Origin of the sequence: Micromonospora sp. NPDC047730, from assembly GCF_043204765.1 — a bacterium.
In the GTDB taxonomy this organism is placed as follows: Bacteria; Actinomycetota; Actinomycetes; order Mycobacteriales; family Micromonosporaceae; genus Micromonospora.
The window spans coordinates 1-110,111 of record NZ_JBIDCU010000003.1 but is presented as its reverse complement, the minus strand read 5'-3'; the positions used below and the strand labels follow the sequence as shown (position 1 = coordinate 110,111).

Sequence of the window (110,111 nt, the reverse complement as noted above, 5' to 3'; positions counted from 1 at the left end):
TCCTCGAACTGCTTCCAGGACTCCGCCAGGCGGTCGGCCTCGATGTCCCGGATGGACGAGTAGATCGTGACCTTCTTGCCGTCGTTGTCGCCGTACTTCTCGTATGCGGCGCACTCCGCGGAACCCGCGGCGTCACTCTTCTTGTCGTTGCCGGTGCCGCAGGCGGTGACGCTCAGCGCCAGCCCCAGTACGCCGGCGATCGCGAGAGCCTGGCGTGATCTGGCAAACGCCATGCCGTTCTCCTTCCTTGCCGGCGCGTGGGGGATCGAACGCGCGCCGGTCCGATTTGGCATCAACACATGTAAGCGCTTGCATCCGACCCGGTCCACCCCAGACCGGACACGACCGAGTAACAATCCGGAAACCCCGTCGTTGCCTCGTGGGCGCGCTCCCATGACACGTGTCCGCATCTTTTCAGGAGTGGCGATTTCTGTCACGCTGGAGGTAGGTATAGAAGAATTTCAACATTGGAGGTTCTGGATGCGTAAGCGATGGCTCAGCCTGCTCGCGACCGGTCTGCTGGCCGTGGGCGCGCTGCTTCCGGCGGCCCCGGCGATGGCCGCGCCGACGTTCAAGGTGCCGTTCCCCTGCGGGCAGTCCTGGTCCGGCCAGACCCGGACCGGCCACAGCCCGGCGTACGCGATCGACTTCAACCGCACCGACGACCTCGGCGACCCGGTGGTCGCCAGCGCGCCGGGCACCGTCGACCGGGTCACGGACCTCGGCGGGACCAGCTACGGCAAGTACGTCCGGATCGACCACGGCGGCGGCTACAGCACCTACTACGCCCACCTCAACGGCTTCAACGTCTCCGTCGGGCAGACCGTCGGCTACGGGAAGGTGATCGGCTGGGTCGGCAGCACCGGCGGCTCCACCGGCCCGCACCTGCACTACGAGCAGCGGCTCAACGGCAGCGACATCCAGGTCCGTTTCAACGGCGCGCTCGCCCTCTACTGGGGGACGAAGACCTACACCAGCGACAACGGCTGCGGCAGCACCACCGGCTCCGGCACGGTCAACACCAGCGGGACCCCGCTGACCGTCCGCTCCGGCCCCGGCACCGGCTACGAGGCGGTGGGCACCGTCGCCGACGGCACCCGGGTGACCATCTACTGCCAGACCAGCGGCACCACCGTCACCGGCACCTACGGCACCAGTTCGATCTGGGACCGGATCGGCAGCGGACGCTACATCGCCGACGCGTACGTCTACACCGGCCACGACGGCTACATCCCCAACGTGCCCCGCTGCTGAGCGCGGGACGGGGCCCCGGGACCGCCCGGGGCCCCGTCATCCGGCACACGCCGGGAGCGGCCACCCGCGGACAGCACGACGCCGGGGTCGTCGGGTCCGGATGCTCCCGTCGGGAGGACGGAGTTCCGGTCTCGACGACCCCGGCGGGTCCCGGTCGGCGGCGGACGGCCGCCACGTCAACTGAAGATGCTCACACCACCCGGCCCGACCAGCAGGCCCACCACGATGAGGACGATGCCCCACAGGATCTGCCGGCGGAACAGCGCGAGGATGCCGGCGACCACGAGTACGACTGCGAGAATCCAGAGAATCAGCTCCATGGTTGCTGGATACCCGAGCCGCCGACGCGGGAAACCTCCAGTTGATCGAGGTGGTCGCCCAGGTGGAAGACGCTGTAGGCCTGCTTGATCACGGGGTGGGCGACGTTGCGGACGCGTACCCCGCCCGGCGTGGTGCCCCGCTCGGTCCCGGCGTGCGCGTGCCCGTGCAGCGCCAGCGCGGTCGGTGCCGAGTCGATCGCCTGACCGAGCTGGTACGACCCCAGGAACGGGTAGATCTCCAGCGGCTCGCCGGCGAGCGTGTCCGGCACCGGCGAGTAGTGGGTGAGCGCCACCAGCACGTCGCAGTCCAGCCCCCGCAGCGCCGCGGCCAGCGCGTCCGCGCTCCCGGTGGTGGTCCGGACGAACGCCTTCATCTCCGGCTCGCCGAAGTCGCTGGCGCAGCGCCCGGCGAACCCGCCGCCGAACCCCTTCACCCCGGCGACGCCCAGCCGGCCGCCGGCGCACTCCAGCACGACGCCGTCGCCCTCCAGGACCCTGATCCCGGCGTCCTCCAGCACCGTGACCACCTGCGGCACCTGGTCGCACTGGTGGTCGTGGTTGCCGAGCACGGTCACCACCGGCACGCCCAGTCCGCCGAACTCGGTGGCCACGCACCGGGCCTCCGACTCCGTCCCGTGCCGGGTCAGGTCACCGGCGAGCAGCAGCACGTCGGCGTGCTCGGGCAGCTCCTCCAGCGCCGGCCGGAACCGGCCGACCACGTCCTCGTCCAGATGCACGTCACCCACGGCGGCGATCCGGATCACCATGGCACCTCCTCAGGGCAGTTGCTCGATCTCCGTGGGCGCCTGCGCGCGGATCACCCCGATGTCGCTGGTGATCGGCACGTCCGGGAAGCGCTCGGCCACCCGGCGCAGGATCTCCTCCCGCCGGTGCGGGCTCTCCACCTCGCCGTACAGCACGAGGCCGCGTTCCCGGCGGACCACGGTGATCCCCTGCTCGGCCACGTCCGGGTCCTCGGCGAGCAGCCGGTGTACCTCCGCCTCGACGTACTCGTCGGGCGGCCCGGTGGCGACGTCGCGGTGCTCGGTCACGGTGTCCCCTCTCCCTGCGGGGTGCCGGAGTACGGCACCACGTCCAGCCGGTCCAGCAGCACCAGGAACGCCTCCGCGTACGGCGAGTGCTGCGTCTCCTTGCGTACCCGTTCCCAGTCGATCTGCTCCCGCAACGAACGGGCGAGCGGCAGGCCCCGGGCGAAGTCGCAGTAGTGCTGCGAGAAGCTGAGCAGCTTGTGCACCATCAACTGGGTGGCCGAGAGCACCGGCATGTGGATCGCGTCGACCGGCCGGACCATCGTGTCGGCGAACGTCTCCTCGGTCACCGGCGTCTCGATGGGCCGGTGGATGAGGTCGACCATCCGCCCGTCGTCGAAGACCTTGACCAGCCAGTCCTCGGGCGGGCGCTCGGCCGTGAAACCCGCCGCGACCAGGGCCTCCAGGGCGCGTTCCACGTCGACCTCCCGGATGAGGAAGTCGACGTCGTGCTCGCTGGAGTGGCCGCCGTGGGCGTACACGGCGAAGCTGCCGCCGAGCGCGAAGGGAATCTCTTCCTGCTTGAGCACGGCGGCGACCTTCTTCAGCGTGTGCACCAGGCTCTCGTCCCCGCGCTCGGCCATTGGCGTCTCCCGTCGATGGTGGTAGGCGGCTGATCCAACTCCGGTACCCGGCATCCCGGGGGGCCACACCTGGCAGGAGGCGCGGGTGGGGTCAACCGGGAGCAGACGGTACAAATCTCCGGCAATGCGAGCGCGAGTCGGATAGCCTGTGCAGGGTGTCCAGATCACCGGAGGCACGGCGCGGCAGGGCCCGATTGCGCGCCGTCGCCCTGATCGGCATCGACGGCTCGGGCAAGACCACCCAGGCGCACCGGCTCGCCGACGCGCTCACCGCGGCGGGACACCCCGCCACCTATCACCGCAACGCGGGCGGGCGCCGCTGGCTCGGCCGCATCGCGCACCGCCTCGGCCGGCCGGACGCCCAGCGTCTCGTCGGGCGCGCCGGCATGCTCGCCGTGGAGTCCGTGCTGCGCTGGCTCGCCATCGCCGCCGCCCTGCTCGGCTGCCTGGCCACGGGCCGGATCGCGGTCATGGACCGCTACTCCGCCTGCCAGTACGCGAGCATCCGCGCCCACGGGGGCCAGCGCTGGGAGCGGCTCGCCCGGGTGGGCTACCGGGTCTTTCCGCGGCCGCAGCTGACCTTCCTGCTGACCGTCGACCCGGCCGAGGCGTACCGGCGGATCGAGCAGCGCGGCACCGACCACGAGAGCATGCGGTACCTGACCGCCGCGGACGCCGCGTACCGGGCGCTGCCGGAGCATCCGACCTTCGTGGTGGTCGACGCCGGGCGCCCGCCGGAGGAGGTGTCCCGGCAGATCAGGGGCCACCTCGCCGGCTGGCTCGACGCCGCCGACGGGCGCGACGGCCCGTCCCACGCGGTGGCCGGCCCCGCCGTCGTGGCCGCGCCGGCCGTGGAGCCGGTCGCGGCGGGCCGCCTGGCCGGCTGACCCCGCCGGGCCTGACCGGCCGACTGGACGCGGGCGACCGGGCCGGTCAGGCGCGGCCGTAGACCGGGATGCTCGCGCCGCTGGTCGGCGCCGACTCGTCGGAGGCGAGGAAACGGACCACCGGCGCGATCTCGGCCGGCGTGACCCAGCGCGAGTGGTCGGCGGTGGGCTGGGCCGCGCGGTTCGCCGGGGTGTCGATGACGCTCGGCAGCACCGTGTTGCAGCGCACCCCGGCCGCCCGGTACTCCACGGCCACCGCGTTCGCGAAGGCGAGCACGGCTGCCTTGGCGGTCACGTAGCCGGCGGCGCCGGGGAAGGGGGCGACGGCCGCACGGGAGGACACGCAGACCACCGCGCCACCGCCGGCCGCGACCAGGCGCGGCAGCGCCGCCCGGGTCACCAGCCAGGTCGGTCGCAGGTTCACCGTCAGCATCCGGTCGAACTCCTCGACCGGGGTCTCGTGCACCAGCCCGCCGCCGGCGTACCCGCCGACGAGGTTGACCACCGCCCGCAGCGGCGCCGCGGGATCGTCGGCGGCCGCGGCGACCGCCCGCTCCGCGTCGGCCGGGTCGGTGAGGTCCGCGACCAGCCGGACCGGAGCGCCCGCCGCCGGCTCCGTCGCCGGCGGTCGCTCCCGCCCGGGTACGACCACCCGCCACCCCGCGTCGAGGAAGGCGGCCGTGACCGCCCCGCCCAGTCCGCCCGTTCCGCCGGTGACCAGCACACTGCGATCCGCCATGCGCCACACGCTAGTGCCGGCCCGGCCCCGGCGCCGCCCGCCGGGAGGTCGTCCCGGAGGCGTGGGGCGCCCGGGCCCGGGCGCCGCCGCGGTGACGGGGCATCGCGGAAGGCGGAGAGGTGGCATGGTCTTTTCGGAGACGGTGGCCGACGGCGGCCGACCGGCAGGGCCGGGCCGCCCTCCCGGGGAGGCGACGGCACCGGGGGAGTGGCACCCTGAGCAGATCCGGCGGTCCCGGCGGGCGGTGTTTTCCCCAACACGTGGAGTCATGGTTGACGCTCACGCCTCATGAAAGTAAGTTTCATCCGTGGCGAAGAGTCCGAAGATTTCTGCGAGTCACGAGCCGGGTGGACTGATCGTCCACATCAGCGGCCTGCTCCCGTCGTTGTCGCCGGCTGAGCAGCGGGTCGCCCGGCTGGTCGTCGCCGACCCGGCCGGCGCCGCGCGTCGGACCATCACCGACCTCGCCACCGCCGCCGAGACATCCGAGGCGACCGTCATCCGGTTCTGCCGGTCGGTCGGCATGGACGGCTACCCACAGCTGCGGATCCGGCTCGCCGCCGAGGCCGCCCGCCGGGTCGAGCCGCCGGACGCCCGGGTCGTCGGCGGTGACATCCCGCCCGGCGCCGACCTCGCCCAGATCATCGCCACCATAGCGTTCAACGACGCGCGCGCCGTCGAGGAGACGGCCGAGCAGCTCGACCCGGCGATCTGCGAGCAGGTCGTCGAGGCCATCGCGGGCGCGGGCCGGATCGACGTCTACGGTGCCGGCGCCAGCGGCTTCGTCGCCTCGGACTTCCAGCAGAAGCTGCACCGGATCGGCCGCACCGCCTTCTACTTCCCGGACGTGCACACCGCGCTGACGTCGGCCGCGCTGCTCGGTCGGGGTGACGTCGCGGTCGGCATCTCGCACACCGGCACCACCTCAGACGTGGTCGAGGTGCTGGAGCAGGCCCGGGCCCGGGGCGCCGCCACGGTGGCGCTGACCAACTTCCCCCGCTCGCCGATCACCGAGGTCGCCGACTTCGTGCTCACCACCGCGGCCCGCGAGACCACCTACCGTTCCGGCGCGATGGCGAGCCGGCTCGCCCAGCTCACCGTCGTCGACTGCCTCTTCGTCGGGGTGGCGGCGCGTAACCGGTCGCGGGCCCGCAAGGCCCTCGAGGCGACCGCGGAGGCAGTCCAGTCGCACCGGGTCGGCTCGGGACGGAGGCGGGCATGACGGCCGGCGCGGTGGAACCGCAGGACGTGACCACCCCGATGGCGGCCCGTCCGGTGATCCGGGTCGGCGCGCCGACGGAGCGGCGCAATCCACACAGCGTCGACCTCGACCTGATGTCGACGCGGGACGTGCTCTCGGTGATCAACGAGGCGGACCGGCGGGTGCCCGGCGCGGTCGCGGACGTCCTGGACGAGATCGCCGCGACGGTGGACCTGGCGGTGGCCGCGCTGCGCGGCGGGCACCGGGTGCACTACTTCGGCGCCGGCACCTCCGGCCGGCTCGGCGTGATCGACGCCGCCGAGCTCGCCCCCACCTTCAACTCGCCCCGGCACTGGTTCTGCGCGCACATCGCGGGCGGGCCGGAGGCCATGTGGCGGGCGGTCGAGGACGCCGAGGACGACGACCGGGGCGGGGCGGCCGAGGCCGCCGACTGCGTACGCGCCGGCGACCTCGTGGTCGGACTCGCCGCGAGCGGGCGCACGCCGTACGTCCTGGGGGCGCTCGCCGCGTCCCGGGCCAAGGGCGCCTCGACCGTGCTGCTCTGTGCCAACCCGGAGGCGGAGGCCGCCCGGTCGGTGGACGTCTTCATCGGCGTGGACACCGGACCCGAGGTCGTCACCGGGTCGACCCGGATGAAGGCGGGCACCGCGCAGAAGCTGGTGCTCAACACCTTCTCCACGGCAGCCATGGTGCGGCTCGGTCGGGTCTACTCGAACCTGATGATCGACATGGTGGCCACCAACGCCAAGCTCCGTGGCCGGATGATCTCGATCCTGATGGAGGCCACCGGCTGCTCCGAGGAGATCTGCCGGCGGGCCCTCGGCGAGGCCGACGGCGACATGAAGACCGCGCTGGTCTCGCTCGTCTCCGGGGCCGAGGTGTCGGCCGCGCGGGCCGCCCTCGCCCGCTCCGCCGACCAGGTCCGAGGCGCCCTGGCCCTGCTGGCCTCCTGACCGCGGCGCCCGCCGTCGCCCTCCGGCCCAGCCACGCCTCCATCCCGTCCCCGCGTCACCCCTGACCTCACCCGGCCGCCCGTACCAAGCCCGTTGCCCGAGTCACCCCGCACCTCGCCCGCCGCCACGTCACAGCGTCTCGCGTCGCCGGCCCACCCCTGGGCAGCGCCGCACCGCCTCCCGTTCGCCCCTCCGTGCGAGCTGCGTCACGTGCCGGGCATAGATCCGGGGCGCGGATTGTTCATCGGGGGGTGGGGTATTACCACGGGCGTGGATGAACCGACCGGTCCACGGGCGCGTATCTGGCAGTGACCAGGATCGCAGCGCTGCGGTGAGCCGGGTCGCTGTGCCACCGGGGTGGGCGATGTTGCCATGGACCGGGGGAAACGGCGACGCGTCGACCCGCCGACCCTGCGTGGTGCCCATCGGAGCGCCGCCACACGGGGTGCTGACAGCAAACGTGGACCGTGCTCTCAGCGGATTATCAGGCATTCGTGACACTTTCGACTCACGACATGGAATCCCCGACGCGTCTCATCTGTTGTGTAGGTGTCAGCACCGGTGGGCACAGCGGAAGTTACGGGGGAGGGCTGATGGACGTGGGGATGGCAAGGAACCGGGCAACCGGCGCGAGCGAGGGGACCGTGGGCAACGTGGACAAGAACATCGGCATGCGAACCGACGAGGTTGCCGAGGAGCGCGACCTGGTCGGCGTCTACCTTCACGAGATCTCCCGGACGCCACTGCTGGACGCCGCCAAGGAGGTCGACCTCTCCAAGGCCATCGAGGCCGGCCTCTACGCCGAGCACCTGCTCGGCGAGGACCGCGTCCCCGCCGGTGCCGACCGGGAAGACCTGGAGCGGCTGGTCGCCGAGGGTGAGCGGGCCAAGGACCTGTTCATCCGCGCCAACCTGCGGCTGGTCGTGTCGATCGCCCGCCGCTACGTCCGCTCGGGCATGCCCATGCTGGACCTGATCCAGGAGGGCAACACCGGCCTGGTGCGGGCGGTCGAGAAGTTCGACTACGAGCGCGGCTACAAGTTCTCCACCTACGCGACCTGGTGGATCCGTCAGGCCATCAGCCGGGCGATCGCCCAGCAGGAGCGCACGGTGCGCCTGCCGGTGCACCTGGTCGAGGACGTCAACCGGATGCGCAACGTGGCTCGGCAGCTCACCCGCGAGCTGGGCAGCGACCCGGAGCCGGAGCAGATCGCGGCGGCCCTCGGGGTCACCGTCGAGCGGGTCAACGAGCTGGTCCGCTGGTCGCAGGACACGGTGTCGCTGGACACCCCGGTCGGCGACGACGGCGACACCAACCTCGGTGACCTGGTGGCCGACAGCGACGCCCCGTCGCCGGAGGAGATCGTCCTCACCGGCCTGGAGCGGCAGCGGATCGAGGGCCTGCTCAACCACCTCGACGACCGGTCGGCCGGCATCATGCGGGCCCGCTACGGGCTGGAGGACGGCCGTGAGCACTCCCTCACCGAGGTGGCCTCGCGGTTCTCGCTCTCCCGGGAGCGGATCCGGCAGCTGGAGATCCAGGCGCTCGGCCGGCTCCGCGAGCTGGCCCGCGCGGAGGGGCTGCAGGCAGCCTGAGCTGGTAGGAATGACGGCGAACGGCCGGCGTCCGATAGGGGGACGCCGGCCGTTCGCCGTCTGCGGGTGCGGTCAGCGCACCCGGCCGTAGCCCTGGATGGGCATCAGGTTCATGCCCCGCTTGAGCACGTTGCGCCCCGCGCTCGGGGCGTCGATCACCTGGCCGCCGCCGACGTAGAGCGCGACGTGCCCGAGCCCGCGGTAGAAGACCAGGTCACCGGGGCGCAGCTCGCCCCTGCTGATGTGGGCGACCGCGCCCCACTGCATGCGGGCGTTGTGCGGCAGCGACTTCCCGGCCGCCCGCCAGGCCGCCGAGGTCAGGCCCGAGCAGTCGTAGCCGTTCGGTCCGTCGGCGCCCCAGACGTACGGCTTGCCGAGCGCGCCGTAGGCGTACCGGACGGCGACGCCGGCCCGGCCGGAGACCGCGGGAGCGCCGTCCGCGCTGTCGGGCCGGGCGGCCGGCTTCTCGGTGGCCCGGCCGTACGCCTGGCGGCGCAGCTCGTAGAGCTCGGCCAGGTCGCGCTCGATCCGCTTCTTCGCGGCGGTCAGCTCGCGGGCCTGGGCGGCCTGCCGACCGAGCGTGACGTCCAGCCGGGTCTTCTCGGCGAGCAGGCGGCGCTGGTCGTTGGTGAAGGTGGCGATGGTCTCCTGCCGCTGCCGGGTGAGCCGGTCGATCATGTGCAGCCGGTCCAGCAGGGTGTCGGAGCCGCCGGGACGCAGCAGCGCCTCGGTGGTGGACAGGTGGCTGCCGGTCTTGTATGCGGTCACCGCCAGCTCGCCGACGTCCGCCCGGCTCCGCTCGGCCTGCTGCTCCAGCGGCCCGATCCGGTCCTGCACCCGGGTCACGGCGGCCTGGTTCGCCTTCATCTCCTCGCGGAGCTTGTTGTACGCCTCGACGACGTGCTCCAGCTCGGTGGAGGACTTCTCGATCCGCCGGGTCAGCTCGGCGGGTGTGGGTTCGGCCCGGGCCGGCACCGCGGGCGCGACCAGCGTGGCCGTCACCGCGGCGACCACCAGGGCGCGCAGCGTGTTCCTGAGGGACGACAAGAGCGGAAGGCTCCTCTCCCAGCACGCCGCCGCGGGCTGCTGAGGCCCTCGGCGACACCGGGCCGGTGCAGTCCTGGTGGACGGCGGTCGACCGGCCGGCCCGGACAACGTAACCCGGGGCAGGAGTCGTCCGCAGTTGAAGCCGGGGCGAATGTTGGCAAAGTGGCGGGGTGTGTCGGTCGCGCCGGTGGGCGTACGTGGCGGCGATCGTGCGCTGTCGCGGGACGGTGCCGCTGATTGTCGTCGATCGGGTGGTACGCGGCTTTCGTCGTTCTGGGCGTATGCCGGCGGAGCCTGGGGCGCTATGACCGACAAGACGGACATGGAGGCCGCTACCCGGCGGCCTTGCCGCCGGCCGCCCGCCGGGGTGGGTGAAAAGCGCCGTATCGGCTGGCACGTGCGCCACACAATGAACCGCGGAGCCGGGAATCCCGTCGACCGGCATTGATGCGATCCGTCGGCGGGAGCCGACCCCGGCACTCAGCCGCGGGAGGTAGCGCAGTGAATCCTCAAGGCGCCACGACACGACAGACGCGGTCACCGGGGGCGACCGGCGGCCGGAACACTCTGCTCTATGCCCGACCCGGGATCATCGTGACCGTCGACCGGTTCACGGTCGGACGCAACAGTTGGCGGGTGACGGAACTGACCCACCTGGAGACCAGCCGCGGGCCGCACGACCGCGTCGCCGTCCGCGCCGTGGTGGTCACGGGCGCGATGCTCGGCGGCGTCGGGCTCCTGCTCGGCTTCACCGGCGGGCTGCAACGGCTCACCGCCGGGGCGTACCTCATCCTGGGCGCCGTCTTCCTGCTGCCGGTGCTGGTCGCGGTGGTGGGGGACCGGTGGCGACCGCCGGCGTACGAGCTGTGGGGCCGGCGGCGCGGCGAGCAGGTGCTGCTGTTCAGCAGCGACAACGAGCGGCAGTTCGGCCAGGTCACCCGGGCCCTGCGCCGGGCCCGGGAGATGAACCGGTACGGCGGCTGGGAGGATCCGCTCGCCTCCGTGGACCCGTGGCGGCCCCGCCGGTAGCTCGGCTCAGCCGGCCACCGGCTCCGGGGTGCGCTCGGCCCGGTCGGCGGTCACCCAGTCGCTGACCCGGCGCTCGGCGTAGAACGAGACGAACGGCACCGTGCCGGCCAGCATGACCAGGACCATCCGCTTCAGCGGCCAGCCGGCCCGGCGGGACAGGTCGAAGGCGGCCACCAGGTAGAGCATGTAGAGGAAGCCGTGCGCCTGGCCCACGGTCTCCACCAGGATCGGGTTGTCGAAGCCGTACTTCATCGGCATGCCGATGACGACCAGCAGGATCAGCGCCACGCCGACGATCCAGGCGATCACGCGGTACCGGGTCAGGGCTGCGCCCACCTTCGTCCGTCCTTCCGCGCCCGGCCTCAGCCGGGGTAGTCACCGGGCTTGGCACCCGGGTTGTCGGTCAACCATTTCAGGTATCGGTTGTAGGCGGTGAGGTCCGCGTCCTCGCCGTCGGCGGCCGCCGCGGGCACGCGGGCGACCCGCACGGGGCGGCGTACGACCGGACGCGCCGGGGCGTCGGCCGGCCGCGACCCGGCGGCGGCCGACGGCTCGTCGGCCGGGGCCTGCGGGCCGCGCAGCGTGTGCCGGACCTCACGCCACCACACGAACACCACGAAGCCGGCGAAGATCGGCCACTCGATCGCGTAGCCCCAGCTGATCGCGTTGCCGGCGGCAGCCCGGCTGACCTGCCACCAGCCCAGCCCCAGGAACCCGACGACCAGCACGACCATGGCCACGTGGCGTGCGATCCACGCCGGGGTCCAGAGCCGCTTCATGGCATCGAGAGTACCGGGGCGGCCCGCGGTCTCCGACGCGGTGTCGTAGTGCGGGGGGATGGTTTGGTGCCACCCGGTGTGGGCATCCGTTTAGACGCCAGCCCAAAACGACCAGGGGGGCGATGATGACCGGATCGATACGGCAGGACGAGTTCGGGAGCCCGGAGCAGCGGATGCCCGCGTGGGACGGCGACCACGTCCACGACATGGCCTCCGGCGAGGCGGACGTCGACGGCGAGCTGCTCGGCGTCGACCCGGCCGAGCTGGGAGACGAGGACCTGATCCGCGAGATGCACAGCCTGCACCGCACCCGGCTGGACACCTTGCGGCACGCGGCCGACTCCGCGCTCGCCAACCACCTGCGGCGCACGGCCGAACTGGAGACCGAGTACCTCGCCCGGCACCCCGGGCGAGAGGTGGACCCCAGCCGCCTGCGGGAGGCGTGATGGCGCACGCCGAGCGCGGGATGTCCGCGCCCCCGGAGGTGGTGTTCAACACCGCTACCGACCCCGACCGGGCGTCGGCCTGGCTGCCCGACCCGCTGCGCGGCGACGGCAGCCCGGCGGAGGAGGTCAGCGCGGAGGAACTGCGGGCCCGGTGGAGCGCCGCCGGGGACTGGTGCGCCGAGATCCGGGTGGACCCGGCCCTGGCGGGCGGCGCCCGGACGCGGCTCGACCTGACCGGCGGGCCGGACGCCGGCCGGATGGCCGAGGAGGCGCTGGACAGCCTCGCCCGCGAGGTGGCCGACAACCTGCAGGCCGGCTGAGCCGGGCCGGCCGACCCGAGGACCGAGGGAGACCGGGGTGACCGACGTGAAGGAGAAGGTGGCGCGGTTACGCCGGGCGTACGCGCCGCACGAGCACCGGCCGCTCGGCGGCTATCTGGTGTCGATGGGTGCCTACGCCGCGGTGACCGGGGCGCTCGCGGGGCTGGTCAGGGCGACCGGCCAGCACGTGCCCGAGCGTCCCGCCACGGCCGACGTGGTGCTGCTCGGCATCGCGACGCACAAGCTCAGCCGGCTGCTGGCCAAGGACGCGGTCACCAGCCCCCTGCGGGCGCCGTTCACCCGCTACGACCGGCCGATCGGCAGCGGCGAGGTGATGGAGCAGGTCCGCGACCAGGGCAGCGGCACCCGTCACGCGATAGGGGAGCTGTTGAGCTGCCCGTTCTGTCTCGCCGTCTGGGTCGCCACCGGGCTCACCGGCGGGCTCGTGCTCTCGCCCCGGCTGACCCGGCTGGTCGCGACCGCGCTGAGCGCCGTGGCCGCCTCGGACTTCCTCCAGATGGCGTACGCGATGGCGCAGCGGGCCGCCGAGGGCCCCGGGCACGACGACTGAGCACGCGAGGAGGCGGAGACGTCCAGGAGGGGGCCGGCGGTGTGCCGGCCCCCTCCGCGATGTCCCGCCCCATCGGTCGGGCCTGCTGGTGCCCCGGTCACGTCGGGGTCGTGCCGTGGTCCTCGCCGGCCCAGCCCCGGGACGCCTCCGGCTCCCGCTCGTCCTCGTCCGCGCCGGTGATGACCTCACGGTCGACGGCGGTCCTGTCGTGCTCGCTGGCGAAGTCGGGTTCCGGCAGGGTGTCCGTGCCCTCGGGGGGTTGACCGAGCGCCGGCAGCTTCCTGTGCTGCTCCTCGTGGTGGGACATCTCGCTCTCCTCACTCCTCGTCGGCCGCCCGTGCCGGGAGGCTGCCGGCCCGCCGTGACGCCACGAGCCGGCCGTACGGGCTGCCGGGGTCGTCAGGTGACCGATCCGCCGAGCAGGTCGGCCGCCTCGTCGACCGCGTACTCGCCCTCGGGCAGCGCGGCGATCCGGGTGAGGAGCTGCGCGGGAAGCTCCGCGGAGACGGCGCGGCGGTAGATGTCCGCCTGGCTGATCCGTTCCTGGCCGCGGTAGAGGTCCTCGAGCAGGTCGTCGAGGCGCCGGATGTCCGGCTCCTCCGCCGCCTCGGTCGGGGGCGCTTCGGTCACGGGTGCGTCGTCGGTCACGTCGGCTCAGCTACCCGCGACCGAATCGGTCAAACGTCACCACGCTGGCCGGCCCGCGCGCCGGACCTGCCGGGCACGGCCAGTCGGGGCAACCGGTGGCGCCCGGTCCCGGACGACTCCCCGGCGCGGGACGTTGGGGGTGTGACGGCGGTCATGGTCGGGGCCGGAACACCGGAGGCGGGGGGCCGGTTGAGTGAGGTGTCGGTGTGTCCAGTGTCCCCGGGCCTCACCCATATTGCCCTCGCGGAGTTCCGTCCGGCTGGAGCCGCGTCGCGCCACTCGCCGAGAGGCGACCTGCACACCGACGCCAGCGCCGCCCCCGAGCCCACAAGGCCCGGGGGCGGCGCTGTCCTTTCTGCCTCTCCCCGGCGTCGACCACGGGATCGGCGGCGAGGTGGATCTCCTCGACTGCCGCCGACCTCGTGATCAACGTCAGGTGGGTGGGTCAGGCGGGAGTGGGGGCGGGGGTGCGGCGGCGGGTGCGGACGGCGGCAGCCAGGTGGGTCAGGACCTCCTCCGTGGTCTCCCAGCCGATGCACGCGTCGGTGACCGACTGGCCGTAGGTCAGCTCGCGGGTCGGGTCGAGGTCCTGGCGGCCGGGGAGCAGGAAGCTCTCCAGCATGATCCCGACGATGCCGCGCTGCCCGGCGTCGAGCTGGGCGGCCACGTCGGCCGCCACCCTGGGCTGGTTGCGGTGGTCCTTGCCGCTGTTGGCGTGGCTCGCGTCGACGACCAGGCGCTCGGGCAGCCCGGCCGCCCGCAGCAGCTCCAGCGCGCCGGCGACCGACTCGGCGTCGTAGTTGGGCCGGCCGCCCCCGCCGCGCAGCACGAGGTGTCCGTCGGCGTTGCCCCGGGTGTGCAGGATCGCCGGGGTGCCGGAGACGTCGATGCCGGGGAAGACGTGCGGCACGCCGGCGGCGCGGATCGCGTCCACGGCCGTGCCGATGCTGCCGTCGGGGCGGTTCTTCATGCCGATCGGCATCGACAGGCCGGAGGCGAGCTGCCGGTGCACCTGGCTCTCCACCGTCCGCGCGCCGATCGCGCCCCACGCCACCGTGTCCGCGATGTACTGCGGGGTGATCGGGTCGAGGAACTCGCAGCCCACCGGCAGGCCGAGGCGCAGCACGTCGAGCAGGAGCGCCCGGGCCGTACGCAGGCCGGTGTTGACGTCACCGGAGCCGTCCAGCCCCGGGTCGTTGATCAGGCCCTTCCAGCCGACCGTCGAGCGCGGCTTCTCGAAGTAGACCCGCATCACCACCAGCAGGTCGTCGGAGACCCGGTCGGCGGCGACGCGCAGCCGGTGCGCGTAGTCGAGCGCGGCGGCCGGGTCGTGCACCGAGCACGGGCCGACCACCACCAGCAGGCGGTCGTCGGCGCGGTCCAGCACCCGGCCGACGGCGCGCCGACCGGCCAGCACGGCCGAGGCGAGCGTGTCGTCCAGGGGTAGCTCGTGGTGCAGCAGGGCCGGGGTGGTCAGCGGCACGACACGGTCGATCCGCTGATCGCTGACCCGATCGGTCTCCGGGGTCGTCACGGTGGGCATCCTTCCGCCGACCGTGCCCCGGGGCCGGTGCCCGGGTACGAGCCGGCTGCTCGTACGCAAAAGGGCAGGAACGAAAGCTCCTGCCCGGCCGGCTCGATGGCGGTGACGTCAGATCATGGTGAAGTCACCGGCGTGCGAGCCGGCTGCCTAAACCATCGATACGAACGCGTCACGCCGCCCAGCGTACCCGACGGCCCGGGAAGGTCCACCCGGTCGTCGGGAAACACTCGCCTCACGTTCACCTCCATCGATGTCTCCAGCGGTAACTTCATCGACATCGACCGCTGTTCATCCGGAGGTTCCGATGGATCGTCGTACCGTCCTGCGCGCCACCGTCGCCGGCGGCGCCGCCGCCTTCTCCGGCAGCCTCTGGGCGGGTGCCGCCGCCCTGGCCGCCCCGGCCCAGCCCGGCACCAGCCCGTACGGGCCGCTCGGCGCCGCCGACGCCCGGGGCATCCAGCTCCCCGCCGGCTTCACCAGCCGGGTCGTCGCGCGCTCCCGGCAGGCGGTGGCCGGCACGGTGTACACGTGGCACGACGCGCCCGACGGCGGCGCGTGCTTCGCCGCCGGCACGGGCTGGATCTACGTCTCGAACTCTGAGATCTCCACCACCGGCGGGGCCTCCGCGGTGCGCTTCGACGCCGACGGGAGCATCGCCTCCGCGTACCGCATCCTGTCGAACACCAACCGCAACTGCGCGGGCGGCGCGACCCCGTGGGGGACCTGGCTCTCCGGGGAGGAGGTCAGTCGGGGGTACGTCTACGAGACGTACCCGCAGGGCGGCCGGGCCGGGGTGCGGCGGACGGCGATGGGCCGGTTCACCCACGAGGCCGCCGCCTGTGACCCGGACCGCCGGGTCGTCTACCTCACCGAGGACGAGACGAGTGGCTGCTTCTACCGGTTCCGGCCGACCACCTGGGGCGACCTCTCCGCCGGCACGCTGGAGGTGCTGGTCGCCGGCACGGGCACCAGCGGCCCGGTGAGCTGGGCGCGGGTGCCCGACCCGGACGGCTCGCCCACCTACACCCGCAACCAGGTCTCCGGGGCGAAGAAGTTCAACGGCGGCGAGGGCTGCTGGTACGCCGACGGCACCTGCTGGTTCACCACCAAGGGCGACAACCGGGTCTGGGCCTACGACGCCGTCAACCAGCGCATCGACCTGGCGTACGACGACTCGCTGGTCTCGGGGACGGCGCCGCTGACCGGGGTCGACAACATCACCGGCACCGCCGGCGGGGACCTCTACGTCGCCGAGGACGGCGGCAACATGGAGATCAACATCATCACGCCGGCCGGGGTGGTCGCCCCCTTCCTGCGGATCACCGGCCAGTCCTCGTCGGAGATCTGCGGACCGGCGTTCTCGCCGGACGGCACCCGCCTCTACTTCTCGTCGCAGCGCGGCACCTCCGGCTCCTCCTCCGGCGGCATCACCTACGAGGTGCGCGGCCCGTTCCGTTCCTGAGCGCGGCCCGCCCGCCGCCGCGCAACGGTCGCGCCCGGCCGGCGGTGACCCCGCGACGGGGGGAGGTCACCGCCGGTCGGGCGCGATCACGTGGGCGTGCCCGTCCACCCGGCGGGGTATGTGGGCGGGCATGAGTGACGAGCAGAGCGACCAGGAACGGGTCGAGTCCCGCGCGCACCTGCTGCCCGAGGAGGCGGCCGTCGGCAGCGAGGACCCGCAGGCACAGGCCGAGGTCATCCTCGAGGAGTCGGACATCCGGGAGGAGGACCGCAACGCCGCGCCGGACACCGTGCTGGAGCGGCGTACCTCCGATCAGACGGTGACCCCCGCCGAGCCCCCCGACTGAGGCACGGCGCCGCGTGCCCGCTGCGAGGCCGGGTAGGTGTGCTCCCGCAGCCAGGCGACGGGGCCTGCCGCCCGCAGCCCCGGCGGCAGGTTGCCGACCGGGTCGAAGGCCAGCGCGGCGTCCTCCCCGGCGCTGAGCTGCCCGCCGAGGGTGACCTGCCCGAACGGCCGCCACGGCCCGACCGCGGACGCGACCGCCAGCACCAGGCGCGGCGCGTCCGTCCGGGCCGCGGCGGCCACCTCGGCCAGGCTGCGACCCAGATCGGGCGACTCCGGGTCGGCCAGCGCGGCCAGGAGGAGCCGGCGCCCGCCCGCCCGGAACGACATGATCGTGCTGTACGTCCCGGCGAAGCGCCGCCGCGGCAGCGGTAGGTGCCGCAGCACCGGCGCGGCCCCGCTGGAGCTGACCAGCAGGTCGAACGGCTGCCCGGCGTCCCGGTGCAGCCGCACGGCCAGCCCCAGCACGTCCGGCCAACTGCCCGGCGTGGGCACGCCCTTGGAGAGGCGGACGGTCGCCCGGAAGCGCCCCGGGTCGTCCAGCAGCGGCACCCCGGCCGGCGGTCCCGGCGTACCCCAGACGGTCACCTCGCCGGCGAAGGAACGGCCCGCCGGGTGCAGCAGGCGGCCCCGGCGGAGCCGGGTCAGGGCGGCGGTCGCGCGGTCGACCGCGACGGCGGCGCGGTCGGTCACGGTGGCGGCAGGCGGCATCCTCCCCCGGTACCCGGCCGCCGACGGTCGATGCCTCGTCCCGGGCGGCGCGTCCCCTTCCGGCCCGCCCGATCGGATAGCGTCGTGCCATGCCCGACAGCGGTTACCCCTGGCCCATCGAGACGACCCGACTGGACAACGGCCTGCGCGTGGTGGTGAGCGAGGACCGCACCGCACCCGCGGTCGCCGTGAACCTCTGGTACGACGTCGGCTCCCGCCACGAGCCCACGGGGCAGACGGGCTTCGCCCACCTCTTCGAGCACCTGATGTTCGAGGGCTCGGTCAACGTGGCGAAGACCGAGCACATGAAGCTGGTGCAGGGCTCGGGCGGCTCCCTCAACGCCACCACCAACCCGGACCGCACCAACTACTTCGAGACCGTCCCGGCCGAGCACCTCGAACTGGCGCTCTGGCTGGAGGCGGACCGGATGGGCGGCCTGGTCCCGGCGCTGACCCAGGAGACGCTGGACAACCAGCGTGACGTGGTGAAGAACGAGCGGCGCCAGCGCTACGAGAACGTCCCGTACGGCGACGCCTGGCTGCGGCTGCTGCCGCTGCTCTACCCGCCCGGGCACCCGTACCACCACGCCACGATCGGGTCGATGGCCGACCTGAACGCCGCTGACCTGGCCACCTTCCAGGCGTTCCACCGGACGTACTACGCGCCCAACAACGCCGTGCTGACCGTGGCGGGCGACGCCCCGGCCGCCGAGGTCTTCGCGCTGGCCGACAAGTACTTCGGCGCGATCCCGCCCCGCGAGGACATCCCGTCCGCGCCCGACGGCCGGACGGTCCCGGCCACCGGGCGGCCTGCCGTGGAGACGGTCACCGGCGACGTCCCGGCGCCCCGCGTCTACGTCGCGCACCGCACCCACCCCTTCGGCAGCCCCGGCTACGACGTGGTGACCGTGCTCGCCACGGTGCTGGGCAGCGGTCGCGGCAGCCGGCTCTACCAGCGCCTCGCCGACGGGGAGCGGATCGCCCAGCCGGACCTCGTCGGGGCGTACGGGGTGGACCTGGCGCACGCCCCCGCGCCGATGATCGCCACCGCCACGGCCCGCCCCGGGGTGAGCGGCGAGCGACTGGCCGCCGGGCTGGCCGAGGTGGTCGACGAGCTGGCCACCGTGCCGGTCACCACCGCCGAGCTGGACCGGGCCAAGTCCCTGCTCAGCACCATGTGGTGGCGGCAGATGTCGACGGTGGAGGGCCGGGCGGACACGCTCGGGCGCTACACCACCCAGTTCGGCGACCCGGCGAAGGCCGCGGAGCGGCTGCCGGCCTGGCTCGCGGTGACCGCCGAGCAGATCGCCGAGGCCGCCGCCGAGGTGCTCGCCGCCGACGACCGGGTGACCCTGACCTACCTGCCCGAGGAGAAGCCCTGATGACGCTGATCACCGACCGACCCGGGCCGGGCGTCGCCCGCCCCTACCGGTTCCCGCAGGTGGTCCGCCGCGCGGTGGCCGGCGGCCAGGTCGTCGCCGCGCACCTGCCCGGGCAGAACCTGGCCGTGGCGCTGCTGCTGCTCGACGCGGGCGCCGGGCGCGAGCCGACCGGCAAGGAAGGGCTCGGCGGGGTGCTCGCCAAGGCCCTGGAGGAGGGGACCGCGCAGCGCGACGCGACCGCGTACGCCCTGGCGATCGAGGCGCTCGGCACCGAGCTGGTGACCGGGCTGGACTGGGACTCCTTCCAGGTCAGCGTGCAGGTGCCGGTGGAGCGGCTGCACGCCGCCGTGGAACTGCTCGCCGAGGCGGTCCGCACCCCGAAGCTGGATCCGGAGGACGTCCGGCGCGTCCGCGACGACGAGGCGACCGCGCTGCGGATGGACTGGGCCAACCCCGGCCCCCGCGCCGACGCGGCGCTGCGCGCGGACCTGTTCGGCGCCCAGAACCGCTGGGGTCGCCCCATGTACGGCGACCCGGACTCGGTCGCCGGGCTGGACGTCGAGGACGTCACCGTCTTCCACTCCGAGTGGTTCATCCGCCCCGGCACCCTGGTCGTCGCCGGCGACCTGGACCGGCTCGACCTGGACGCGCTGGGCGCGGCGGCGTTCGCCGGCACCGGCGGCGGTCCGGTCGACCGGGGCGGCCCGATCGAGGTGCCGACCCGCCCCGGCCGGCGGATCATCCTGGTGGACCGCCCCGGCTCGGTGCAGTCCACGCTGCGGCTGGGCCACCCGTCGCCGCACCGCGCCCACCCCGACCACGTGCCGATGGCCCTCGCCGGCACGGTGCTCGGCGGGGCGTTCACCTCCCGGCTCAACCACCTGATCCGCGAGGTGCACGGCTACACGTACGGCATCCGGGGCGACTTCGCCTCGTCCCGGCGGTTCGGCCGGTTCGCGGTCAGCTCCGGAGTGCAGACGGCCGTCACCGCGCCGGCGCTCGTCGAGGCGGTCGGCGAGATCACCCGTACGCAGGAGACCGGGGTGACCGAGGAGGAGCTGGCGGTGGCGCGCTTCTGGCGGGCCGGGCAGCTCTCGGTCGAGTTGCAGAGCCCCCGGGCGATCGCCTCCGCGCTGACCACCCTGGTCGTGCACGACCTGCCGGACGACTACCACGCCCGGCTGCGGGAGTCGCTGCTCGCCGCCGACGTGACGCAGGTCTCCGCGGCAGCCGCCACCCACCTGCGCCCGGAGGCGCTCACCCTGGTGGTGGAGGGCGACGCCGCGGTGATCCGCGACGAGCTGGTCGCCACCGGCCTGGGCGAGGTCGTCGACGCCGCCCCCTGACCGCTGCCCCCGGCCCGGGGGTGGCCCGCGATGTGATGTCGGTCGCGGTCGGGGCGGGGCGGGTGCTCCGACACGGGCCGGTCGGCCGGCGGCAATGCTCCGGCGGGGCGGGGTCGGGACCCCGGATCTTCTCGCCGCGGGTGCGATCGGGCGGTGACGTTCCGGGCGGGTGGCCGCCCCGGGCGCGCCTCGGCTGCCGCCCGGCCCGGCGTGACGTCCGTCCGCGCGGTGGGAAAGCGTTCCCGGCCGCGGGCCCGGGCTGGGTAGCCTCGCGGGCATGAGGATCGGCATTGTGGGGGCCACCGGCCAGGTCGGTGGCGTGATGCGGCAGGTGCTGGCGGAGCGGGAGTTCCCGGCGGAGCAGGTGCGGTTGTTCGCCTCGGCGCGGTCGGCCGGGCGCACCCTGCCCTTCCGGGGCGGCGAGGTGACGGTGGAGGACGCGGCCACCGCCGACTACGCCGGGCTCGACATCGTGCTCTTCTCGGCCGGCAAGGGCACCGCCAAGGAGTTGGCGCCCCGGGTCGCCGCGGCCGGTGCCGTCGTCATCGACAACTCCTCGGCGTTCCGGACGGACCCGCAGGTGCCGCTGGTCGTCGCCGAGGTCAACCCGCACGCCGCCGCCGTACGCCCCAAGGGGATCATCGCCAACCCCAACTGCACCACGATGGCCGCGATGCCGGTGCTGCGCCCGCTGCACGCCGAGGCGGAGCTGGTCGGCCTGGTCGTCTCGACCTACCAGGCGGTCTCCGGCGCCGGCCTGGCCGGCGTGGCCGAGCTGGACGAGCAGGTCCGCAAGGTCGCCGAGCACGCCACCGGGCTCGCCTTCGACGGCGCGGCGGTGGAGTTCCCCGCCCCCCGCTCGTTCGCGCGGCCCATCGCGTTCAACGTGCTCCCGCTCGCCGGCTCGATCGTCGACGACGGCTCCTTCGAGACCGACGAGGAGCAGAAGCTGCGCAACGAGAGCCGCAAGATCCTGGAGATCCCCGGGCTGAAGGTCTCCGGCACCTGCGTCCGGGTGCCCGTCTTCACCGGCCACTCGCTCCAGATCAACGCCCGGTTCGCCCGTCCGGTCACCCCGCAGCGGGCCCGCGAGCTGCTCGACGGCGCGCCCGGCGTGGCGCTGAGCGACGTGCCGACGCCGCTGCAGGCCGCCGGTCAGGATCCGACCTACGTCGGCCGGATCCGCGCCGACGAGACCGTCGAGCACGGGCTCGCCCTGTTCTGTTCCAACGACAACCTGCGCAAGGGCGCCGCGCTCAACGCGGTGCAGATCGCCGAGCTGGTCGCCGCCGAGCGCCGCTGACCGACGCACGTACGACGGGCCCCGCCGACCTCGGCGGGGCCCGTCGTGTGGGCGCCCCTGGGGCGTACGCCGTGGTTCGATGGGGGCATCGGGACGGTCGAGCGGGAGGATGCCGTGGCGGACGACGAGACCCGGCGGGCGTTGACGGACCTGATCGCCGGTCACCGGCTCGGGGTGCTGGCCACCCTCAGACGGGACGGCCGGCCGCAACTGTCCACCGTCATCTACGCCTTCGACCCCGTGTCGGCGGTCATCCGGGTCTCGGTGACCGACGGCCGGGCGAAGACGGCCAACCTGCGCCGGGATCCCCGGGCCAGCTTCCACGTCAGTAGCGACGACGGCTGGGCGTACGCGGTGGCGGAGGCGCGCGCCGAGCTGACGCCGGTGGCCGCCGACCCGGACGACGCGACCGTGGCGGAGCTGGTCCACCTCTACCGGACGGTGCAGGGCGAGCACCCGGACTGGGCCGACTACCGGCGGGCGATGGTCGCCGAGCGCCGCCTCGTGCTCCGGCTGCACGTCGAACGCCTCTACGGCGCCCCGCCGCACGGCTGAGCCCGCCCGGGCGGCGGCCCGGGACGACATCGCGGACCTCCCGTTCGTCGTCGGTCGTCCGGCGCGGCGGCCGGGCCGGGCACCGGGGGCCTCCTCGGATCGTGTTCGCGTTACCCCGCTCGGCCGGCGGGTAGACGGCCTGTGCCGACACCGAGAGGGGAGCACCATGACAACGGTCGGAGAGTTCATGACGACCCGGTTGGTGACGATGGACGGCAACGACACGCTGACCGCCGCGGCGCAGGAGATGCGCGACAGCGCCATCGGCGACGTGGTGGTGACCGACGGCGACGATGTCATCGGCATCGTGACGGACCGGGACATCACGGTCCGGGGCGTGGCGGAGAACATGGACCCGAACACGACCCCGCTCAACCGGATCACCTCCAAGGACGTGATCACGGTGAGCCAGTACGACGACGCGGTGGCCGCCGCCGACCTGATGCGGACCTACGCCGTGCGCCGGCTGCCGGTCATCGACAACGGGCGGCTGGTGGGCCTGGTCTCGATGGGTGACCTCGCCGTGGAGCGGGAACCGCAGTCGGTGCTCGCCGACATCAGCGCCGACGAACCGAACAACTGACTGTCCGCCGCGGCGCGCCGGCTCCCGTCCCGGGGGCCGGCGTCGCGGTCCGCGCGGGCGGCGGGCGGGCCAGCCCGGCAGCGGCGCGAGCGTCGCCGCCCGCCCCGACACCTCCAGGCGTACGCCCCCGGCCAGGCCGGCCTGCTGGAAGAGCGACCCGGAGACGTGCCGGGCGCCGCACGGGCCGCAGTCGTACGTCAGCTCGGCCGGCACCCGGTCGCTCACCGCGCGGCTCGCCTCGCCGCGGGCCGTCGGTGCCGTCACCACCTCGGCGAACGCGCGCGCCGCGGCCTCGAACGCGGCACCGACCTCCGCTCCCGACCCGCCCTGCCGGGAGGCTACCGCGGGGTACGACCCCGGCGGCGCACCCGCCTCACCCGATCCGGGCGAGGTTGACCCGGCACGGGACGGGGACCCCGTTCGGGACATGACCGACGGGGAGGAGAGGACCCGATGGTGGACGCGACGACGAGGTTCTTCGAGGACCTCGACCGGCGGGAGTACGAGCCCCTGCTGGACAAGTCCTCCGGGACCCTGCGCCTGGACCTGCACGAGGGGGCGCAGACGACGCACTGGCTGGTGCGGATAGACCGGGGCCGGGTCCGGGTGAGCCAGGAGGACCAGGACGCCGACACGGTGGTCGGCACCACCCCGGCGCTCTTCGAGGACCTCGCCACCGGGCGGGAGGACGGGATCGCGGCGCTGCTGCGGGGCGACCTGACGGTGTCGGGGCAACTCCGGCTGCTGGTGCAGTTGGAGCGGCTCTTCCCCGGCCACCCGGACGCCCGCGGCCCCCGCCGGCGTTTCCAGGGTCAGCGGGAGGTGCGGTGATGGCGCGGAACAACACGATCCGGATCCTGGACGGCAGCACCTTCGTCGTGTCGGAGGACACCGGGGACATCGAGGCCACGCCGAGCGAGCCGACCGGATTCTTCTCCCTGGACACCCGGTTCCTGTCCACGTGGGTGCTGACGGTGAACGGGGAGCGGCTCACGCCGCTGTCGTACGACGACCTCCAGTACTACGAGGCGCGGTTCTTCCTGGTGCCGGGGATGGCGACGCACTACATCGACGCCAAGCTGTCGATCATCCGGGAGCGGACGGTGGGGGGCAGCTTCCAGGAGCAGCTCACCATCCTCAACCACGACGAGAAGCCGGTCGACCTGGAGATCAGGATGGACGCGGCGTCCGACTTCGCCGACCTGTTCCAGGTCAAGGACGAGATCCTGAACAAGAAGGGCGAGATCTTCACGGAGGTCGAGACCGACCGGCTGCGCCTGGGCTACCGGCGGGGCAACTTCAGGCGGGAGACGACCATCTCCGCGTCCCCGCCGGCCCGGTACGACCGCAACGGCTTCGCCTACACGATCCACCTCGAACCCAACCAGAGTTGGGAGGCCCAGATCGAGGTCGGCACCTTCGCCGGCGCTCAGGGCGGCCGGGACCTGCGGATGGGGCTGGGGGCGCACGGCGACGAGCGGCTCGCCCTCCAGCACGACCTGGAGGAGTGGATCGCCAAGGCGCCCAAGGTGAACAGCCAGCACGACCAGGTCGCCGCGACCTACCGGCGCAGCCTGATCGACCTGGCCGCGCTGCGCTTCTCGCCGCTGTCGCTCGGCGGGGCGTCACTGCCGGCCGCCGGCCTGCCCTGGTTCATGACCATGTTCGGCCGGGACAGCATCCTGACCTGTCTGCAGACGCTGCCGTTCACGCCGGACCTGTCGAAGACCACGCTGCGGATCCTGGCCTCCCTCCAGGGCACCCGGTTCGACGACTTCCGGGACGAAGACCCGGGCCGGATCCTGCACGAGATGCGGTACGGCGAGACTGCCGCCTTCGAGGAACAGCCGCACTCGCCGTACTACGGGTCGGTGGACGCCACCCCGCTGTTCCTGGTGCTGCTCGACGAGTACGAGAAGTGGACCGGCGACGTCGAGCTGGTCATGGAGTTGGAGCGGGAGTGCCGCGCCGCGCTGAAGTGGATCGACGACTACGCCGACCTGGTCGGCACCGGCTACATCTGGTACGAACGGCGCAACACCGACACCGGCCTGGAGAACCAGTGCTGGAAGGACTCCTGGGACTCCATCTCCTACCGGGACGGCACGCTGCCGCCGTTCCCCCGGGCCACCTGCGAGGTGCAGGGGTACGCGTACGACGGGAAGCTGCGGGCCGCCCGGCTGGCCCGGGAGTTCTGGGGTGACCCGGAGTTCGCCGACCGGCTGGAGCGGGAGGCGGCGGCGCTGAAGGAACGGTTCAACCGGGACTGGTGGGTGGAGGACGGCGAGTACTACGCGCTGGCGCTCGACCCGGACGGCCGCCAGTGCGACGTGCTGAGTTCCAACATCGGCCACCTGCTGTGGAGCGGGATCGTCGACCACGAGCGGGCCGAGAAGATCGCCCACCATCTGGTCGGGCCCCGGCTCTTCACCGGCTGGGGGGTGCGGACGCTGGCCGAGGGGGAGGTGCGCTACAACCCGGTCGGCTACCACAACGGCACGATCTGGCCGTTCGACAACTCGTTCATCGCCTGGGGCCTGCGTCGGTACGGCTTCGCCGAGGAGGCGGCGGTCATCGCCAGCGGCATCCTCGACGCGAGCACCTACTTCCAGGGCCGGTTGCCGGAGGCGTTCGGCGGCTATCCCCGGGAGCTGACCAAGTTCCCGGTGGAGTACCCGACGGCGTGCAGCCCGCAGGCCTGGTCGACCGGCACGCCGCTGCTGCTGCTGCGGACGATGCTCGGCCTGGAGCCGCACGAGGGGCACCTCGCGGTGGACCCCCGCCTGCCGATCGGGATGGGCCGCATCGAGGTGCTGGACATCCCGGGCCGGTGGGGCCGGGTGGACGCGTTCGCCCGGGGCCGCCTCGACATGCACCGGCTCACCGAGTGACGACCGGTCCCCGCCGGGCGGGCGACCCGGCCCGTCCCACCATGCCGGCCGGCCGACCGCACCGCGGCCGGCCGGCGACGCGGCTCGGTGGGCCACGCGCCACCGGTCGGCAGGCTGGCGTGCGGCTCAGGTCGGCAGGGTAAGTTCGCGCCATGCCGGAACTCGTGTACCCGCCCGTGATCGCCGCCGCCAAGACGCTGTTCCGGGTCCTGGACCTGAAGATCACCGTCGAGGGCGCCCACCACGTCCCGCGTACCGGCGGGGCGGTCATGGCCAGCAACCACGTCAGCTACCTGGACTTCATCTTCTGCGGGCTGGGGGCGAACCCGTCGCGGCGGCTGGTGCGGTTCATGGCCAAGAAGTCGGTGTTCACGCACAAGGTGTCCGGCCCGCTGATGCGCGGCATGCGGCACATCCCGGTGGACCGGCGGGCGGGCGCGGGGTCGTACGCGACGGCGGTCAGTGCGCTCAGGCGCGGCGAGGTGGTCGGCGTCTTCCCCGAGGCGACGATCAGCCGCTCGTTCACGGTCAAGGCACTCAAGAGCGGGACCACCCGGATGGCGGCCGAGGCCGGCGTGCCGGTGCTGCCGGTGGCGCTCTGGGGCACCCAGCGGCTCTGGACCAAGGGCCGGCCGCGCACCCTGACCCGCCGGCACACCCCGATCACCATCCTGGTGGGCGAGCCGATGGACCCGGCCGCCTACCCGGACGCCAACGCGATGACCGTCGACCTGAAGACGCGGCTGAGCGCGCTGGTCGACCGGGCCCAGCGGGAGTACCCGGACCAGCCCGCCGGCCCCGACGACACCTGGTGGCTCCCGGCGCACCTGGGCGGCACCGCCCCCACCCCGGAGGAGGCCGCCGCCCTCGACGCCCCCGCCCGCCGCCCCGCCACCCCCTGACCCACCCCACCCCCCTGCCCCACCCCCCCACCCCCCACCCCCCGCCCCTGCTCTCCGCGATCTTGCAATCTGGCCCCGATATATCGGGCAAAAGGCGCGAAGCGGGGGTCGAAAGTGCAAGATCGCCGCGTGGAGGGGTGCGGGGCGCGGGGGTGGGGGTGCGGGGGTGGGGGTGCGGGGGTGGGGGTGCGGTGGGTGGCTGGATCGGTCCGGGGTGGGGCGGGATGGTGTCTGACGTGTCGGCGTCCGTGCGGTCAGGATTCACCGTATGAGCAGAGCAGCACTCGTCGTCATCGACGTCCAGGAGTCCTTCCGGCAGCGCCCGATCTGGGCGTACGCCTCGAACCCCGACATCGTCGCCCAGGTCGGCCGGCTGGTCGACGCGGCCCGCGAGCGCGGTGACCTGGTCGTCTGGGTCCTGCACGCCGAGCCGGGCAGCGGCGGCGTCTTCGACCCGGCCGGCGGGCACGTGCGGCTGATCGAGGGCCTCTCGGCGGTCCCGGGGGAGCCGACGCTGGTGAAGACGTCGCACAACGCGTTCACCACCACCAACCTCCAGCAGACCCTGACGATGGCGGGCGTCCGCGAGATCACCGTCTGCGGGATCCGCACGGAGCAGTGCGTCGAGACCACCGCCCGGGTCGGCTGCGACCTCGGCTACGAGGTGACCTTCGTGACGGACGCGACGGTCACCTTCCCGACCCCGCACCGGGACCTGCCGGCCACCGCCACGCTGGAGGAGGTCCTCGCCGACCCGCGCACCCTGTCGAACGAGGACATGATCGCCCGCACCGAGTACGCCCTCGCGGGCCGCTTCGCCACCGTGCGCACCGTCGCCGAGGTGACCGGCGCGGTCCCGGCCGGCGTACGGGGCTGAGCCGATGGCCCGGGTCGTCTTCCTGCTCGTCCCGCAGGTGCACCTGCTGGACCTCGCCGGGCCGGCCCAGGTCTTCTCCACCGCCGCCGACCTCGGGCACGACTACCGCCTGCACTACGTCGCCGACCGGGAGGTCGTGCCGACCGTGCAGGGCGTACCGCTGGTGGCCGGGCTGGAATGGCCCGAGCTGACCCGCGACGACCTGGTGGTCGTGCCCGGGTGGCGGCCCCGCGCGCACGGGCCGCAGGGGCCGGTCGGGCCGGACGACCTGCGGCGGCTGGCCGACCACCACGCCGCGGGCGGCACCGTCGCCAGCGTCTGCGCCGGGGCGTACGCCCTCGGCCGGGCCGGCCTGCTCGACGGCCGCCGCTGCACCACCCACCACGAGGTGCAGGACGAGCTGGCCCGGCGGTTCCCGGCGGCGCGGGTGGTACGCGACGTGCTCTACGTGGTCGACGACCGCGTGGTCACCTCGGCTGGCATCGCCAGCGGCATCGACGTGGCGCTGCACCTCGTGGCCACCCGGCACGGCCCGGCGGCGGCGGCCCGGATCGCCCGCACGCTCGTCGTCCACTCCCGGCGCAACGGCCACGAGCAGCAGGCCAGTGCCATGATGCGGCACCGGTCGCACCTGTCCGACGCGGTGCACCGGGTACAGGACCTGATCGACCACCACTTCGCCGAGCCGCTGCCGCTGGCCGACCTGGCCGCCGCGGGCGGGGTGGCCGAGCGGACGCTGACCCGGCTGTTCCGGCAGGCCACCGGGCTGACCCCGCTCGGCTACCAGCAGACCCTGCGGGTGGAGCGTGCCGAGCACCTCATCGGCCACGGCGCCACCGTGGAGGCGGCCGCCCGCACGGTCGGCTTCACCGATGCCCGGATGCTGCGCCGGCTGCGGGCCCGTGCCACCCGCGGTCGAAGCGTCCCCGCTGGTAGTAGTCGTCCCGGGAACGGAACTCCACCGGCAGCGACCCCGGCAGGGTGATCCGGGCGACGCCGGCGGACAACCCCGCCCCGGCCCGCACCGCCAGCACGTCCCGCTCGGGCGGCGAGAGGTCCACCAGCTCGGGGTGGGCCAGCCGGAACGCGGCCACCGTCCGGCGTACCCGGCGGGCCAGCCCGGCGACCTCCTCGGCGGGGCCGGCGAGGCCGAGGGCCGGCTGCTGGATGGTGCGCAGCGCGTCGCAGACCACCAGCAGCCGCGCCTGCTCGTCCGGCCCGGGCGGCAGCAGCTCCAGCCGGGACGGCCACTGCCAGCGGATCTGGCCGCTGACCAGGCCCGGCAGCCGGACGACCCGGCGGTGCCGTGTGCCGGCGCCCGCCCCGTCGGCCAGGGCGAGCCGCGGCCCGTCCCCGACGTACGCGATCCGCCGGTCGGTGACGGTCACCGCCACCGGCGCGGGCAGCGCCCACCGCCGCCGCGCCTCCGTGGGGCCGAGCAGGTGCCCCGAGGCGTGCAGCCGGTGCCGGGAGAGCACCCGTTCGCCCGCCTCCGGGACCAGCTCGTGCCGCCGGTCCAGCACGGGAGCGACGTCGTCGGTCCCGTCGAAGCGGTGCGGGGCGATGAAGAAGGGGGACGCGTCATCGTGCATCGTCATGACCTCCGGTGCAGACGGCATCTCATCACGAGCGTCTCCGACCCCGCACCAGCTGTCATGACGCCCGTTAGGGGGTCGGCCGGTCGTGCGACGCCTGTGACCGGTAGATGCCGATCTCCTCCGGCCGGACCAGGCCGTCCTCGATCGCCCGGGCGAGCAGCGCCGCCTTCGTGGCGGCCGGCCGCCCCGCTCGGGTGTACTTGATCCTCGCCCGGTCGACGTACTGCTTGACGGTGTGCTCGCTGATCCGCATCCGGCGGGCCACCGACGCCTTCGACATCGACTGGAACCACAGCAGCAGCGCCTCGCGCTCCTTGTCGGACAGCGTGGGACGGTCCGGCCGGGGGTCGCCCACGATCGCCCCGGCGAGCGCCGGCGGCACGTACGGGCGGTCGCTCGCGGCGGCGAGCACGGTGGCCACGCAGTGCTCCCGCCCCTCGTGCTTGGCGAGGAACGCCACCGCCCCGGCGTCCAGCGCGGCGAGCATCGTCTCCGGGTCGGTGTGCTCGGAGTAGACCACCACCCGCCGGCCGGCCGCACTCAGCTCGGCGAGCTTGTCCCACGCCATCCGCCCGTGCAGGCGCAGGTCCAGCAGGACCACGTCGGCGTCCGGGGCGGCTCGCAGCACCCCGTCCGGGTCGTCGCCCGTCGCCAGCACGGTCAGCCGGGGCTCGCTGGCCAGCCAGGCGCACACCCCCTCGACGACGACCGGGTGGTCGTCCACGATCGCCACGCCGACCGGCCGTCCGTCGCTCACCGCCGCCACCGGGTCTGCGTCCATCTGATCTCCCCGTCCCGCTCGTAGAGGTGCTCCACCGGCCCGCCGTCCCCGCCCGGCGGCCCGCCGGCGCCCGTCCTTTCCCGACCGGCGCCCGGGCGGTCCGGGCGACCAGCGCCTCCCGGGTGAGCCGCTGGTGCGCGACGAAGGCGGCATCGGCCCGGCCGATCCGCCGCCGCATGATCGCGGTCATCACCGCCGCGCAGGCGGTCTGCACCAGCAGCGTCCCCGCGTGCGCGGCGGCCTCGTTCGGCTGGCCGGCGGCGTGCGCGCCGACCGCGTAGGCGGCGGTCACCAGCAGCCCCGCCGGCACCGACCAGCGCGCCGGGGCGGAGGCCTGCGCGTTGATCACCGTGGTGCTGGCCAGCACCGCGATCCAGCTCCCCTCGCCGGGGAGCACCTCGGGCGCCACCAGCAGCGGCATCGCCAGGCACGCGGCGGTGGTCGCCGCCACGTCGCCGGCCATCAGCGGCCCGCCGATGCCGTGCCGCAGCGCCCGGTACGCGTACCACACCGACCAGGCCGTCAGCGCCGCGACGGCCGGCACCAACAGCGCCGGCTCGACGGGCGGGGTGCGCACCGACAGGGCCACCACCGCCCCGGCCAGGCCGCACGTCAGGCGCAGCAGCGCCGGCAGCCTGGTGAAGATGACGGCGAAGGCGTCGCCGGCCGGGGTGTCCAGCGTGGCCGGCGACGTGCTCGGAACGGCAACGGCCGGCATCGGGGAGAGGCGTCCTTCTGCGACAACGACCCGATCCGGGTCCGCGCGGCGGAGATCGAAGCCGGAGAATAACACGAGGATCGCCCCGATATCACCCTCGGTGCGCGTCACGTCGCCGGTCCGTCAACCAGTCGTCCTCCGTCAGCCGGCGTCGGGCTCCGCGGCTGTCGGCGCCTGCGTCACCGCCGAGCCGGTCGGCTCCGAGCCGTGCTCGCCGCCCCTCAGCCGCCGGCCCGGTCGGCTCCGCGTCGCGCCGCCGCCAGCAGGTGCCCGCTGGCGCCGATCACCTCCGGATCGCGCTCGAAGAGCGTCGCGCAGCGCAACACCTCCGCGAACAGCGGCCCATCGGACTCCGGCCCGCCCGCCACGGCCAGCAGCGGCCACAGCGGACCCTCGACGCCGTACAGGTCTGGCCGGGGGAGTCCGGCCGTCTCGAACTCGTCGGCCACCTCGTGTGGCCGGTGGAAGTAGGCGGTGGTGAAGCCGCTGCCCGCGTCGTTGACGCCGGTCGCGTAGGTGCGCACCAGGGCGGGACGGGTGCGGTCGTCCACCCGCCCCTGCCGGGTGAGATCCATCAGCGGCGCCTGCCGGCTGATCGTCGCCGTGACCACCAGGCCGCCGGGCCGGGTCGCGCGGGCCGCCTCGCGCAGCGCGGCGACCCGGTCCGCGCGACCGGTCAGGTGGTAGAGCGGCCCGAGCAGCAGGGTCACGTCGGCGCAGCCGTCGGCGAGCGGCAGCCGCCGCGCGTCGCCGACCGTGGCGCTCACCCCGGGGTGCGCGCGCCGGGCCGCCGCCGCGTGCACGGGGACCAGGTCGACCAGGTGCACCCGGTGACCGGAGGCCGCCAGCCACCCCGCGTACGCGCCGGGGCCGCCGCCGACGTCCAGCACCGTCGCCGGTGCCGGCGGCAGCAGCCGGGTCAGGACCTGGCGGGTGCGCAGCCCCTCCAGCCGCCCCAGCGGGGTGCGCTCCAGCCGATCCGCCTCCACGAAGACGTCGGTGTAGTAGCGCACGATGTCCGGCTCCGCCGGTCGGGACCCCGCCATCCGTCGATGCTGGCCACGAGCCGGCGGTGCTGTCACGTCAATTTGTCGGCGGGGCGCTCAGTTGACCGGCAGGACCCTGGGGCCGCCGCCGGCGATCGACCGGGTCAGCTTCCGTCCACCCGACCAGAACCAGCAGCGCACCCCCCGGTCACCGCGTGCCCAAGCCTCCTCCGAGGGGAACCGGTAGGTGGTGCCGGTGCGGTAGCGGAGCATGCCGTCGACCGGCACCTTCGCGTATCGGGCGATGACTGTCCGGCACTTCGCGTGGATCGCGTCCTCGTCCTTCGTCGCGTCGTCGTACCGGCCATCCGGGGCGGTCCAGATGCCCGCGTACTCGAACCGGTGCGGCTTGCCGCAGGCCACCGGCTCCAGGTTGCCCCAGCGGTTCTCCTCGCCGCAGGTGAACGTCAGCGAGGAGGGAGCCTTGAGGACGCCCCGCAGGGTGCCGGTGCGGGGCACGACCGGGTCGACCACGGCGCCGCCGGTGCCGCCTGCGGCGAGCTCGAGCAGGTCGCAGCGGTACCACCGGCTGCCGCCCGACCAGCCGGGCGGCGAGGTGGGCGCCACCTGCACCGACAACCGTGCGCCGCGCCACTCGCCACCGACGAACGTCTTCGCCCTGGCGTCGCAGTCGGCGAACGCGACGCGCATCGCCGCCGACCCGACGCGGGGCGGGATCGGACGCGCGGCGATCTCACCGGTGAACGTGCCGATGTGGAACGTCTCGACCAGGTGCGACTTCGCGCAGTCGACCGGCTGATGGCTCGTGAGGTACGCGGTCGGGTCGGCGACCGCGTGGCACTCGCCTGCCTGCGGCACGAACTGGCGGGCCTCGGCGACGGGCCGCCAGTCGTCGGTCAGGTCGCCGTCGGTGCCCGCCGGTGTGCCGCACCCGCTCAGCACCCCCGCGGCCAGCGCGGCCGAAAACGTGACGCCCAGCAAGCGTCGCATGTCGCCCTCCCCGTGCCCCGTGACAGCCGGCGCAGCATATGGCACCGGCCGGCGGCACGGTGTGCCGCCGGGGACGGCCCGGTCGCAGGTCCAGGTCGCGCTGCTGCGCGACCTCGGCGAGGTGGTGGACGACCTCCCGGTTGACGTGCGGCACGAGCGCCGCCAGCGCCCGGTTCGCGAACGGTACGGGCCGGTCGGCCGGCGCAGGCATCGCACCGTCCCATTTCGACGCCGGTGCTACGTTCACGCCATCGCCGCCTCACCAGCCAGGAGCCGACCGTGAAGAGGTACGTGGGCCTGTTCGGCGTCATCGTGGCGACGGCGGGCCTCGCCGTCATCGGCACCCTCGGCGGCGCGTACCTGGCCGACCGCACCGCGACCCGGCAGCCCGACTCCACCGCCGCCGCCACCGGCAGCACCGGCCGCCCGTCGACCGGATCCGGGAACGCCGACCCCGGCCGGTCGGCGTCGTCGGACCCATCGGCGTCGTCGGGCCCGTCGGCGTCGCCGAGCAAGCCGCAGCCCACGCCCCGGACGTACCGGCTCGACCGGCCGATCTACGAACAGGCGTCGCTGAACGTCACGCTGGTCAGCGCCGAGACCAGCGGCGGAAAGCTGCGGCTGAACATCAGGTACCGCAACGACTCACGGGTCGCGTGGCCGGTGAGCTGCCCGACCGCCGACGTCGACCTGGTCTCCTCACACCTCACCCTGTCGGACGGTCGGACCGTGCGTCCCGAGAGGACCTGGTGCGCCACGACACGGGCCGGTCAGTCCTTCAGCATCGGGCCGGGCGAGCAGATCGACAGCTGGGCCGTCTACCCGGTGGCCCCGGAGGCCGCATCGTCCTTCGAGCTGACCTGGTACGACTTCCCCACCCTCGACGTCCGGCTCGGGTGACCGCCCCGACGCCGCGGCCACGTGTCGTAGCCGTCGCCTGTCCTCCGTGCGTGCCCCACGTCGAGCCTCCCGGGCCGCCCTTCCGCGAGCTGCCCGAGTGCCCCGCCCCGCTTCCGCCGGCCGCCTGGAACCAGACCCTTGCCGAGCCCGACGCGGTGGCCGGGCACCTCGCCCGCGCCGCCGTGGCCACCGCTCTCCACCCGCTCAGGGGCTCCGAGGACGTCGGTTGACGTGATGCGCCCGGCAGGATTCGAACCTGCGGCCTTGGGATTAGAAGAAGATCGCGGCCGGCTGGTCAGGCGACGGCGCCCCTGGTCAAGCCGCCCGTCATTGTCGGGCAGCGTCGGCTTTACGGCTCGTCTTGGCTGTACGGACGGCTGTACAGTCCCGGGCATGGGCATGGACGTGGATCTGCTTCTCGGGACGGCCGTGCCGGATATGCCGCCCTCACTGGAGCAGTTCGCGCAGGAGGTCGTAGAGGTGCTCGGCGTCGAACTCATCGAAGTGTCCAGCAGCCGGCGGACGTTCTTTGGTGAGAGCGAGGACTTTCGGGCCTGGCTTGCCTTCCACCCAGAAAGTAAGGAGCCCAGCCTGAGCCACCCCTTCGTCTTGGAGCTTGGGACCGAGATGGGCGCGGAGGCAGAGGTCGGCACGAGGGTGTTTCAGAAGCTGGCTGACACCGGACGCTTCCGTGTGGTGCTTCTGTTGGACCACGATTGCGTCCGGTCGACGCACTTCCCGCGCGAGGACTGGTGAACTGACGGTCCTGGTGGGGCCATGCGTTGACGATGGCTGCGGCTCGCCGCTCGCTACAGGCCAAGCCACTGAGCAGGACACCGGGGAGCAGGCCCGTTCGGCTCCGCCCGGACTCGCGGTGGAGGTGGGCGACCCCCATCTCGGCAACGACGGTCCGCCACATCCACGGCTTGATCCGGAACTCGCTCGGTGACGCGGAGCGGGAGGAGTTGGTGCACCGCAACGCCGCGAAGTCGGTTCGTCCGCCGGCTATGCGTCAGGTTGAGCGTCGCGCCCTGGGCGTGGAGGAGGCCAGGCGACTGCTCGACGTGCTGCGGGGGCACCGCCTGGAGGCGCTGTACGTCTGCGCGCTGACGGTCGGGCTCCGTCGTGGGGAACTGCTCGGGCTCGCCTGGTCGGACATCGACTTCGAGGCCGGCACCCTGACCGTTCGGCAGACCGTTCAGCGGGCCGAGGGCCGGTTGCAACTCGTCGCACCCAAGACGGAGCGGTCTCGGCGGACAGTGCCGGTGCCGGCGCAGACTCTCGCCCTGTTCCGAGCGCATCGCCGCCAGCAAGCCGCGGACCGGTTGGCGGCGGGGGAGCGGTGGCAGGATCACGGCCTGGTCTTCCCCTCCAAGGTCGGCACGCCGATGGACCCGGACCACATCGACCGGACTTGGCACAAGATCCGAGCTGCCGCCGCCCTCAACTGGCTGCGGCTGCACGACCTGCGGCACGCCTGCGCCACGTTCCTGCTCGTCTCCGGGGCCTCGCCCAGGACCGTGATGAAGGTGCTCGGTCACAGCCAGATGGGGTTGACGATGAACACCTACGCACACGTCCTACCGGAGATCGAGCGGGCCGCCGTCGACGAGGCCGCGAAGCACCTCTTCGGATGACTTGGCTGTACGAATGGCTGTACGGGAGGCGTGGTAATCGTTCCGGCGGAAAGCGGGAGGCCGCTGAACTGCTGCGATGGTGGTGCGCCCGGCAGGATTCGAACCTGCGGCCTTGGGATTAGAAGTCCCCTGCTCTATCCGCTGAGCTACGGGCGCGCGGCGTACGTGTCGCGCCAGAAGGGTACCGCCGACCACGGGGTGGCCGGTGGAACGGGTGGTCGCGTCCCACGTCGTCGATCAGGGTCGCACGCACCCCCGGCGGAGGTCACCCGGGTTCGGCCGCCGGCGCGGCCCGGCGGCCGACGGGTCGTACCCTCGGCTGGTGCTGCTTGACCCGGACACCGAGAACGACGTCGCCTACGAGCTGTGCCAGCTCCTCGGCCGCGCGATCCTGCCCATCCGCCGGACCGACGCCGGGCTGGCGGACGGCGGCCGGGACGAGGGCACGGCGTTCTTCTTCACCGTGCAGGGGCGGGAGTACCTGCTGACCGCCGACGCCCTCACCCACGCCCCGGCCGGGGAGATCGGGCTGCGGGCGAGCGTGACCGAGCCGGCCGGGGTGTCGGCGGACGCCGTGGCCCTGCCGGACTACGCCGCGCGGTGGCACCATCGCGGGGATCTCGGCGTCGCCGTCATGCCCACTGGCGGCCTGCACGAGCACGCCGAAGGCGAGGGCTGGCGGTGGCGTACCCAGCAGGTGCCGGACGGGATCGCGGCCGACCGGGACGCGATCGCCCGGATCGGCGCGGAGCCGGGCTCGGCCATCGTGCTCGCCCACGGGGCCGGCGCGGACGGCGCCCGGCCGCTGGAGGTGGCGATTGAGCGGGTGGCGCGCGTGGGCGACGCCGTCCGGATCACCGCGGAGCTGCCGCTCGGCTACGTCGGCGCGCCGGTGTTCGGTGTCCAGGCCGGCGACGGTGAGGTGGGCCTGCGGTGCCTCGGACTCGTCCTGCCGGCCCGCGACGGCGGTCACCCGCTGGCCACCTTCGACCGCATCCGCGAGGCCGTCGCCGTCGTGTGAGGGTGCGTCGGCCGCCGGCTCAGCCGCCCTGCGCGGGCACGCCCGCCGGGTCGGCCTCGGCGGCCTGGTCGGCCCCGTCTGCGGGCCGCCGGCTCGCCGGTGGCCGCTCCCCGTCGCGGACCGTCGGCCCGGCGTCGAAGAACGCGTCGGCCCAGCGCCCGACCTCCGCGAAGACCTTCTCGCGTACGGCGGGGCCGGAGAGCGTGAGGTCGTGCATGCCGCCGTCGAAGCGTGCCACGGTGACGTGCCGGCCGAGGCGGGGCGCCCAGCGGACCATGTGCTCGACGTCGAGGACGGCGTCGGCGAGCGCGGCCGACTCGTGCCACTTCGTGCCCTTGAACGAGCGGGTCGAGCAGGCGAGTAGCACCGGCACCCGAATGTCCAGCCCGGCGCGGAGCTGCCGCTGGGCGGTGCGGATGGCGTTCAGCCAACCGGCCCGGACGGGAAACCCGGCGAGCGGCTTCCACGCCAGGTCGTAGTTCCACTCGCCGTGGTGGTCGGCGTGGATGGTCTGGCTGTAGACGGTGCCCAGCCCGAACGGCAGGACGCGGCGCGGCGCGCGGCGGCCCAGCGGGGCGACGGCGGCGGCGAGCGGCCGGCGTACCGCCCAGGGGGCGTTGATGTCGAAGAAGGGGCTGTTCAGGAAGAGCCCGTCGATGATCCCGGCGTCGCGGCGGGCGTGCGCCCAGAGCGGCATGATCAGGCCGCCGGTGGAGTGGCCCATCGCGAGCAGGGTGTCGTGCCCGTCGTCCTCGCGGATGATCGTCGCGGCGGCGTCCAGCTCCGGGAAGTAGTCGCTGACGTCGCGGCAGAAGTTCGGGGTCTGGTGGGGCAGCAGGCTGCGGCCGTGCTTGCGCAGGTCGACGGCGTAGAAGTCCCACCCCCGCTCGGCGAAGAAGTGGCCGAGGTGGGCCTGGAAGAAGTAGTCGGTGAAGCCGTGCGTGTAGAGCACGGCCCGCCTGGTCGGGCGGTCGGCGCGGCGACGGACCAGGGTGGCCACCACCGGCCCCTCGTCGTCGGCGCCGAGGTCGATCGTCTGCCGCTCGTACGGCGGGCCCAGCACGTCCGGTTCCACGAACGCGACGGTACGCCGGCGAGCTACCGGGCGGTAGCCCCGCCGTGCCCCGGCCCCGTCCGCCCGCACCGCGGACGGGGCCTCGGGCGTACGCCTCAGACCGTCTCCACCTCGGCGCGGGCCGGGTCGGTGTCCGGGTCGATCCCGGTCCCGGTCTCGGCGGCCGGGTGGCCGACGTCCCGCAGGTGCTTGTTGTGCCGCGGCTCCTGCTTGGTCTTCGCGTCGTTGAGCCGCCGCCGCAGGTCGTCCCGGACGTCGTTGAGCGCGGCGTGCAGGTCCTCCTCGGCGGACGTGGTGACGATCTTCTGCCGGCCGGCGATCCAACACTCCAGGGTGACCTTCTGTCCCCTGGCCTCCCGGTTCTTCACCGACAGTTCCAGCTCGGTGGCGTCGGCGTGGAACCCGGCCAGCCGGGCGTCCAGCGTGGCGAACTGCTCCGCGATCCAGTTCCGGTCGCCCTGGGAGAACCCGGCGCCGACCCGCAGGCACTCGGCGACGGTGGCCGGGTTGGCGACGGCGCTCATCGCCGCACCTGGCCGGGAACGAAGGCGGTTGCGGTGGTGGTCATCTGCATGATCGCTGACCCTCTCGTTCGTCGTGCTGTCGGCGGTGCGGTTGATCGAATCCATACCCCGCCGCCTCCCGTCCGGAACGTGACCTCTCCGGCACCCCGATCATCAGCCGGACGTCGTGGGCGCCCCCAGGGCCGCTCGGCCCTAGCACACCGGGACCTTGATCAGGTCTTTGTCCACAGGCGGTCCGGCCGTCCACAGGCCGGCGGGCGACGGTGGCGCCGGTCGTGCCCGACGGCCCAGGCTCGACACCGAGTCGACTCGCGATGGCAAGCCCGATCTCCCCCTGGAGGGACGATGTTCGACACCTACGTCACGATCGTGGGCAACGTGTTGACGGCCCCGGAGTGGCGCCGCACCACCCAGAGCAACACCCTGGTGGCCAACTTCAAAGTCGCCTCCACCGCTCGCCGGCTCGACCGCGACAGCGGTCGCTGGGTCGACGGCAACAGCCTGCGCGTCCGCGTCAACTGCTGGCGCAAGCTCGCCGAGGGCGTGGCCGCCTCGGTGATGGTCGGCGACCCGGTGGTGGTCTGTGGGCGGCTCTACACCCGCGACTGGACCGACGACGCCGGCAACCACCGCACCCTCTACGAGCTGGAGGCGGTCGCCGTCGGTCACGACCTGTCCCGGGGCCGGGGCCGGTTCATGCGCAACCGGCCGAGCATGACCACCAGCACCGTCGAGGACGCGGAGGCCGAGCACCGGGTGCACGGCGAGGCGACCGAGCCGGTGCCGGACGAGGACGCCCCCGCCCGGCCCGACGGCCGGCTGCTCGACGTCGAGTTCGAGCTGCCCGACTTCGGCCCGTCCGGGGCCGGCCCCGACCTGCCGGCCGACGCCGGCTTCGACGGCTCGCTCGACCCCTTCGACGACCCGGCGGACGGCAGCCGCGACGAGGAACCCGCCGGCCCCGCGCCGGAGGCCGGCGACCCGACGCCGGTGCCCGAGGAGTCCGACGCGCCAGCGGGCTCGCGCCCCGAGGAGACCGACGCGGGCCTCACCCCGAACGGGCGCGGCCGACGGGGTCGGGGGCGGGTGCCGCAGCCGGCGTGACCGGGCGGGCCCGGGCGACACGACGGGGGCGGGGTGACGTCGGCCACGCCGTCGTCACCCCGCGTGTCTCCCGCGCCCCCGTCCGGCGGACCCCGGCCGGTGTCGGCGGGCGCGTCCCCCGGCAGGGGTGGGGCGCGGCCCGTGGCGGTCGGGGGACTCCTGTCGGCGAGCACGGCCGTTGTCGGTGTGGCACGGCCCCTGTCGGGGCCCTTGTCGGTGGCACGGCCCCTGTCGGGGGCGGTGGCACAGCCCTTGTCGGCGGGCACGGCCCTGTCGGCGGGCCTTGTCGGCGTGGCACGGTCCCCGTCGGCGGGCCGCCCGGTCGCTGGCCCGCGAGGACCGGTCGCTCCCGCCCGAGGGCGGAAAGGCGCTCGGCTAGGCTGGCCGGCCGGAGGTGATGGCGGGTGCGACAGGCGACGCCGGTGGCGACCGCGGCGGGACTGGTCGCGGGGTACGCCCTCGACGCGCTCCTCGGCGACCCCCGCCGCTACCACCCCGTGGCCGGTTTCGGCCGTGCCGCCGGAGCCCTGGAGCGGCGGATCTACCGCCCGGACAGGGGCGCCGGTACGGCGTTCGCCGCGCTGGCGGTCGGCGCGCCGGTGCTGCTCGGCGTGGCCGCGACGGTTGCCACCCGACACCGGCCGGTGGCCCGGGCGGCACTGGTCGCCGCCGGGACCTGGACGGTGCTGGGCGGGCGTACCCTGCGGCACGAGGCCACCGTGATGGGGCGGGCCCTGCGCGACGGCGACCTGCCGGCGGCGCGGCAGCGGCTCGGTAATCTCTGCGGCCGGGACCCGTCGGCGCTCGACGAGGCCGAGCTGGCCCGTGCGACCGTGGAGTCGGTCGCCGAGAACACGTCGGACGCCGTCGTCGCCCCGCTGCTCTGGGGCGCGGTCGCGGGCCTGCCCGGCCTGCTCGGCTACCGGGCGGCGAACACCCTCGACGCGATGGTGGGGCACCGCTCGCCCCGCTACGCCCGGTTCGGCACCCCGGCCGCCCGCCTCGACGACCTGCTCAACCTGGTGCCCGCGCGGCTGACCGGGCTGCTCACCATCGCCGTCGCGCCGACCGCCGACGGCGACCGGGAACGCGCCTGGCGGGTGTGGCGCCGGGACCGCGACGACCACCCCAGCCCGAACGCCGGGCAGTGCGAGGCCGCGATGGCCGGCGCCCTCGGCGTACGGCTCGGCGGGCGCAACGTCTACTTCGGCCGCTCGGAGGTGCGGCCGTTCCTCGGCGACGGCCCCCGGCCCGAGGCGCGGCACCTGAAGCGGGCCGCCCGGATCTCGAGCGCGGTCGGGCTGGCCGCGCTCGGCCTGGCGGCCGCCTACCCGCTGACCGTCGGTCGCCTGGTGACCGCCGTCGGCCGCCGCGCCCTCGGCGGGGGCGCTGTGGTGCGGCGCGCGCTGCGGCGGCCCGACACCGGGCAGGGCATCCTCGGGCAGCGCGCCGGGAATCGAAGCGTCGCCGGTCCGCTGGTGGGTGCCACCGGCCCGCTGGCGGGCGCCATCGGTCGCCGCGTCGCGGCGACGGCGGGGCGGGGGAGCGGCCGGTGAGCGGCGGGCTGCTGGTCGCCGGCACGACCTCCGACGCCGGCAAGAGTGTGCTCACCGCCGGCATCTGTCGGTGGTTGCACCGCCGGGGCGTGAAGGTGGCGCCGTTCAAGGCCCAGAACATGTCCAACAACTCGGCCGTGGTCGTCGGCGCGGACGGCCGGGGCGGCGAGATCGGCCGGGCCCAGGCGATGCAGGCGGCGGCCTGCGGGCTCGCCCCCGACCTGCGGTTCAACCCCGTCCTGCTCAAGCCGGGCAGCGACCTGGCCAGCCAGGTGGTGCTGCTCGGCGAGGCCGTCGACACGGTCACCGCCGGCAACTTCCGCCAGCTGCGGCCCCGCCTCGCCGAGACGGCGTACGCGGCGCTCGCCGAGCTGCGGGAGGCGTACGACGTGGTGATCTGCGAGGGGGCGGGCAGCCCGGCGGAGATCAACCTGCGGGCCGGCGACTACGTCAACATGGGCCTGGCCCGGCACGCCGACCTGCCCACGATCGTGGTCGGCGACATCGACCGGGGCGGGGTGTTCGCCTCGATGTTCGGCACCGTCGCCCTGCTGGACCCGGCCGACCAGGCACTGATCGCCGGGTTCGTGATCAACAAGTTCCGGGGCGACCTCGGGCTCCTCCGGCCCGGGCTGGACATGCTGCACCGGGTCACCGGTCGGCCGACGTACGGGGTGCTGCCCTGGGCGCTCGACCTCTGGCTCGACGCCGAGGACTCGCTCGCGTACGGGCGGGTGCTCGGCCGGCCGGCCGCCCCGCGCGGCACCGACTGGCTGGACGTCGCCGTGGTCCGGCTGCCCCGGATCAGCAACGCCACGGACGTCGAGGCGCTCGCCACCGAGCCCGGCGTACGGGTGCGGCTGACCGTCGAGCCGGCCGAACTGGCCGCCGCCGACCTGGTCGTTCTGCCCGGCTCGAAGTCGACGGTGGCGGACCTGGCCTGGCTGCGGGAGACCGGGCTCGCCGAAGCGGTGCTGGCGCACGCGGCGGCGGGCAGGCCGCTGCTCGGCATCTGCGGCGGCTTCCAGATGCTGGCCCGGGCCATCCACGACCCGGTGGAGAGCCGGCAGGGGAGCGTGCCGGGGCTGGGCCTGCTGCCGATCGAGGTAACCTTCGATCCACGCAAGACCGTCCGGCAGTCCGTCGGGACCGCCGGCGGCGACGTCCCGGTCCGTGGTTACGAGATCCACCACGGCTACGTCTCGCACGCCGATCCCACGCTGACCCCGCTGCTGACCTGCGCTGACGGCAGCGGCGAGGGCGCGGTGGCGGGCACGGTGCACGGCACCCACTGGCACGGAGCCTTCGAGTCCGACGAATTCCGCCGCCGTTTCCTGACCGAGGTGGCCCGGCTGGCCGGCCGGTCCGGCTTCCGGGTCGCGCCGGACACGTCGTTCGCCGCCGCCCGCGAGCGCTCCCTCGACCTGCTCGGCGACCTGGTCGAGGAGCACCTGGACACCGCTGCCCTCTGGCGCCTCGTCGAGACCGGCCCGCCGGCCGACCTCCCCTTCATCCCACCCGGCGCCCCACCGGCCCCCTGACACGCCCCGCCCCCGCGCACGTCCGTGTCGAACGGGCCTGTGGGCTTGGGTGCCGTGCCTGCGCCTCGCACCTTCGCGCCACCGATGGTGGTCCCATGGACGGGGCAGCTCGACAGTGGCCGGACGGTGGGTGGCGGACCCAGACCATTCGGATCGGAGCCGCCGGATCGGACCCGCCGGTCCGGAGTCAGTAGCGGATGTCGGCCGGGCGGTCGGACATGGGCAGCCCCGCCTCGCGCCACGCCTGTACGCCGCCGATCACGTCGGTGGCGCGGTGCAGCCCGAGCGCCCGCAGGCTCGCCACCGCGAGGCTGGAGGCGTAGCCCTGCCGGCACACCACGACGATGCGCCGGTCGTAACCCGTGGCCTCGGGGATCCGCCAGGCGCTGGCCGGGTCCAGTCGCCATTCCAGCACCGTCCGGTCGATCACGATGGCACCCGGGAGGTCGCCCTGTTCCCGGCGCTGCACGTCGGTGCGGGTGTCGACCAGCAACGCCCCGGTGCGGACCGCCTCGACGGTCTGGTGCGGGGTCAGCCGGCGCACCCCGGCGCGGGCCTGTTCCAGCAGGGCGTCGACGCCCGGACTCATCACGCTGTGGGACACCAGCCGATCATCCCGCCCGGTCCGGGGCCCCGCCGACCGAACGCCCCGGCCAGCCCGCCGACCGCTCGTTCGGGCGACCCCCGATCGGTGTGCCCGCACGGCGGTCGCCCCCGACGCCATGCCGGTGCCCGCCCACGCGCCGTCCGCGCGGCTCGCCCGTCGTCGGTCCGCTCCGGGCCTCCCACTACCGTCGGCCAGGTTATGGTGGCGGTGGTCGAGGCGTACGACCGGTTGGCCCGGCGGGTGCTCGCCGGGCCGGCGCGGTTGGGGCGGACCCGGCTCGTGGTGGTGGACGGGCCGAGCGGCGCGGGCAAGAGCGTCTTCGCGGCGCGGCTCGCGGACGCCCTCGCCGACCTGCCCGGCGCCGGGCGGCCGCCCGTGGTGCACACCGACGACCTGCTCGACGGGTGGGACGACCAGCTCACCTTCTGGCCCCGGCTCGAAGAGTGCGTGCTGGCGCCGTTGCGCGCCGGTCGGCCGGGGGCGTACCGCCGGTACAGCTGGGTCCGGCGGGCCTTCCTGCCCCGTCCGGTGCCGGTGCCGGTCGCGCCGGTGCTGGTGGTGGAGGGGGTCAGCGCGGCGCGGGCCGAGGCCGCGGCCGACCGCACCCTCGCGGTCTTCGTCACCGCCCCGGCTCCGCTGCGGCTCACCCGGGCCGTGCGGCGGGACGGCTCCGGGATCCTGCCGGAGCTGCGCCGCTGGCACCTCGGGGAGCGGGCGCACTTCGCCGCGGACCGCACCGAGGCCCGGGCCGACCTGGTGGTCGACGGCGCGCCGACCCTGCCGCACGACGCCGCCCGCTACTACGTGCGGCGGCGCTGACCAGAGTGGCCGTGGCCTCGGGCGAGGCGATCGGTAAGGCCGGCATACGATGCCGGTCATGACCACACCGATCATGTCCGAGTCCGAGGTCCGGGCCGCCGTCGAGCGGGAGCTGCCCGGCGTCCGTGCCGACCTGGAACGCCTCGTCCGCATCCCCGGCATCGCGTTCGAGGGCTTCGACCACTCGCACGTGGAGCGCTCCGCCGAGGCGGTGGCCGAGCTGCTGCGCGGCTGCGGCCTCGACGTCAAGATCGTGCGCTCCGGCGGCCAGCCGGCGGTCATCGGGAAGAAGCCCGCCCCGCCCGGTGCGCCGACGGTGCTGCTCTACGCCCACCACGACGTTCAGCCGGTGGGCGACCTGTCGCTGTGGGAGTCGGACCCGTTCGAGCCCGTGGAGCGGGACGGCCGGCTCTACGGCCGGGGCGCCGCCGACGACAAGGCCGGCATCATGGCGCACGTCGCGGCGCTGCGCGCGTTCGGGGACGCGCTGCCGGTGGGCGTGGTCCTCTTCATCGAGGGCGAGGAGGAGTACGGCTCCGACTCGCTGGAGCGGCTGCTCGCCGAGCACCGCGACGAGATCGCGTCGGACGTGATCGTCATCGCCGACTCCGGCAACTGGGACATCGGCGTGCCGGCGCTGACCACCTCGCTGCGCGGCATCGTCAACTGCTTCGTCGAGGTGCGTACCCTCGACCACGCCGTGCACAGCGGCATGTTCGGCGGCGCGGTGCCGGACGCGCTGACCGCGCTGGTCCGGCTGCTGGCCACCCTGCACACCGACGCCGGCGACGTTGCCGTCGACGGCCTGGTGGGCCGGGAGGGCGCGGCCGTCGACTACCCGGAGGAGCGGATCCGCGCCGAGGCCGGGCTGAGTGAGGGCGTGGACTTCATCGGCACCGGGCGGATCACCGACCGGCTCTGGACCAAGCCGGCCCTCGCGGTGCTCGGCATCGACGCCCCGGCCACCGGCGAGGCGCCGAACGCCCTGGTCCCGACCGCGAAGGCGAAGCTGAGCGTGCGGCTCGCGCCGGGCGACGACCCCAAGCGGGCGTACGCGGCCCTGCGCGCCCACCTGGAGAAGTACGCGCCGTGGGGTGCGCGGGTGACCGTCACCTTCGAGCACGACGGTGACCCGTGTGTCATCGACGCGTCCGGCCCGATGTTCGACGCCGCCCGTTCGGCGTTCCGGACCGCCTGGGACGGCACCGCCCCGGTGGACATCGGCATCGGCGGCTCGATCCCGTTCATCGCCACCTTCCAGGAGATGTTCCCGCGGGCGGCGATCCTGGTGACCGGCGTCGAGGACCCGCACGCCCGGGCGCACGGCCCGAACGAGAGCCTGCACCTCGGCGAGTTCGCCCGGGTCTGCCTGGCCGAGGCGCTGCTGCTGAAGAAGGTCGCCGAGGCGGGCGCCGACGGGCGTTAGGTGTCGGAACCGTAACTTCCGGGTCGATGTGGGAGTTTGCGGTGTGTCGGGCGTGGGCTTGTTATAGCCTCTCGAACATGCGTACGAACGAGGTGATGAGCCGGCTCGAAGCCGCCGTCAGCGCTCTGGGGGACGTCGATGTCTCCGCGTGGCCCGAGGACACGCTCAAGGAACAGCTCGGTGAGCTCTCCGCCGCCCTGGTCGCGCTCGACACGGTGCTCTCCCGGGTCGCCGACGAGATCCGCGCCCGCGGGCTCCGCATCGAGGAGCCCGTCTCGGCCTGACCGCCCGGCCCGTGTGACGGCCCGGGCACGGCAATGCCCGGGTGGTGTCGGAGGTGGCTGGCAGGATGGACCCGTGCGGTTCATCGACCTGGCAGCCACCTCCGCCGCCGTCGGCGCCACCCGGGCCCGACGGGCCAAGGTGGAGTTGCTCGCCGAGGCGCTGCGGTCGCTCGACCCCGACGAGGTCGCGGCCGGCTCGGGGTGGCTGGCCGGCGAGCTGCGCCAGCGGCAGACCGGGGTGGGCTGGGCGAGCCTGCGTGACCTGCCGCCCCCGGCGGCCGAGCCGACCCTGACCGTGGCCGCCGTCGACGCGGCCGTCGACGAGATCGCGGCGGTGCGTGGGCCGGGGTCGCAGGCCCGCCGCCGGGCGCTGCTCGGTGCGCTCTACGCCGCCGCCACCGCCGACGAGCAGCGGCTGCTGACCGGCCTGTTCAGCGGCGAGCTGCGGCAGGGCGCCCAGGCGGGGCTGCTCGCCGACGCGGTGGCCCGGGCGGCCGACGTGCCGGTCGCCGCCGTACGCCGGGCTCTGCTGCTCGCCGGCGACCTGCGGGCGGTCGCGGTCGCCGCGCTCGACGGCGGCGCGCCGGCGCTGGCCGCCTTCGGCCTCCAGGTCGGCCGCCCGCTCGCGCCGATGCTGGCCCAGAGCGCGCCCTCGGTGGACGAGGCGCTCGCCGCCACCGGCACGCCCGCCGTGGTCGACGTCAAGCTCGACGGCATCCGGATCCAGGTGCACCGCTCTGGCCACGACATCGCCGTCTTCACCCGCAGCCTCGACGACATCACCGCCCGGGTGCCCGAGGTGGTCGCCGCCGTGCGGGCGCTGCCCGCCCGCGAGCTGGTGCTCGACGGCGAGGCGATCGGGCTCGACGAGACGGGCCGGCCGCTGCCCTTCCAGGAGACGTCGAGCCGCGCGGCGCGGCGCACCACGCCGAGCACCACCGGCCGGGCCCCGGTCGCCCCGGCCGTGCTCGCCGCCGCCGAGTCCACCGGCGAGACGGTGCTGACGCCGTACTTCTTCGACCTGCTGCACCTCGACGGCAACGACCTGATCGACCTGCCCGGCCGGGAGCGCTGGGCCGCGCTCGCCGCCGCGGTCGACCCTCCGCTGCTGGTCGGCCGGATGGAGGTCGACGGCCCGGAGCAGGCCGGCGAGGCGTTCGCCGCCGCGGTCGACGCCGGCCAGGAGGGGGTCGTGGTGAAGGCGCCCGACGCCCCCTACGACGCCGGCCGCCGGGGCGCCGCCTGGGTCAAGGTGAAGCCCCGGCACACTCTCGACCTGGTGGTGCTCGCGGTGGAGTGGGGCAGCGGCCGGCGTCAGGGCTGGCTGTCCAACCTGCACCTCGGCGCGCGGGACCCGCGCACCGGCGACTTCGTGATGCTCGGCAAGACGTTCAAGGGCCTGACCGACGAGGTGCTGCGCTGGCAGACCGAGCGGTTCTTCTCCCTCGCCGTCGAGCGCGGCGACTGGGTGGTGCGGGTCCGCCCCGAGCAGGTGGTCGAGATCGCCTTCGACGGGGTGCAGACCAGCTCCCGCTACCCGGGCGGGGTGGCGCTGCGCTTCGCCCGGGTGGTGCGCTACCGCGACGACAAGACGGCGGCCGAGGCCGACACCATCGACGCCGTACGCGCCATCCACGCAGGGCGGGCCAGCGGCTGACCGCCCGGCGGGGGTGTGCCGGGCGGCGCGAGCCGTGGGCGGGTCACATGTTCGACAGCGACCGGGCGTAGTTGACCTGGTTGTTGATGTGCTGCACCTGGGCCTGGTTCGCGACGGGCATCCGGGCCACGTACTGCTGGGCGCCGTTCGACACGGTGATCTGCACGGTGCCGTGGTGCCGGGTCTCCTTGATCAGCAGGAACAGCAGGCTGAAGATGGTCAGGCAGAAGAAGCCGACGATGGCGCACACCACCGCCCAGGTGGCGGTCTTCTGCTCCTGCTGCCAGTGGTCGACGACGTGCCAGGAGGCGCCGGCGAGCGGCAGCACGCCGGCCGGCGTATGGATCACCGGCGGGCTCACCATGATCTCGCCGATCTGCACCGCCACCGCACCCTGGGCGGGCGGCGGGTAGCCGGCCGGCAGCGGGCCCGGCTGCCCGACCGCGGGCGCCATCACCGGCGGGTGCGGCCCCGGCCGGACCAGATCCGTACCGGGCGACGCCGCGTAGGGCTGGGCCGGCGGGGCGGAGTACTGCGCGGCTGCCGGTGGGACGGAGTAGGGCTGGGCCGGCGGCGCGGAGTAGGGCTGGGCCGGCGGCGCGGAGTACTGCGCGGCGGCCGGCGGGGCGGAGTAGGGCTGGGCTGGTGGGGCGGAGTAGGGCTGGGCTGGTGGGGCGGAGTAGGGCTGGGCCGGTAGGGCGGAGTCCGGGCCGGGGAGCGGCGGTGCGAGGTGGTGCGGCGCTGCCGGCGGCGCCTGGTGGCCGGCCGAGACCGGGGCGGATGCCCAGGGATCGGTCGTCGGGTGCGGCTGAGTCGGCGGCTCCGAGGGCGGCAGCGGCATGGTGGGATCAGGGGTCACTGCGAACCCCCACGCAGATTGATCATTGACGGACCCTACAACGGGACCGGTATGGCCGAGGAATCGCGGATCGTCCGTCCTGCGCCCGGAACCGGCGCGGCGGACCGCACCGCTCAGGCGACGCTGTGCGACGCCGGCTCCGCGGCGCGGTCGGAGGGCCGCTCCTGCCCCACGCCGGCCAGCCGGCGGGCCTCCCGGCGGGCCACCCAGCCGTAGCCGAAGAGGGTCATCGCGGCGAAGATCCACCACTGCACGACGTAGCCGAAGTTCTGCCAGTTGTTGGTGTGCCCGACCGGCACGTCCTTGAAGGTCGGGTCGGCCGCCGGGGTCTGCTCGTCCAGCAGCAGGTACGCCCCGTGCACCGGGTACGGCAGCTCCTGGGCCAGCCGGGGCACGCCGATCCGCCGGGTCTCCAGCCTGCCGTCGCGCCGGGTGACGCCGACCGAGCCGCTCTCGCTCAGGTGCACCCGGCCCGTCACGGTGACCTCACCGGTGGGGGCGGGCGGCACGTCCGGCTGGACGGTCGCGTCACCGCCCGGGGCCGGCGGGATCCAACCCCGGTCCACCAGCACCGCCGTGCCGTCGGCCAGCACGAGCGGGGTGACCACCTCGAAGCCGACCGTGCGCTCCACGGCGCGGCCCCGGACCAGGACGACGTTCGCCGAGTCGTACCGGCCCGTCACGGTGACCTTGGTCCAGGACCTGTCCTCGGCGGGCGCGGGGCCGGCCGTGCCGCTGCCTCCGGTCGGGGCGGGCAGCACGTCGCGCAGCGGGACCGGGTCCATCCGCAGGCCGGCGTCGATCCGTTCGTTGATCGCCGTACGCCCGTGGTAGCGGTCCAGCTGCCAGTTGCCGAGCAGCACCATCACCGCCGCGGCGATCAGGGTCAGCGCGAGGATGCCCAGCCAGCGCGGCGTCAGCAGGAACCGGTACACGACCACGAGGCTACCCCTGTGCTCCGGGCCACCGACCTCGGTGGCCCCGATCCGCGCCGGCCACCGGCCTCGGCGGGCCCGATCCGCGCCGGGTCACCGGTCTCGGGGCCCCGGTCCGTCCCCGGCGCCGCGCGCCCGACAGGTCCGCTCGGCGGCGGCCACCCGCCGTCCGCGTCGGCTATCGTCACGCGGGCGGACCGCGCGGTCGGCCCGCCGCAGGGTTCCCCCGCCGCCCCGCAGGGAGTCGATGATGACCGTCGTGCCGCGCCTGGTGCTCAGCGCGCCGTCCTCCGGCCACGGCAAGAACACGTTGGCGATCGGGCTGCTCGCGGCGCTCGCCGACCGGGGCGTCGACGTCGCCGGGTTCAAGATCGGCCCGGACCACGTCGACGCCGCGTACCTCGGGCTGGCCGGGGGCCGCCCCGGTCGCACCCTCGACCCCCGGCTGGTCGGCGCCGACCGGATCGCCCCGCTGGTCGCCCACGGGGCGTCGGGCGCCGGGCTCGCGCTGCTGCAGGGCAGCATGGGGCTGTACGACAGCCTCGCCGGCCGTCCGGAGAGCGAGTCGACGGCCGCCGTGGCGACCGCGCTGCGCAGCCCCGTCGTGCTGGTGGTCGACGTCGCCGCGATGGGGCAGTCGGTGGCAGCCCTGGTGCACGGCTTCCGGGCGTACGACGAGCAGCTCTGGCTCGGCGGGGTGGTCCTCAACCGGGTGGCCTCGGCGCGGCACGAGGAGCTGCTGCGCGCGGCGCTCGACGACGTCGGCGTACCGGTCTACGGGGTGCTGCGCCGCTACGACCTGCCGGCGGTGCTGCCGCCGCGCCGGCACGGGGCGGTGCCCGCGCTCGCCCGCACCGGTGAGGCCACCCGCGCCGTCCGCCGGCTCGGCGAGGCGGTCGCCGCCACGGTCGACCTGGACCGCCTGCTGGGACTGGCCCGCTCCGCCCCGCCCCTGCCGACGCCGCCGTGGTCGCCCGAGGCCGACCGGCCCGCCGCCGGCCCGCGCCCGGTCGTCGCGGTCGCCGGGGCGGCGGGCGGCAGCTACGGCCACGCCGAGGCCACGGAGCTGCTCCGGGCGGCCGGCGCGGAGGTGGTGACGGTCGACCCGCTGCACGACGAGGCGCTGCCCGCCGGTGCCGCCGCGCTGGTCGTCGGCGGCGGGCTTCCCGAGTCGTACGCCGAGCAGCTCTCCGCCAACCGTCGGCTCTGCATCGCGGTCGCCGGGCTGGCCCGCACCGGGCGGCCGGTCGTCGCCGAGGGCGCCGGCCTGCTCTGGCTGGCCCGGGAGCTGGACGGGCTGCCCATGTGCGGGGTGCTCGACGCGGTCGGGACCAGCCGGGACGGCCTGGTCGTCGGCTACCGGGAGGCGACCGCCCTGACCGACAGCGTGGTGGCGCCGGCGGGCACGGTGGTGACCGGGCACAAGGAGCACCGCGCCGTGCTCACCCCGCGCGCCGGCGCGCGGGCGGCCTGGAGTTGGGCCGGCGGGGCACCCGAGGGCTTCGTCTGGCGGGGCGTGCACGCCTCGCAGCTCACCGTGCACTGGGCGGCGTACCCGCAGCTCGCCGCCCGGCTCGTCGGCGCGGCGGCGGAGGCGGCGGCCGACCCCGCGACCGCCGGGGTGCCCGCGTGATCGGCCAGGTGGCGGTGCGCCGCTTCCCGGCGCTGACGGTCTCCACGCCCCGCACCGAGGTACGCGCGCTGACCGCCGCCGACGCGAAGGCCGCCGACGAGGTCTTCGCCGACCGGCAGACCCAGCGGTGGCTGCCGCTGGTCGACACGTCCGGCCAGATCGACGGGCTGGCCTGGTGCACCGACCTGGCCCGGCAGCGGCGTGACAGCGGCGACGGCGACCACTACGCGGTGGTGCGGCGGGAGGACGACCGGGTGGTCGGCTGCCTGTGGACCCGGCGCACCGACTGGGGCGCCCGGTGCACCGAGGTCTCCTACGCGATGGCGGCGCACGCGCGGGGCTTCGGGCTGGCCGCCGAGGCGGTCGACGCGCTCGCCATCGCGCTGATCCTCGAACACGGCTTCCAGCGCGTCGAGCTGCGCGTCGCCCCCGGCAACCTGGCCTCCCGCCGGGTCGCCGAGAAGGCCGGCTTCAGCTACGAGGGACTGCTGCGCAACGCCGGCTTCGTCCGGGGCGGCCGGGTCGACCTGGAGGTCTGGTCCTTCGTCGCCGCCGACCTGCACTGACTCCTGAGGCTGGCCGGGTCGGTCCGGCGGCGGCGGGGGCGGCGGGCGGTGGTCAGCCGACGATGCGGTCCGAGGGCGGGGTGAACTGGCGGGTCGGCTGCCCCTTGAGCGCGTCACGGAGGGTCTCCGCGACCGCGGCGATCGGGATCTGGGACTGGCCGTCACCGACCGCGTTGAACGGGTTGTCCGGGTCGGAGATGAAGCTCGCCGCCGCCAGTTCCGGGGTGTAGCCGACGAACCAGGCCGACCGGGTGCTGTCGGTGGTGCCCGTCTTGCCCGCGACCGGCCGGCCGACCGTGCCCCGCACGCTGTCCGCCGTCGACCAGCCGCCGCAGCTCCCGCGGGCCGGGGTGTCGCCGGTCGGGCAGCGGGCGGCGTCGGTGGCGGCCCGGGCCGCGTCGGCGTTCACCACCTGCCGGCAGCGCGGCTTGGCGACCTCGCGTTCGATCCCGGAGGCGGTCTTCCAGGTGGTCGGCGTGCCGTCCCGGTTGTAGATCGCCTGCACGGGGATCGCCTCGCAGTACCGGCCGTCCGCGGCGATCGCGGCGTACGCGTTCGCCATCTCCAGCGGGGTGGCGTCGGAGACGCCCAGGGTGAACGCGCCCCACGTCTTCGCCTTCGCCGGGGACGCGTGCTCCCGGTCGACGTCGGTGCGCCAGCGCAGCCCGAGCTGCTCGGCGAGGCGGACCGCCTTGTCGGCGCCGACCTGCTCCTCCAGCCACACGAAGTACGTGTTCACCGACTTGCCGAAGCCGGACCACATGGTCTGGTTCCCGGACATCGCGCCGCTGGCGTTGGACGGCGCCCAGCCGTTGTAGACCTCGGAGCGGTACCGGTACGGGGCGTTGAACGAGGTGGACAGCGGCATGCCCGCGTTCAGCGCGGCCAGCATGGGGAACATCTTGAACGTCGAACCGGCCTGGTAGCCCGGCAGGTCACCGCCGCCGAGCAGGGGCGCCACCGTGTTGGGGTAGTTCGCCTTGATGTTCGGCCCGGCCTCCGGGTTGGAGCTGGGCGGGTTCTCGTCCAGCTTCAGTGAGTACGTCCGGTTCACCGCCATCGCCTTCACCCGTCCAGTGCCGGGCTCGGAGACCACGATGCCGTTGGCGAACGGGCTGCCGGTGTTCTCCTTGCTGCCGACGTTCTGCTCGGCGGCCGCCTGGATCTTCGGATCCAGGCTGAGCACGATCCGGTAGCCGCCCCGGCGCAGCTTGTCCATCCGTTCCAGCCGGTTGTCCCCGAACGCGGGCTGCGCGCTCCACCAGTTCTTCAGGTAGTCGCAGGCGAAGCCCCAGCTGTTCCACTTCTCCGGCACCGACGCGCAGTCGTTCGGCGGGTAGGTCAGCTTCAGCCGGATCGGCTCGGTCTTGGCCTGCGCCACGTCGTCGGGCGAGAGGTAGCCGAGCTGGCTCATCCGGTCCAGCACGTAGTTGCGCCGGCCGGTGGCGTCCTTCTGGTCCGAGCTGGCCGGGTCGTACTCGGACGGGGACTTCACCAGCCCGGCGAGGGTGGCCGCCTCGACCGGCGTGAGGTCCTTCGGGGGCTTGGAGAAGAAGATCTCGCTGGCCGCGTAGATGCCGTACGCCCGGTGCCCGAAGTAGGCGGAGTTGAGGTAGCGCTCGAGGATCTGCTCCTTGCTCAGCTCCTTCTCCAGGTCCAGCGCCATCCGCATCTCCCGGACCTTGCGCAGGCTGGTCTGCTGGGTGGCCTCCTGCACCTCCTGCGGCGTCTTCGCGCTGTCGCGCAGCGCCATCCGGACGTACTGCATGGTGAGGGTGGAGGCGCCCTGGGAGACGCCGCTGGAGCGGGCGTTGGCCACGAAGGCGCGGGCGACGCCCTTCGGGTCGACGCCCCGGTGCTGGTAGAAGCGGGTGTCCTCGGCGGCGACGATCGCCTGCTGCATGTTCGGCGAGATGTCCGCCAGCTTCGTGTACTGCCGGTACTCCTCGTAGAACATCGTCAGCACCGTCTTGCCGTCGGGCGCGTAGAGGTACGACGTCTCGGCCGGCAGCGCGGTGGTGAGGATCTTGGTCTTGTGCTCCATGGCGTGCGCCGTGACCTTCGCGCCGAGGCCGGTGGCGGCGGCCACCGGGTAGGCCACGGCGGCGACCACGATGCCGGCGATCAGCCCGGCGCGGAGAAGGGGAACGAGACGACCAGCGGCAGCAAGGGGTCGGTTGCTCACAGGGTCAAGTTATGACATTTCCGATTCGCACTTGAGAAATATTCATAAACGCCCGTGTGGTGACGCGCCCCACGCCGGGATCCGCTGTCCCGTGCGCCGCCTTCCCGGCAGGATCGCGGACATGCGTGGTCAGCCGACCGAGACCCTCCCCACCGCCGAGCCCGGACCCGACCCCGCGGGGCCCGCACCCGACCCCGCCCGGACCAAACCCGACCCGGCCGGGCCCGCACCCGACCCCGAGGGAAACGAGCCCGACCTCACCCACCACGGGGACGCCGAGGTGGGCGACGGGCTGGTCGACCTCGCCGTCAACGTGCGACGGGACACCATGCCGGACTGGCTGGCCGACCCGGTCACCGCCGCCCTCGGCGACCTCGCCGCGTACCCCGACCCGGGGCCGGCGCGGGCCGCCGTCGCCGCCCGGCACGGGCGCCCGCCGGCCGAGGTGCTGCTGACCGCGGGCGCGGCCGAGGGCTTCGTGCTGCTGGCCCGGGCGCTGCGGGGCGTACGCCGGCCGGTGGTGGTGCACCCGCAGTTCACCGAGCCGGAGGCGGCGCTGCGCGCGGCCGGGCACCAGGTGGAGCGGGTGCTGCTCGACGCGGGCGACGACTTCCGGCTCGACCCGGCCCGGGTGCCCGCCGACGCCGACCTCGTCATGATCGGCAACCCGACCAACCCCACCTCCGTGCTGCACCCCGCCGCCGACCTGGCCGCGCTGGCCCGGCCCGGCCGGGTGCTGGTGGTCGACGAGGCGTTCGCCGACACCACGGTCGCGGCGGGGGTGGCCGGCGAACCGGAGTCCCTGGCCGCCCGACGGGACCTGCCCGGCCTGGTGGTGGTCCGCAGCCTCACCAAGACCTGGGGACTGGCCGGCCTGCGGATCGGCTACCTGCTCGGCGAGGCCGCGCTGCTGGAGCGGCTGGCCGCCGCCCAGCCGCTGTGGGCCGTCTCCACCCCGGCCCTGGCCGCCGCGTCGGCCTGTGCCACGCCCGTCGCGGTCGAGGCCGAGCGCGCCATCGCCGCCCGGCTCGCCGCCGACCGCGCGCACCTGGTCGCCCGCCTGTCGGCCCTGCCCGGCGTACGCGTCGCCGGCCGGCCCGCCAGCGCGTTCGTGCTCGTCCACCTGCCCGGGGCCGCCCAGGTGCGGGCCGCCCTTCGGCAGCGCGGCTGGGCGGTGCGCCGGGGCGACACGTTCCCCGGTCTCGGGCCGGACTGGCTGCGGATCGCCGTGCGCGACCCGGCCACCACCGACGCGTTCACCGAGGTACTGGCGGAGATCCTGGAGGCATGATGCTGGAGACCACGATCGCGGCGATCCGGCCGCCGGACGAGCCGGCGATGGCCGCCGCCCGGGAGTTGCAGGGGCGACTGACCAAGCCGGCCGGTTCGCTCGGCGCCCTGGAGGAGCTCTCCGTACGCCTCGCCGGCCTGGCCGGACACTGCCCGCCGCCGCTGCCGGAGCCGGCCGCGGTCGCGATCTTCGCCGGCGACCACGGCGTGCACGCCCAGGGGGTGACCCCCTGGCCGCAGGAGGTCACCGCGCAGATGATCGGGAACTTCCTGGCCGGCGGGGCGGTGGTCAACGCGTTCGCCCGGCAGGCCGGCGCCTCCGTCACCGTGGTCGACGTCGGCGTGGCCACCCCGCTGCCGGTCCCCGACGCGCCGGCGGCGGATCCCGCCGGGGCGGGCGCCACCGGAGCCGCGCCGGCCCGGGACGTGCCCCGGCTGGTCGCGGCGAACGTCCGACCCGGCACCCGGGACCTGGCGGTCACGGCCGCGCTCACCCGGGACGAGGCCCGGGCGGCGGTGGAGACCGGCATCCGGGTGGCCGGCGAGCTGGTCGACGCGGGCGCGGGCATCCTGCTCACCGGGGACATGGGCATCGGCAACACGACGCCGGCCGCCGCCCTGATCGCCGCGTTCGCCGGCATCGACCCGGCGGAGACGACCGGCCGGGGCACCGGGGTCGACGACCCCACGTACGCCCGCAAGGTGGAGGTGGTGCGCACCGCGCTGCGCCGGCACGCCCCCGACCCGGCCGACCCGCTGGGCGTGCTGGCCGCCGTCGGTGGCCTGGAGCACGCCGCCCTGGCCGGACTGATCCTGGGCGCCGCCGCCCGACGGACCCCGGTCCTGCTGGACGGGGTCATCGCGGTCTCCGCGGCCCTCGCCGCGGCGGCCCTCGCCCCGCACGCCGTGGCCGCCATGGTGGCCGGGCACCGCTCCGCCGAGCCGGGCGCCACCGTCGCGCTGCGCCGGCTGGGGCTGGAGCCGCTGATCGACCTGGGGCTGCGCCTCGGCGAGGGCACCGGCGCGCTGCTCGCGCTGCCGGTGGTCACCGGCGCGGTCCGGGTGCTGCACGAGGTCGCCACCTTCGACTCGGCGGGGGTGGCCGAGAAGTGAGCGGGCGAACCATCCGGATCAGTGGCGTGGCGCCCCGCGCCGGGGAGCGGAGCGAGGGGGCGGCGTGAGCGACAACCCGTACCCCCTGGGCCTGCGGCTCGCCGGCCGGCGGGTGGTCGTGGTGGGTGGGGGAACGGTGGCCACCCGCCGCGTGCCCGCCCTGCTCGACGCCGGCGCGGACGTCTTCCTCGTCGCGCCGGAGCTGACCCCGGCGCTGCGGTCGCACGTCGACGCCGGACGGCTGCACTGGGCGCCGCGCCGGTTCACCCCCGACGACCTGGACGGCGCGTGGCTGGTCCAGGTCGCGGTCGACGACCCGCTCGCCGCCGCGTCGGTCAGCGCCGCCGCCGCCGAGCGCCGCATCTTCTGCGTACGTGCCGACGACCGGGCCGCCGCCACCGCCTGGACCCCGGCGGTGACCCGGCACGGGCCGGTGACCGTGGCGGTGCTCGGCGGCGGCGACCCGCGCCGGGCGATGGCCGTCCGCGACGCGATCCGCGACCTGCTGGATGTAAGGAAGGGCCCCCTACTAACGCCTGCGGTAGAGGAAGGGACCCTTCCTTACACCCGAGCCGGGCGGGTGGCGCTCGTCGGGGCCGGGCCCGGCGACCCGGAGCTGATCACCGTCAAGGGTTGGCGGCTGCTCACCGAGGCGGACGTGGTGGTCGCCGACCGGCTGGTGCCGGGGTTGCTCCTCGACGAGCTGCGCGCCGACGTGGAACTCGTGGACGCCTCGAAGATCCCGTACGGGCCGTCCCGGGCCCAGGAGGAGATCAACCGGATCCTGGTGGACCGGGCGCTGGCCGGGAAGTTCGTGGTGCGGCTCAAGGGCGGCGACCCGTACGTCTTCGGCCGGGGCGGCGAGGAGTTGCTGGCCTGCGCGGCGGCGGGCGTGCCGGTGACCGTGGTGCCCGGCGTGACCAGCTCCGTCGCGGCACCGGCCGCGGCCGGCATCCCGGTCACCCACCGGGCGGTGGCCCACGAGTTCACGGTGGTCTCCGGGCACGTCGCACCCGACTCGCCGGCCTCCCTGGTTCGCTGGGACGCGCTGGCCGGGCTGCGCGGCACGCTGGTCGTCCTGATGGGGCTGAAGAACCTCGCCGCGATCACCGCGACGCTGGTCGCGCACGGCCGCCCGGCCGAGACGCCGGCCGCGGTGGTGCAGGAAGCGACGACCGGCTCACAGCGGGTGCTCCGGTCGATCCTGGCGGACGTCGCCGCCGACGCGGTCGCCGCGAACCTTCGTCCCCCGGCCGTCGTGGTCATCGGCAACGTGGTCGACGCCCTCCGCACCTGAATTCCCCGCCCCTGCAGCGCTCGTTGATCATGAAGTTGTTGTCGCGACACGCCGAGGCGGGCGGTAACAACTTCATGATCGACCCGGGGGTGGGGGAAGAGAGACGACGACGGCCGGAGCACGGGGCTCCGGCCGTCGTCGGGTGAACTGGTCAGGTCACTGCTTGAGCATGTTGTCCAGCAGCAGGGCGCAGCGGATCAGGCCGAGGTGGCTGTACGCCTGCGGGTGGTTGCCCAGCCCCCGCTCGGCCAGCGGGTCGTACTGCTCGGGGAGCAGGCCGGTCGGGCCGGCGGTGTCCACCATCTGCGCGAACAGCTCCTCGGCGTCGGTACGCCGCCCGGTGCGCAGGTACGCCTCGATCAGCCACGCGGTGCAGATGTGGAAGCCGCCCTCGCGCCCCGGCAGGCCGTCGTCCCAGTGGTAGCGGTAGACGACCGGGCCGCTGCGCAGGTCCGCCTCGATCCGCAGCACCGTGGAGAGGAAGCGCGGGTCGTCGCCGGGGAGCAGGCCGGACAGCCCGATCCACAGCGACGAGGCGTCCATGTCCTCGTCCCCGTACGCCACGCTGTACGCCTCGACGGTCTCGTGCCAGCCGTACTCCAGCACGTTGGCGCCGATCCGGTCGCGCAGCTCCACCCACTCCGGCCGGTCCTCGCCGCCGTGCTGGCGTACGACGTGCAGTGCCCGGTCGACGGTCATCCAGCACATGACCTTGGAGAAGATGTGGTGCCGCGGGGGGAGGCGGGCCTCCCAGATGCCGTGGTCGGGCTCGTGCCAGCGGCGGCGGACCGCCTCGACCATGTTCTCCAGCACCCGCCACTCGTCCTCGCGGACCGAGCCCCGGGCGTCGGCGACGGCGGCGATCAGGTCCGCGATCGGGCCGAAGACGTCGAGCTGGAGCTGGTGGTTGGCGAGGTTGCCGACGCGGACCGGCCGGGAGCCGGCGTAGCCGGGCAACGTGTCGATGACCGCCTCGGCGCCCAGCTCGTAGCCGTCCACGGTGTAGAGCGGGTGCAGCCGCTCCGGGTGCCCGCCGGTGCGCTCGATGCACCCGTCGACCCAGCGCAGCAGCGCCTCGGCCTCCTCGATCGAGCCCAGGTCGACCAGCGCCCGCGCGGTCATCGCCGCGTCCCGCAGCCAGCAGTAGCGGTAGTCCCAGTTGCGGACGCCGCCCAGCTCCTCGGGCAGCGAGGTGGTCGCGGCGGCGAGGATCGAGCCGGTGGCCTCGTGGCAGAGCCCCCGCAGGGTCAGCGCACTGCGGGCCACCATGTCCCGCGCGGTGTTGGGCAGCCGGAGCGAGGCGACCCAGTCCTTCCACGGCTGCTCGGCGAGGGCCTGCCGCTCGTGGACCGGCAGCCGGTGGTGTTCCAGGCTGTGCGTGGCGAAGCGCAGCTCCAGCACGACCTGCCCGCCGGCGGCGGAGAGGTCGACGACCGCCTTGGCCGTCTCGTAGTTGCCGCCGTCGCTGCTGACCTGCCACTCGACCCCGGGGGAGTAGAGCGCGACCGGCTCGTTGGAGCCGAGCACCAGCAGGCCGTCGTCGAGCGGCTGCAACTGCACCGCGACCTGGCCGAACTCGGGCCGGGGCGCGAACTCCAGCCGGGCCCGGCCGGAGCCGGTGAGCACCCGGACGAGGGTCGAGTCGCCGGTGATGACGGCCGGGCCGTCGGGTGTGGTCTCGGTGGCCGGCTTGTCCAGCCAGTCGGTGACGGTCAGGCCCGACCACCGGGTCTCGACGGTCATCGTGCCCGAGCGGTAGCGCTGGCCGAGCGGGATGCCCCCACGCTCGGGGGCGACGCTGAAGTGCCCGGCCGGGCTGCCGCCGACGAGGTCGGCGAAGATCGCCGCCGAGTCCGGCTTGGGGTGGCAGAGCCAGGTGATCTTGGCCTCGGGGGTGAGCAGCGCCACGGTGCGGCCGTTGGCCAGCATCGAGTGCCGCTCGATCGGCACCGCCCGCTCGCCGAAGAGCCAGTGCCGGCGGGTCTCGAGCAGCAGGCCGAGGGCCCGGGCGGCTTCGATCGGGTCGGCCACCCGGTAGTCGGCCTGGGTGTCGCCGGGGCCGATCTTGATGCCGACGTCCGGCCCGTGCAGGTTGCCGAAGGCGTTCTCGTCGGTGACGTCGTCGCCGATGAAGAGCACCGCGCTGGCGGAGAGCTGGGTGCGCAGCTGGTCGACGGCCGTGCCCTTGTGGGTGGCGACCACCGACAGCTCGATGACCTCCTTGCCCTGGGTGACGGTGACGTCCGCCCAGGTGGCGGGGCCGGTGCGGACCGCCTCGATGGCGGCGGCGGCGACCTGCGGGTCGACCCCGCGGGTGTGCACCGCGACGCTCGCCGGCTTGCGTTCCAGCCGGATGCCCGGGTGGGCCGTGGCGATCTCGCGCAGCGCGTCGCGCAGCCGGGTGCGCACGGCGATCAGCTCGGGGGAGAGCCGCTCGACGAAGCCGATGTCGAACTCGGAGCCGTGGCTGCCGACCAGGTGCACCTCGCTGGGCAGCCGGGAGAGCGCGGCCAGGTCGCGCAGGGCCCGCCCGGAGACCACCGCCACGGTGGTCTGGGGCAGGGCGGCCAGCGCCCGGACGGCGGCCACCGACTCCGGCAGCGGGACGGCCTTGCTCGGGTCCTCCACGATCGGCGCCAGGGTGCCGTCGTAGTCGCAGGCGATCAGGAGCTGTGGCACCCGGGCGATCCGGCCGATGGCGGCGCGCAGCTCCGGGTCCATCGTGCCCGCCGCGGGCGTGACGATGTCGCTGACGGCGTTCACGCTTCCTCCGCCTCGGGCACACCGAGCTCGGTGAGGAAGGACTTGGCCCAGTGCCCCACGTCGTGGGCGCGTAGATGGCGTTGCATAGTCCGCATTCTGCGGCGGGCCTCCGGCTTCTCGACATGCACGGCCCGCAGCAGGGCGTCCTTGACCGCGTCGGGGTCGTGCGGGTTGCACAGGAACGCCTGACGCAGCTCGGTGGCCGCGCCGGCGAACTCACTGAGCACGAGCGCACCACCCTGGTCGGCGCGTGATGCGACGTACTCCTTGGCCACCAGATTCATTCCGTCTCGGAGCGGGGTCACCATCATCACGTCGGCAGCGGCGTACATCGCGGCCAGTTCAGTGCGACTGTACGACTGATGCAGATAATGCACCGCCGGCACGCCGACCCTGCCGAATTCGCCATTAATCCGACCAACTTCCCGCTCTACCTTGACGCGAAGCGCCTGGTAGTGCTCGACCCGCTCGCGGCTGGGCGTGGCCACCTGCACCATAACCGCGTCCGGGACTGTCAACTTTCCGTCAGCGAGCAACTCGCGGAAGGCCTTGAGCCGCAACTCGATGCCCTTGGTGTAGTCGAGCCGGTCGACGCCCAGGATGATCGTCTTCGGGTTGCCCAGCTCCTCGCGGATCTCCTTCGCGCGGGCCTGGATCGCCGGGTCCGCGGCCAGCCGCTCCATCTCCTTGGTGTCGATCGAGATGGGGAACGCGCCGGCCTTCACCTGGCGGCCGTCGACCTGGATCATCTGGCCCTCGTAGCGCAGCCCGAGCAGGTGCCGGGCCAGCCGGACGAAGTTCTGCGCGGCGAGCCGCTGCTGGAACCCGACCAGGTCCGCGCCGAGCAGGCCGCGCAGGATCTCGGTGCGGAACGGCATCTGCATGAACAGCTCGATCGGCGGGAACGGGATGTGCAGGAAGAAGCCGATCCGCAGGTCGGGCCGCAGCTCGCGGAGCATCGCCGGGACGAGCTGGAGCTGGTAGTCCTGGACCCAGACCGTCGCCCCCTCGGCCGCGACCTCCGCCGCGGCCTCCGCGAAGCGGGCGTTGACCAGGCGGTACGCCTCGCGCCAACGGCGCTTGTAGGCCGGCGTCTCCACCGCGTCGTGGTAGAGCGGCCAGATCGTCGCGTTGGACTGGCCCTCGTAGTAGCGCTCCAGCTCCTCCGCGCTCAGCGGCACCGGGTGCAGCCGGATGCCCTCCAGGTCGAAGGGCTCGGGGGCGGCGCCGGTGCCGCCGGCCCAGCCGACCCAGGTGCCCTGGTGCTCGGCGAGGACGGGGTGCAGCGCGGTCACCAACCCCCCGGGGCTGCGGCGCCACTGCCGTCCCTCGGGTGTGCTCACCTCGTCGACCGGTAGCCGGTTCGCCACTACGACAAAGGAGCTGCGGACGGTCACGTTCGGCCACCTCCGGGTGCTGACGGGTCAACCGCGAATGAGCGTACTGAGCCTAGCTGCGACGTCTGGGGCCCCGTGCCGGAGTCACCTACCCGGTCCACGTCGGCGCAACCCCGTACGTGATCTTGTCGACAGTGCCGGTCGGCGGCGGCGACGCGGCGCGCCCGGCCGGCCGGCGGGGCGGGGTGATGTGGGCGCGGCGGCGCGTACCTGTCAGGATTGACGACGGCGTGCGTGCGGCCGGCCAGCGGCCGGCGGCGGCGGACGGAAGTCGCAGCCCGCGCCCGCCGGCCCCCAGTCGCAACCTACGGAGGTAGCCCGCACCGTGGCCCAGTACATCTACGTCCTGGAAAAGGCGCGCAAGGCGCACGGCGACAAGGTCGTGCTCGACAACGTGACGCTGAGCTTCCTCCCGGGGGCCAAGATCGGTGTGGTCGGCCCGAACGGCGCCGGTAAGTCCAGCCTCCTCAAGATCATGGCAGGGTGGGACCGGCCGAGCAACGGCGAGGCTCGGCTCATGCCCGGCTACACCGTGGGCATGCTGGCCCAGGAGCCGCCGCTCAACGACGCCAAGACCGTCCTCGGCAACGTCGAGGAGGCGGTCGCCGAGATCAAGGCCAAGCTGGAGCGGTTCAACAAGATCGCCGAGCAGATGGCGACCGACTACTCCGACGAGCTGATGGAGGAGATGGGCCGGCTCCAGGAGGAGCTGGACAACGCCGACGCGTGGGACGTCGACTCCAAGCTCGAGCTGGCCATGGACGCGCTGCGCTGCCCGCCGCCGGACGCCGACGTCACCAAGCTCTCCGGTGGCGAGCGCCGCCGGGTCGCGCTCTGCAAGCTGCTGCTGGAGGCGCCCGACCTGCTGCTGCTCGACGAGCCCACCAACCACCTCGACGCGGAGAGCGTGCAGTGGCTGGAGCAGCACCTGGCCAAGTACGCCGGCACGGTCATCGCGATCACCCACGACCGGTACTTCCTCGACAACGTGGCCGGCTGGATCCTGGAGCTGGACCGCGGTCGGGCCATCGGCTACCAGGGCAACTACTCCACCTACCTGGAGAAGAAGGCCGCCCGGATGGCCGTCGAGGGGCGCCGCGACGCCAAGATGAAGAAGCGCCTCGACGAGGAGCTGGAGTGGGTCCGCTCCAACGCCAAGGCCCGGCAGACCAAGTCCAAGGCCCGGCTCGAGCGGTACGAGGAGATGGCCACCGCGGCGGAGCAGACCCGCAAGCTGGACTTCGAGGAGATCCAGATCCCGCCGGGTCCCCGCCTGGGCAGCACGGTGATCGAGGTCAACGGCCTGGTCAAGGCGTTCGGCGACCGGGTGCTGATCGACGGCCTGTCGTTCTCGCTGCCGCGCAACGGCATCGTCGGCGTGATCGGCCCGAACGGCGTCGGCAAGACCACCCTGTTCAAGACCATCGTCGGGCTGGAGGAGCCGACCTCCGGCTCGGTGAAGGTCGGCGACACCGTCTCGCTGTCGTACGTCGACCAGAGCCGGGCCGGCCTGGCGGGGGACAGTACGGTCTGGGAGACGGTCTCCGACGGGCTGGACCACCTGCTGGTCGGCAAGGTCGAGATGCCGTCCCGGGCGTACATCGCGGCGTTCGGCTTCAAGGGCCCGGACCAGCAGAAGCCGACCAAGGTGCTCTCCGGCGGCGAGCGCAACCGGCTCAACCTGGCGCTGACGCTGAAGATCGGCGGCAACGTGATCCTGCTCGACGAGCCGACCAACGACCTCGACGTCGAGACGCTCGGCAGCCTGGAGAACGCGCTGCTGGAGTTCCCCGGCTGCGCCGTGGTCATCTCCCACGACCGGATGTTCCTCGACCGGGTCGCCACGCACATCCTGGCCTGGGAGGGCGACGACGAGAACCCGGCCAAGTGGTTCTGGTTCGAGGGCAACTTCGAGGCGTACGAGAAGAACAAGATCGACCGGCTCGGCGCCGAGGCGGCCCGCCCGCACCGGGTGACCTACCGCAAGCTGACCCGCGACTGACGTGGCGGACCGCTTTGTCTACCACTGCACCCTGCGGTGGTCGGACCTGGACGCGTACGGCCACGTCAACAACTCCCGCTTCCTCACCCTCTACGAGGAGGCGCGGGTGGCGTTGATGTTCGCCGGCGGCCGGGCGTGGGGCGTGGGCTCGCTCGCCGACGGGGTCGTGATCCGTCGGCACGAGGTCGACTACCTGCGCCCGGTCGACTACGCCCTCGGCCGGGCCACCGCCGAGGCGGCTCCGACGGTGCGCATCGAGCTGTGGGTGGAGGAGATCCGGGCCGCGTCCTTCACGGTCGCCTACGAGCTGTACGACGGCGACGTGCTGGCCAGCCGGGCCCGCTCCGTGCTGGTGCCGTTCGACCTGACCCGGCAGACGCCCCGGCGGGTCAGCCCGGAGGAGCGCGAGTTCCTGCTCTCGTACGCGCCGCGGCTCGGGCCGGCATGACGGGGGCCGGGGGACCGGCCCCCACTCCGGCGGGCGCGGCCGGCGGCGGGCACGGGATCGTGGACGCGGCCGACGCGGGAGCCTTCCTCGCCCGCCTGGTGCGGCTGGACCGGGACGCGCCGGTGCGGCTGCGGCCGACCGGCGTGGCGGGGCGTACGGCCCTCTGGGGGCACCTGCCGTGGGGGGTGCTGGTCGTCCGCACCGTGGCCGGCGACGGCCCCGGCGACGTCACCGTCGGGGCCGGCGAACTCCTCGCCGAGCTGGCGGCCGGCGGTGGGGCGCTGCCCCGGCGCCGGGACGAGCGGTGGCGCTGGCCGCTGCCGCCCCCGGCCAGCCGACGGGTGGAGACGCTGCCGGCGGGGGAGCTGCGGCGGATCGCCGCGGCGGCGGCGGGCACCCTGCGCGACGCCGCCGCGCACGGCGTGGCCGGCCGGGCGGTCGGCCAGCGGGCGCTGCGCGACGCGCTGCTCGACCACGTGCCGGTGGTCGTCACCCCCGACGACCCGCCCGGCGAGCCGGTCGAGGTGACCCAGCGGATGGTCCAGGGGTTGGTCCGGATGGGCTTCCTGGGCGCCGCCGGGGAGGCTGCCGGCGCTGCCGGCGCGGGCGACGTCCAGGTGCGCACGGTCGGCCGTTGGGTCGGACTTGTGGGACCATACGGAGCGATCTGGTCGCAGAAGGCTACGGATCTTTCCGTCCGGCCCCTCTGAGGTCATCCGTTCGGATGACCCATGGTCATTCTTCTGTCCCGGGGCTGTCGTTGGGGGGGTGCTTCAACCCGGCTGTCCGGGTACCGTCCATCCTCGGATCCAACGCACCGTAGGCGGCTGGATCCGCTGGGGAGTGAGGTGCGCGAACGATGCCGTGGTGGTCATGGCGCCCCGGTCCCGCCAACGGCGGCGGCGATCCGGACAGTCGGAGCGGGATCACAGTGGAGGGCACCGTCCGGGTCGGACCACCGGCCCCCCGTCAGCCGGGAGACGACTGCCCGGCGGCCGAGCGGCCCGTGATGGCGGACATGCCGGCCACCGTCGAGCCGGTCACCCTGCGCCGTGTCTGCGACGCGCTCGACCTGCTCGACGTGCGCTACCTGGCCGACGGCGACGGGAACCTGCTGGCCATGTGGGAGCGGCACGCGGTGCTGGTCACCCTTGAGGGTCCCGAGGACGAGATCCTGGTGATGCGGGCCCGTCCACACGCGACGGTGCCGCCCGACTGGGCCGACCGGGCCTACCGGGTGGTCAACGAGTGGAACCACACCCGCCGCTTCTGCAAGGCCTACATCGGCGACCCGACGGAGCGCGGGCAGTTGCCGATCTACGCGGAGCTGCAGGTGCCGTTCGGCGCCGGGGCGCACGACGCGCTCCTGGTCGAGATGCTCGACTGTGGCGCGGCGGTCGCCACCAGCTTCGTCGACTGGCTGCACGACGAGGGTGCCCTACTCTGAGCCGAGGTCGCCCTGCTCTGAGCCGAGGCGGCCGTGCAGCGAGCGAAGGCGGCCGTGCTGCGAGCCGAGGCGGCCCTGCGCCGAGCCGGGGCCGTCCCGGCTGACGCGGCTCGCCCCGAGCCGACCCTCGCCACCCGGCGCGGTCAGGCGGGTCCGGCCGGGTCCTCCATCATGTTGACCATGAAGTACGCGGCCCGCTCCAGGTAGTCCCAGAACGCGGTGGCGATCTCCGGCGGCAGGTCGAGCCGGTCGACGGCGCGGCGCATGTGCAGCAGCCACGCGTCCCGCTCGGCGGCGCCGATCCGGAACGGCGCGTGGCGCATCCGCAGCCGGGGGTGCCCGCGCTGGGCGGAGTACGTGTGGGGGCCGCCCCAGTACTGCATGAGGAACAGGGCCAGTCGGTCCGCGGCGGGGCCGAGGTCCTCCTCGGGATACATGGGGCGCAGCAGCGGGTCGGTGGCGACCCCGGCGTAGAACTCGTCCACCAGCTTGCGGAAGGTGGGCTCGCCGCCCACCGCCTCGAAGAGGGTCATCGACGCGCCGGGACGGTCGGACTCACCTGCGGCATTCACCGTTCCATCCTGCCAGGTGCCATCCGGGGCGTCGGGGGGTGGCGGCTGTGCGTCAGCTCACCGCGTGGCGCTGGTAGCCCGGCTCGCCCGGCCGGCCGCCCACCGGGTCGCCGTCGAGCTGCTCCGACGGACCGCGCCGGCCGTCCCCCGACGGGCCCGTCTCCGTACCGGCACTGCCGGCCAGCGGGACCGCCGTGCCCGCTGTCGCCCTGCCCGCCGCCTCGGCCGCCGCGACGGCCGAGTCGATGGTCGGCTGGCTCGGCCAGCGCAGGGCGACGAGCGCCATCAGCAGGACGCCGACCGCGCTCCACACCCCGACCACGATCGGGATCGGGTAGCGCTCGGACAGCAGCCCGGTGATCAGGACGGCCAGGCCCTGGATCACCTGGAGGCCGGTGGCCATCACCCCGAAGGCGCGCGCCCGGAAGCCGGTGGGCAGGGCCCGGACGAAGAGGCCGTTGGCCACCGGGAGCATGCCGGCCACCGCGAACCCGGAGGCCGCGGCGAGCAGCGCCACCACCAGCGGTGGCGGGTCGAGCAGGGCCGGCACCAGGGCCAGCGGGGAGAGCACCGCCAACGGCCGCATCATGGTCAGCCGCCGGTCCGGCCCGAACGCCCGGCTCATCACGAGGCCGCCGACGATGAAACCGACGGGGCTGGCCGCCATGATGATCGCCTGGGCGGCGCCGGCGTCCAGAGGACCGGCGTGCTCGCTGGCCCAGGCGGCGGCCAGGCCCTCCGGCACCACGGAGAAGAGCATGGCGGCGAAGACCAGGACGGCGATGGCCCGCAGCACCGGGGTGCCGAACACGATCTGGAAGCCCTCGGCGGTCTCCCGCAACAGGTGGCTGCGGTGCGCGGCGGTCATCGCCGGTGGGCGGTCCGCAACCCCGAAGCGGACCAGCGCGGCCGACAGGGCGAACGTCGCCGCGTTCACCAGGAGCGCGGCCGTGGGGCTGAAGGCGGCGATGGCGGCGCCCGCGAGGTAGCCGACGACCTGGGCGGCCTGGCCCACGCTGCTGTTGATCGACAGCCCCAACACCAGCCGGTCCCCGGTGAGGATCAGGGGGATCAGCGCGGACTTGGCGGCCTGGCTGGGTGGGTTGGCCAGGGTGGTGGCGAAGAGCAGGGCCAGGATCAGCGGGACGGGCATGCCGGGGATGGCGATGCCGACCATCAGCACCATCCGGACGAGGTCGCAGACCACCATGACCTGCCGGTAGCGGTGCCGCTCCGCGAGCGTCGCGAGCAGGGGGCCGCCGACCAGCCAGGGCAGGTAGCTCACCGCGAACGCGGCCGCGGAGAGCGCGACCGACCGGGTCGCCTCGTAGACCAGCAGGGTTACCGCGGCCTTGGCGATGTAGTCGCCGATCCAGGAGAGAGCGCTCGCCGCGAAGACGGCGCGGTATTCGCGATCGGCGAACACCTCACGGAAGGTTGCCGGCCCTTCCGGGGATGGTCGCTGGTCGGGCACCGTCGCCTCCATCGTTCCCGGGGCGGTCCACTCGTGATGGACGGGCCCGGGAACCGTCGTCAGATTCACGGATCAGCGAGGACGTGATCACGCTCTGGGGGAGCGCGTGCACCGGATTCTGCCCGATCGTCTGACAACTGGCTAGGGCGAACGGATTGATCGTCGCATCTCCGACTGAACGAACGGACGATACCCGAGGGGCCGCCCGGACCGCGACCCCCGCCGATGGCCTTCCCGGCCGGCTCAGGTCGCGCCGCCCTGCCCGGTCTCGCCGGGGGCGGCGATCGGCACGCCGGGATAGAGCCGGGCGGCCGCGATCTTCGCGGTGATGCCCGAGTTCTCCAGCGCCTCGGCCAGCCGGCGCCGCAGCTCCCGGCCGACCGCGAACTGCCCGTCGGCGGTCGTCTTGACCACCGTACGGATCACCGCGCCCTCGACCGTCATCTGCTCGACGCCCAGCACCTCGGGCGGCTCGACGATCTCCGGCGCCAGCTCCGGGTCCACCGCCACCGAGGCGGCCGCGGTCCGCAGCACCGCCGTGGCCTGCTCGGTGCCGGCGAAGCCGATCGGCAGGTCCACCACGACCAGGGCCCAGCCCTGGCTCTTGTTGCCCACCCGGACGATCTCGCCGTTGCGGATGTACCAGAGCACGCCCCGCCCGTCGCGGACCGTGGTGACCCGCAACCCGACCGACTCCACCACGCCGGTCGCCTCGCCGAGGTCCACCGTGTCGCCGACGCCGTACTGGTCCTCGATCAGCATGAACAGGCCGGCGAGCAGGTCCTTGACCAGGCTCTGCGCGCCGAAGCCGAGCGCCACGCCCGCGATGCCGGCGCTGGCGAGCAGCGGAGCCAGGTCGAAGCTGAACTCCTTGAGCACCATCAGCACCGCGATGCCGAAGATGAACGCCGTGCTGAGGCTGCGCAGCACCGACCCGATCGCCTCGGCCCGCTGGCGGCGCCGCTCCGGGACGAACTCGCCCGGCTCCGCGGCAGCGGTGGGGATCCGCTCGCGCAGGGGCCGCAGCATGGTGGGCACGCCCGCGTCGGTGGTGGTGCGCACCAGCCGGCTGATCGTCCGGTGCACCAGCCACCGGGCGGCGACCGCCAGCAGCAGGATCATGACGATCCGCAGCGGCTTGAGCAGGATCCAGTAGCTGCCCTCGGCGAACCACACCGAGTTGGTGATGTCGAAGACGCTGCGGCAGAGCGCGTCGTCCAGGCAGGTCGGCGACGGGTCCGGCGTCGGCGCCTCGACGGCGGGCAGGGCGAGCGGCAGGAGGCTGGCAGCGGTCACGCTGTCTTCGTACCGCACCCGGGGCCTCGCACTCCCGCCGACCCTCCGGGCCGTGACCGGGGCCCCGCGCGATGCCGGGTCACGCCGGCCGTACGAGGGCGAACCGGTCATCGTGGCGGACGGGGGAAACGCTTCCGGAGGGACCCCGGATGAGTACGTGCGATCCCCGGTTGGCGATGGCGCACGGGCGGCCCACCCTCGGCGACCCGGGAAGCTGTCTAACCAGGCCGCCCCGCCGGTCCTTCTTCGGCATCCAGTCCGAAATGTTCGACGGAACGCCGCAACTGTTGCACGGCGTGCAGTTCTCCGTGAATGACGTCGAGGCGCCGCAGCACTATCCTCCATGCCCAACACCTCACCGCGGCGCAATCCCTCACCAGTTCCTGGCCAGGTAGCCGCGCGGAACGTCCGGGCGCCACCTCGACAAGCTTGAGCACCTGATCCTCGTTCGGCACCATTTCGGTGCCCATGATATTCAGCGCAGGAATTGCTTGAGGCTCATGTCGTCGAGAGGATTGCCGGTGAGTGCCTTATCGGTAACGGCCGCGTTGGGCTCGATCCGCGATGGCGAGGGTGAAGCAGTGGTCACTGTCTGAGAGGGCGGTTTCGGGGGCGTTTGTCTGGGGGGTGGCCGTAAATTAGGGGTCCCGGGCGGGGAGGGCGCGTCAGCACGCAACCACTCGCGACGGTCATACCGCCACCTTCCCTGAGCCCCTGATCGGGTCCTGACTGCATCACCTTTAACTGGCGGTAACCAAGCTATTAATCGGCTCGGCAATATAGCCGACACTCGCAGTCGTCTATATAAGCCATAGGCTTGCCCTCGAACGCGGGAAATTCTCGCGAGTCAGGGAAGGGAGACTTCGATGCCGGATGTGGACTTGGGCGTGGCCACGGACTGGGACGAGGGTGACACCCATGGGCGAATCATGCTGCGGCAGAATCAGTGCTACCCGAACTCACCCAAGCGGGACGTGTTGATCAGCTCCCCGGTCAGCATTGAGCTGTCGGTGAACACCAACCACAGCACCAGCCAGGAGGCCGACAAGATTTTCTTCACCACCCACCACGGAAGCCAGAAGAAGATCATTGCCGTGCTGGATTCCGACGGCAATCTGCAGATCGCCGGCCGCGTCACGGAAATGCAGACGAATCTGCAGTACTGATAACGACGCGAACGTGACACCACGGGAGCGCCCGCACCGGCGGGTGCTCCCGTGCCATGCCGGGCGGGTCTGTCGAGTTGATGGAGCGTCGGCCGGCGCGGCGTGCCGCGGCACCCCACCGGAGCGCTCCGCCGGTCCTGGAGGGCGGACCCGTTCCACGGGGTGTGGGACGAAGGTGACGTGATGGCGGAGGGCCGGTGCTGGTTGCGCTACGCGATCGACGGAGGACCCGGAGGCCCGCATCGCTCACGGGGCGCCCCTGCCGCCGTATCGGCGACCGGCCGGCATCCTTGCCGCCCGGATCGAGCGCGGCGACTGGCAGCCCAACCGGGCGATCCCGTCCGAGTCTCAGTTGGTGCCGGAGTGCGGCCCTGCGCGGGCGCCCGTGCGGCGAACGATGCTTCCCGCTTCACGTCAGGCCCTTCAGTGATCTTGAGCTACCTTGATCAAATTTACGAATTCCAATGTATATTCATGATCATCGGACGCGGATCCGGCGCGACCGAGTTTGAAATCGGGCGTGAACGTCGACGGGATTGGAGGAGTCCGCCCCTGCTCAGGGGGTGGATCTGCCGGTTTCCGGGTGATGCCTACCTGGCTTCCGACATTAGTACGTGCAATCCGGGGGCCGATCAGGGACGATGGGCGCACGGACGTCGGTGATCCGGCCGGCGTCGGCCGCGGTGGGTCGCTGTGCCCGTTCCCGGTCGGCGGTGGTGAGTGCGGGGCCGCTGAACCGGGAGGGTGATCGCGATGCCTGACATACGACCCACGGTGGGCTCCGGTGCGCTGGTCCTCAATGCCACCTACGAGCCGCTGTGTGTCGTGTCCGTGCGTCGTGCCGCCATCCTCGTGCTCTCCGCCAAGGCGATCTGTGTCGCCGACGGCGACGGCGTCCTGCACAGCGCCCGCAACGCGCTGCCGGTGCCGTCGGTCGTCCGGCTCACCCGCTTCGTGCGGGTGCCCTACCGCACCCACGTCGGGCTCTCCCGGCGGGCGATCTTCGCCCGGGACGGCTGGCGCTGCGCCTACTGCCGGGGTCCCGCCGAGACCATCGACCACGTCTTCCCGCGCAGCCGTGGCGGCCGGCACGTCTGGGAGAACGTCGTCGCGGCCTGCGCCCGGTGCAACCACACCAAAGGCGACAAGACCCCGGCCGAGCTGGGCTGGCGGCTGCACGCGCTGCCGGCCGCCCCGAAGGGCACCGCCTGGCGGGTCCTCGGCCACCGGGCGCCCGACCCCCGCTGGGCCGACTGGCTCGACCTGTGTGAGTCCGAGGCCGCCTGACCCGCGAGGCCGCCCCGGTCAGGCGGTGCGGGATCGGACGAGGGACGCGAAGACCACCACGTTGTCGGCGTAGCCGGTCTCCCCGCCGACCCAGCGCCCGCCACAGGTGATCAGGCGTAGCCGGGGGCGGCTGAAGTCGCCGAAGACCTCGTCGACGGGCAGCCGCTCCTTGCCGAAGCGCTCGACCGTGTCCACCTCGAAGACCGCCACCGACCGGTCCGCGCGGGTGATCTCGATGGGGTCGCCCTCCCGCAGGTCCCGCAGCTTGTGGAAGACCGCCGGCCCGGTCGAGGTGTCGACGTGCCCGACGATGACGGCCGGGCCGTACTGCCCGGGGGTCGGGCCCTGGTCGTACCAGCCGGCCTCCTGGGCGCGGGCGGCGTCCGGCACGCCGATGCTGCCGTCCGGGGCGATGCCGACGTCGTGTACGGGCGCCCGGACGTCGATCGGGTCGATGGTGATGTCGACGGGAGGGCTGGCGGGCAGCACCGGGAACTTCTTCGGCGGTGGCCGCAGCCCCGCGATGAACCGGTCCGGCAGCACGCTCACGCCGGCGACCCGCTCCACGGCGAGCATCGCGATGATCAGCACCATCAGCGTCCCGATCACCAGGACCGGGAGCCCGGGGTTCCGGCCGGGAGCCAGCCGGCGACCGGCGGCAACCCAGCGGTGCCGGGGTCGGGCGGGCAGCGGCCCGACCGCCGGGTCGGTGGTGGCGACGCTGGCCGAGACCGTCTCCCCGGCCACCCGCCGCAGCCGGCGGGCGGTGGCGGCCGCGGCCCGGCGGGACGCCTGCAGCGCCCGCCGGGTGGTCGCCCGGACCCGGCCCGGATCGGATCGCCTGACCCGGCCCGGATCGGATCGGCTGGTACGCCTCTGGGAGCGGGCCATGGCGGCGGCGGGTCAGGAACCGGTCCCGGTCCGACGACGGTTGCCGAGGAATCCGAAGCCCACCGCCAGGGCCACCGCGGCGAGGCCGCCCACCAGCAGCACCGAGCCGGTGCCCGTGCCGCCGGCGGTGCCGCCGCCCCCGGTCGCCGGCCCCTTCGTGGGCTGCTCCATGTTCAGCACCGTGAGCGTGGTCGTCGCGGTGTTGCCGTTGTCGCAGCGCAGGTCGACCGGGAAGTCCCCGGGCTGCTTGTTGCCCGGGATCGTGGCCTGGGCGGTCAGGAAACCGTTGTCGGGCCGCAGCACCACCGGTCCCCCGAAGGCGTCGGAGCGTACGGTGGCCTGGCGGTTGTTGGCGTTGTCGCAACTGGCCCGGATCCTGACCCGGGTGCCGGCCTGGGCGCTGTTGGGCACCACCTCGACGAAGGTGTTCTCGCCCGCCCGCGCGGGCGCGATCGTGATCAGGACGAACGCCCCGACCAGGCCCAACACGGACAGGGCGCTGGTCAGGGCACGTGTGAACGCTGTGAACACCGGCATGATCCCCCCTTCCGGTGACGATCACCGGAATCCTCCCCGGGTAACAGCGCCTGCTTTCCCGCTGGCCCCGGGGCAAACCCGGATCGCGGTCAGCGGTGGCGGGGGGAGGAGGACAGCGGCGTGACGGGGTGCCAGTCCAGCGGCGTGGACAGGACCATCGTGCTGGACGGCTGGCCGTACGGGGCGAGCCGGTCGATGACGGCCTCGAACTCCCCGATCGACCCGGCCGCCACCTTCAGCATGCTGCACGCGTCGCCCGTGATGCGGTGGATCTCCAGGATCTCCGGCCACCCCGCCACCTCGGGGTCGTGCAGGATGCACCGCGAGCCGTAGCAGGACATCCGGATGAACGCGACCACCGTGCGGCCGGCCCGGGCCAGGTCGACGTGGGCGTGGTAGCCGGTGATGATCCCGGCCTCCTCCAGCCGGCGCACCCGCTCGGCCACGGCCGGCGGCGACAGGTGCACCCGCCGGGACAGCTCGCTGAAGGAGAGGCGCGCGTCGGCCTGCAACTCCCGCAGCAGCGCCCAGTCCATGTCGTCCATGAGGCGACCTTACTTTCTCCAAGCCGAATCGCGCTCGCACCTTCCGCGCCGCAGGTCGGAGGGCGGAAGAGCCGTCGATCCGGCATTCCGTCTGCCCGTTCCACCGCGAGATCATGTCGGTCACCCGGCCCGGCCAGGCCGGCGCACCCCAGCGAGCAGAGGAGGACCGGTGGAGCAGACGGACCTGCGGGAGCCCACCCGGGCGGCGGTACGCCCGGTCACCCCGCGGCAGCGCGCCGCCCGGGCGGCCCGCAACGGCGGGGAGCCGACCCTGGAGTTCGCCGAGCGGGTGCCGTACGACGCGTACGTGCAGGCCAGCACGCTGCACCGGTTGCAGCGACCGCTGAGCGACGACCCGGGCGAGATGTCCTTCCTGATGGTCAGCCAGATCATGGAGCTGTACTTCGGGCTGACCTGCCACGAGCTGCGCGAGACCCAGCGGCTGCTGCGCGCCGACCGGGTGTGGGACGCGCTGGCCCCGCTGCGCCGCGCCGCCCTGCACCTGGAGGCGCTGAACGCCGCCTGGAAGGGGCTGCGCTGGATGACCCCGGCCGACTTCAACCGGTTCCGCAACCTGCTGGGCGAGGGCTCCGGCTTCCAGTCGGCGATGTACCGGCACCTGGAGTTCCTGCTCGGGCTCCGGGACGAGGCGCTGATCCGGCCGTTCCGGCGCCAGGCCGAGGTGCACGCCGAGCTGCGGGCCACCCTGGCCGCGCCGAGCGTCTGGGACGACGTGCTCGCGCTGCTCGCCCGGCACGGCCACGACCTCCCGGCCGACCTGCTGGACCGGGACGTCGCCGTCGAGCACGAGCCGCACGCCGCCGTCGAGGCGGCCTGGGTGCGGATCTACGCCGACGCCGGGCCGGACAACCACCTCCGGCTGCTCGGCGAGGCGCTGACCGAGGTCGCCGAGCAGTTCGGCGACTGGCGACAACACCACGTCAAGGCGGTGCAGCGCACAATGGGCGCCAAGGTCGGCAGCGGCGGCTCCGCCGGACTGGCGTGGTTGCAGCGCAGCATGGCCCGGGTGGTCTTCCCCGAGCTGTGGTCGGCCCGGACCGCGATGTGACCGGAGAGCGAGACACCCCATGAACACCCCCGCACCAGACTCTTCCGGGTTCGCCGTCGGCGAGGCCGAGGCGCACCGCCGCGACGCCGCCGACCCCGGGCACCGCCACCTGTTCCACGTGCCGCCGGCCGACGGCGGGCGCTACCCCGAGGCCGCGTACCTGGCCGGCAACTCCCTCGGCCTGCAACCGCGGGCCACCCGTGGGGAGCTGCTCGCCGACCTGGACGCGTGGAGCCGGCTGGGGGTCGAGGGCCACCTGGAGGCGGAGCGCCCCTGGCTGCCGTACCACGAGCTGCTGACGGCGCCCGCCGCGCGACTGGTCGGCGCCGCCCCGGCGGAGGTCGTGGTGATGAACTCCCTGACGGTGAACCTGCACCTGCTGATGGTCAGCTTCTACCGGCCGGCCGGGGCGCGGACCCGGATCGTCATCGAGGACAGCGCCTTCCCCTCGGACAGCTACGCCGTGCGCAGCCAGGCCCGCTTCCACGGCCTGGACCCGGACGCCACCGTCGTCCGGCTGCGCCCCCGCGACGGCGAGGACACCCTGCGCACCGAGGACGTGACCGACTACCTGGCCGCCGAGGGTGACCGGGTGGCGCTGGTGCTGCTCGGCGGGGTCAACTACCTCACCGGCGAGCTGATGGACATCCCCGCGATCACCGCCGCCGGCCGCGCGGCGGGGGCCGTGGTCGGCTGGGACCTGGCGCACGCCGCCGGCAACGTCCCGCTGGCCCTGCACGACTGGGACGTCGACTTCGCCGCCTGGTGCTCCTACAAGTACCTCAACTCCGGGCCTGGCGCGCTGGCCGGCGTGTTCGTGCACGAGCGGCACCTGGGCGACCCCGGGCTGCCGCGCTTCGAGGGCTGGTGGAGCACCGACGCGGCGACCCGGTTCGAGATGACCCCGGTCTCCCGCCCGCCGGCCACCGTGGAGGCGTGGCAGGTCTCCAACCCGCCGATCTTCGCGATGGGTCCGGTGCGGACCTCGCTGGAGCTGTTCGACTCCGTCGGCATGCCGGCGCTGCGCGAGCGCAGCATCCGGCTCACCGGCTACCTGGCGGGACTGCTCGACGGGGTGACCGCGGACCGCCCGCTGACCGTGGTCACCCCGCGCGAGCCCGAGCGGCGGGGCTGCCAGCTCTCGGTGCGGATCGGCGCGGGCAGCGCCGCCGGGCTGGCCAAGCGGCTGCGGCACGAGCACGGCGTCATCGCCGACGCCCGGGAACCGGACATCATCCGGTTCGCCCCGGTGCCGCTCTACTCCACGTACCACGACTGCTGGCGGGTCGCCGACGCGCTGGCCACCACGGTGGAGGTCAAGTCATGACCGAGGAACGGGACGAGATCGCGGTGGTCGGCGCCGGCCTGGCCGGCTGCCTGCTGGCCTGCTTCCTGGCCCGCCGCGGCTACCCGGTGGCGCTCTACGAGCGGCGGCCCGACCCGCGTACCGGCACCGTCGAGCGGGGACGCTCGATCAACCTGGCGCTCTCCGAGCGGGGCCTCGACGCGCTGCGCCGCATCGGCCTCGACGGGCAGGTGCTCGCCGACGCGCTGCCCATGCGCGGCCGGATGGTCCACCCGGTCGACGGGGAGCCGCAGTTCCAGTCGTACAGCGCCTCCGGCGACCGGGCGATCAACTCGATCAGTCGGGGTGCGCTGAACAACGCCCTGCTGGACGCGGCCACCGCCCTGCCCGGGGTGCGGATCGCCTTCGACCACCGGCTGGTCGGGCTCGACCCGGCCACCGGCGAGATGACCTTCGAGACCCCGGCGGGCAAGGTCGCGGCCAGCGCGTCGGTCGTCCTCGGCGCCGACGGCGCCGGCTCGGCGGTGCGCGGGCAGTTGCTGGCGTACGGGCTGCTGACCGAGAGCCTGGACTTCCTCGACTACGGCTACAAGGAGCTGACGATCCCGCCGTTGGGCGGGGACTTCGCCCTCGACCCGGACGCGTTGCACATCTGGCCGCGCGGCACCTCGATGATGATCGCCCTGCCGAACCCGGACCGCTCGTTCACCTGCACGCTCTTCTGGCCCACCCACGGCACCGCCAGCTTCGCCTCGCTGGGCAGCCCCGCGGCGATCGAGCGGCACTTCGCCGAGCACTACCCGGACCTGCCGCCGCTCGCCCCGAACCTCGTCGACGACTACCAGCACAACCCGGTGGGCGTGCTCGGCACCGTGCGCTGCACGCCGTGGCAGGCGGACGGGCGGGTCGGCCTGCTCGGCGACGCGGCGCACGCCATCGTCCCGTTCTACGGCCAGGGCGCCAACTGCGCCTTCGAGGACGTCGTCGAGCTGGACCGCTGCCTGGACGAGTGCGCCGACGACTGGTCCGCGGCGCTGCCGCTGTTCCAGCAGCGGCGGCAGGCCAACGCCGAGGCCATCGCGCGGATGGCGTTGGCCAACTTCGTGGAGATGCGGGACAGGGTGGCCTCCCCGCTGTTCCAGGCCGGCCGGAAGGTCGAACACGCGCTGGAACGGGCGCTGCCGGGCCGGTACGTTTCCCGGTACGAGCTGGTGTCCTTCTCGACCACCCCGTACGCCGAGGTGGTGCGCCGCGTCCGCCGGCAGCACCGGGTGCTCGGGGCGGTCGCCGCCGGCGCGGCGGCGCTGCTGGCCGGCGCGGTCGGCGTGGCGATCAACCGAGGGAGGCGTCGATGACCGTCACCTGGGATCCCCGGCTGATGACCGGGCGGGCGCCCGACGGCCCGGGTCTGCTACGCAACTTCGTCGGCGGCGAGTTCGTCGACGCCGGGCGTCGGTTCACCAAGCGCAGCCCGGTCACCGGCGAGCCGGTCTTCGAGGTCGTGGAGGCCGACCGGGCGCGCGTGGACGACGCCGTCGCCGCCGCGCGGGCGGCGCTGCGCGGGCCGTGGGGCCGGATGGGGGAGCGGGAGCGCGCCGAGGTGCTCCGCCGGGTCGCCGATGAGCTGGAGCGCCGCTTCGACGACCTGGTCACCGCCGAGGTCGCCGACACCGGCAAGGCCATCTCGCAGGCCCGCACCCTGGACATCCCGCGCGGCGCGGCGAACTTCCGCGCCTTCGCCGAGATCGTGGCGACCGCGCCGACCGAGTCGTTCACCACGGTCACCCCGACCGGCGGCCGGGCGCTGAACTACGCCGTTCGCAAGCCGGTCGGCGTGGTCGCGGTGATCGTGCCGTGGAACCTGCCGCTGCTGCTGCTCACCTGGAAGGTCGCCCCGGCCCTGGCCTGCGGCAACGCCGTGGTGGTGAAGCCCAGCGAGGAGACTCCCGCCTCGGCGACCCTGCTCGCCGAGGTGATGGCCGCCGCCGGCGTGCCGGACGGGGTGTTCAACCTGGTGCACGGCTTCGGCCCGGACTCGGCCGGGGAGTTCCTCACCCGCCACCCGGGGGTCGACGCGATCACCTTCACCGGCGAGTCGGCCACCGGCGGCGCGATCATGCGGGCCGCCGCCGACGGCGTGAAGGCCGTCTCCTTCGAGCTGGGCGGCAAGAACGCCGGGCTGGTCTTCGCCGACGCCGACCTCGACGCGGCCGTGGCCGGATCCGTCCGCTCCAGCTTCACCAACGGCGGGCAGGTCTGCCTCTGTACGGAGCGGATCTACGTGCAGCGCCCGGTGTTCGAGGAGTTCACCGCCCGGCTCGCGAAGCGGGCCGGGGAGCTGCCGTACGGCTGGCCGGCCGACGAGGCCACCGTCAACATGCCGTTGATCTCGCACCAGCACCGCGCCAAGGTGCTCGGCCACTACGACCTCGCCCGCGCCGAGGGCGCCGAGGTGCTGGCCGGGGGCGGCACGCCCGCCTTCGGCGACGCCCGCGACGGCGGCGCGTACGTGCAGCCGACGGTGCTGACCGGGCTGGGCCCGGACGCCCGCACCAACACCGAGGAGATCTTCGGCCCGGTGGTGCACGTCGCCCCGTTCGACGACGAGGACGAGGCGTACGCGCTGGCCAACGGCACCGAGTACGGCCTGGCGGCGACGGTCTGGACGCGGGACGTCGGGCGGGCGCACCGGGCCGGGGCCCGGCTCGACGCCGGCATCGTCTGGGTGAACACCTGGTTCCTGCGCGACCTGCGTACCCCGTTCGGCGGGGTGAAGGCGTCCGGGATCGGGCGCGAGGGCGGCGTGCACTCGCTCGACTTCTATTCCGAACTCACCAACGTCTGCGTGGACTTCTCATGATCGATTACGAGGCCGCGGCCCGGGAACTGGTCGAGGCACGGGAGAGCGGCAAGCCCTGCCCGCCGCTGCGCGGGCGGCTGCTGCCCGAGGGGGACGTCACCTCGGCGTACCTCGTCCAGCAGCTCCAGGTGCGACAGTGGTTGCAGCGGGGCCACCGCCGGGTCGGCGCGAAGATCGGGCTGACCTCGCGGGCGGTGCAGGAGGGCCTCGGCGTCTACCAGCCGGACTTCGGCGTGCTGACCGACGCGATGGCGGTGCCGGACGGGGCCGAGGTGGCGATCGACCGGCTGCTCCAGCCCCGGGTGGAGGCGGAGGTCGCCTTCGTGCTCGGCGCGGACCTGCCCAACGAGCGGGTCACCACCGCGGACCTGGTCCGGGCGGTCGACCACGTGCTGCCGGCGATCGAGATCGTCGACTCGCGGGTCGCCGGCTGGGACATCTCCATCGTGGACACCGTCGCCGACAACGCCTCCAGCGGCCTGTTCGTGCTGGGCACCACGCCGCGCCGCCTCGCCGACGTGGACCTGCGGCTGTGCGGAATGGTCCTCGAACACGCGGGGGAGCCGGTGTCGGTCGGCGCGGGCGCGGCCTGCCTGGGCAACCCGCTGCACGCGCTGGAGTGGCTGGCGCAGACGCTGGCCCGCTCCGGCGATCCGCTGCGCGCGGGCGACGTGGTGCTCTCCGGGGCGCTCGGCCCGATGGTGCCGGTGATCCCGGGCGCGGCGTACGAGGCGCGAGTCTCCGGCCTCGGCTCGGTCCGGACGTGTTTCTCGTCCTCTGAGGAGGCGGCATGACTGTCGGGGTGGCGGTGATCGGGTCGGGCAACATCGGCACCGATCTGATGATCAAGGTTCTTCGTCTGAGTGACGGTCTCCGGATGGTGGCGATGGCCGGCATCGACCCGGCCTCCGACGGCCTGGCCCGGGCCCGGCGCCTCGGCGTGGCGACCACCGCCGAGGGCGTCGACGGGCTGGTCGCGATGCCCGAGTTCGCCGACGTCGAGCTGGTCTTCGACGCCACCTCGGCCGGGGCGCACCGGCACAACGACGCGGTGCTGCGGGAGCACGGCCGCACCGTGGTCGACCTGACCCCCGCCGCCATCGGCCCGTACGTCGTGCCCCCGGTCAACCTCGACGAGCACCTGCACGAGCGCAACGTCAACATGGTGACCTGCGGCGGGCAGGCCACCGTGCCGATCGTCGCCGCCGTCGGCCGGGTCACCCCGGTCGCGTACGGGGAGATCGTCGCCTCGATCGCCTCGAAGTCGGCGGGGCCGGGCACCCGGGCGAACATCGACGAGTTCACCGAGACCACCGCCCGGGCGATCGAGGTGGTCGGCGGCGCCGAGCGCGGCAAGGCGATCATCGTGCTCAACCCGGCCGACCCGCCGCTGCTGATGCGGGACACGGTCTACTGCCTCTGCCCGGACGCCGACGCCGACCGCGCCGCGATCGCCGCCTCGGTGGCGCGGATGGTGGCGACCGTCCAGGAGTATGTCCCCGGCTACCGGCTCAAGCAGGACGTGCAGTTCGACCGGGTCGACACGTACGTGCCGTCGCTGGGTCGGCACCTGACCGGGTTGCAGGTCTCCGTCTTCCTGGAGGTCTCCGGCGCCGGGCACTACCTCCCGGCGTACGCCGGGAACCTGGACATCATGACCTCGGCCGCGCTGCGCACCGGGGAGCGGCTGGTGGCCCTGCGCGCGGCGGTGACCGACCGCGACGCCGCCGTGGAGGTGACCGCATGACCGACCTGTACATCCAGGACGTGACGCTGCGCGACGGCATGCACGCCATCGCCCACCGCTACACCGTCGACCAGGTGCGCACCATCGCCGCGGCGCTCGACGCGGCCGGGGTGGCCGCCATCGAGGTGGCGCACGGCGACGGGCTCGCCGGCTCCAGCGTCAACTACGGCCACGGCGCGGCCAGCGACGCCGAGTGGATCTCGGCGGCGGCCGAGGTGCTGACGACCGCGAAGCTGACCACCCTGCTGCTGCCCGGCATCGGCACCATCGCCGACCTGAGGGCGGCGAAGGCGCTCGGGGTGACCAGCGTGCGGATCGCCACCCACTGCACCGAGGCGGACATCTCCGCCCAGCACATCTCCTGGGCCCGCGAGAACGGCATGGACGTCTCCGGCTTCCTGATGATGTCGCACATGAACGATCCGGCCGGGCTCGCCGCCCAGGCCAGACTGATGGAGTCGTACGGGGCGCACTGCGTCTACGTCACCGACTCCGGTGGCCGGCTGCTGATGTCCGACGTGGCCGAGCGGGTCGACGCGTACCGGCAGGTGCTGGAGCCGGCGACGCAGATCGGCATCCACGCCCACCACAACCTGTCGCTCGGGGTGGCCAACAGTGTGGTCGCGGTCGAGCACGGGCGGATCCTCGGCGACGGCCCGCTCGGCGCGCCGCACGGCCGGACGGTGCGGGTGGACGCCTCACTGGCCGGGCAGGGCGCCGGTGCCGGCAACGCGCCGCTGGAGGTCTTCGTCGCCGTCGCCGAGCTGCACGGCTGGAAGCACGGCTGCGACGTCTTCGCGCTGATGGACGCCGCCGACGACGTCGTCCGGCCGCTGCAGGACCGGCCCGTGCAGGTCGACCGGGAGACGCTCTCGCTGGGGTACGCCGGGGTCTACTCCAGCTTCCTGCGGCACGCCGAGCGCGCCTCGGACAAGTACGGCGTGGACGTCCGGTCGATCCTGGTCGAGCTGGGCCGGCGCCGGATGGTCGGCGGGCAGGAGGACATGATCGTGGACGTGGCGCTGGACCTTGCCGGCAAGGAGGAATCGCTGTGAGCGCGAGGAGTGAGCCGGTTTTGCGAGCCCCGCAGTCGCGAACGGAGGTGGCACGGTGAGCGCGAGGAGTGAGCCGGTTTTGCGAGCCCCGCAGTCGCGAACGGAGGTGGCACGGTGAGCGCGAGGAGTGAGCCGGTTCTGCGAGCCCCGCAGTCGCGAACGGAGGTGGCACGGTGATCGGCCCGGACACGGCGGGGATCGCCGAGCGGTTGGGCGCGGCGGCCGACACCGCCACCGCGATCCCGCAACTGGCGGCCGAGGCCGGCCTGGACGTCGACGCCGCGTACGCGGTGCAGACCGCGCTGCTCCAGCGCCGGCTGGACCGGGGCGAGCGGCTGGTAGGGCTGAAGATGGGCCTGACCAGCAAGGCGAAGATGGCCCAGGTCGGCGTGGACGAGGTGATCTGGGGCCGGCTCACCGACACGATGCGGGTGCCCGACGGCGGCACGGTCGAGGTCGGCGACTACATCCATCCCCGGGCCGAGCCGGAGGTGGCGTTCCTGCTGGACCGGCTCCCCGAGCCCGGCGAGCCGGTCGGCGACTTCACCGACGCGGTCCGGGCGGTCGCCCCGGCGATCGAGCTGATCGACTCCCGGTACGCGAACTTCACCTTCTCGCTGCCGGACGTGGTCGCCGACAACGCGTCGGCCGCCGCGTTCGTGGTCGGGCCGTGGTGCCCGGTGCCGGACGGGCTGGACAACCTGGGCGTGCTGCTGGAGGTCGACGGGCGGGTGGCCCAGGTCGGCTCGACCGCGGCGATCCTCGGTGACCCGCGCCGGGCGTTGGACGAGGGGATCCGCCTCGCGGGTCGGCACGGGGTGCGCCTCCGCGAGGGCTGGGTGTTCCTGGCCGGCGCGGCCACCGCCGCCGTGCCGCTGCGTCCCGGTGCCCACGTCCGGGCCGTCGTGGAGAAGCTCGGCACGGCGTCGCTGCGGGCTTCGTCGTGATCGGCGTCGGGGGTTCCGGGCAGCCCACCCGGCTCCGGGCGGTCAGGCTTGATCCCTGCGCCGGGCGGGCTGCCCGGAACCCCGTCGTGGTCGTTGCTCGCGCGTCGGTTCCGGTTGGTGCGTCATGAGCGGCGAGGCGCGCGTGGTGGCGGGGAAGGCCGTGCCGCGGGGGGCGTTTCCGCACGTCAAGGTGGCGGGCGAGTTCGTCTTCGTCTCCGGTACGTCGTCGCGGCGGCCGGACAACACCTTCGCCGGCGTCGAGGTGGACGAGTTCGGCACCACCAACCTCGACATCCGGGTGCAGACCCGGGCGGTGATCGAGAACATCCGGGACCTGTTGCGTTCGGTCGGCGCGGACCTGTCCGACCTCGTGCAGGTCACCACCTATCTGGTCAACATGAACGACTTCGGTGGCTACAACGAGGTCTGGGCGGAGTTCTTCGACGCGACCGGCCCGACCCGCACGACGGTCGCCGTGCACCAGTTGCCGCACCCGCACCTGCTCATCGAGATTCAGGCCGTGGCCCTTCTTCCCGCAGGAGGTCAGTCGTGAGTGAGATCGCCGAGCCGTTCAGCTTTCCGGGCTGGATTGCCGAGAACCAGCACCTGCTCAAGCCGCCGGTGGGCAACAAGGAGATGTTGCCGGGCAGCGACGACTTCATCGTCATGGTGGTGGGCGGGCCCAACCAGCGCACCGACTTCCACGTCGACCCGTACGAGGAGTTCTTCTACCAGGTCAAGGGCAACATGCACGTCAACCTGATGACCCCGGAGGGGCCGCGGACGGTGCACATCCGCGAGGGTCAGATGTGGATGCTGCCGCGCAACACGCCGCACTCGCCGCAGCGGCCGGAGGCCGGCTCCATCGGGATGGTCATCGAGCGGGTCCGCGAGGAGGGCACGCTGGAGAGGTTCCAGTGGTACTGCCCGGAGTGCAGCCACAAGGTGCACGAGGTCGAGTTGCAGGTCCGCGACATCGCCGCCGACCTGCCCCCGGTCTTCCAGGCGTTCTACGCCGACGAGAAGGCGCGCACCTGCGACAACTGCGGCGCGCTGCACCCGGGCAAGGGCTGATGGCGGTTCCCGCCGAGGGCCTGCCGGGGCAGGCGCGGTTCCCGGTGGTCGACGTGCACACGCACGTCGTACCGAGGGGGTGGCCGGACCTGGCCGCGGCGTGCGGCGGGTCCGGCTGGCCCTGGCTGCGGGTCGACTCCGAGCGCGCCGCCATGATCATGGTGGGGGAGACGGAGTTCCGGCCGGTCGGCGCGGAGTGCTGGGACGCGCCGACGCGGCTCGGCGACATGGCGGCGGACGGCGTCGACGTGCAGGTCGTCTCGCCCACCCCGGTCTTCTTCGGCTACGACCGCCCCGCCGACCAGGCCGCGAAGGTCGCGCGGATCTTCAACGACCTCACCCTGGAGGTCACGGCCGCCGGCGGCGACCGGCTGGTGCCGTTCTGCCAGGTGCCGTTGCAGGACGCGGACGCCGCCTGCGCCGAGCTGGACCGCTGCCTCGCGGCCGGGCACGCGGGCGTGGAGATCGGCAACCACGTCGGCGACCGCGACCTCGACGACGCCGGGATCGTGCAGTTCCTGACCCACTGCGCCGAGGTCGGCGCGCCGGTCTTCGTGCACCCGTGGGACATGCCGGGCGGCCCCCGGCTGGACCGCTGGATGGCCCGCTGGCTCACCGGCATGCCCGCCGAGACGCACCTGTCGGTGCTGGCGCTGATCCTCGGCGGCGTCTTCGACAAGGTGCCCGACACGCTGCGGATCTGCTTCGCCCACGGCGGCGGCAGCTTCCCGTTCTGGCTGGGCCGCGCCGACAACGCCTGGCACCGCCGGGGCGACCTGGTACGCGGATCCTCCGCCGCCCCGCCCAGTTCCTATGTCGACCGGTTCCGCGTCGACTCGGTCGTCTTCTCCGGGCCGGCGCTGCGGCTGCTGGTCGACACGATGGGCGCCGACCGGGTGCTGCTCGGCAGCGACTACCCGTACCCGCTGGGGGAGCGGCCGGTCGGGCGGGTGGTGCGCGAGGCGGACTTCCTCACCGACGACCAGCGCGCCAAGCTGCTCGGCGGCAACGCGCTGAGCTTCCTCGGCCGGTAACGGGACGGGGCAGGAGTGCCGTACGTCGCACGGGCGCGTTCGGCGAGGGACCGGCCGGTTCCGTCGTGCCGGGGGACATGGGCCCCTTGCCGGGCCGGCCGGTCGTGTCGTCCGGCAAAGCGGCGGCCGGACCAGGCAGGATGACGGGATGGCCGAGCCGCACGACCTGACCGCGCTGGAGCAGGCCGCCGCGATCGCCCGCGGCGAGCTGTCCAGCGTCGAGCTGGTCGAGCACCACCTCACCCGGGTCGACGCGCTCGGCGACACGGTCGGCGCGTTCGTCACGGTCACGCCGGAGCTGGCCCGCGCGGCGGCCCGCGCCGCCGACGCCGCGCCCGCCGGGGAACGCGGCCCGCTGCACGGCGTCCCGACGGCGATCAAGGACCTCACCCTCACCGCCGGGGTGCGCACCACCTTCGGCTCGGCCGCGTTCGCCGACTTCGTGCCGCCCGTCGACGCCGACGTGGTCCGGTTCATGCGCGCGGCCGGGCTGGTCAGCCTGGGCAAGACCACCACCTCCGAGCTGGGCTGCTCGCTCTACTCCGAGGGGCTGGTCGCCCCGCCGGCCCGCAACCCGTGGGACCTGGCGTACACCGCCGGGGGCTCCAGCGGCGGGGCGGCGGCGGCCGTCGCGGCCGGGCTGGTGCCCGTCGCCCAGGGCTCCGACGGCGGCGGCTCGCTGCGCATCCCGGCGTCGCTGTGCGGGCTGGTCGGCTACAAGCCGAGCCGGGGCCTGGTCCCCGGCGGCCCCGTCGGGTTCGGCGCCTACGGCCTGCCGACCAACGGGCCGGTCGGGCGGACGGTCGCCGACGTGGCGGCCCTGCTCGACGTGCTGGCCCAGCCGGTGCCCGGCGAGCCCTACCTGGCGCCCGCCCCGCCGGCCGGCGGCTTCCTCGCCGCGGCCCGGGCAGCGGAGCCCGGTCGGCTGCGGGTGGGCCGGTTCACCGCCCCGATGCTCGCCGACGAACCGGTCCACCCCGACTGCGTCGCCGCCGTGGACCGGGCCACCGCGCTCCTCACCGCTGCCGGGCACGAGGTGGTCGACGTCCCGGCGCCGTTCGGGCCCGCGGTGTGGCCGCTGTTCGAGATCGTCTGGTACGTGCTGGCGCTCGCGCCCGTGCCGCCGGAGCGGGAGGGCGACCTGCTGCCGCTGACCCGCCACCTGCGCGCCCGGGGTGCGGAGGTCTCCGCCGGCACCCTCACCGCCACGCTCGGCGAGCTCCAGGCGCAGGTGCGCCTCGGTGTCCGGCGCACCGCCGGGTGCGACCTGCTGCTCTGCCCGACGCTCGCCGCGCCCCAAGCCCCGGTGGGCTGGTTCGCCGAGGGCGGCGACCCGGCGGAGGATTTCGACCGGCAACGCCGGTTCTCGCCGTACTGCGCCGTCTTCAACGTCACCGGCGATCCGTCGGTTTCGCTGCCGGTCGGCGTCACCGCCGAGGGCCTGCCCGTGGGCGTCCTGCTCACCGGCCGGTACGGCGACGACGCGAGGTTGGTCGCCACCGCTGCGCAACTGGAGAACTCCAGTGGCGGGTGGGAACGCCACCCCGCAATCTGGCGGGCCGTCGGCTCCGCTAACGTGAATGGCAGCGGAGTCGGGCGGTCGGCACCATGATCGTCCACCCGACCCGGATGTTCGAGGTCTCTTCTTCCGCCTGGGGGCGTTGGGATTGTCTGTAACCGAGACGTTGCTGGTCTTCGTCGGCATCCCGGCGGCCGCGGTGCTGGTGATCGCCGGCCTGGCGTACGCCGGTAGCCGTGGTGGCGGTGGTGGCGGCGACAAGCGCTACCGGCCGGGCCGGCCCTTCGACTTCACTCCGGTCTGGTTCCTGGGCCGTCCGGAGCAGCTGGCCGACTCGGCCGGCACCGCCCTGGCAGCGGGCGCGCAGGCGCCGGCGCTGACCAGCCGCAAGCAGGAGCAGGCCGGCATCGAGGCGCCGGCCGGTGGAACCGGAGGCGCAAGTGACCGTTGGTGAGAAGCAGGTCGGGACGGGGAATCCGCCCGAGGTGCTGGACGGGCCGTTCACGACCCGACAGCTGCTGCGCATCGACGAGGCCCTGCGCCTGGCCGACCAGGGCACCGGCCTGGTCTTCTCGGTGTTCGTCGGCGGCCTCGACGAGCCGATCCGGGAGCACGCCGAGCGGCTGCACCGCCAGCTCGCCGAGCCGGACCGGTCGGTGCTGATCGCGGTGTCGCCCAACCAGCGTCAGCTGGAGATCGTCACCGGCCGGCACGCCCGCAAGCGCATCCCGGACACGTACGCCCGGCTCGCCGCCCTGTCCATGGTGGCGGCCTTCGGCGGCGGCGACCTGACCGGCGGCATCATCAACGGCCTCGACCAGCTCGCCAGCCACGCCGGCAAGGGCTGAGCGCCCCCGTTCACACCGAAGCCCGGTCCGCCAGTGCGGACCGGGCTTCGTCGTGAGCGGGCCCGGGACCCGCACGACACAGGCCGGGGCCGGCGCGGGTCTCCCCACGCCGGCCCCGGCCTGTCGGACCTGCTCAGGCGCTCCGGGCGTCCCTGGCGCGGGCCTTGAGGGCCCGGACGACGCCGTCGCGGCCCTCGGCGACCAGCCGGCGCAGCGGGGCCGGGTGCCCGTCGGCGGCCAGCCACGCGTCGGTCGCCGCCACGGTCTCGTCCTCCACCAGGTACGTCGGGTACGCCAGCTGCGCGAACTCCTGCGCCGGCTCGCTGTCCCGGCTGGCCCACACCTGGCCCACCGCGGCGAAGTACTTCTCCCGGTACGGCGCGGTCAGCTCGACCTGCGCCGCGTGGGTGAAGCCCTGCAGCAGCGCCCGGTGCCGCCAGTTCGGCAGCGCCTCCGGCCCGGTCAGCTCCGCCCAGACGGCGGCCTTGTTCTCCGCCGTCGGCACCAGCGCGTGCGCGTGCGCCGCCTCCCGGTCGCCGCTGGCCGTCCGGTCGGTGGCCAGCTCGGCCTCGATCTCGGCGGGACCGGCCGCGCCGTTCGCGACCAGCGCGTCCAGCACCGTCCAGCGCAGCTCGGTGTCGACGGTCAGCCCGGCGGGGACGCCGCTGCCGGCCAGCCAGCCGCGCAGGGTCGCCAGGTCCTCGGCGGAGCGGGCCGCCGAGGCGTACGCCCGGGCCCAGGCGAGCTGGAAGCCGCTGCCCGGCTCGGCGGCGGCCAACGCGGTGCGGGCGGTGCGGGCCAGCTCCGCCCAGCCGGTCGGCGCCCAGGCCGGGTCGGCGTAGACGGTGAGCGTCGTGGTGGCCTGCCGCAGCGTCGCGGTGACCAGGTTGATGTCGGTCTCGGCGGGCAGCCCGGCCAGCACCAGCGCCACGTAGTCGCGGGCGGCCAGCTCGGCGTCCCGGGTCATGTCCCAGGCGGCCGTCCAGCAGAGCGCGCGGGCCAGCGACGACTCGAGCCCGGCGATGTGCTGCACCACGGTGGCCATCGACCGCTCGTCCAGCCGCAGCTTGGTGTAGGTGAGGTCGTCGTCGTTGAGCAGCAGCACGTCGGCGGCGCGCACGCCGCGCAGCTCGGCCAGCTCCGTCCGCTCGCCGGTCACGTCGACCTCGAGGCGCTCGCGGCGGACCAGCCGGCCGTCGGTCAGGTCGTAGAGGCCGACCCCGATCCGGTGCGTGCGCAGCGTCGGGTACCCGGCCGGCGCCTCCTGGCGCACCACGACGTTCTCGTAGGCGCCGTCCGTCCCGATGGTCACCTCCGGCCGCAGCGTGTTGACCTGCGCGGTCTCCAACCACTGCGCGGCGAACTTGCGCAGCTCCCGGCCGGAGGCGGCCTCCAGCTCGGTGAGCAGGTCGTCGAAGGTGGCGTTGCCCCACGCGTGCTTGCCGAAGTACGCCCGCAGACCGGCCAGGAACGGCTCCTCGCCCACGTACGCGACCAGTTGCTTGAGCACGCTGGCGCCCTTGGCGTAGGTGATCCCGTCGAAGTTGACCTCGACGGCCTCCAGGTCCGGCATCTCGCAGTAGACCGGGTGGGTGGAGGAGAGCTGGTCCTGCCGGTAGCCCCAGTTCTTGCGGATGGAGAGGAAGGTCGTCCACGCCTCGCGGAACCGGGTCGCGTGGGTGTTGCACCAGTGGCTGGCCCACTCGGCGAACGACTCGTTCAGCCACAGGTCGTTCCACCAGCGCATGGTGACCAGGTCGCCGAACCACATGTGGGCCAGCTCGTGCAGGATCGTGTTGGCCCGCTGCTCGTACTCGAAGTCGGTCACCTGCGAGCGGAAGATGTAGTGCGCCTCGGCGTGCGTGACGCAGCCGAAGTTCTCCATCGCGCCGGCGTTGAAGTCGGGCACCCAGAGCTGGTCGTACTTGGGCAGCGGGTAGCGGACGCCGAACTGCTCGTGGAAGAAGTCGAAGCCCTGCTTGGTGATCAGGAAGAGGTCGTCCGAGTCCATGTACTGCGCCATGGAGGCGCGGCAGTACGCGCCCAGGTCGATGCCGTCGTGGCTGTCCCGCACCTCGTGGTACGGCCCGGCGCAGAGCGCGGTGATGTAGGTGCTCATCCGCGCGGAGGTGGCGAAGTGCACCGTCTTGAGGCCCTCGCCCGCCGGCTCCTCGCGCTCCACCGGCATGTTCGAGACCACCTTCCAGTGGTCCGGGACGGTGGCGTGCCAGGTGTAGACGCTCTTCAGGTCGGGCTGGTCGAAGCAGGCGAAGACCCGCTGCGCGTCCGCCGTCTCGAACTGGCTGTAGAGGTAGGTCTCGCCGTCGACCGGGTCGACCGTGCGGTGCAGGCCCTGCCCGCTGTTCGAGTACGCGAAGTCCGCGTCGACCACCAGCGTGTTCTCGCTGCCCAGCCCGGACAGCGTCAGACCCTTCTCCGCCGACCAGCCGCCGAGGTCGACCGGGGCGCCGTTCAGCGTCGCCGACCGCACCGAGTCGGCGGCCACCTCGATGAAGGTGCTCGACCCCGGCTCGGCGCACCGGAACCGGATCTCGGTGGTGGATCGGAAGGTGCGACCCTCGGCCGCCTGGACGGCGGTCGAGAGGTCCAGACTGATGTCGTACCCGGTCACGTCGAGCAGGCGGGCCCGCTCGGTGGCCTCGACCTGCGTCAGGTTGCGCACTCCCGGCACTGTTCGTCTCCATCCCGTCTCGCCGTACGCCTCGTTGGCGCCGTCACCGACCGCTCGTGACGGCCGGATTCGAGTCTTCCATGCACGAACACCCCGCGGTGGGCGAGGTCACGCTCTCATTCCGGTGCCGGTCGATGGCCGGCGGGGTGAAGATCGGGGAAGGCGCCGAAGGCGGCGCCACCTGTCGTGAAGGGACCCACCGTGAGCGAGCGTGTCGCCGTAGACATGTGGTTCGACCCCATCTGCCCGTGGGCGTGGATCACCTCCCGCTGGCTGCTGGAGGTCGAGCAGGTCCGGGACGTGGACGTCCGCTTCCACGTGATGAGCCTGTCGGTGCTGAACGAGGGCCGGGAGGTGCCCGAGAAGTACCAGGAGCTGATGCGCACGGGCTGGGGCCCGGTGCGGGTCTGCATCGCGGCCGAGCAGCGGTACGGCCAGGAGGCCGTCCGGAAGCTCTACACCGCGCTGGGCACCCGGATCCACCTCGGGCAGGAGAAGCTCTCGCCGGAGCTGTTCGCGGCCGCGCTGGCCGACGCCGGGCTCGACCCGGCGCTGGCCGAAGCCGCCGAGAGCGCCGGTTACGACGAGGCGCTGCGGGCCAGCCACGAGGCCGGCATGCGCCCGGTCGGCACCGACGTCGGCACCCCGGTGATCCACGCGCCCGGCCCGGACGGCGGCACGGTCGCCTTCTTCGGCCCGGTGGTCACCCCGCGCCCGAAGGGTGAGGCGGCGGGTCGGCTCTGGGACGGTGTCCTGCTGGTCGCCGGCACCCCGGGCTTCTACGAGCTCAAGCGCTCCCGCGAGCTCGGCCCCATCTTCGACTGACCTCCACGGCCCGCGAGCCGTGCGCCGACCGGACCGGGCGCACGGCTCGCGGGGCCGGGTGCCGCCGGTCCGGCGCCGGGTGCCGGCGTGCGCGTTGCGGCCAGGTGCCGATGTGCGCGTTGCGGCCGATTGCCGACGTGCGCGTTGCGGCCGGGTGCCGACGTGGCACCGCGGCCCGGCGAAGCCGGGGCCCGGCGGGGCGCGGTCCCCGGCGTCACCAGGGGGCCGGCGGACTCGTTCTCTTCGGTGTCCGCCGCAGCGACCCGCAGGGCCGCACCCCGCAGCTCGTGGAGGCAATCCCGATGGCCAAGCACCGTGCTTCCGGTGACGATCCGCTGACCGGGGAGGAGGTGACCGAGGGCCCGGAGGCGGCGTACTGGTCGGTCGACGACTCCCGCTGGCCGGCGGTCCGCCCCGACCTTCCCGCACACATGGTGGACCTGCTCGCCCCGCCGATCGTGGTCGGCGTCGCCCGCGTGCCGGCCACCTCCCGACTCACCCCGCCGGCCGAGCACCGGCGGAACGCGCCGGCCGACCACCGACTCACCCCGCCGGCCGAGCAGCGACGCAACGCCCCGACCGAGCAGCGACGCAACGCGCCCGTCGATTACCGGCTCGGCCCGCCGGCCGAGCAGCGACGCAACGCCCCGGCCGAGCACCGGCCGGCGTCGGTGGCCGGGCCGCGGACGATCGTGCCCGCCGCGCCGGGCGGGTCGGGTCGGCGACCGGCGGGCGTTCCCGCGTCGGCCGGCCGGCACCGCCTGCCGGCGAAGTAGCCACCGGCGGGCGCGGACACGGCCTGCCGGCGGCGTGGCCGCCGCACCACCCGAAGCGGTGGCCCCGGCACGGCCGCTCTTTCATCTGGTGGACGCCGCGCGGGTCCCGTCACGCCGGCAGTCGCGTCGCCGGTAGCGTGGTCGCACATGACGGTCGTGCATCCGATCGCCCGGGCCTGGATCACCACTGGCGGCACCGGCGCGCAGAACTACGACGAGTTCGCCGACGACGCGGAGATCACCGCGATCATCGAGGCGAACCCGCACAGTGCCCTCGGCATCGAGATGCCGCACCGGGCGCCGGAGAGCCTGGGGAAGTCCTTCCTCGACGCCCTGCCGGACGCGGTGACCCGCCTCGCCGAGGCCAAGGCCGACGGCAGCTACACCCCGGCCGAGCAGGTCGTGGTCCTCTACCGGATCAGCGCGCCGGGGGAGGAGACGGCGTACGGGCTCTGGGCCATGACCGACACCGACCAGATCTCCACCCGGGCCGACGAGCCCGGTCTGGTCATCCGCAACGAGGACGTCTTCATCGCCAAGGTGCGGGAGCGGGTGGCGCTGGCCGAGGCGCTGGGTCACCTCCTCTCGCCCGTACTGCTGCTGCAGACCGGGCGCGGCGACGAGCTGCACGCCGCGCTCGCGGCGGCGACCGACGCGGCCGGGGCGCCCGCGGCGACCGACACCGACCAGGCCGGGCGCACCCACGCCATCTGGCTGCTCGGCCCCGGCCCGGAGCAGGACGAGCTGACCGCGCTCGCGGGCGGCGGGGAGCTGGTCGTGGCGGACGGCAACCACCGCAGCCTGGCCGCGCAGACCGGCGGGCTGCCGCGCTTCCTGTCGGTGATCACGACGCCGGCGTCGGTGGCGATCCAGCCCTACAACCGGCTGGTCAGCGAGCTGACCACCACCGCCGACGAGCTGCTCGACCGGCTCCGCGCCGCCGGCGCGGAGGTCGCCCCGATCGACGGACCGGTCGAGGTCCCGGCGGCCGGCGGCACCGTCCACCTCCGCCTCCCCGACCGGGGGTACGCCGTCACCCTGCCGCAGGTGGGCGGCGGCCGGCTGGAGAACCTGGACCACGCGCTGGTCGAGCGGCTGCTGCTGCGCGACGCCCTCGGGCTCGACCCGGGCGACAAGCGGATCACCTACGTCGGCGGCGACTACCCGGCGAGCTGGCTGACCGGGGAGGTCGACGCGGGTCGGGCCGAGCTGGCCGTCCTGATCGCCCCGGTGACCGTGGACGACTTCGTGGCCGTCAACCTGGCGCGGGAGAAGATGCCGCGCAAGAGCACCTGGTTCACCCCGAAGGCGCGCGGCGGCCTGGTGGTCGCCGAGTTGTCCCGCTGAGTTGTGACGAATCCGCCCCGGGGCGCCGCCCGCGCGGCGTCCCGGGCGCGCGCCCTGACAGACTGCGCGGTATGCGCGTCTACCTGGGATCCGACCACGCCGGTTTCGAGCTGAAGGTGCACCTGGTCAACCACCTGACCAAGGAGGGGTACGACGTCGTCGACGTCGGCCCGCACGCCTACGACCCGGACGACGACTACCCGGCCTTCTGCCTGCACACGGGTGACCGGGTGGTGGCGGACGCCGGCAGCCTCGGGGTGGTCATCGGCGGCTCCGGCAACGGCGAGCAGATCGCCGCGAACAAGGTGACCGGGGTCCGCGCGGCCCTCGCCTGGAGCATCGAGACCGCCCAGCTCGCCCGCGAGCACAACGACGCGAACATCGTCGCGGTCGGCGCGCGCCAGCACACCCTGGACGAGGCGACGGCCATCGTCGAGGCGTTCCTGACCACTCCGTTCTCCAGCAACGAGCGGCACGCCCGCCGGATCGGCCAGATGGCCGACTACGAGCGCACCCGCCAACTGCCCGCCCTTCCCTGACCCGCCGCCTCCCACCTGCGCCATCCCTGCCCGGCGCACCTGACGGCGCCTGTCCCGGATCCTGGTGCGGAGCGGCCCCCGTGGGGTCGCCTCCGTACCAGGATCGCCGGGCGGCGCGGGTCGGCGTCAGTTGCGGTTCGGCGTCAGCGGCGGGGAAGGTCCTCGCGGGGCGTCCAGTTCCGGCGGATGACCACCACGCGTTCCTCGGCCGCGGCCAGGTCCTCGTCGGTCGGCTGGGCGGCGTCGCGGGCCCGCATCGCGGCCGTCACGCTCACCTGGGACGAGCCGGAGCCGACCAGGCCGCGCAGGCCGCGCTCCCCCTCGTCGCCCGGGCCGCCCCGGCGACCGCGCGAGGGCTCGGCGCCGCCGTCGTGCACGCCCGGGGTCGTGGCCTGCGGTCCCTCGGGCGGGCCCGGGTCGCCGCCCGAGTGCCGTAGCCGGCGGCGCCGTCGCTCCACGTCCCCCATCAGCCGACCGTACCGCCCGAGGCCCACCGCCGCCGGCCCGCCCGCGCCGGTGGCCTGGTGGTCAGAACACGTCCATGCCGGCGGGGGCCCGGTGCCAGCCGAAGGCCGGACCTGCGGCGGCCAACGCGCCGGGACGCAGCTCGCGTACCCGGCCGGCGGCAGCGAGCGCGGCCAGTCCGGCGCCACCCAGGTATAGCTCGCCGAGGCAGCGCACGTCGCAGGCCAGCTCGGCCGGCCGGTCCGTCGGCGCGCACCCGGCCCGCTCCGGCCCGCCGCTCAGGTGCCAGCGGCCGGCGTTCTCCGGGAGCAGCTCGTCGGTGATCTCGATCACCACGTCCACCCCGGTCGCGTAGCGGCGGGCGGCGAGCGCGGCGGGCACGTCCACCACCCGCAGCCAGAGCGCGTCGACCAGTTGCGCGCCCAGCCGGCGCGGCTCGTTGACCAGCCGCAGCAGCGGCTCGTCCACCGCGCCCGCCCCGAAGGAGAGCTGCCCGGCCAGGTCGAGCGAGAGCAGCATCCGCCACATCGCCGCGTACGCCGCCGGGGTGGCGGCCACCACCTCGTCGACCGTGGTGATCCCGTTCGGCCCGACGCTCTCCCAGTTCGCGCGCGTACGGAAGAGCCCGTACCCGTCCACGCCGTCCGGCCCCTCGTGCAGCACCGCCCGGCGCTCGGTGGCGCCGCCCCGCCGGTCGGCCTGGTCGCTCAGCACGTACCGCCACCACGCCTCGTCGCGGCTGGACCAGCCGGGGCGCTCGGGGCGCACCCGGTCGTACACCCCGGCCAGCTCGGCCCGGCAGTCGGCAGGCGCGGCCAGGCGCAGCCGGCCCTCCGCGGGCGTACGGTCCGGCATCCGCAGCGCGACGGTGGCGCACTGGACGGAGAGCCGCTGGGCGGCCAGGCCGTAGCCGAAGCGGGGGTAGATGCCGCCCTCGCTGGCCCACAGCACCGCCACCGGTTCCCGGCCCTCGTCGCGCACCTGCCGCAGCTGTCGCACCATGAGCTGGGTGAGCAGTCCCCGGCGTCGGTGGGTGGGTGCGACGCCCACCCCGCTGACGTGGGCGGCCGGCACCCGTGCGCCCGGCACGGTGAGTTCCCGGGTGAACGCCCGTGCGGTCGCCACCGCCTCGCCGCCGTCCCGGATCAGCAGCGTGCGCTCGGGCTCGAAGAGCGCCCGCTCGATCTCGTGCGCCTCGGGGTCGGCCGGGGCGTGGAAGAGGTGGCCGAGCAGTCGGGCCAGCTCGTCGAAGTCATCGGCGCGGGCGGTCCCGGCCGCGAGTGGGGGTTTCGTCACGCCGCTGTGTCTAGCCGATCGGTGCGGGCTCGGCGACCGATTTGCCGGCTGGCTACCCTCGAAGCCGGACGGTGGCCGGTGGTCGCCGTCGGTCCAGGGGAGGGACGAGATGGCCGACCAGACACAGCCGTGGGCCGAGCGGACCGTCGAGGTGCCGCCGCAGCCTGGTGTCGGGGTGCCGCCGCAGCGCGACGCGTACCGGCGGGGGGTGGCCTCGGTCGGGCAGCCCCGGGCTCCGCGCACCGAACCGTTCCCCGTGGTCGGGCAGGAGCCGACCGGCACGGGCTGGCCCGACGGGCCGGCGCCGCGGCGCCCGCTGAGCTGGCACGTCGCGCAGCTCAAGCGCGGCGGCGAGTGGAGCGCCGCCGGGACGCTCTTCGCGTTCGTCTGCTGGGGGATCTGGGCGATCTCGGGCGGCGGCGACCTGGCCGGGCCGCTGCTGATCTTCGTGCTGAGCCTGCTGGTGGCGGCCGGTCTCTTCGCGTTGGCCCGGCTGCTCGGCCGCGTGGTGCTGGAGCGGCAGTTGGGCCGGGTGCGCCGCAGCGCGCGCGGGGCGCACCTGGTCACGGCGGTCTTCCTGGCCGGCCTCGGCATCGCCTACCTGCAGCAGACCGAGTGGGTCGTGTCGGCCTGGAACTGGATCACCGGGAACTGACCGGACCGCGGGCATCACCCGGGCCCGACCGGAGAAACCGCATCACCCGGGACTGACCGCACGCCCGGGCGGGTCGGCGTCCGCCGCCCGCCCGCGCGCCCGGTCGCGTGTCGCGACCCCGGTCGTTCTCCACTCCACCAGGTCGGCCGCTGCTTACCCGGCGGGTCGCGGTTCATCCGCGCCCGGGCCGGCCTGACCCGGCGGTCAGTGCTTGCCGCCGTGGCCCTCCGCGTCCGCCTTCGGGGAGGCCACCCGGGCGGCCGGGTCCTCGACGCCGGGCTGCCCACCGTCCGGCGCGACCATCCCGTCGTAGTTGTAGATCGTGCCGTCCTCGCCGTGCTGCCTGGTGGTGCGGATGTAGCGGTGCATCATGCCGTCGATCTCCACCTCCACGAGGGCGTCGCCGCCCGCGTCGATGGTGCTGCCGTCCCGGGGGCCGCCGACCAGGTGTGCCTTCGTGTTCGTGTCCATGGGGCTGCGGTACCCGGGCGGTCCCGACGCAAAACGGGCGGTCTCCCGCGGGGAGGTCGCCGCCCGGTGCGCGGCGGTATGACCGACGCGGGATGGGCCCGAACATTGCCGATCATCGATATATGTCCATAGGATCCCGCCATCGGATGCCGGCGCGTCGACCCCCGCGCGCCGCGAAGCTCGGGGAGGCTCCCATGGTCCGTTGGCGCAGACTCATCGGCCGGTTGGCCGCCGCGTTGGTGGCGGTCACCGCCGGCTCGTTCGTCCTGGCCGTTCCGGCCGGTGCCAGGCCCGCGTCGGACGTGACTCCGTACGTCGTCGGCGGCACCCTCGCCGCGCAGGGCGAGTTCCCCTTCATGGTCCGGCTCTCGATGGGCTGCGGCGGCTCCCTCTACAGTCCCCGGCTGGTGCTGACCGCCGCGCACTGCGTCGGCGGGACCGGTGCGAACACCAGCATCACCGCCACCCTCGGCGTGGTGGACCTCCAGTCGTCGAGCCGGATCCAGGTGCGGTCCAACTACGTCTACCGGGCGCCCGGCTACAACGGCAACGGCAGGGACTGGGCCCTGATCCGGCTGGCCACCCCGGTGACCACGCTGCCCACGCTCAAGATCGCCACCAGCACCGCGTACGACAACGGCACCTTCACGGTCGCCGGGTGGGGTGCCACCCAGGAGGGCGGCGCGCAGCAGCGCTACCTGCGCAAGGCGACCGTGCCGTTCGTCAGCGACGCCACCTGCAACTCCTACTACGGTGGCCAGATCATCCCGAGCGAGGAGATCTGCGCGGGCTACGCCAGCGGCGGGGTCGACACCTGCCAGGGCGACTCGGGCGGCCCGATGTTCCGGCGGGACGCGACCAACGCCTGGATCCAGGTCGGGATCACGAGCTGGGGCAACGGCTGCGCCCGGCCCTACTACCCCGGCGTCTACACCCAGGTGAGCACCTTCGCCCCGGCGATCGCCTCGGCGGCGGCGAGCCTCGGCGGCTAGTCGCGGGAACGGTGTGCGGGGACCCGGCCGGCCCGTCCGGCCGGGTCCCCGCGCGTGTCCGCCCTCGCGACGCCGACTACCGGGCGTGATCCGCCCTGCCCGATCGGGTGACGAGTGCGTGCCGCGCGGCCCCGTCCCGGCCCCGGCCGCCCGAGCGGCGGCGGGTGCGGAATCGTCGTGCCCGGCCGGCGGGGTCCGGAGGATCGGCTGGTCGCGGGCCGGTTTCCCGGGCGGTCGCGCGTCCGGGGGGCGCGGCGACCGCCGCCGACGCAGGCAAGTGACAATCATCGATGTAGCAGAAAGTTGCATATTCCCTACCGTCGATCAGCCCTCTAGTGTCCATGACCAGCGGCCCTCCATCGACCGACGCCGATCACTGTCGGCGTGCGGCGGGTCGGCACAGCTCCCTCCGCGGCTGCGACCGACGGCCGCACGGGCTCGGGACAGGAGGCGCGATGAGGTCGGGCGACAGCGGGTCCGCGGCACCGGTCCCCGTCTCGGACGGGTCCACGTACCGGTACACCGCCACCCGCCCGGCGACCACCGGGCCGCACCCCGCGGCCGACCCGGGCGGCGCGACCGGCGGCAGCCGCGACCGGGTGTCCACGGCCGCCCTGGCCGCCGTGGAACTGCTCGACCGCCTGGGCCGCCAGGCACCGGTGCGGGTCCGGGCCGGCGCGGAGGTGCTGGACCTGCCGGTCTGGCCGGCGGACCTGCACCGGATGCCCGGCGACCGGGCGCGCGCCATGGTCCGCGCGTGCGCCGCCGCGCTCGACCACGAGGGCGTCGACCACGTCCTCGTGCTCCTCGACGGAGGCTCGCCGGCACCGTCCGCCGGCGCGCCACCCGTGCTGCTCACCGCCGACGTCACCGACACGACGGTCGCGGTCGTGCTCCGCTGCGCCGCCGACGATCCGTGGTCGGCCGACGCCGCCGCCGTGGCGGAGATGTACGCCGAACTGCTCGCCGCCCTGCTCGCCGACCCGGCGTCGCCCACGTCGGCGGCGCCGGCCCTCGGGCCCGCCTCCCGGGCGCTGGTGGAGCGGGCCGGCCGCCGGCACGACGACGGGCCCTTCGTGGCGGTGCCGCGCATGATCGAACACCGCGTCGACCTGCATCCGCAGCGCCGGGCGGTGTCGTTCCGGGGGCGCTCGCTGACCTACCGCGAACTGGACGACCTGGCCAACGGCTTCGCCGCCGCCCTCACGGCCCGGGGGATCGGGCGGGGCGACGTGGTGCCCGTGCTCCTCGCCGACGGCCTCGAACTCCCCGTCGTCGACCTGGCCCTGATGAAGCTCGGCGCGGCCTTCGTGCCCGTCGACCCCGGCTGGCCGGCGGACCGGCTGCGCGCGTCCCTGGCGGTGATCCGGCCCCGGCTCGCCGTGGTCCGGGGCGGCGACCCGCGTCCCGACACCGGGGGCGTTCCCTGCCTGCCGGTGGACCTCGACGACATCACCCCGACCCGCCGCCGGCCCCGGACGCCCGTCGGCCCGGGCGACCTGATCTACGGCATCTTCACGTCCGGCACCACCGGCGCCCCGAAGTGCGCCGTCAACCGGCACGACGGCATCGCCAACCGGTTCCGGTTCATGACCCGCTACTTCGCGGCCACCGGCGCGGAGGTGGTGCTGCAGAACAGCCGGCACACCTTCGACTCGTCGGTGTGGCAGATGTTCTGGCCGCTGACCACCGGCGGCCGGGTGGTGGTGCCCGTCGAGGGCGGCTTCCTCGACGTCGAACGGACCGTCCGCACCATCGCCGACGAGGCCGTCACGATGACCGACTTCGTGCCGAGCGTGCTCGGCGCGTTGGTGTCGGTCCTGGACCGGGACCCGGCGGCCCGCCGCGCCGTCGCCACGCTGCGGCACGTGATCGTCGGCGGCGAGGAGATCGACCCGTGGGCGGTGCACCGCCTGGCCGACCTGGTGCCGGGAGTGTCGGCCACCAACGGGTACGGCCCGACCGAGGCCTCCATCGGCATGGTCTTCCACACCGTCACCCGGTCCGACGGCGACGTCATCCCCATCGGCCGGCCCATCGACAACTGCTACGCGGCGGTGGTGGACGCCGGGCTGCGCCCGCTGCCGCCCGGCGCGACCGGCGAGATCGTCATCGGCGGGGTCTGCCTCGGCGGGGGATACCTCGGCGACCCGGCCCGCACCGCCGAGGTGTTCGTCCCCAACCCGCTGCCCGGCATCCCCGGCACCCGGCTCTACCGCACCGGGGACCTGGGCCGTCTCGCCGCCGACGGTCGACTGCACTTCGTCGGCCGGCGCGACTTCCAGCTCAAGGTGAACGGCGTCCGGATCGAGGCCGGCGAGATCGAGACCGCCGCCACCCGGCTGCCCGGGGTGCGGCAGGCGAAGGTCCTCCTCGCCCGGGAGGGCCGGGGGAAGTCGCTGGCTCTCTTCGTCGCCGCCGACCCGGAGGTGACCGAGCCGGCGCTGCGGGCGCACCTGCGCCGGCTGCTGCCCCGGCCCCACGTGCCCCGGCACGTCGTGGTGCGGGACGCGCTGCCGCTCACCGGCAACGGCAAGGTCGACCGGCGGGCCCTGGAGACCTGGCTCGACCGTACGCTCGCCGAGCGGGCGCGGGCGGCCGCCGCGCGCGCCGAGGCGCGTACGCTGCCGGACCGGGTGCTGGCCGTGTTCCGGACCGTTCTCGGCCGGCCGGACCTCGACCCGGACACCGACTTCCTCGACGCGGGCGGCGACTCGCTCCAGGCGCTCGACGTGGTGACCGCGCTCGGCGCCGACCACCACGTCCGGGTCGGCGTCCAGGACCTCTTCGCCCACCCCACCGCCGCCCGGCTCGCCCGGGTGGTCGCGGCGCGCCTGCGCGCGGCCGACCCCGCCGAGACCGAGGCCGAGCTGGTGGAACGCGACGCGGCCGTCCCGGCCGACCTGCCGGTGCGCCCCGTCGCCCGGCGCCGGTCGCCGCGCACCGTCCTGGTCACCGGCGCCACCGGGTTCGTCGGCGCGCGGCTGGTCCACGAACTGCTCGCCACCACCGACGTCCGGGTGCTGTGCCTCGCGCGGGCCGCCGACGACGCCGAGGCCACCGCACGCGTCGTCCGGGCGTTGGCCGAGCGGGGCCTGTGGCGGCCCGGCCACGGCCTGCGCCTGCACGGCTACGCCGCGGACCTGGCCCGCCCCGCCCTCGGCCTGGACCCGGAGACCTGGGCCCGGCTGGCCCACGACTGCGACCTCGTGCTGCACGCCGGGGCGCTGGTCAACTTCCTGTTCGACTACCGGGCCCACCGCCAGGCGAACGTCCTCGGCACCGCCGAGCTGCTCCGGCTGGCGCTGACCGGCCGGCCGAAGCCGCTGCACCACGTCTCCACCCTCGGCGTCCTCGACACCGAGGCCGCCCGCCGCCCCGACCCGCTGCCGGAAGGGTGCGACCCGGCCCTCGTCGTCCCGCCCACCAGCGGCTACAGCCGGTCGAAGTGGGTGGCGGAGCGGTATCTCGCCGAGGCCCGGCGGCGCGGCGCGACCGTCACCGTGCTGCGTCTCGGGGAGGTGATGCCCGCCGCGGACGACGGGCAGCCCAACCCCCGGGCGCTGACCCACCTGTTGCTGGCCGCCTGCCACCGGCTGCGGATGCGTCCCGACGCGTCGGTCCGCTCCGACTGGACGCCGGTGGACTGGGCCGCGCGGCGGATCGTCGCCGCCGTCGTCGACCCGCGGCTGTGGGGCGGCGCGCTGCACGTCCTGCACCCGGTGAGCGTCGACTTCACCGACCTGCCGCTGGCCGGCGCGGACGCCCTGCCCCGGGTGAGCTGCGTGCGCTTCGTGGCGGCGCTGCGCGAGGCGGCGACCGACGGCGACCGGGCCGCCGCCGTGCTGCTCGCGCTGTTCCCGGCCGGGGCCGGCGCCGACGAGGAGCGGCTGCGGGCGGTCTTCGCGACGCTGCTCACCGACAACCCCCGGCTGTTCCGCCGCGACGGCTGCGCCGAGCTGGAACGGCGCCGGGGCTTCACCGACCACCGGCTCGGGCCGTCCGTCGGCGCCTACCGGGCGTGGCTGGGCGAGCACGAGCGACGGGCGACCGACCGGCTGCTGCTGCCGGCCGGACCAGGGTGACCAGCCGCGCTCGGCGCGGCGATCGGCACGGACGAGGGAGTGGAATGCGATACCGCAGGATGGGTCGGCTCGGCTGGCAGGTCAGCGAGGTCGGGTACGGGATGTGGGGCATCGGCGGGGGACCGGGCGGCTTCACCGGCTGGGACTACGACACCGCGCCGGCCTGCCTGGACGAGGCGGTGGAACGGGGCTGCAACTTCTTCGACACCGCCTGGGTCTACGGGCGGGGCGTCAGCGAACGGTTGCTCGGCGCCCTCGTGCGCCGGCACCCGGACCGCCGGCTCTACCTGGCCACCAAGATCCCGCCGAAGAACCGGGAGTGGCCGCCCGGCCCGCAGGACACCCTGGACGACGTCTTCCCGGCCGACCACATCCGCGAGTACACCCGGCACAGCCTGGAGAACCTCGGCGTGGACCGGATCGACCTGCTCCAGTTCCACGTCTGGGAGGACCGCTGGGCGGCCGACGGCCGCTGGCAGGAGACCGTCGCGGACCTCAAGCGGGAGGGCCTCGTCGACGGCGTCGGGATCAGCGTCAACCGGTGGGAGCCGACGAACTGCCACGCCGCCCTCGACACCGGGCTGATCGACGTCGTCCAGGTCATCTACAACATCTTCGACCAGGCGCCCGAGGACGAGCTGTTCCCCCGCGCGCAGCGCGACGACATCGGGATCATCGCCCGGGTGCCGTTCGACGAGGGGACGCTGACCGGCAGGCTGACCGCCGACAGCACGTGGCCGGAGGAGGACTGGCGCAGCACGTACTTCGGCCCGGAGAACCTGCTGCCCAGCGTGGAGCGCGCCGAGCGGCTGGCCGCCGACGTGCCGCCGGGGACGACCATGCCGGAGCTGGCGCTGCGGTTCATCCTGCACCACCCGGCGGTGAGCACGGTGATCCCCGGCATGCGCCGCGTCGAGCACGTCCGCGCCAACCTGGCCGTCAGCGACGGCGCGCCGCTGGACGCCGGGCTGCTGGACCGGCTGCGCGACCACCGCTGGGACCGCAAGCCGACCTGGTGGTCCCAGTGAGGCCCGTCCACCACCTCGGCGGCGCGCCGGTCCGGCGGGCGACGCGGTACGGGGCGTCCGCATGCCGGTGATCGCCATGTGGGCGCATCCGCGGGCGCTCTCCACCGCGTTCCTGCGCATGATGATCGCCCGCGGTGACGTGACGGTCGTGCACGAGCCGCTGGTCACCCTCGTCGACGAGGGGCACGTCGACCTGCCCACCGCCGACGGCGGCGCCGTCACCGTGACCGACCCGGCCGACGTCGTCGCGCACCTGACCGGGCTGGGCCGGGACCGGACGGTCTTCGTCAAGGACACCCTCGAGTACCGGTACCGGCACCTGTTCGACGATCCCGAGGCGATCGCCGACGTCACGCACACCTTCATCGTCCGGGAACCGGCCCGCACGATCAGCTCGCACTACGCCATCAAGCCCACGGTGACCTGCCCCGAGATCGGCTTCGAGCACCAGTGGGAGCTGTTCGACCTGGTCCGCCGGACCGCGCGCCGGCCGCCGGTGGTGATCCGGGCCGAGGACCTGCTGCGCCGGCCCGCGGACACGGTGGCGGCCTGGTGCGCCGCCGTGGGGCTGCCGTTCCGGCCGGAGGCGCTGAACTGGGCGCCGGGGGAGCGCGCCGAGTGGCGGCGCACCCGCAAGTGGCACCTCGACGTCGAGCGCACCTCCGGCTTCTCGCCGGTCGCCAAGTCCTTCGCGGTGACCGTCGACAACGACGACACCCTGCGCTTGTACCACGACCACCACCAGCCCTTCTACCAGCGGCTGATCCGGCACGCCATCGCCATCGGGGAGGATTCATGACCACCACCGCCGCGCCGCCCGTGACCGCGTCGTCGACCCTGTCGCCCGGCGAGGTGTTCGCCCGCGCGTACGCCGCCGACCCGGCCGGCGCCGAGGTGCGCTTCGACTACACCATCACGGACGCCTTCCAGCCGACCAAGGAACGCCCCCGGGTGACCGTCCGCAACCTGTTCCGCAAGCGGTCCGTGGGGATGGACCCGGTGCGGTTCTGGTGCGAGGGCCGGCCCGACGTCGGGGAGGCCGCCGCGGTGCACGAGTCCGGCCTGCGCCGCGAGGCGGCCTTCCGGTTCGGCACCGCCTCGGCCGCCGTGCACCCGATCCGCGCCTGGGTACGCATCCCCGAGGAACTCGCCGACGACCCGGAGGCGTTGGCCGTCTTCGTCGACTACCGGCTGCTGGTCCGCCTCGCCACGGCGGAGAACCAGGCGCTGACCATCGGCGAGCACGGCCTGCTGCGGTACCCCGAGATCGGGCGGCTGCCGTACCGGCACGACTGGCTGACCGGCCTGCTCGCCGCCTGCGACGAGATCGAGCAGACCGGTGCCACCCCGCACGCGATGATCGTCAACCCGAGGGACTACTACACCCACCTGCTCGGGCGCGACGCGCTGCTGGCGGACCTGCACCGCAACGGCGTCCTGATCAGCCGTACCCGGATGGTGGCGCCGGGTGAGGCGGTGGTGGGCGACTTCGCGATGGCGGCGCGCCTGCTCGACGCCGGGCGCTCCGCGATCCGCGTGGCGACCCCGCCGCCGGGCACCTTCGCCACCGACGGCCCGGCCGTCTGCGCCGAGATCCACGAGGGCCTGGCCGTGCACCTGCCGACCCACTTCTTCCACGTCGTACCGGCCTAGGAGCGTCACCGCATGACCACGACCGGCGGGAAACTCGCGTTCTACCGGCCCATCGTGCCGCTCTTCGGCGCCATCTTCCTCTGCCTGCTCGGCGTCGGCGCGTCCCTGGCCGTGCTGCCCTTCTACGTCCTCGACGAACTCGACGGCAACCGGGTCGAGGTGGGCGTGGTGATCGCCGCGATCGCGGTCTCCGCCGTGATCGCCCGGCCCGTCGCCGGTCGGCTCGGCGACCGGCACGGGTACCGGACGGTGATGCTGGCCGGGGCGGCCGTGTGCGCGGCCGCCGCCGCGGCCTACCTGGTGGCCGGCAACGTCGGCGTGCTGGTCGGCGTCCGGGTCCTGCACGGCGTGGGGGAGGCGGCCGTCTACACCGCCGGCGCGGCCTGGCTGGTGGCGCTCGCGCCGGCCGACCGGCGGGGCCGCGTCGTCGGCCTGTACGGCATCCACATGTGGCTGGGCATCACGCTCGGCGCGCTGCTCGGCGCGGTGCTGCTGCGCACCTCGGGCGGCTATCCCGCCGTGTGGCTGTTCGCGATCCTGGCGGCGCTGGCCGGGGCCGCGCTCGTCGCCGTCCGCCCCCGGCCGGAGCAGCCGGAACCGAAGGGCCCGGCCGGCATCCTGCCGCGCAGCGCGGTCGCCCCGGGCGTCGCGCTCTCCCTGGCCGGGTTCGGGTACGCCGCACTGGCCGCGTTCGTCGCCCTGCACCTGGCCGACCGGGGCATCGAGAACGGGATCGCCGCGTTCAACGCGTTCGGCTTCACCTATGTCGGGGTCCGGCTGTTCGTGGGCGGGCTGCCCGACCGGCTCGGCGCCGGCCGGGTGGCGGTCGTGTCCGCGCTGGTGGAGGCGGTGGGGCTGCTCCTGGTCGCGGTCGCGCCGAATCTCGTGGTCGCGGTCGTCGGCGGGCTGGTGATCGGCGCCGGGCTGTCGCTGCTCTTTCCGGCGCTGGCCCTGCTCGTGATCAATCGGACCGACCCGGCGCACCAGGGGGCGGCGCTCGGCGCGTTCACGTCGTTCTGGGACCTGGGCCTGGTGGCCGGGGCGCCGCTGGCCGGCCTGGTCGCCAGCGTGGCCGGCTATCCGGCGGTCTTCCAGGTGATGCTGCTGGCGGCGCTGGTGTCGGCGGGCATCTCGGCGTGGACGATGCTGCCCCGTCGCTCGCTCGTCGGCCAGCGACCCGGCCACGCTCCTGAACGCCCGTGAGGTGAAAGGAAGGGCACCTTCCTAACGCCTGGTGCATAGGAAGGGGCCCTTCCTTTCACCTGACCAGGAGGGGACGGGCGGGTGAGTAGGGGGCGGGGTCGACGGGTGGCGGGGCATCGACCGCCAGCGCGGCGAGCAGTGCGCCGGCCGCGGGCGCCGTCTGGACGCCGTAGCCGCTCAGCCCCGCCAGCCAGAGGAAGTCCGGCGCGTCGGGCGCCGGGCCGATCACCGGCACGTCGTCCGGGGCGGCGGTCCGCAGACCGGCCCAGGCCCGGTGGACCCGGCGGAAGCTCAGCGTGGTCGCCTCCTGCACCCGCTCGGCGCCGATCGCCACGTCGAGGTCGTCGGGGCGGGCGTCCCCGGGCGGCGCCGGGGTGGCGTCGGACGGGGAGACCAGCAGGCGTCCCGACTCCGGCTTGAAGTAGAAGGTGCCGGCCACGTCGTTGACCATCGGCCAGTCCGTCGCCGGGACGCCGGCCGGCGCGTCCACGAGGAAGGCGGTGCGCCGCAGCGGGGTCAGCCCCACCGGTCGTACGCCGGCCGCCGCGGCGACCTCGTCGGCCCAGGCGCCGGCCGCGTTGACGACGACCCGCGCGGTGAACTCGCCGGCGTCGGTGGCGACCCGCCACGCCCCGTCCGCCCGCCGCAGCCGGCGGACCCGGGCGCCGCACATTACCCGGCCGCCGGCCGCGCGGATGCCCCGCAGGTATCCCTGGTGCAGCGCGGCGACGTCGAGGTCCCGGGCGGCCGGCTTCACCATCGCCCGCCGGCACCACCCCGGCCGCACCACCGGGCAGTACGCGGTCACCTCGGCCGGGTCGATCTCGCGGGCCGGCGGGTCCACGTCGGCCCCGTCGCGCAGCGTCGCGTCGAACTCGTCCTCGGCACCCGGCGGGCAGAGGCTGAGCACGCCGCGCGGGGTGAGCAGCGGATGGTCGGCGAATCCCGGCGGCGGGGCGGCGAGAAAGCCCCGGCTGGCCCGGGTCAGCCCGCGCACCACCGGCCCGCCGTAGTACTCGGAGAACAGGGCGGCCGAGCGGCCGGTGGAGTGCTGGCCGGGGACGCGTTCCATCTCGGCCAGCAGCACGCTGCCGTACGCGGCGAGGTGGTGTCCGGCGCTGGCGCCCGCGATGCCCGCGCCGATGACCATATAGTCGATCGTCACTGGATTCGACGGTAGCCGCAGACGCCTCCAGCGACAAGCATCGATGTTGCGTGCGGCCGTCACCGCGCCGCCGGCGAGGCGTACCCGGTGTCCGGCGGGCGGCCCGCCGCCGTGCCGGAGGTGCGACCGTCCTCGTGCCGCACCGCATCGACCCCGGCCCGACCGCCTGTGTCGACCGTTCGGGGCGGACGATCCGCCCGCGCGGCCCGCCGGATCGACGGGTCGCGCGGGCGGGCGCCGGGATGCCCGGTGCCCGCTCAGCGTCGGTGGCCCCGGCGTTCCCGGGTCAGGCGCCGCAGTAGAGCAGGCGGTTCGGCGTGCCGGCGACCACGCCGCTGACGACCCCGGTGGTCGCCCTGCCGGTCAGGTAGGCCGCCACCTGGGCGGGAGTCCAGGTGGGATTGGCCGAGAGGGCGAGCGCGGCGCACCCGGCGACGTGTGCGGCGGCCATCGACCCGCCGCTGAGGGTGGCCACCGCCGTGTCGGTGGCGTGCCAGGTGGAGGTGATGTTGGCGCCGGGGGCGTACAGGTCGAGGCAACTGCCGTAGTTGCCGCTCGGCATCCGGCCGTCGGTAATGGTGGTGCCGGCCACGGTGAGCGCCGCCGGCACCCGGGCGGGAGAGTAGTTGCAGGCGTTGGCGTTCGAGCTGCCGGCCGTGACGACGTAGGTGACGCCGGACGAGATGGACCGGTTCACGGCCGAGTCGAGGGCCGTACTGGCCCCGCCGCCGAGCGCCAGCAGCGCCACCGCCGGCCGGACTGCGTTCGCGGTGACCCAGTCCACCCCGGCGATGACCTGGGAGAAGGTGCCGCTGCCGGCGCAGTTCAGCACCCGCACCGGGCGCAGCTGGACCTCCTTCGCCACCCCGTGCCGCGTGCCGCCGACGGTGCCGGCCAGGTGGGTGCCGTGGCCGTTGCAGTCGTCCGCCGGGCCGCCGTCGACGAGGTCCACCCCCACGCCGGCCCGCCCGCCGAAGTCGGTGTGGGTACGCCGCAGGCCCGTGTCGATGACGTACGCGTGCACGTTGTGCGCGGTGTTCGGGTAGGCGTACCGGCCGTCGAGCGGGAGGCCGCGCTGGTCGATCCGGTCCAGGCCCCAGGACGGCGGGTTGAGCTGGACCCCCGGCCCGACGAGGGTGACCACCCGGTCCCGCTCCACGTACGCCACGGCCGGGTCGGCGGCGAGCCGACGGGCCGCGCCCTCCGGCAGCCGCGCCGCGAAACCGGTGAGCGCGTGGCCGTAGACGTGGCCGAGGGTGGCGCCGTAGCGGTCGGCCAGCCGGTTCGCGACGCTCCTGACCGCAACCTGCCGGTCGCCGCCGTGCCGGCCGACGCTGTCGTCCCGGAGTACCACGACGTAGCCGTCGGTCACGGCGTTCGCGTCGTCGGCGTGCCGGATCTCGCCGCCGGAGGCCGCGGTGGCGGGGGTGCCCACGGTGGCGACGAGCGCGGCGGCGAGGGCGAGTACGCCCACCGCGCGGGCCCGCCACCGCCGGGTACGGGGAAGTGTCATGCCGGTCCTCCTCCTGTCGGCCCCGCGCCGGCTCGTGACCGGACGCGGGGCGGCCTGGCCGTTGAGAGGAGGTTATCGGTTATATAGATCGATCTGAATGGCTGTCGGGATTCGGCTAACGGTCGGCGAACCGGTAGATCACGAAGTCCTCCTTGGCGCCGCAGACGATCACGCTGGTGTTCCACGAGCACGTCTCGCTGCGTACGCCCACCAACTCGCCCATCTCGGTCACCGCTCCCGAGCCGGCCGCCACCCCGGCGACGCTGTGGTCGTCCTCGACGGAGCTCGGCGGGTCGGCGAAGACGAGCAGGTTGCCCCCGTCGAGCCGGACCGCCACCCCCCGACGGTCCCGCAGCACCGCGCGACCGTCCGGGTCGAACAGGGTGCCGACCGACTCCGAGGAGGTCCGCCGGACCAGCAGGTGCTCGTCGAGCGGCACCAACCGGGTCGCCTCCGGCGCCGGCCAGTGGGCCACTTTCTCCTCGGTCGCCGCCACCACCTCGGTGCTCTCGTCCTCGCCGCCCGTGGTCTCCAGCAGGCAGGCCCGGTGCTCGCCGCACGGCACCAGCGCCTCCGGCCGCTTGCGGTCGTCCGTGGCGGTGTACAGCACCTTCGGCTGGGCGCCGGTCGTCAGGTCGTACGCCAGCAACTGGTAGCCGGCCTCGTCGCGGGCCACGTAGAGGCGGTCCTCGTGCGCCACCACCAGGTCGTCCTGGTCGGCCACGCCGGCATGGCTGTGGACGATCCGGCGGCTGCCCATGTCGACCACCCGGACGGAACGGTCCGCGCCAACCTGCACGAGCCGGCGGACCTCGCCGCGCCAGGGGTCGCGCGGCGAGCCGTCGACGAAGGCCGGGCCGCCAAGCGCCTCGTCCGTGGTGACCGGGTGGACGCTGGTGCGGGCCCCGCCGTACTCGTCCTGCGGGCTGGGCTGCGTCCACGTCTCCCCGCCGTCGTTCAGGCGCAGCCCGACCAGCCGCTTCTCGGTCTGGTCGACCAGCACCGCGACGTCCTCGCCGAAGAAGACCTCGTCGTTGCCCAGGACGGGCCGGCGCCACCGCTCGGCGCCGGAGGCGCCGTCGAGCAGCACCAGGTCCCGGGGGGTGTCGTCGCCGATGGCGTCGGCGAAGGCCGCCACCGCGCCGGGTAGCGCGACGATTCGCTCCCACCGCTCGGCGGACGCCCCGGTCTGCTTCCGCCACTCGACCCCGCCGGTGTCGGCGTCGACCGCCACCACCTCCAGCCGCCCGTCGTCGAGCGGGTGCGCGAGGTACGCCCTTCCGCCGAGCACCGCGGTGAACATCGCCTCCGGCCGGTCGTCCCCGGCGGCCACCCGCTCCACCTCGGCCACAGCGGCCCGGAACTCCAGGGCGGGGTAGCGGTCCCGGGCCAGGTAGAGCACCGCCGCGGTCACCACGCCGGCGAGGGCGACGACGGCCCCGGCCGTGATCCACAGCGCCCGGCGGCGGGGGAACGCGGGCGCGGCCGGGCCGGCGCCGGGCGGCGGCGACACCGGCGTGCCGGAGACGGGTACGCCCGGCCACGCCGCCGGCGACGCGCCCGACCCGGCGGACAGGCTCGCCGGGGGTACGCCGGGCGCCCATCCGCCCGCCTGAGGCGGCCCGGGCACGCCCGACGGCTGACCGCCACGGCCACCGTGCCGGCCGTGTCCGTCGTGACCGCCGTGCTGGCCGTGTCCGGCGGGCGGATGGGCGCCCGGCACCGGCCTCCCGGGCGGGGCGGCTCCCGGCGGTCCGTACGGTGTGGTCGGGGCCGGCGCGGCGGGCACGGTCGGCGTGGCCGACGCACCCGCGACCAGGGTGGGCGCCAGTCCGGCGGGGAGCGCCGGCGTGACGCCCTCCGGCCCGGCGACAACGGTCGGCGTGGGGCCCACGGGCCCGGCGGGCTGGGGCAACGCCGGCCCGGCGGCCTGCTGCGCCGGTATGCCGGACCCGGCCTGCGCCGGGCCCGTAGGCCCGGCCGACGCCGGCGCCGGCGCGGCGGCTGCGTCCTGCGGCGGTGCGGTCGGTCCGGCCTGCGCGACCGGTCCTGGCTGCTGCGCCGGCGCTGGTCCTGGCTGCGGCGGCGCGGCGGATCCGGCCTGCGCGGGCGCGGCGAAGGCGGCGGCGCCGCGGGGGCGTCGGGGCAGGGGCAGGTCGGTGAGCGCCCCCTCGGCGACCGGCAGCTCCGGCTGCTCCAGCACGGTCGGGGCGACGCCCAGCTCGGCGTGCAGGAGCCGGGCCACCATCGGCATCCGGGTGGCGCCGCCGACCAGGAACAGGCCGGCGAGCTGCTGCGGGTCGAGGCCGGCCGCGCCGATCACCTCCCGGGCCACCGTCACCGCCCGGCCCAGCAGCGGCGCGGCCACCCGCTCCAGGTCGGCGCGGGTGAGGGTGACGACCGCCTCCACCCCCGGCACGGCCACCGGCGCGGCCGTCGCGCGGGACAGCATCTCCTTCGCGCCCCGGGCGTTCTCCCAGAGTTCGTGCTGCTCCCGCCGCTGCGTCGCCGACTGCGGGTGGACCAGCCGCTGCCACTGCGCCGGATGGTCGCCCGCGACCAGCTCGCCGAGCCGGCCCAGCAGCGCCGCGTCGACGTCCAGGCCGCCGAGGTCGTCGGCGCCGCCCGCGGCGACCACGCTGAACCCCGAGTCGCCCCATGGGTCGGCGCCCTCGTTGCGGAGCACGGCGACGTCCAGGGTGCCGGCGCCGAAGTCGAAGACGGCGATCGCCCCGCCCACCGGCACCGGCCGGCGCAACACCTGGGTGTAGTAGCGGGCGGCGGCGACCGGCTCCCGCAGCAGCCGGGTGCCCGGTGGGGTGGGGCCGGAAAGCGTGTGCTCGGCCGCCGACGGCCACCCGGCCGCGGCCAGGGCGTCGGCGAGCACCTGCCGCCGGGCCGCGTCCCAGGTCGCCGGGCAGGTGAGCACCGCCGGGGGCAGGAAGCCGACCGCCTCGACGGCCGCCCGGGCCACCGCGTGCAGCGTTGCGGCCAGCAGTTCGGCCGGCGGATACCGGCGGTCGCCCAGCGACACCGCCGGCTCGTCGATGCGCCGCTTCGGGTTGGGCTCGTATTGGCCCGGATCGGTGCGGGCCAGCCGCTGGGCGTCCCGGCCGGCGTGCAGCAGCCCGTCCGCGTCGGCGTACACGCCCGAGGGGATGATCGGCTGGCCGTCCACCAGCAGCGGGCGGGTGTGCCCGTCCGGCCGGCGCAGCACGGCAACGGTGTGCGACGTGCCGAGGTCGACGCCGAGGGCGTACCCCTCGTGCTGGCCTGCCATCTGCCGATACCTCCGCGGGACGAGGGGATGCCCGGCCCCGCATGGTACGCAGCAGCCGCACCGGTGCCGATCTCGCCCCGAGGCCCCCGGCGCGGCGGGCCGTCGCGTGGCTACAGGCCGGCGCTGCCGCCCATGACCACGCCGGTTGCCGTCATTCCGCCAGGTAGCCGGTAGCGGGATCGATCTGGGCGAGGAAGTCGCGGATGGCCTCCTCCATCTCGGGCCGGCTCATCGCGGAGCCGTCAGACCGGGAAAGGCCAAAGCCGTAGTCGTGCGGCCCACTAAGAGTTCCTAACAAAATGATCTTCGGGTCTTTCGTCCCTTGTAGAGGGTGATCTACGATGTCGGGCCGTGAGGCGTGGTGAGCAGCCGCCGTGGA

The 110,111-nt window shown here is 74.2% G+C and carries 107 protein-coding genes, 1 tRNA gene and 4 pseudogenes (1 of these 112 running past the window's edge); 70 read left to right on the top strand and 42 right to left on the bottom strand.

What is annotated here, in order from left to right:
* A protein-coding gene (locus ACGF5G_RS09855; RefSeq protein WP_393260892.1) for an ABC transporter substrate-binding protein crosses the window boundary here: on the bottom strand, positions 1-233 show its 5' end (the start). The gene continues 1,108 nt to the left of window position 1, outside the view; the window shows 233 of its 1,341 coding nt (coding positions 1-233); the start codon lies at positions 231-233; the stop codon falls past the left edge of the window.
* 247 nt (positions 234-480) lie between these two features.
* Here ACGF5G_RS09855 and ACGF5G_RS09850 point away from each other — a divergent pair, with 247 nt between their 5' ends.
* On the top strand, positions 481-1,254 hold the full coding sequence (locus ACGF5G_RS09850) for a peptidoglycan DD-metalloendopeptidase family protein (protein ID WP_393260890.1): 774 nt from the start codon (positions 481-483) through the stop codon (positions 1,252-1,254).
* Positions 1,255-1,430: 176 nt separating this feature from the next.
* Here the strand turns inward: ACGF5G_RS09850 and ACGF5G_RS09845 are convergent, their stop codons facing one another.
* From ACGF5G_RS09845 to ACGF5G_RS09830, 4 genes are read right to left on the bottom strand one after another with little or no spacing between them, the layout of a single operon-like run.
* On the bottom strand, positions 1,431-1,574 hold the full coding sequence (locus ACGF5G_RS09845) for a GPGG-motif small membrane protein (RefSeq protein WP_018786997.1): 144 nt from the start codon (positions 1,572-1,574) through the stop codon (positions 1,431-1,433).
* Complete coding sequence (locus ACGF5G_RS09840) at positions 1,565-2,341, bottom strand: metallophosphoesterase (protein WP_393260888.1); 777 nt, start codon at positions 2,339-2,341, stop codon at positions 1,565-1,567. The genes ACGF5G_RS09845 and ACGF5G_RS09840 overlap by 10 nt, the downstream gene beginning before the upstream one ends.
* A gap of 9 nt (positions 2,342-2,350) precedes the next feature.
* A complete protein-coding gene (locus tag ACGF5G_RS09835; RefSeq protein WP_393260885.1) occupies positions 2,351-2,626 on the bottom strand; it encodes a hypothetical protein in 276 nt (91 codons plus the stop codon).
* Positions 2,623-3,261 carry a nucleotidyltransferase gene (locus ACGF5G_RS09830; protein WP_393260883.1) on the bottom strand — a complete coding sequence of 213 codons (639 nt, stop codon included), beginning with the start codon at positions 3,259-3,261 and terminating at the stop codon, positions 2,623-2,625. Before ACGF5G_RS09830 ends, ACGF5G_RS09835 begins: the two co-directional genes overlap by 4 nt.
* A 101-nt stretch (positions 3,262-3,362) precedes the next feature.
* On the opposite strand from ACGF5G_RS09830, the gene ACGF5G_RS09825 reads away from it, so the two are divergent.
* Positions 3,363-4,094, top strand: coding sequence for a dTMP kinase (locus tag ACGF5G_RS09825; protein WP_393260880.1), 732 nt, complete (start codon positions 3,363-3,365; stop codon positions 4,092-4,094).
* Between the two features lie 46 nt (positions 4,095-4,140).
* Here ACGF5G_RS09825 and ACGF5G_RS09820 read toward each other — a convergent pair whose 3' ends face one another.
* A complete protein-coding gene (locus ACGF5G_RS09820) occupies positions 4,141-4,833 on the bottom strand; it encodes an SDR family oxidoreductase (RefSeq protein WP_393260878.1) in 693 nt (230 codons plus the stop codon).
* 307 nt (positions 4,834-5,140) lie between these two features.
* Here ACGF5G_RS09820 and ACGF5G_RS09815 point away from each other — a divergent pair, with 307 nt between their 5' ends.
* The 3 genes from ACGF5G_RS09815 to ACGF5G_RS09805 all read left to right on the top strand — a co-directional run bounded on the left by ACGF5G_RS09815 (position 5,141) and on the right by ACGF5G_RS09805 (position 8,603).
* On the top strand, positions 5,141-6,055 hold the full coding sequence (locus tag ACGF5G_RS09815; RefSeq protein ID WP_393260876.1) for a MurR/RpiR family transcriptional regulator: 915 nt from the start codon (positions 5,141-5,143) through the stop codon (positions 6,053-6,055).
* Positions 6,052-7,008, top strand: a complete 957-nt coding sequence (murQ, locus tag ACGF5G_RS09810; protein ID WP_393260873.1) for an N-acetylmuramic acid 6-phosphate etherase — start codon at positions 6,052-6,054, stop codon at positions 7,006-7,008. The genes ACGF5G_RS09815 and murQ overlap by 4 nt, the downstream gene beginning before the upstream one ends.
* Before the next feature lie 605 nt (positions 7,009-7,613).
* Complete coding sequence (locus ACGF5G_RS09805) at positions 7,614-8,603, top strand: sigma-70 family RNA polymerase sigma factor (protein ID WP_357699892.1); 990 nt, start codon at positions 7,614-7,616, stop codon at positions 8,601-8,603.
* A gap of 72 nt (positions 8,604-8,675) precedes the next feature.
* Here ACGF5G_RS09805 and ACGF5G_RS09800 read toward each other — a convergent pair whose 3' ends face one another.
* Entirely contained in the window at positions 8,676-9,650 is a 975-nt protein-coding gene (locus ACGF5G_RS09800; RefSeq protein ID WP_393260870.1) for an NlpC/P60 family protein, read from the bottom strand.
* A 447-nt stretch (positions 9,651-10,097) separates the two neighbouring features.
* Here ACGF5G_RS09800 and ACGF5G_RS09795 point away from each other — a divergent pair, with 447 nt between their 5' ends.
* Positions 10,098-10,679 (top strand): DUF6232 family protein, encoded by a 582-nt coding sequence (locus ACGF5G_RS09795; protein ID WP_393260868.1) that lies wholly within the window; start codon positions 10,098-10,100, stop codon positions 10,677-10,679.
* 6 nt (positions 10,680-10,685) lie between these two features.
* On the opposite strand, the gene ACGF5G_RS09790 is transcribed toward ACGF5G_RS09795, so the two are convergent.
* Together ACGF5G_RS09790 and ACGF5G_RS09785 are read right to left on the bottom strand one after the other, a co-directional pair.
* Positions 10,686-11,015, bottom strand: coding sequence for a DUF3817 domain-containing protein (locus ACGF5G_RS09790; protein WP_393260866.1), 330 nt, complete (start codon positions 11,013-11,015; stop codon positions 10,686-10,688).
* Between the two features lie 26 nt (positions 11,016-11,041).
* Positions 11,042-11,458: a hypothetical protein gene (locus ACGF5G_RS09785; protein WP_393260863.1), complete on the bottom strand. Its 417-nt coding sequence runs from the start codon at positions 11,456-11,458 to the stop codon at positions 11,042-11,044.
* 122 nt (positions 11,459-11,580) lie between these two features.
* Between ACGF5G_RS09785 and ACGF5G_RS09780 the strand changes: the two genes are divergently transcribed.
* The 3 genes from ACGF5G_RS09780 to ACGF5G_RS09770 are packed head-to-tail and all read left to right on the top strand — an operon-like array spanning position 11,581 to position 12,795.
* Positions 11,581-11,904, top strand: coding sequence for a DUF6158 family protein (locus ACGF5G_RS09780; RefSeq protein WP_393260861.1), 324 nt, complete (start codon positions 11,581-11,583; stop codon positions 11,902-11,904).
* Positions 11,904-12,224, top strand: a complete 321-nt coding sequence (locus ACGF5G_RS09775) for a hypothetical protein (RefSeq protein WP_393260858.1) — start codon at positions 11,904-11,906, stop codon at positions 12,222-12,224. The genes ACGF5G_RS09780 and ACGF5G_RS09775 overlap by 1 nt, the downstream gene beginning before the upstream one ends.
* Before the next feature lie 37 nt (positions 12,225-12,261).
* Positions 12,262-12,795 (top strand): DUF1360 domain-containing protein, encoded by a 534-nt coding sequence (locus ACGF5G_RS09770; RefSeq protein WP_393260855.1) that lies wholly within the window; start codon positions 12,262-12,264, stop codon positions 12,793-12,795.
* A gap of 97 nt (positions 12,796-12,892) precedes the next feature.
* On the opposite strand, the gene ACGF5G_RS09765 is transcribed toward ACGF5G_RS09770, so the two are convergent.
* The 3 genes from ACGF5G_RS09765 to ACGF5G_RS09755 all read right to left on the bottom strand — a co-directional run bounded on the left by ACGF5G_RS09765 (position 12,893) and on the right by ACGF5G_RS09755 (position 14,986).
* A complete protein-coding gene (locus ACGF5G_RS09765; protein WP_393260853.1) occupies positions 12,893-13,102 on the bottom strand; it encodes a hypothetical protein in 210 nt (69 codons plus the stop codon).
* A 92-nt stretch (positions 13,103-13,194) separates the two neighbouring features.
* The gene (locus ACGF5G_RS09760; RefSeq protein ID WP_393260850.1) at positions 13,195-13,443 is read right to left on the bottom strand and encodes a hypothetical protein; all 249 of its coding nucleotides are present in this window, start codon (positions 13,441-13,443) and stop codon (positions 13,195-13,197) included.
* Between the two features lie 445 nt (positions 13,444-13,888).
* The gene (locus ACGF5G_RS09755) at positions 13,889-14,986 is read right to left on the bottom strand and encodes a 3-deoxy-7-phosphoheptulonate synthase (protein ID WP_393260848.1); all 1,098 of its coding nucleotides are present in this window, start codon (positions 14,984-14,986) and stop codon (positions 13,889-13,891) included.
* A gap of 304 nt (positions 14,987-15,290) precedes the next feature.
* Between ACGF5G_RS09755 and ACGF5G_RS09750 the strand changes: the two genes are divergently transcribed.
* Together ACGF5G_RS09750 and ACGF5G_RS09745 are read left to right on the top strand one after the other, a co-directional pair.
* On the top strand, positions 15,291-16,448 hold the full coding sequence (locus tag ACGF5G_RS09750) for an alkaline phosphatase PhoX (RefSeq protein ID WP_393260847.1): 1,158 nt from the start codon (positions 15,291-15,293) through the stop codon (positions 16,446-16,448).
* A 130-nt stretch (positions 16,449-16,578) separates the two neighbouring features.
* Positions 16,579-16,794 carry a hypothetical protein gene (locus tag ACGF5G_RS09745; RefSeq protein WP_393260845.1) on the top strand — a complete coding sequence of 72 codons (216 nt, stop codon included), beginning with the start codon at positions 16,579-16,581 and terminating at the stop codon, positions 16,792-16,794.
* On the opposite strand, the gene ACGF5G_RS09740 is transcribed toward ACGF5G_RS09745, so the two are convergent.
* The gene (locus ACGF5G_RS09740; protein ID WP_393260843.1) at positions 16,761-17,501 is read right to left on the bottom strand and encodes a phosphodiesterase; all 741 of its coding nucleotides are present in this window, start codon (positions 17,499-17,501) and stop codon (positions 16,761-16,763) included. The genes ACGF5G_RS09745 and ACGF5G_RS09740 overlap by 34 nt on opposite strands.
* A gap of 89 nt (positions 17,502-17,590) precedes the next feature.
* Here ACGF5G_RS09740 and ACGF5G_RS09735 point away from each other — a divergent pair, with 89 nt between their 5' ends.
* The 10 genes from ACGF5G_RS09735 to ACGF5G_RS09690 all read left to right on the top strand — a co-directional run bounded on the left by ACGF5G_RS09735 (position 17,591) and on the right by ACGF5G_RS09690 (position 28,325).
* Positions 17,591-18,883, top strand: a complete 1,293-nt coding sequence (locus ACGF5G_RS09735; RefSeq protein WP_393260840.1) for a M16 family metallopeptidase — start codon at positions 17,591-17,593, stop codon at positions 18,881-18,883.
* Positions 18,883-20,229 carry a M16 family metallopeptidase gene (locus ACGF5G_RS09730; protein ID WP_393260837.1) on the top strand — a complete coding sequence of 449 codons (1,347 nt, stop codon included), beginning with the start codon at positions 18,883-18,885 and terminating at the stop codon, positions 20,227-20,229. The genes ACGF5G_RS09735 and ACGF5G_RS09730 overlap by 1 nt, the downstream gene beginning before the upstream one ends.
* 277 nt (positions 20,230-20,506) lie before the next feature.
* On the top strand, positions 20,507-21,532 hold the full coding sequence (locus ACGF5G_RS09725; RefSeq protein WP_393260834.1) for an aspartate-semialdehyde dehydrogenase: 1,026 nt from the start codon (positions 20,507-20,509) through the stop codon (positions 21,530-21,532).
* Between the two features lie 87 nt (positions 21,533-21,619).
* Complete coding sequence (locus ACGF5G_RS09720) at positions 21,620-22,087, top strand: PPOX class F420-dependent oxidoreductase (RefSeq protein ID WP_393261650.1); 468 nt, start codon at positions 21,620-21,622, stop codon at positions 22,085-22,087.
* A gap of 166 nt (positions 22,088-22,253) precedes the next feature.
* Positions 22,254-22,670, top strand: coding sequence for a CBS domain-containing protein (locus ACGF5G_RS09715; protein WP_363704678.1), 417 nt, complete (start codon positions 22,254-22,256; stop codon positions 22,668-22,670).
* A 453-nt stretch (positions 22,671-23,123) separates the two neighbouring features.
* Positions 23,124-23,501 carry an SCP2 sterol-binding domain-containing protein gene (locus ACGF5G_RS09710; protein WP_350708581.1) on the top strand — a complete coding sequence of 126 codons (378 nt, stop codon included), beginning with the start codon at positions 23,124-23,126 and terminating at the stop codon, positions 23,499-23,501.
* Complete coding sequence (locus ACGF5G_RS09705; RefSeq protein ID WP_357699859.1) at positions 23,501-25,561, top strand: glycogen debranching N-terminal domain-containing protein; 2,061 nt, start codon at positions 23,501-23,503, stop codon at positions 25,559-25,561. Before ACGF5G_RS09710 ends, ACGF5G_RS09705 begins: the two co-directional genes overlap by 1 nt.
* A gap of 152 nt (positions 25,562-25,713) precedes the next feature.
* A complete protein-coding gene (locus ACGF5G_RS09700) occupies positions 25,714-26,463 on the top strand; it encodes a lysophospholipid acyltransferase family protein (RefSeq protein ID WP_393260829.1) in 750 nt (249 codons plus the stop codon).
* 268 nt (positions 26,464-26,731) lie between these two features.
* A complete protein-coding gene (locus tag ACGF5G_RS09695) occupies positions 26,732-27,340 on the top strand; it encodes an isochorismatase family protein (protein WP_393260827.1) in 609 nt (202 codons plus the stop codon).
* Between the two features lie 4 nt (positions 27,341-27,344).
* Positions 27,345-28,325, top strand: a complete 981-nt coding sequence (locus ACGF5G_RS09690; protein WP_393260824.1) for a GlxA family transcriptional regulator — start codon at positions 27,345-27,347, stop codon at positions 28,323-28,325.
* Here the strand turns inward: ACGF5G_RS09690 and ACGF5G_RS09685 are convergent.
* From ACGF5G_RS09685 to ACGF5G_RS09665, 5 genes and pseudogenes are all read right to left on the bottom strand, one after another.
* Entirely contained in the window at positions 28,207-28,932 is a 726-nt protein-coding gene (locus ACGF5G_RS09685) for a hypothetical protein (RefSeq protein ID WP_393260822.1), read from the bottom strand. The genes ACGF5G_RS09690 and ACGF5G_RS09685 overlap by 119 nt on opposite strands.
* A 73-nt stretch (positions 28,933-29,005) precedes the next feature.
* On the bottom strand, positions 29,006-29,719 hold the full coding sequence (locus ACGF5G_RS09680; protein ID WP_393260819.1) for a response regulator: 714 nt from the start codon (positions 29,717-29,719) through the stop codon (positions 29,006-29,008).
* Positions 29,720-29,810: 91 nt separating this feature from the next.
* Positions 29,811-30,437 (bottom strand): annotated as a pseudogene (locus ACGF5G_RS09675) (ATP-binding protein); the annotation flags it as partial.
* A 221-nt stretch (positions 30,438-30,658) separates the two neighbouring features.
* Positions 30,659-31,483 carry a class I SAM-dependent methyltransferase gene (locus ACGF5G_RS09670; RefSeq protein WP_393260817.1) on the bottom strand — a complete coding sequence of 275 codons (825 nt, stop codon included), beginning with the start codon at positions 31,481-31,483 and terminating at the stop codon, positions 30,659-30,661.
* A gap of 57 nt (positions 31,484-31,540) precedes the next feature.
* Positions 31,541-32,434, bottom strand: coding sequence for a septum formation family protein (locus tag ACGF5G_RS09665; RefSeq protein WP_393260815.1), 894 nt, complete (start codon positions 32,432-32,434; stop codon positions 31,541-31,543).
* Between the two features lie 279 nt (positions 32,435-32,713).
* Between ACGF5G_RS09665 and ACGF5G_RS09660 the strand changes: the two genes are divergently transcribed.
* From ACGF5G_RS09660 to ACGF5G_RS09645, 4 genes are all read left to right on the top strand, one after another.
* On the top strand, positions 32,714-33,334 hold the full coding sequence (locus ACGF5G_RS09660; protein WP_393260813.1) for a hypothetical protein: 621 nt from the start codon (positions 32,714-32,716) through the stop codon (positions 33,332-33,334).
* A gap of 50 nt (positions 33,335-33,384) precedes the next feature.
* Positions 33,385-33,564 (top strand): hypothetical protein, encoded by a 180-nt coding sequence (locus tag ACGF5G_RS09655; protein ID WP_393260811.1) that lies wholly within the window; start codon positions 33,385-33,387, stop codon positions 33,562-33,564.
* A 163-nt stretch (positions 33,565-33,727) separates the two neighbouring features.
* Complete coding sequence (locus ACGF5G_RS09650; RefSeq protein WP_393260809.1) at positions 33,728-34,090, top strand: hypothetical protein; 363 nt, start codon at positions 33,728-33,730, stop codon at positions 34,088-34,090.
* A 170-nt stretch (positions 34,091-34,260) separates the two neighbouring features.
* On the top strand, positions 34,261-34,971 hold the full coding sequence (locus tag ACGF5G_RS09645; RefSeq protein WP_393260806.1) for a tyrosine-type recombinase/integrase: 711 nt from the start codon (positions 34,261-34,263) through the stop codon (positions 34,969-34,971).
* Between the two features lie 80 nt (positions 34,972-35,051).
* Here the strand turns inward: ACGF5G_RS09645 and ACGF5G_RS09640 are convergent.
* A tRNA-Arg gene (locus ACGF5G_RS09640) sits at positions 35,052-35,127 on the bottom strand.
* Positions 35,128-35,293: 166 nt separating this feature from the next.
* Between ACGF5G_RS09640 and ACGF5G_RS09635 the strand changes: the two genes are divergently transcribed.
* Complete coding sequence (locus ACGF5G_RS09635) at positions 35,294-35,992, top strand: hypothetical protein (RefSeq protein ID WP_393260804.1); 699 nt, start codon at positions 35,294-35,296, stop codon at positions 35,990-35,992.
* 19 nt (positions 35,993-36,011) lie between these two features.
* On the opposite strand, the gene ACGF5G_RS09630 is transcribed toward ACGF5G_RS09635, so the two are convergent.
* Positions 36,012-37,067: an alpha/beta hydrolase gene (locus ACGF5G_RS09630; RefSeq protein WP_393260802.1), complete on the bottom strand. Its 1,056-nt coding sequence runs from the start codon at positions 37,065-37,067 to the stop codon at positions 36,012-36,014.
* 95 nt (positions 37,068-37,162) lie between these two features.
* On the bottom strand, positions 37,163-37,591 hold the full coding sequence (locus ACGF5G_RS09625) for an HPF/RaiA family ribosome-associated protein (protein WP_393260799.1): 429 nt from the start codon (positions 37,589-37,591) through the stop codon (positions 37,163-37,165).
* Positions 37,592-37,936: 345 nt separating this feature from the next.
* Between ACGF5G_RS09625 and ACGF5G_RS09620 the strand changes: the two genes are divergently transcribed.
* The 3 genes and pseudogenes from ACGF5G_RS09620 to ACGF5G_RS09610 all read left to right on the top strand — a co-directional run bounded on the left by ACGF5G_RS09620 (position 37,937) and on the right by ACGF5G_RS09610 (position 41,792).
* Complete coding sequence (locus ACGF5G_RS09620; RefSeq protein ID WP_393260797.1) at positions 37,937-38,695, top strand: single-stranded DNA-binding protein; 759 nt, start codon at positions 37,937-37,939, stop codon at positions 38,693-38,695.
* A 404-nt stretch (positions 38,696-39,099) separates the two neighbouring features.
* Positions 39,100-40,107: pseudogene (locus tag ACGF5G_RS09615) on the top strand (cobalamin biosynthesis protein); the annotation flags it as partial.
* 140 nt (positions 40,108-40,247) lie between these two features.
* The gene (locus tag ACGF5G_RS09610; protein WP_393260794.1) at positions 40,248-41,792 is read left to right on the top strand and encodes a cobyric acid synthase; all 1,545 of its coding nucleotides are present in this window, start codon (positions 40,248-40,250) and stop codon (positions 41,790-41,792) included.
* A gap of 187 nt (positions 41,793-41,979) precedes the next feature.
* On the opposite strand, the gene ACGF5G_RS09605 is transcribed toward ACGF5G_RS09610, so the two are convergent.
* Positions 41,980-42,381: a rhodanese-like domain-containing protein gene (locus ACGF5G_RS09605; RefSeq protein ID WP_393261648.1), complete on the bottom strand. Its 402-nt coding sequence runs from the start codon at positions 42,379-42,381 to the stop codon at positions 41,980-41,982.
* Between the two features lie 216 nt (positions 42,382-42,597).
* On the opposite strand from ACGF5G_RS09605, the gene ACGF5G_RS09600 reads away from it, so the two are divergent.
* From ACGF5G_RS09600 to ACGF5G_RS09585, 4 genes are all read left to right on the top strand, one after another.
* The gene (locus ACGF5G_RS09600; RefSeq protein WP_393260791.1) at positions 42,598-43,218 is read left to right on the top strand and encodes a uridine kinase; all 621 of its coding nucleotides are present in this window, start codon (positions 42,598-42,600) and stop codon (positions 43,216-43,218) included.
* A gap of 73 nt (positions 43,219-43,291) precedes the next feature.
* The gene (locus ACGF5G_RS09595; protein WP_393261646.1) at positions 43,292-44,644 is read left to right on the top strand and encodes a dipeptidase; all 1,353 of its coding nucleotides are present in this window, start codon (positions 43,292-43,294) and stop codon (positions 44,642-44,644) included.
* A 77-nt stretch (positions 44,645-44,721) separates the two neighbouring features.
* A complete protein-coding gene (locus ACGF5G_RS09590) occupies positions 44,722-44,928 on the top strand; it encodes a hypothetical protein (RefSeq protein WP_350686124.1) in 207 nt (68 codons plus the stop codon).
* A 73-nt stretch (positions 44,929-45,001) separates the two neighbouring features.
* Entirely contained in the window at positions 45,002-46,585 is a 1,584-nt protein-coding gene (locus ACGF5G_RS09585; protein WP_393260788.1) for an ATP-dependent DNA ligase, read from the top strand.
* A 43-nt stretch (positions 46,586-46,628) separates the two neighbouring features.
* On the opposite strand, the gene ACGF5G_RS09580 is transcribed toward ACGF5G_RS09585, so the two are convergent.
* Both ACGF5G_RS09580 and ACGF5G_RS09575 read right to left on the bottom strand, forming a co-directional pair.
* Positions 46,629-47,444: a hypothetical protein gene (locus ACGF5G_RS09580; RefSeq protein WP_393260785.1), complete on the bottom strand. Its 816-nt coding sequence runs from the start codon at positions 47,442-47,444 to the stop codon at positions 46,629-46,631.
* A gap of 113 nt (positions 47,445-47,557) precedes the next feature.
* Entirely contained in the window at positions 47,558-48,385 is an 828-nt protein-coding gene (locus tag ACGF5G_RS09575) for an SURF1 family protein (protein ID WP_393260782.1), read from the bottom strand.
* Positions 48,386-48,629: 244 nt separating this feature from the next.
* On the opposite strand from ACGF5G_RS09575, the gene ACGF5G_RS09570 reads away from it, so the two are divergent.
* Together ACGF5G_RS09570 and ACGF5G_RS09565 are read left to right on the top strand one after the other, a co-directional pair.
* On the top strand, positions 48,630-50,012 hold the full coding sequence (locus tag ACGF5G_RS09570) for a cobyrinate a,c-diamide synthase (RefSeq protein WP_393260779.1): 1,383 nt from the start codon (positions 48,630-48,632) through the stop codon (positions 50,010-50,012).
* Positions 50,009-50,578, top strand: a complete 570-nt coding sequence (locus tag ACGF5G_RS09565) for a GNAT family N-acetyltransferase (protein ID WP_393260777.1) — start codon at positions 50,009-50,011, stop codon at positions 50,576-50,578. The genes ACGF5G_RS09570 and ACGF5G_RS09565 overlap by 4 nt, the downstream gene beginning before the upstream one ends.
* A 52-nt stretch (positions 50,579-50,630) precedes the next feature.
* Here ACGF5G_RS09565 and ACGF5G_RS09560 read toward each other — a convergent pair whose 3' ends face one another.
* Positions 50,631-52,763 (bottom strand): transglycosylase domain-containing protein, encoded by a 2,133-nt coding sequence (locus tag ACGF5G_RS09560; protein ID WP_393260775.1) that lies wholly within the window; start codon positions 52,761-52,763, stop codon positions 50,631-50,633.
* Positions 52,764-52,884: 121 nt separating this feature from the next.
* Between ACGF5G_RS09560 and cobC the strand changes: the two genes are divergently transcribed.
* From cobC to cobA, 3 genes are all read left to right on the top strand, one after another.
* Entirely contained in the window at positions 52,885-54,054 is a 1,170-nt protein-coding gene (gene cobC / locus ACGF5G_RS09555) for an Rv2231c family pyridoxal phosphate-dependent protein CobC (RefSeq protein ID WP_393260772.1), read from the top strand.
* Positions 54,054-55,166 (top strand): nicotinate-nucleotide--dimethylbenzimidazole phosphoribosyltransferase, encoded by a 1,113-nt coding sequence (cobT, locus tag ACGF5G_RS09550; RefSeq protein ID WP_393261643.1) that lies wholly within the window; start codon positions 54,054-54,056, stop codon positions 55,164-55,166. Before cobC ends, cobT begins: the two co-directional genes overlap by 1 nt.
* Before the next feature lie 64 nt (positions 55,167-55,230).
* Entirely contained in the window at positions 55,231-56,463 is a 1,233-nt protein-coding gene (gene cobA / locus ACGF5G_RS09545; protein WP_393260769.1) for a uroporphyrinogen-III C-methyltransferase, read from the top strand.
* Positions 56,464-56,619: 156 nt separating this feature from the next.
* Here the strand turns inward: cobA and otsB are convergent, their stop codons facing one another.
* Together otsB and ACGF5G_RS09535 are read right to left on the bottom strand one after the other, a co-directional pair.
* A complete protein-coding gene (otsB, locus tag ACGF5G_RS09540; protein WP_393261641.1) occupies positions 56,620-59,184 on the bottom strand; it encodes a trehalose-phosphatase in 2,565 nt (854 codons plus the stop codon).
* A gap of 38 nt (positions 59,185-59,222) precedes the next feature.
* Positions 59,223-60,623, bottom strand: a complete 1,401-nt coding sequence (locus tag ACGF5G_RS09535; RefSeq protein WP_350708526.1) for a trehalose-6-phosphate synthase — start codon at positions 60,621-60,623, stop codon at positions 59,223-59,225.
* Between the two features lie 325 nt (positions 60,624-60,948).
* Here ACGF5G_RS09535 and ettA point away from each other — a divergent pair, with 325 nt between their 5' ends.
* The 4 genes from ettA (at position 60,949) to ACGF5G_RS09515 (ending at position 64,520) form a co-directional block, all read left to right on the top strand.
* A complete protein-coding gene (gene ettA / locus ACGF5G_RS09530) occupies positions 60,949-62,625 on the top strand; it encodes an energy-dependent translational throttle protein EttA (RefSeq protein WP_393260766.1) in 1,677 nt (558 codons plus the stop codon).
* A 1-nt stretch (position 62,626) separates the two neighbouring features.
* Positions 62,627-63,073 (top strand): thioesterase family protein, encoded by a 447-nt coding sequence (locus ACGF5G_RS09525; RefSeq protein WP_357695622.1) that lies wholly within the window; start codon positions 62,627-62,629, stop codon positions 63,071-63,073.
* Positions 63,070-63,783 (top strand): hypothetical protein, encoded by a 714-nt coding sequence (locus ACGF5G_RS09520; protein WP_393260764.1) that lies wholly within the window; start codon positions 63,070-63,072, stop codon positions 63,781-63,783. Before ACGF5G_RS09525 ends, ACGF5G_RS09520 begins: the two co-directional genes overlap by 4 nt.
* Positions 63,784-63,932: 149 nt before the next feature.
* On the top strand, positions 63,933-64,520 hold the full coding sequence (locus ACGF5G_RS09515) for a YbjN domain-containing protein (RefSeq protein ID WP_350708519.1): 588 nt from the start codon (positions 63,933-63,935) through the stop codon (positions 64,518-64,520).
* 143 nt (positions 64,521-64,663) lie between these two features.
* On the opposite strand, the gene ACGF5G_RS09510 is transcribed toward ACGF5G_RS09515, so the two are convergent.
* From ACGF5G_RS09510 to ACGF5G_RS09495, 4 genes are all read right to left on the bottom strand, one after another.
* Complete coding sequence (locus ACGF5G_RS09510; protein WP_393261638.1) at positions 64,664-65,053, bottom strand: globin; 390 nt, start codon at positions 65,051-65,053, stop codon at positions 64,664-64,666.
* A 91-nt stretch (positions 65,054-65,144) separates the two neighbouring features.
* Positions 65,145-66,578, bottom strand: a complete 1,434-nt coding sequence (locus ACGF5G_RS09505; protein WP_393260762.1) for an MFS transporter — start codon at positions 66,576-66,578, stop codon at positions 65,145-65,147.
* A gap of 231 nt (positions 66,579-66,809) precedes the next feature.
* The gene (locus ACGF5G_RS09500) at positions 66,810-67,862 is read right to left on the bottom strand and encodes a mechanosensitive ion channel family protein (protein ID WP_357695631.1); all 1,053 of its coding nucleotides are present in this window, start codon (positions 67,860-67,862) and stop codon (positions 66,810-66,812) included.
* 218 nt (positions 67,863-68,080) lie between these two features.
* Entirely contained in the window at positions 68,081-68,332 is a 252-nt protein-coding gene (locus tag ACGF5G_RS09495; RefSeq protein ID WP_393260759.1) for a hypothetical protein, read from the bottom strand.
* Positions 68,333-68,728: 396 nt separating this feature from the next.
* On the opposite strand from ACGF5G_RS09495, the gene ACGF5G_RS09490 reads away from it, so the two are divergent.
* The 3 genes and pseudogenes from ACGF5G_RS09490 to ACGF5G_RS09480 all read left to right on the top strand — a co-directional run bounded on the left by ACGF5G_RS09490 (position 68,729) and on the right by ACGF5G_RS09480 (position 70,315).
* Positions 68,729-69,028 carry a DUF6342 family protein gene (locus ACGF5G_RS09490; RefSeq protein ID WP_393260756.1) on the top strand — a complete coding sequence of 100 codons (300 nt, stop codon included), beginning with the start codon at positions 68,729-68,731 and terminating at the stop codon, positions 69,026-69,028.
* A gap of 241 nt (positions 69,029-69,269) precedes the next feature.
* A pseudogene (locus tag ACGF5G_RS09485) lies at positions 69,270-69,428 on the top strand (GntR family transcriptional regulator); the annotation flags it as partial.
* Between the two features lie 353 nt (positions 69,429-69,781).
* Positions 69,782-70,315, top strand: coding sequence for an HNH endonuclease (locus ACGF5G_RS09480; RefSeq protein ID WP_393260753.1), 534 nt, complete (start codon positions 69,782-69,784; stop codon positions 70,313-70,315).
* Between the two features lie 18 nt (positions 70,316-70,333).
* Here the strand turns inward: ACGF5G_RS09480 and ACGF5G_RS09475 are convergent, their stop codons facing one another.
* The 3 genes from ACGF5G_RS09475 to ACGF5G_RS09465 form a co-directional block, all read right to left on the bottom strand.
* Complete coding sequence (locus ACGF5G_RS09475) at positions 70,334-71,206, bottom strand: class F sortase (protein WP_393260751.1); 873 nt, start codon at positions 71,204-71,206, stop codon at positions 70,334-70,336.
* Positions 71,207-71,218: 12 nt separating this feature from the next.
* A complete protein-coding gene (locus tag ACGF5G_RS09470) occupies positions 71,219-71,695 on the bottom strand; it encodes a hypothetical protein (RefSeq protein WP_357695731.1) in 477 nt (158 codons plus the stop codon).
* Positions 71,696-71,832: 137 nt separating this feature from the next.
* A complete protein-coding gene (locus ACGF5G_RS09465) occupies positions 71,833-72,288 on the bottom strand; it encodes an Lrp/AsnC family transcriptional regulator (RefSeq protein WP_393260748.1) in 456 nt (151 codons plus the stop codon).
* Positions 72,289-72,457: 169 nt separating this feature from the next.
* On the opposite strand from ACGF5G_RS09465, the gene ACGF5G_RS09460 reads away from it, so the two are divergent.
* The 14 genes from ACGF5G_RS09460 to ACGF5G_RS09395 all read left to right on the top strand — a co-directional run bounded on the left by ACGF5G_RS09460 (position 72,458) and on the right by ACGF5G_RS09395 (position 85,747).
* The gene (locus ACGF5G_RS09460) at positions 72,458-73,357 is read left to right on the top strand and encodes a tryptophan 2,3-dioxygenase (RefSeq protein WP_393260745.1); all 900 of its coding nucleotides are present in this window, start codon (positions 72,458-72,460) and stop codon (positions 73,355-73,357) included.
* Between the two features lie 19 nt (positions 73,358-73,376).
* Positions 73,377-74,684, top strand: a complete 1,308-nt coding sequence (gene kynU, locus ACGF5G_RS09455; RefSeq protein WP_393260742.1) for a kynureninase — start codon at positions 73,377-73,379, stop codon at positions 74,682-74,684.
* Positions 74,681-76,018 carry an FAD-dependent oxidoreductase gene (locus ACGF5G_RS09450; RefSeq protein WP_393260739.1) on the top strand — a complete coding sequence of 446 codons (1,338 nt, stop codon included), beginning with the start codon at positions 74,681-74,683 and terminating at the stop codon, positions 76,016-76,018. Before kynU ends, ACGF5G_RS09450 begins: the two co-directional genes overlap by 4 nt.
* A gap of 23 nt (positions 76,019-76,041) precedes the next feature.
* Positions 76,042-77,523: a 2-hydroxymuconic semialdehyde dehydrogenase gene (locus ACGF5G_RS09445; protein ID WP_393261635.1), complete on the top strand. Its 1,482-nt coding sequence runs from the start codon at positions 76,042-76,044 to the stop codon at positions 77,521-77,523.
* A complete protein-coding gene (locus tag ACGF5G_RS09440; protein ID WP_393260737.1) occupies positions 77,520-78,317 on the top strand; it encodes a 2-keto-4-pentenoate hydratase in 798 nt (265 codons plus the stop codon). Before ACGF5G_RS09445 ends, ACGF5G_RS09440 begins: the two co-directional genes overlap by 4 nt.
* Positions 78,314-79,270 (top strand): acetaldehyde dehydrogenase (acetylating), encoded by a 957-nt coding sequence (locus ACGF5G_RS09435; RefSeq protein ID WP_393260734.1) that lies wholly within the window; start codon positions 78,314-78,316, stop codon positions 79,268-79,270. The genes ACGF5G_RS09440 and ACGF5G_RS09435 overlap by 4 nt, the downstream gene beginning before the upstream one ends.
* Positions 79,267-80,325 carry a 4-hydroxy-2-oxovalerate aldolase gene (gene dmpG, locus ACGF5G_RS09430; protein WP_357695651.1) on the top strand — a complete coding sequence of 353 codons (1,059 nt, stop codon included), beginning with the start codon at positions 79,267-79,269 and terminating at the stop codon, positions 80,323-80,325. The genes ACGF5G_RS09435 and dmpG overlap by 4 nt, the downstream gene beginning before the upstream one ends.
* Before the next feature lie 173 nt (positions 80,326-80,498).
* A complete protein-coding gene (locus ACGF5G_RS09425; protein ID WP_357462919.1) occupies positions 80,499-81,272 on the top strand; it encodes a fumarylacetoacetate hydrolase family protein in 774 nt (257 codons plus the stop codon).
* Between the two features lie 124 nt (positions 81,273-81,396).
* Positions 81,397-81,825: a RidA family protein gene (locus ACGF5G_RS09420; RefSeq protein WP_393260730.1), complete on the top strand. Its 429-nt coding sequence runs from the start codon at positions 81,397-81,399 to the stop codon at positions 81,823-81,825.
* On the top strand, positions 81,822-82,346 hold the full coding sequence (locus ACGF5G_RS09415; RefSeq protein ID WP_350708470.1) for a 3-hydroxyanthranilate 3,4-dioxygenase: 525 nt from the start codon (positions 81,822-81,824) through the stop codon (positions 82,344-82,346). The genes ACGF5G_RS09420 and ACGF5G_RS09415 overlap by 4 nt, the downstream gene beginning before the upstream one ends.
* A complete protein-coding gene (locus tag ACGF5G_RS09410) occupies positions 82,346-83,380 on the top strand; it encodes an amidohydrolase family protein (RefSeq protein WP_393260728.1) in 1,035 nt (344 codons plus the stop codon). Before ACGF5G_RS09415 ends, ACGF5G_RS09410 begins: the two co-directional genes overlap by 1 nt.
* A 148-nt stretch (positions 83,381-83,528) precedes the next feature.
* A complete protein-coding gene (locus ACGF5G_RS09405) occupies positions 83,529-84,992 on the top strand; it encodes an amidase (protein WP_393260727.1) in 1,464 nt (487 codons plus the stop codon).
* A 73-nt stretch (positions 84,993-85,065) separates the two neighbouring features.
* Positions 85,066-85,353 carry a hypothetical protein gene (locus tag ACGF5G_RS09400; RefSeq protein ID WP_350684434.1) on the top strand — a complete coding sequence of 96 codons (288 nt, stop codon included), beginning with the start codon at positions 85,066-85,068 and terminating at the stop codon, positions 85,351-85,353.
* On the top strand, positions 85,340-85,747 hold the full coding sequence (locus ACGF5G_RS09395; protein ID WP_393260725.1) for a DUF5130 family protein: 408 nt from the start codon (positions 85,340-85,342) through the stop codon (positions 85,745-85,747). Before ACGF5G_RS09400 ends, ACGF5G_RS09395 begins: the two co-directional genes overlap by 14 nt.
* 133 nt (positions 85,748-85,880) lie before the next feature.
* Here the strand turns inward: ACGF5G_RS09395 and pepN are convergent, their stop codons facing one another.
* Positions 85,881-88,430 (bottom strand): aminopeptidase N, encoded by a 2,550-nt coding sequence (pepN, locus tag ACGF5G_RS09390; RefSeq protein WP_393260723.1) that lies wholly within the window; start codon positions 88,428-88,430, stop codon positions 85,881-85,883.
* 210 nt (positions 88,431-88,640) lie between these two features.
* Here pepN and ACGF5G_RS09385 point away from each other — a divergent pair, with 210 nt between their 5' ends.
* From ACGF5G_RS09385 to ACGF5G_RS09370, 4 genes are all read left to right on the top strand, one after another.
* Complete coding sequence (locus ACGF5G_RS09385) at positions 88,641-89,264, top strand: DsbA family protein (RefSeq protein WP_393260721.1); 624 nt, start codon at positions 88,641-88,643, stop codon at positions 89,262-89,264.
* Between the two features lie 302 nt (positions 89,265-89,566).
* Entirely contained in the window at positions 89,567-90,040 is a 474-nt protein-coding gene (locus tag ACGF5G_RS09380) for a hypothetical protein (RefSeq protein ID WP_393260719.1), read from the top strand.
* Between the two features lie 147 nt (positions 90,041-90,187).
* Positions 90,188-91,387 (top strand): DUF1015 family protein, encoded by a 1,200-nt coding sequence (locus ACGF5G_RS09375; RefSeq protein ID WP_393260717.1) that lies wholly within the window; start codon positions 90,188-90,190, stop codon positions 91,385-91,387.
* A 71-nt stretch (positions 91,388-91,458) separates the two neighbouring features.
* Positions 91,459-91,926 (top strand): ribose-5-phosphate isomerase, encoded by a 468-nt coding sequence (locus tag ACGF5G_RS09370; RefSeq protein WP_393260715.1) that lies wholly within the window; start codon positions 91,459-91,461, stop codon positions 91,924-91,926.
* A gap of 143 nt (positions 91,927-92,069) precedes the next feature.
* Here ACGF5G_RS09370 and ACGF5G_RS09365 read toward each other — a convergent pair whose 3' ends face one another.
* Both ACGF5G_RS09365 and ACGF5G_RS09360 read right to left on the bottom strand, forming a co-directional pair.
* Positions 92,070-92,393: a hypothetical protein gene (locus ACGF5G_RS09365; protein WP_393260712.1), complete on the bottom strand. Its 324-nt coding sequence runs from the start codon at positions 92,391-92,393 to the stop codon at positions 92,070-92,072.
* Between the two features lie 61 nt (positions 92,394-92,454).
* Positions 92,455-93,687, bottom strand: coding sequence for a GNAT family N-acetyltransferase (locus ACGF5G_RS09360; protein ID WP_393260710.1), 1,233 nt, complete (start codon positions 93,685-93,687; stop codon positions 92,455-92,457).
* 109 nt (positions 93,688-93,796) lie between these two features.
* Between ACGF5G_RS09360 and ACGF5G_RS09355 the strand changes: the two genes are divergently transcribed.
* Positions 93,797-94,342, top strand: a complete 546-nt coding sequence (locus ACGF5G_RS09355; RefSeq protein WP_393260707.1) for a hypothetical protein — start codon at positions 93,797-93,799, stop codon at positions 94,340-94,342.
* Between the two features lie 204 nt (positions 94,343-94,546).
* Here the strand turns inward: ACGF5G_RS09355 and ACGF5G_RS09350 are convergent, their stop codons facing one another.
* The gene (locus ACGF5G_RS09350; protein WP_393260704.1) at positions 94,547-94,813 is read right to left on the bottom strand and encodes a hypothetical protein; all 267 of its coding nucleotides are present in this window, start codon (positions 94,811-94,813) and stop codon (positions 94,547-94,549) included.
* A 194-nt stretch (positions 94,814-95,007) separates the two neighbouring features.
* Between ACGF5G_RS09350 and ACGF5G_RS09345 the strand changes: the two genes are divergently transcribed.
* The 6 genes from ACGF5G_RS09345 (at position 95,008) to ACGF5G_RS09320 (ending at position 103,774) form a co-directional block, all read left to right on the top strand.
* Entirely contained in the window at positions 95,008-95,805 is a 798-nt protein-coding gene (locus ACGF5G_RS09345) for a S1 family peptidase (RefSeq protein WP_393260702.1), read from the top strand.
* 455 nt (positions 95,806-96,260) lie between these two features.
* Positions 96,261-99,890 (top strand): amino acid adenylation domain-containing protein, encoded by a 3,630-nt coding sequence (locus ACGF5G_RS09340; protein WP_393260699.1) that lies wholly within the window; start codon positions 96,261-96,263, stop codon positions 99,888-99,890.
* A 44-nt stretch (positions 99,891-99,934) separates the two neighbouring features.
* A complete protein-coding gene (locus tag ACGF5G_RS09335; protein ID WP_393260696.1) occupies positions 99,935-100,918 on the top strand; it encodes an aldo/keto reductase in 984 nt (327 codons plus the stop codon).
* 61 nt (positions 100,919-100,979) lie between these two features.
* Positions 100,980-101,717: a hypothetical protein gene (locus ACGF5G_RS09330; protein WP_393260693.1), complete on the top strand. Its 738-nt coding sequence runs from the start codon at positions 100,980-100,982 to the stop codon at positions 101,715-101,717.
* Entirely contained in the window at positions 101,714-102,571 is an 858-nt protein-coding gene (locus ACGF5G_RS09325; protein ID WP_393260690.1) for a family 3 encapsulin nanocompartment shell protein, read from the top strand. Before ACGF5G_RS09330 ends, ACGF5G_RS09325 begins: the two co-directional genes overlap by 4 nt.
* Before the next feature lie 12 nt (positions 102,572-102,583).
* A complete protein-coding gene (locus ACGF5G_RS09320; RefSeq protein ID WP_393260688.1) occupies positions 102,584-103,774 on the top strand; it encodes an MFS transporter in 1,191 nt (396 codons plus the stop codon).
* Positions 103,775-103,829: 55 nt separating this feature from the next.
* Here the strand turns inward: ACGF5G_RS09320 and ACGF5G_RS09315 are convergent, their stop codons facing one another.
* The 4 genes and pseudogenes from ACGF5G_RS09315 to ACGF5G_RS09300 form a co-directional block, all read right to left on the bottom strand.
* Positions 103,830-104,939, bottom strand: a complete 1,110-nt coding sequence (locus ACGF5G_RS09315) for an NAD(P)/FAD-dependent oxidoreductase (RefSeq protein WP_393260686.1) — start codon at positions 104,937-104,939, stop codon at positions 103,830-103,832.
* A 286-nt stretch (positions 104,940-105,225) separates the two neighbouring features.
* Positions 105,226-106,452 carry a S8 family peptidase gene (locus tag ACGF5G_RS09310; protein WP_393260684.1) on the bottom strand — a complete coding sequence of 409 codons (1,227 nt, stop codon included), beginning with the start codon at positions 106,450-106,452 and terminating at the stop codon, positions 105,226-105,228.
* A gap of 115 nt (positions 106,453-106,567) precedes the next feature.
* A complete protein-coding gene (locus ACGF5G_RS09305) occupies positions 106,568-109,732 on the bottom strand; it encodes an Hsp70 family protein (protein ID WP_393260681.1) in 3,165 nt (1,054 codons plus the stop codon).
* Positions 109,733-109,883: 151 nt separating this feature from the next.
* Positions 109,884-110,111: pseudogene (locus tag ACGF5G_RS09300) on the bottom strand (hypothetical protein); the annotation flags it as partial.

What these genes read in the sequence shown, in the direction of transcription:
- ACGF5G_RS09700 (WP_393260829.1), top strand. Translation starts at nt 25,714, where the DNA reads ATGCCGGAACTCGTGTACCCGCCCGTGATCGCCGCCGCCAAGACGCTG.
- ACGF5G_RS09495 (WP_393260759.1), bottom strand. Translation starts at nt 68,332, where the DNA reads ATGGGCACCGAAATGGTGCCGAACGAGGATCAGGTGCTCAAGCTTGTC.
- cobT (WP_393261643.1), top strand. Translation starts at nt 54,054, where the DNA reads ATGCTGGAGACCACGATCGCGGCGATCCGGCCGCCGGACGAGCCGGCG.
- ACGF5G_RS09480 (WP_393260753.1), top strand. Translation starts at nt 69,782, where the DNA reads ATGCCTGACATACGACCCACGGTGGGCTCCGGTGCGCTGGTCCTCAAT.
- ACGF5G_RS09650 (WP_393260809.1), top strand. Translation starts at nt 33,728, where the DNA reads ATGGGCATGGACGTGGATCTGCTTCTCGGGACGGCCGTGCCGGATATG.
- cobC (WP_393260772.1), top strand. Translation starts at nt 52,885, where the DNA reads ATGCGTGGTCAGCCGACCGAGACCCTCCCCACCGCCGAGCCCGGACCC.
- ACGF5G_RS09380 (WP_393260719.1), top strand. Translation starts at nt 89,567, where the DNA reads ATGGCCAAGCACCGTGCTTCCGGTGACGATCCGCTGACCGGGGAGGAG.
- ACGF5G_RS09820 (WP_393260878.1), bottom strand. Translation starts at nt 4,833, where the DNA reads ATGGCGGATCGCAGTGTGCTGGTCACCGGCGGAACGGGCGGACTGGGC.
- ACGF5G_RS09450 (WP_393260739.1), top strand. Translation starts at nt 74,681, where the DNA reads ATGACCGAGGAACGGGACGAGATCGCGGTGGTCGGCGCCGGCCTGGCC.
- ACGF5G_RS09370 (WP_393260715.1), top strand. Translation starts at nt 91,459, where the DNA reads ATGCGCGTCTACCTGGGATCCGACCACGCCGGTTTCGAGCTGAAGGTG.
- ACGF5G_RS09405 (WP_393260727.1), top strand. Translation starts at nt 83,529, where the DNA reads ATGGCCGAGCCGCACGACCTGACCGCGCTGGAGCAGGCCGCCGCGATC.
- dmpG (WP_357695651.1), top strand. Translation starts at nt 79,267, where the DNA reads ATGACCGACCTGTACATCCAGGACGTGACGCTGCGCGACGGCATGCAC.
- ACGF5G_RS09320 (WP_393260688.1), top strand. Translation starts at nt 102,584, where the DNA reads ATGACCACGACCGGCGGGAAACTCGCGTTCTACCGGCCCATCGTGCCG.
- ACGF5G_RS09475 (WP_393260751.1), bottom strand. Translation starts at nt 71,206, where the DNA reads ATGGCCCGCTCCCAGAGGCGTACCAGCCGATCCGATCCGGGCCGGGTC.
- ACGF5G_RS09310 (WP_393260684.1), bottom strand. Translation starts at nt 106,452, where the DNA reads ATGACACTTCCCCGTACCCGGCGGTGGCGGGCCCGCGCGGTGGGCGTA.
- ACGF5G_RS09595 (WP_393261646.1), top strand. Translation starts at nt 43,292, where the DNA reads ATGTCCGAGTCCGAGGTCCGGGCCGCCGTCGAGCGGGAGCTGCCCGGC.
- ACGF5G_RS09850 (WP_393260890.1), top strand. Translation starts at nt 481, where the DNA reads ATGCGTAAGCGATGGCTCAGCCTGCTCGCGACCGGTCTGCTGGCCGTG.
- ACGF5G_RS09325 (WP_393260690.1), top strand. Translation starts at nt 101,714, where the DNA reads ATGACCACCACCGCCGCGCCGCCCGTGACCGCGTCGTCGACCCTGTCG.
- ACGF5G_RS09510 (WP_393261638.1), bottom strand. Translation starts at nt 65,053, where the DNA reads ATGACCCTCTTCGAGGCGGTGGGCGGCGAGCCCACCTTCCGCAAGCTG.
- ACGF5G_RS09435 (WP_393260734.1), top strand. Translation starts at nt 78,314, where the DNA reads ATGACTGTCGGGGTGGCGGTGATCGGGTCGGGCAACATCGGCACCGAT.
- ACGF5G_RS09840 (WP_393260888.1), bottom strand. Translation starts at nt 2,341, where the DNA reads ATGGTGATCCGGATCGCCGCCGTGGGTGACGTGCATCTGGACGAGGAC.
- ACGF5G_RS09775 (WP_393260858.1), top strand. Translation starts at nt 11,904, where the DNA reads ATGGCGCACGCCGAGCGCGGGATGTCCGCGCCCCCGGAGGTGGTGTTC.
- ACGF5G_RS09340 (WP_393260699.1), top strand. Translation starts at nt 96,261, where the DNA reads ATGAGGTCGGGCGACAGCGGGTCCGCGGCACCGGTCCCCGTCTCGGAC.
- ACGF5G_RS09620 (WP_393260797.1), top strand. Translation starts at nt 37,937, where the DNA reads ATGTTCGACACCTACGTCACGATCGTGGGCAACGTGTTGACGGCCCCG.
- ACGF5G_RS09780 (WP_393260861.1), top strand. Translation starts at nt 11,581, where the DNA reads ATGATGACCGGATCGATACGGCAGGACGAGTTCGGGAGCCCGGAGCAG.
- ACGF5G_RS09690 (WP_393260824.1), top strand. Translation starts at nt 27,345, where the DNA reads ATGGCCCGGGTCGTCTTCCTGCTCGTCCCGCAGGTGCACCTGCTGGAC.
- ACGF5G_RS09670 (WP_393260817.1), bottom strand. Translation starts at nt 31,483, where the DNA reads ATGGCGGGGTCCCGACCGGCGGAGCCGGACATCGTGCGCTACTACACC.
- ACGF5G_RS09730 (WP_393260837.1), top strand. Translation starts at nt 18,883, where the DNA reads ATGACGCTGATCACCGACCGACCCGGGCCGGGCGTCGCCCGCCCCTAC.
- ACGF5G_RS09515 (WP_350708519.1), top strand. Translation starts at nt 63,933, where the DNA reads ATGCCGTGGTGGTCATGGCGCCCCGGTCCCGCCAACGGCGGCGGCGAT.
- ACGF5G_RS09305 (WP_393260681.1), bottom strand. Translation starts at nt 109,732, where the DNA reads ATGGCAGGCCAGCACGAGGGGTACGCCCTCGGCGTCGACCTCGGCACG.
- ACGF5G_RS09705 (WP_357699859.1), top strand. Translation starts at nt 23,501, where the DNA reads ATGGCGCGGAACAACACGATCCGGATCCTGGACGGCAGCACCTTCGTC.
- ACGF5G_RS09520 (WP_393260764.1), top strand. Translation starts at nt 63,070, where the DNA reads ATGACGGGGGCCGGGGGACCGGCCCCCACTCCGGCGGGCGCGGCCGGC.
- ACGF5G_RS09830 (WP_393260883.1), bottom strand. Translation starts at nt 3,261, where the DNA reads ATGCCGGGTACCGGAGTTGGATCAGCCGCCTACCACCATCGACGGGAG.
- ACGF5G_RS09625 (WP_393260799.1), bottom strand. Translation starts at nt 37,591, where the DNA reads ATGAGCGCCGTCGCCAACCCGGCCACCGTCGCCGAGTGCCTGCGGGTC.
- ACGF5G_RS09490 (WP_393260756.1), top strand. Translation starts at nt 68,729, where the DNA reads ATGCCGGATGTGGACTTGGGCGTGGCCACGGACTGGGACGAGGGTGAC.
- ACGF5G_RS09590 (WP_350686124.1), top strand. Translation starts at nt 44,722, where the DNA reads ATGCGTACGAACGAGGTGATGAGCCGGCTCGAAGCCGCCGTCAGCGCT.
- ACGF5G_RS09715 (WP_363704678.1), top strand. Translation starts at nt 22,254, where the DNA reads ATGACAACGGTCGGAGAGTTCATGACGACCCGGTTGGTGACGATGGAC.
- murQ (WP_393260873.1), top strand. Translation starts at nt 6,052, where the DNA reads ATGACGGCCGGCGCGGTGGAACCGCAGGACGTGACCACCCCGATGGCG.
- ACGF5G_RS09410 (WP_393260728.1), top strand. Translation starts at nt 82,346, where the DNA reads ATGGCGGTTCCCGCCGAGGGCCTGCCGGGGCAGGCGCGGTTCCCGGTG.
- ACGF5G_RS09465 (WP_393260748.1), bottom strand. Translation starts at nt 72,288, where the DNA reads ATGGACGACATGGACTGGGCGCTGCTGCGGGAGTTGCAGGCCGACGCG.
- ACGF5G_RS09795 (WP_393260868.1), top strand. Translation starts at nt 10,098, where the DNA reads ATGCGATCCGTCGGCGGGAGCCGACCCCGGCACTCAGCCGCGGGAGGT.
- ACGF5G_RS09350 (WP_393260704.1), bottom strand. Translation starts at nt 94,813, where the DNA reads ATGGACACGAACACGAAGGCACACCTGGTCGGCGGCCCCCGGGACGGC.
- otsB (WP_393261641.1), bottom strand. Translation starts at nt 59,184, where the DNA reads ATGGACCCGGAGCTGCGCGCCGCCATCGGCCGGATCGCCCGGGTGCCA.
- ACGF5G_RS09420 (WP_393260730.1), top strand. Translation starts at nt 81,397, where the DNA reads ATGAGCGGCGAGGCGCGCGTGGTGGCGGGGAAGGCCGTGCCGCGGGGG.
- ACGF5G_RS09785 (WP_393260863.1), bottom strand. Translation starts at nt 11,458, where the DNA reads ATGAAGCGGCTCTGGACCCCGGCGTGGATCGCACGCCACGTGGCCATG.
- ACGF5G_RS09335 (WP_393260696.1), top strand. Translation starts at nt 99,935, where the DNA reads ATGCGATACCGCAGGATGGGTCGGCTCGGCTGGCAGGTCAGCGAGGTC.
- ACGF5G_RS09710 (WP_350708581.1), top strand. Translation starts at nt 23,124, where the DNA reads ATGGTGGACGCGACGACGAGGTTCTTCGAGGACCTCGACCGGCGGGAG.
- ACGF5G_RS09680 (WP_393260819.1), bottom strand. Translation starts at nt 29,719, where the DNA reads ATGGACGCAGACCCGGTGGCGGCGGTGAGCGACGGACGGCCGGTCGGC.
- ACGF5G_RS09805 (WP_357699892.1), top strand. Translation starts at nt 7,614, where the DNA reads ATGGCAAGGAACCGGGCAACCGGCGCGAGCGAGGGGACCGTGGGCAAC.
- ACGF5G_RS09505 (WP_393260762.1), bottom strand. Translation starts at nt 66,578, where the DNA reads ATGGAGGCGACGGTGCCCGACCAGCGACCATCCCCGGAAGGGCCGGCA.
- ACGF5G_RS09745 (WP_393260845.1), top strand. Translation starts at nt 16,579, where the DNA reads ATGAGTGACGAGCAGAGCGACCAGGAACGGGTCGAGTCCCGCGCGCAC.
- ACGF5G_RS09355 (WP_393260707.1), top strand. Translation starts at nt 93,797, where the DNA reads ATGGCCGACCAGACACAGCCGTGGGCCGAGCGGACCGTCGAGGTGCCG.
- ACGF5G_RS09695 (WP_393260827.1), top strand. Translation starts at nt 26,732, where the DNA reads ATGAGCAGAGCAGCACTCGTCGTCATCGACGTCCAGGAGTCCTTCCGG.
- ACGF5G_RS09345 (WP_393260702.1), top strand. Translation starts at nt 95,008, where the DNA reads ATGGTCCGTTGGCGCAGACTCATCGGCCGGTTGGCCGCCGCGTTGGTG.
- ACGF5G_RS09330 (WP_393260693.1), top strand. Translation starts at nt 100,980, where the DNA reads ATGCCGGTGATCGCCATGTGGGCGCATCCGCGGGCGCTCTCCACCGCG.
- ACGF5G_RS09445 (WP_393261635.1), top strand. Translation starts at nt 76,042, where the DNA reads ATGACCGGGCGGGCGCCCGACGGCCCGGGTCTGCTACGCAACTTCGTC.
- ACGF5G_RS09365 (WP_393260712.1), bottom strand. Translation starts at nt 92,393, where the DNA reads ATGGGGGACGTGGAGCGACGGCGCCGCCGGCTACGGCACTCGGGCGGC.
- ACGF5G_RS09845 (WP_018786997.1), bottom strand. Translation starts at nt 1,574, where the DNA reads ATGGAGCTGATTCTCTGGATTCTCGCAGTCGTACTCGTGGTCGCCGGC.
- ACGF5G_RS09725 (WP_393260834.1), top strand. Translation starts at nt 20,507, where the DNA reads ATGAGGATCGGCATTGTGGGGGCCACCGGCCAGGTCGGTGGCGTGATG.
- ACGF5G_RS09600 (WP_393260791.1), top strand. Translation starts at nt 42,598, where the DNA reads ATGGTGGCGGTGGTCGAGGCGTACGACCGGTTGGCCCGGCGGGTGCTC.
- ACGF5G_RS09765 (WP_393260853.1), bottom strand. Translation starts at nt 13,102, where the DNA reads ATGTCCCACCACGAGGAGCAGCACAGGAAGCTGCCGGCGCTCGGTCAA.
- ACGF5G_RS09755 (WP_393260848.1), bottom strand. Translation starts at nt 14,986, where the DNA reads ATGCCCACCGTGACGACCCCGGAGACCGATCGGGTCAGCGATCAGCGG.
- ACGF5G_RS09735 (WP_393260840.1), top strand. Translation starts at nt 17,591, where the DNA reads ATGCCCGACAGCGGTTACCCCTGGCCCATCGAGACGACCCGACTGGAC.
- ACGF5G_RS09750 (WP_393260847.1), top strand. Translation starts at nt 15,291, where the DNA reads ATGGATCGTCGTACCGTCCTGCGCGCCACCGTCGCCGGCGGCGCCGCC.
- ACGF5G_RS09440 (WP_393260737.1), top strand. Translation starts at nt 77,520, where the DNA reads ATGATCGATTACGAGGCCGCGGCCCGGGAACTGGTCGAGGCACGGGAG.
- ACGF5G_RS09740 (WP_393260843.1), bottom strand. Translation starts at nt 17,501, where the DNA reads ATGCCGCCTGCCGCCACCGTGACCGACCGCGCCGCCGTCGCGGTCGAC.
- ACGF5G_RS09665 (WP_393260815.1), bottom strand. Translation starts at nt 32,434, where the DNA reads ATGCGACGCTTGCTGGGCGTCACGTTTTCGGCCGCGCTGGCCGCGGGG.
- ACGF5G_RS09605 (WP_393261648.1), bottom strand. Translation starts at nt 42,381, where the DNA reads ATGAGTCCGGGCGTCGACGCCCTGCTGGAACAGGCCCGCGCCGGGGTG.
- kynU (WP_393260742.1), top strand. Translation starts at nt 73,377, where the DNA reads ATGAACACCCCCGCACCAGACTCTTCCGGGTTCGCCGTCGGCGAGGCC.
- ACGF5G_RS09570 (WP_393260779.1), top strand. Translation starts at nt 48,630, where the DNA reads ATGACCGTCGTGCCGCGCCTGGTGCTCAGCGCGCCGTCCTCCGGCCAC.
- ACGF5G_RS09685 (WP_393260822.1), bottom strand. Translation starts at nt 28,932, where the DNA reads ATGCACGATGACGCGTCCCCCTTCTTCATCGCCCCGCACCGCTTCGAC.
- ACGF5G_RS09375 (WP_393260717.1), top strand. Translation starts at nt 90,188, where the DNA reads ATGACGGTCGTGCATCCGATCGCCCGGGCCTGGATCACCACTGGCGGC.